The 114,497-nt window shown below is 62.7% G+C and carries 107 protein-coding genes, 1 pseudogene and 1 riboswitch (2 of these 109 cut by a window edge); of the genes and pseudogenes, 56 read left to right on the plus strand and 52 right to left on the minus strand.

Annotated features, from left to right (window positions below):
• The 4 genes from pcrA to sucD all read left to right on the plus strand — a co-directional run.
• On the plus strand, positions 1–351 hold the final stretch of the coding sequence (pcrA, locus tag A477_RS0103625; protein WP_017197659.1) for a DNA helicase PcrA. It extends 2,196 nt beyond the left edge of the window; only the last 351 of its 2,547 coding nucleotides appear in the window; its start codon lies beyond the left edge, outside the window; the stop codon is at positions 349–351.
• Positions 352–365: 14 nt separating this feature from the next.
• Complete coding sequence (locus tag A477_RS0103630; protein ID WP_017197660.1) at positions 366–1,064, plus strand: hypothetical protein; 699 nt, start codon at positions 366–368, stop codon at positions 1,062–1,064.
• Between the two features lie 264 nt (positions 1,065–1,328).
• Positions 1,329–2,498: an ADP-forming succinate--CoA ligase subunit beta gene (gene sucC / locus A477_RS0103635; protein ID WP_017197661.1), complete on the plus strand. Its 1,170-nt coding sequence runs from the start codon at positions 1,329–1,331 to the stop codon at positions 2,496–2,498.
• 12 nt (positions 2,499–2,510) lie between these two features.
• A complete protein-coding gene (gene sucD / locus A477_RS0103640) occupies positions 2,511–3,413 on the plus strand; it encodes a succinate--CoA ligase subunit alpha (RefSeq protein ID WP_011773780.1) in 903 nt (300 codons plus the stop codon).
• 137 nt (positions 3,414–3,550) lie between these two features.
• On the opposite strand, the gene A477_RS0103645 is transcribed toward sucD, so the two are convergent.
• On the minus strand, positions 3,551–6,274 hold the full coding sequence (locus A477_RS0103645; RefSeq protein ID WP_237715711.1) for a chitobiase/beta-hexosaminidase C-terminal domain-containing protein: 2,724 nt from the start codon (positions 6,272–6,274) through the stop codon (positions 3,551–3,553).
• A 315-nt stretch (positions 6,275–6,589) separates the two neighbouring features.
• Positions 6,590–7,381: a gamma-glutamyl-gamma-aminobutyrate hydrolase family protein gene (locus A477_RS0103650; protein ID WP_017197662.1), complete on the minus strand. Its 792-nt coding sequence runs from the start codon at positions 7,379–7,381 to the stop codon at positions 6,590–6,592.
• A 77-nt stretch (positions 7,382–7,458) separates the two neighbouring features.
• On the opposite strand from A477_RS0103650, the gene A477_RS0103655 reads away from it, so the two are divergent.
• A complete protein-coding gene (locus A477_RS0103655; RefSeq protein WP_026005334.1) occupies positions 7,459–8,592 on the plus strand; it encodes an LOG family protein in 1,134 nt (377 codons plus the stop codon).
• 4 nt (positions 8,593–8,596) lie between these two features.
• Here the strand turns inward: A477_RS0103655 and A477_RS0103660 are convergent, their stop codons facing one another.
• The 3 genes from A477_RS0103660 to A477_RS0103670 all read right to left on the minus strand — a co-directional run bounded on the left by A477_RS0103660 (position 8,597) and on the right by A477_RS0103670 (position 11,792).
• Positions 8,597–9,598 carry a matrixin family metalloprotease gene (locus A477_RS0103660; protein WP_017197663.1) on the minus strand — a complete coding sequence of 334 codons (1,002 nt, stop codon included), beginning with the start codon at positions 9,596–9,598 and terminating at the stop codon, positions 8,597–8,599.
• 48 nt (positions 9,599–9,646) lie between these two features.
• Complete coding sequence (locus tag A477_RS0103665) at positions 9,647–10,483, minus strand: matrixin family metalloprotease (protein ID WP_044568249.1); 837 nt, start codon at positions 10,481–10,483, stop codon at positions 9,647–9,649.
• Between the two features lie 142 nt (positions 10,484–10,625).
• Positions 10,626–11,792 carry a VIT1/CCC1 transporter family protein gene (locus A477_RS0103670; protein WP_020372788.1) on the minus strand — a complete coding sequence of 389 codons (1,167 nt, stop codon included), beginning with the start codon at positions 11,790–11,792 and terminating at the stop codon, positions 10,626–10,628.
• 255 nt (positions 11,793–12,047) lie between these two features.
• Here A477_RS0103670 and A477_RS0103675 point away from each other — a divergent pair, with 255 nt between their 5' ends.
• Positions 12,048–12,239, plus strand: coding sequence for a hypothetical protein (locus A477_RS0103675; protein ID WP_017197666.1), 192 nt, complete (start codon positions 12,048–12,050; stop codon positions 12,237–12,239).
• On the opposite strand, the gene A477_RS0103680 is transcribed toward A477_RS0103675, so the two are convergent.
• Both A477_RS0103680 and A477_RS0103685 read right to left on the minus strand, forming a co-directional pair.
• A complete protein-coding gene (locus tag A477_RS0103680; protein WP_017197667.1) occupies positions 12,236–12,547 on the minus strand; it encodes a hypothetical protein in 312 nt (103 codons plus the stop codon). The genes A477_RS0103675 and A477_RS0103680 overlap by 4 nt on opposite strands.
• A gap of 15 nt (positions 12,548–12,562) precedes the next feature.
• Positions 12,563–12,682: riboswitch (SAM riboswitch) on the minus strand.
• 629 nt (positions 12,683–13,311) lie between these two features.
• The gene (locus A477_RS0103685; RefSeq protein ID WP_192811971.1) at positions 13,312–14,829 is read right to left on the minus strand and encodes a sodium:solute symporter family protein; all 1,518 of its coding nucleotides are present in this window, start codon (positions 14,827–14,829) and stop codon (positions 13,312–13,314) included.
• A 267-nt stretch (positions 14,830–15,096) separates the two neighbouring features.
• On the opposite strand from A477_RS0103685, the gene A477_RS0103690 reads away from it, so the two are divergent.
• Positions 15,097–15,672, plus strand: coding sequence for a helix-turn-helix domain-containing protein (locus A477_RS0103690; RefSeq protein WP_017197669.1), 576 nt, complete (start codon positions 15,097–15,099; stop codon positions 15,670–15,672).
• Positions 15,673–15,691: 19 nt separating this feature from the next.
• Here the strand turns inward: A477_RS0103690 and A477_RS0103695 are convergent, their stop codons facing one another.
• Positions 15,692–17,665, minus strand: coding sequence for an APC family permease (locus A477_RS0103695; protein ID WP_026005335.1), 1,974 nt, complete (start codon positions 17,663–17,665; stop codon positions 15,692–15,694).
• A 223-nt stretch (positions 17,666–17,888) separates the two neighbouring features.
• Here A477_RS0103695 and speB point away from each other — a divergent pair, with 223 nt between their 5' ends.
• Positions 17,889–18,959: an agmatinase gene (gene speB / locus A477_RS0103700; RefSeq protein ID WP_017197671.1), complete on the plus strand. Its 1,071-nt coding sequence runs from the start codon at positions 17,889–17,891 to the stop codon at positions 18,957–18,959.
• Positions 18,956–20,659 (plus strand): thiamine pyrophosphate-binding protein, encoded by a 1,704-nt coding sequence (locus A477_RS0103705; RefSeq protein WP_017197672.1) that lies wholly within the window; start codon positions 18,956–18,958, stop codon positions 20,657–20,659. The genes speB and A477_RS0103705 overlap by 4 nt, the downstream gene beginning before the upstream one ends.
• A gap of 69 nt (positions 20,660–20,728) precedes the next feature.
• Here the strand turns inward: A477_RS0103705 and A477_RS0103710 are convergent, their stop codons facing one another.
• Positions 20,729–22,063 (minus strand): MFS transporter, encoded by a 1,335-nt coding sequence (locus A477_RS0103710; RefSeq protein WP_017197673.1) that lies wholly within the window; start codon positions 22,061–22,063, stop codon positions 20,729–20,731.
• Positions 22,064–22,097: 34 nt separating this feature from the next.
• The gene (locus A477_RS0103715; RefSeq protein WP_017197674.1) at positions 22,098–23,126 is read right to left on the minus strand and encodes an MBL fold metallo-hydrolase; all 1,029 of its coding nucleotides are present in this window, start codon (positions 23,124–23,126) and stop codon (positions 22,098–22,100) included.
• A gap of 94 nt (positions 23,127–23,220) precedes the next feature.
• Here A477_RS0103715 and A477_RS0103720 point away from each other — a divergent pair, with 94 nt between their 5' ends.
• From A477_RS0103720 to A477_RS0103780, 13 genes are all read left to right on the plus strand, one after another.
• Entirely contained in the window at positions 23,221–24,120 is a 900-nt protein-coding gene (locus A477_RS0103720) for a LysR family transcriptional regulator (RefSeq protein ID WP_017197675.1), read from the plus strand.
• Between the two features lie 82 nt (positions 24,121–24,202).
• Positions 24,203–24,685: a MarR family winged helix-turn-helix transcriptional regulator gene (locus tag A477_RS0103725; protein ID WP_017197676.1), complete on the plus strand. Its 483-nt coding sequence runs from the start codon at positions 24,203–24,205 to the stop codon at positions 24,683–24,685.
• A 10-nt stretch (positions 24,686–24,695) separates the two neighbouring features.
• A complete protein-coding gene (locus tag A477_RS0103730) occupies positions 24,696–26,786 on the plus strand; it encodes an MFS transporter (RefSeq protein ID WP_017197677.1) in 2,091 nt (696 codons plus the stop codon).
• 202 nt (positions 26,787–26,988) lie between these two features.
• Complete coding sequence (locus A477_RS0103735) at positions 26,989–28,722, plus strand: ABC transporter ATP-binding protein (protein WP_026005336.1); 1,734 nt, start codon at positions 26,989–26,991, stop codon at positions 28,720–28,722.
• On the plus strand, positions 28,719–30,797 hold the full coding sequence (locus A477_RS0103740; RefSeq protein WP_017197679.1) for an ABC transporter ATP-binding protein: 2,079 nt from the start codon (positions 28,719–28,721) through the stop codon (positions 30,795–30,797). The genes A477_RS0103735 and A477_RS0103740 overlap by 4 nt, the downstream gene beginning before the upstream one ends.
• A 56-nt stretch (positions 30,798–30,853) precedes the next feature.
• Positions 30,854–31,270: an acyl-CoA thioesterase gene (locus A477_RS0103745; protein ID WP_017197680.1), complete on the plus strand. Its 417-nt coding sequence runs from the start codon at positions 30,854–30,856 to the stop codon at positions 31,268–31,270.
• A gap of 25 nt (positions 31,271–31,295) precedes the next feature.
• Entirely contained in the window at positions 31,296–32,060 is a 765-nt protein-coding gene (locus A477_RS0103750) for a copper homeostasis protein CutC (protein WP_017197681.1), read from the plus strand.
• 144 nt (positions 32,061–32,204) lie between these two features.
• Positions 32,205–35,276, plus strand: a complete 3,072-nt coding sequence (locus A477_RS0103755; RefSeq protein WP_017197682.1) for a glycoside hydrolase domain-containing protein — start codon at positions 32,205–32,207, stop codon at positions 35,274–35,276.
• Between the two features lies 1 nt (position 35,277).
• Positions 35,278–37,215, plus strand: a complete 1,938-nt coding sequence (locus A477_RS0103760; protein WP_017197683.1) for a DUF5107 domain-containing protein — start codon at positions 35,278–35,280, stop codon at positions 37,213–37,215.
• 97 nt (positions 37,216–37,312) lie between these two features.
• Entirely contained in the window at positions 37,313–37,915 is a 603-nt protein-coding gene (locus tag A477_RS0103765) for a DUF1349 domain-containing protein (protein WP_017197684.1), read from the plus strand.
• A 96-nt stretch (positions 37,916–38,011) separates the two neighbouring features.
• The gene (locus A477_RS0103770; RefSeq protein ID WP_017197685.1) at positions 38,012–40,246 is read left to right on the plus strand and encodes an McrB family protein; all 2,235 of its coding nucleotides are present in this window, start codon (positions 38,012–38,014) and stop codon (positions 40,244–40,246) included.
• Positions 40,247–40,340: 94 nt separating this feature from the next.
• Positions 40,341–41,549: a 5-methylcytosine restriction system specificity protein McrC gene (locus tag A477_RS0103775; RefSeq protein WP_044568254.1), complete on the plus strand. Its 1,209-nt coding sequence runs from the start codon at positions 40,341–40,343 to the stop codon at positions 41,547–41,549.
• A 33-nt stretch (positions 41,550–41,582) separates the two neighbouring features.
• Positions 41,583–41,843 carry a PLDc N-terminal domain-containing protein gene (locus tag A477_RS0103780; protein WP_017197687.1) on the plus strand — a complete coding sequence of 87 codons (261 nt, stop codon included), beginning with the start codon at positions 41,583–41,585 and terminating at the stop codon, positions 41,841–41,843.
• Between the two features lie 3 nt (positions 41,844–41,846).
• On the opposite strand, the gene A477_RS0103785 is transcribed toward A477_RS0103780, so the two are convergent.
• On the minus strand, positions 41,847–43,517 hold the full coding sequence (locus A477_RS0103785; protein WP_017197688.1) for a sensor histidine kinase: 1,671 nt from the start codon (positions 43,515–43,517) through the stop codon (positions 41,847–41,849).
• A gap of 99 nt (positions 43,518–43,616) precedes the next feature.
• Between A477_RS0103785 and A477_RS0103790 the strand changes: the two genes are divergently transcribed.
• Complete coding sequence (locus A477_RS0103790) at positions 43,617–44,357, plus strand: response regulator transcription factor (protein WP_017197689.1); 741 nt, start codon at positions 43,617–43,619, stop codon at positions 44,355–44,357.
• 26 nt (positions 44,358–44,383) lie between these two features.
• Here A477_RS0103790 and fdxA read toward each other — a convergent pair whose 3' ends face one another.
• The 10 genes from fdxA to A477_RS0103840 all read right to left on the minus strand — a co-directional run bounded on the left by fdxA (position 44,384) and on the right by A477_RS0103840 (position 53,993).
• Positions 44,384–44,704, minus strand: a complete 321-nt coding sequence (gene fdxA / locus A477_RS0103795; RefSeq protein ID WP_017197690.1) for a ferredoxin — start codon at positions 44,702–44,704, stop codon at positions 44,384–44,386.
• A gap of 6 nt (positions 44,705–44,710) precedes the next feature.
• Positions 44,711–46,195 carry an aldehyde dehydrogenase family protein gene (locus A477_RS0103800; protein ID WP_017197691.1) on the minus strand — a complete coding sequence of 495 codons (1,485 nt, stop codon included), beginning with the start codon at positions 46,193–46,195 and terminating at the stop codon, positions 44,711–44,713.
• 27 nt (positions 46,196–46,222) lie between these two features.
• The gene (locus A477_RS0103805; protein WP_017197692.1) at positions 46,223–47,035 is read right to left on the minus strand and encodes an SDR family oxidoreductase; all 813 of its coding nucleotides are present in this window, start codon (positions 47,033–47,035) and stop codon (positions 46,223–46,225) included.
• A complete protein-coding gene (locus A477_RS0103810; RefSeq protein ID WP_017197693.1) occupies positions 47,035–47,970 on the minus strand; it encodes a dihydrodipicolinate synthase family protein in 936 nt (311 codons plus the stop codon). The genes A477_RS0103805 and A477_RS0103810 overlap by 1 nt, the downstream gene beginning before the upstream one ends.
• A gap of 32 nt (positions 47,971–48,002) precedes the next feature.
• The gene (locus tag A477_RS0103815; RefSeq protein WP_017197694.1) at positions 48,003–48,809 is read right to left on the minus strand and encodes an enoyl-CoA hydratase-related protein; all 807 of its coding nucleotides are present in this window, start codon (positions 48,807–48,809) and stop codon (positions 48,003–48,005) included.
• A complete protein-coding gene (locus A477_RS0103820) occupies positions 48,806–50,056 on the minus strand; it encodes a CaiB/BaiF CoA transferase family protein (protein WP_017197695.1) in 1,251 nt (416 codons plus the stop codon). The genes A477_RS0103815 and A477_RS0103820 overlap by 4 nt, the downstream gene beginning before the upstream one ends.
• Positions 50,053–51,417 (minus strand): FAD-dependent oxidoreductase, encoded by a 1,365-nt coding sequence (locus A477_RS0103825; protein WP_017197696.1) that lies wholly within the window; start codon positions 51,415–51,417, stop codon positions 50,053–50,055. Before A477_RS0103825 ends, A477_RS0103820 begins: the two co-directional genes overlap by 4 nt.
• A gap of 9 nt (positions 51,418–51,426) precedes the next feature.
• A complete protein-coding gene (locus tag A477_RS0103830; protein WP_017197697.1) occupies positions 51,427–52,758 on the minus strand; it encodes an MFS transporter in 1,332 nt (443 codons plus the stop codon).
• 164 nt (positions 52,759–52,922) lie between these two features.
• Positions 52,923–53,522, minus strand: coding sequence for a helix-turn-helix domain-containing protein (locus A477_RS0103835; protein WP_017197698.1), 600 nt, complete (start codon positions 53,520–53,522; stop codon positions 52,923–52,925).
• Between the two features lie 90 nt (positions 53,523–53,612).
• Complete coding sequence (locus A477_RS0103840) at positions 53,613–53,993, minus strand: Hpt domain-containing protein (RefSeq protein ID WP_017197699.1); 381 nt, start codon at positions 53,991–53,993, stop codon at positions 53,613–53,615.
• Positions 53,994–54,184: 191 nt separating this feature from the next.
• On the opposite strand from A477_RS0103840, the gene A477_RS23440 reads away from it, so the two are divergent.
• A complete protein-coding gene (locus A477_RS23440; RefSeq protein WP_192811972.1) occupies positions 54,185–54,361 on the plus strand; it encodes a hypothetical protein in 177 nt (58 codons plus the stop codon).
• Here the strand turns inward: A477_RS23440 and A477_RS0103850 are convergent.
• Genes A477_RS0103850 through bioB form a run of 7 tightly spaced genes read right to left on the minus strand, consistent with a single transcriptional unit; the run spans position 54,358 to position 60,421 of the window.
• On the minus strand, positions 54,358–54,798 hold the full coding sequence (locus tag A477_RS0103850; protein WP_017197701.1) for a very short patch repair endonuclease: 441 nt from the start codon (positions 54,796–54,798) through the stop codon (positions 54,358–54,360). The two genes, A477_RS23440 and A477_RS0103850, sit on opposite strands and share 4 nt — an antisense overlap.
• A 9-nt stretch (positions 54,799–54,807) precedes the next feature.
• Positions 54,808–55,998: a cytochrome P450 family protein gene (locus A477_RS0103855; protein ID WP_017197702.1), complete on the minus strand. Its 1,191-nt coding sequence runs from the start codon at positions 55,996–55,998 to the stop codon at positions 54,808–54,810.
• On the minus strand, positions 55,995–56,678 hold the full coding sequence (gene bioD / locus A477_RS0103860; RefSeq protein ID WP_017197703.1) for a dethiobiotin synthase: 684 nt from the start codon (positions 56,676–56,678) through the stop codon (positions 55,995–55,997). Before bioD ends, A477_RS0103855 begins: the two co-directional genes overlap by 4 nt.
• The gene (locus A477_RS0103865; RefSeq protein WP_026005339.1) at positions 56,675–57,847 is read right to left on the minus strand and encodes an 8-amino-7-oxononanoate synthase; all 1,173 of its coding nucleotides are present in this window, start codon (positions 57,845–57,847) and stop codon (positions 56,675–56,677) included. Before A477_RS0103865 ends, bioD begins: the two co-directional genes overlap by 4 nt.
• 8 nt (positions 57,848–57,855) lie before the next feature.
• Entirely contained in the window at positions 57,856–59,178 is a 1,323-nt protein-coding gene (locus tag A477_RS0103870; protein WP_017197705.1) for an adenosylmethionine--8-amino-7-oxononanoate transaminase, read from the minus strand.
• Positions 59,175–59,390: a biotin synthase auxiliary protein BsaP gene (gene bsaP, locus A477_RS24055; RefSeq protein ID WP_083848002.1), complete on the minus strand. Its 216-nt coding sequence runs from the start codon at positions 59,388–59,390 to the stop codon at positions 59,175–59,177. The genes A477_RS0103870 and bsaP overlap by 4 nt, the downstream gene beginning before the upstream one ends.
• Positions 59,387–60,421 (minus strand): biotin synthase BioB, encoded by a 1,035-nt coding sequence (gene bioB / locus A477_RS0103875; protein ID WP_026005341.1) that lies wholly within the window; start codon positions 60,419–60,421, stop codon positions 59,387–59,389. The genes bsaP and bioB overlap by 4 nt, the downstream gene beginning before the upstream one ends.
• 194 nt (positions 60,422–60,615) lie before the next feature.
• On the opposite strand from bioB, the gene A477_RS0103880 reads away from it, so the two are divergent.
• Positions 60,616–62,343, plus strand: a complete 1,728-nt coding sequence (locus tag A477_RS0103880; RefSeq protein WP_017197707.1) for a purine-cytosine permease family protein — start codon at positions 60,616–60,618, stop codon at positions 62,341–62,343.
• A gap of 113 nt (positions 62,344–62,456) precedes the next feature.
• On the opposite strand, the gene A477_RS0103885 is transcribed toward A477_RS0103880, so the two are convergent.
• Positions 62,457–62,642, minus strand: coding sequence for a CsbD family protein (locus A477_RS0103885; RefSeq protein WP_026005342.1), 186 nt, complete (start codon positions 62,640–62,642; stop codon positions 62,457–62,459).
• 108 nt (positions 62,643–62,750) lie between these two features.
• On the opposite strand from A477_RS0103885, the gene A477_RS0103890 reads away from it, so the two are divergent.
• Positions 62,751–63,731, plus strand: a complete 981-nt coding sequence (locus A477_RS0103890; protein WP_017197709.1) for an SDR family oxidoreductase — start codon at positions 62,751–62,753, stop codon at positions 63,729–63,731.
• Positions 63,732–63,757: 26 nt separating this feature from the next.
• Here A477_RS0103890 and A477_RS0103895 read toward each other — a convergent pair whose 3' ends face one another.
• Positions 63,758–64,933, minus strand: a complete 1,176-nt coding sequence (locus A477_RS0103895; protein ID WP_017197710.1) for a zinc-dependent alcohol dehydrogenase — start codon at positions 64,931–64,933, stop codon at positions 63,758–63,760.
• Between the two features lie 131 nt (positions 64,934–65,064).
• Between A477_RS0103895 and A477_RS0103900 the strand changes: the two genes are divergently transcribed.
• The 13 genes from A477_RS0103900 (at position 65,065) to A477_RS0103965 (ending at position 76,613) form a co-directional block, all read left to right on the plus strand.
• Positions 65,065–65,268: a hypothetical protein gene (locus A477_RS0103900; protein ID WP_017197711.1), complete on the plus strand. Its 204-nt coding sequence runs from the start codon at positions 65,065–65,067 to the stop codon at positions 65,266–65,268.
• A gap of 161 nt (positions 65,269–65,429) precedes the next feature.
• Positions 65,430–65,852: a hypothetical protein gene (locus tag A477_RS0103905; RefSeq protein WP_044568257.1), complete on the plus strand. Its 423-nt coding sequence runs from the start codon at positions 65,430–65,432 to the stop codon at positions 65,850–65,852.
• Between the two features lie 110 nt (positions 65,853–65,962).
• On the plus strand, positions 65,963–66,457 hold the full coding sequence (locus A477_RS0103910; protein WP_017197713.1) for a hypothetical protein: 495 nt from the start codon (positions 65,963–65,965) through the stop codon (positions 66,455–66,457).
• A gap of 27 nt (positions 66,458–66,484) precedes the next feature.
• The gene (locus A477_RS0103915) at positions 66,485–67,105 is read left to right on the plus strand and encodes an SIS domain-containing protein (protein ID WP_237715712.1); all 621 of its coding nucleotides are present in this window, start codon (positions 66,485–66,487) and stop codon (positions 67,103–67,105) included.
• Positions 67,106–67,225: 120 nt separating this feature from the next.
• Positions 67,226–68,296, plus strand: coding sequence for an alkene reductase (locus tag A477_RS0103920; RefSeq protein WP_017197715.1), 1,071 nt, complete (start codon positions 67,226–67,228; stop codon positions 68,294–68,296).
• A 145-nt stretch (positions 68,297–68,441) separates the two neighbouring features.
• Entirely contained in the window at positions 68,442–69,140 is a 699-nt protein-coding gene (locus A477_RS0103925) for a GntR family transcriptional regulator (protein ID WP_017197716.1), read from the plus strand.
• 178 nt (positions 69,141–69,318) lie between these two features.
• Positions 69,319–70,320 (plus strand): sugar phosphate isomerase/epimerase family protein, encoded by a 1,002-nt coding sequence (locus A477_RS0103930; protein WP_026005343.1) that lies wholly within the window; start codon positions 69,319–69,321, stop codon positions 70,318–70,320.
• Positions 70,321–70,323: 3 nt separating this feature from the next.
• Positions 70,324–72,078: a dihydroxyacetone kinase subunit DhaL gene (dhaL, locus tag A477_RS0103935; RefSeq protein ID WP_017197718.1), complete on the plus strand. Its 1,755-nt coding sequence runs from the start codon at positions 70,324–70,326 to the stop codon at positions 72,076–72,078.
• Positions 72,075–72,557, plus strand: coding sequence for a ribose-5-phosphate isomerase (locus A477_RS0103940; protein ID WP_017197719.1), 483 nt, complete (start codon positions 72,075–72,077; stop codon positions 72,555–72,557). The genes dhaL and A477_RS0103940 overlap by 4 nt, the downstream gene beginning before the upstream one ends.
• Positions 72,558–72,559: 2 nt before the next feature.
• A complete protein-coding gene (locus A477_RS0103945; RefSeq protein WP_017197720.1) occupies positions 72,560–73,549 on the plus strand; it encodes a 3-hydroxyacyl-CoA dehydrogenase family protein in 990 nt (329 codons plus the stop codon).
• 19 nt (positions 73,550–73,568) lie between these two features.
• Positions 73,569–74,333 (plus strand): SDR family NAD(P)-dependent oxidoreductase, encoded by a 765-nt coding sequence (locus tag A477_RS0103950; RefSeq protein ID WP_017197721.1) that lies wholly within the window; start codon positions 73,569–73,571, stop codon positions 74,331–74,333.
• A gap of 147 nt (positions 74,334–74,480) precedes the next feature.
• Complete coding sequence (locus A477_RS0103960; protein WP_017197723.1) at positions 74,481–75,830, plus strand: MFS transporter; 1,350 nt, start codon at positions 74,481–74,483, stop codon at positions 75,828–75,830.
• A 6-nt stretch (positions 75,831–75,836) separates the two neighbouring features.
• Complete coding sequence (locus A477_RS0103965; RefSeq protein WP_017197724.1) at positions 75,837–76,613, plus strand: triose-phosphate isomerase family protein; 777 nt, start codon at positions 75,837–75,839, stop codon at positions 76,611–76,613.
• A gap of 14 nt (positions 76,614–76,627) precedes the next feature.
• On the opposite strand, the gene A477_RS0103970 is transcribed toward A477_RS0103965, so the two are convergent.
• Positions 76,628–80,203: a TM0106 family RecB-like putative nuclease gene (locus A477_RS0103970; protein WP_017197725.1), complete on the minus strand. Its 3,576-nt coding sequence runs from the start codon at positions 80,201–80,203 to the stop codon at positions 76,628–76,630.
• A gap of 99 nt (positions 80,204–80,302) precedes the next feature.
• Here A477_RS0103970 and A477_RS0103975 point away from each other — a divergent pair, with 99 nt between their 5' ends.
• Positions 80,303–80,755: a nucleoside deaminase gene (locus A477_RS0103975; RefSeq protein WP_017197726.1), complete on the plus strand. Its 453-nt coding sequence runs from the start codon at positions 80,303–80,305 to the stop codon at positions 80,753–80,755.
• A gap of 132 nt (positions 80,756–80,887) precedes the next feature.
• Positions 80,888–81,322 (plus strand): CBS domain-containing protein, encoded by a 435-nt coding sequence (locus A477_RS0103980; RefSeq protein ID WP_017197727.1) that lies wholly within the window; start codon positions 80,888–80,890, stop codon positions 81,320–81,322.
• A gap of 49 nt (positions 81,323–81,371) precedes the next feature.
• Here A477_RS0103980 and A477_RS0103985 read toward each other — a convergent pair whose 3' ends face one another.
• On the minus strand, positions 81,372–81,668 hold the full coding sequence (locus tag A477_RS0103985; protein WP_017197728.1) for a hypothetical protein: 297 nt from the start codon (positions 81,666–81,668) through the stop codon (positions 81,372–81,374).
• 87 nt (positions 81,669–81,755) lie between these two features.
• Between A477_RS0103985 and A477_RS0103990 the strand changes: the two genes are divergently transcribed.
• On the plus strand, positions 81,756–84,167 hold the full coding sequence (locus tag A477_RS0103990) for a Tex family protein (RefSeq protein ID WP_026005344.1): 2,412 nt from the start codon (positions 81,756–81,758) through the stop codon (positions 84,165–84,167).
• A gap of 8 nt (positions 84,168–84,175) precedes the next feature.
• Here the strand turns inward: A477_RS0103990 and A477_RS0103995 are convergent, their stop codons facing one another.
• The 3 genes from A477_RS0103995 to A477_RS0104005 all read right to left on the minus strand — a co-directional run bounded on the left by A477_RS0103995 (position 84,176) and on the right by A477_RS0104005 (position 86,617).
• Entirely contained in the window at positions 84,176–85,207 is a 1,032-nt protein-coding gene (locus tag A477_RS0103995; protein ID WP_017197730.1) for an alpha/beta hydrolase, read from the minus strand.
• Positions 85,204–85,566 carry a DUF1622 domain-containing protein gene (locus tag A477_RS0104000; protein WP_017197731.1) on the minus strand — a complete coding sequence of 121 codons (363 nt, stop codon included), beginning with the start codon at positions 85,564–85,566 and terminating at the stop codon, positions 85,204–85,206. The genes A477_RS0103995 and A477_RS0104000 overlap by 4 nt, the downstream gene beginning before the upstream one ends.
• Before the next feature lie 136 nt (positions 85,567–85,702).
• Positions 85,703–86,617: an MSMEG_6728 family protein gene (locus A477_RS0104005; RefSeq protein ID WP_017197732.1), complete on the minus strand. Its 915-nt coding sequence runs from the start codon at positions 86,615–86,617 to the stop codon at positions 85,703–85,705.
• Between the two features lie 83 nt (positions 86,618–86,700).
• Between A477_RS0104005 and A477_RS0104010 the strand changes: the two genes are divergently transcribed.
• From A477_RS0104010 to A477_RS0104020, 3 genes are all read left to right on the plus strand, one after another.
• On the plus strand, positions 86,701–87,732 hold the full coding sequence (locus A477_RS0104010; RefSeq protein WP_017197733.1) for an adenosine deaminase: 1,032 nt from the start codon (positions 86,701–86,703) through the stop codon (positions 87,730–87,732).
• 145 nt (positions 87,733–87,877) lie between these two features.
• On the plus strand, positions 87,878–88,804 hold the full coding sequence (locus A477_RS0104015; protein ID WP_017197734.1) for a pullulanase X25 domain-containing protein: 927 nt from the start codon (positions 87,878–87,880) through the stop codon (positions 88,802–88,804).
• Between the two features lie 94 nt (positions 88,805–88,898).
• Positions 88,899–89,183: an acylphosphatase gene (locus A477_RS0104020; RefSeq protein WP_017197735.1), complete on the plus strand. Its 285-nt coding sequence runs from the start codon at positions 88,899–88,901 to the stop codon at positions 89,181–89,183.
• A 67-nt stretch (positions 89,184–89,250) separates the two neighbouring features.
• Here A477_RS0104020 and A477_RS0104025 read toward each other — a convergent pair whose 3' ends face one another.
• Positions 89,251–90,144 carry a ribokinase gene (locus A477_RS0104025; protein ID WP_017197736.1) on the minus strand — a complete coding sequence of 298 codons (894 nt, stop codon included), beginning with the start codon at positions 90,142–90,144 and terminating at the stop codon, positions 89,251–89,253.
• 37 nt (positions 90,145–90,181) lie between these two features.
• Positions 90,182–90,955, minus strand: a complete 774-nt coding sequence (locus A477_RS0104030) for a GntR family transcriptional regulator (protein WP_017197737.1) — start codon at positions 90,953–90,955, stop codon at positions 90,182–90,184.
• Positions 90,956–91,089: 134 nt separating this feature from the next.
• Here A477_RS0104030 and A477_RS0104035 point away from each other — a divergent pair, with 134 nt between their 5' ends.
• Positions 91,090–92,565: an MFS transporter gene (locus A477_RS0104035; RefSeq protein ID WP_017197738.1), complete on the plus strand. Its 1,476-nt coding sequence runs from the start codon at positions 91,090–91,092 to the stop codon at positions 92,563–92,565.
• 97 nt (positions 92,566–92,662) lie between these two features.
• On the plus strand, positions 92,663–93,655 hold the full coding sequence (locus A477_RS0104040) for a nucleoside hydrolase (protein WP_017197739.1): 993 nt from the start codon (positions 92,663–92,665) through the stop codon (positions 93,653–93,655).
• Between the two features lie 82 nt (positions 93,656–93,737).
• Here the strand turns inward: A477_RS0104040 and A477_RS0104045 are convergent, their stop codons facing one another.
• The 4 genes and pseudogenes from A477_RS0104045 to A477_RS0104055 form a co-directional block, all read right to left on the minus strand.
• A complete protein-coding gene (locus tag A477_RS0104045) occupies positions 93,738–94,490 on the minus strand; it encodes an ArsR/SmtB family transcription factor (protein WP_017197740.1) in 753 nt (250 codons plus the stop codon).
• A gap of 138 nt (positions 94,491–94,628) precedes the next feature.
• The gene (locus tag A477_RS0104050) at positions 94,629–95,966 is read right to left on the minus strand and encodes an amidohydrolase family protein (protein WP_017197741.1); all 1,338 of its coding nucleotides are present in this window, start codon (positions 95,964–95,966) and stop codon (positions 94,629–94,631) included.
• Between the two features lie 152 nt (positions 95,967–96,118).
• Positions 96,119–96,289 (minus strand): annotated as a pseudogene (locus A477_RS22885) (mycothiol transferase); the annotation flags it as partial.
• A 3-nt stretch (positions 96,290–96,292) separates the two neighbouring features.
• Complete coding sequence (locus A477_RS0104055; RefSeq protein ID WP_237715713.1) at positions 96,293–96,778, minus strand: VOC family protein; 486 nt, start codon at positions 96,776–96,778, stop codon at positions 96,293–96,295.
• 96 nt (positions 96,779–96,874) lie between these two features.
• On the opposite strand from A477_RS0104055, the gene A477_RS0104060 reads away from it, so the two are divergent.
• Positions 96,875–97,564, plus strand: a complete 690-nt coding sequence (locus A477_RS0104060) for a hypothetical protein (protein WP_017197743.1) — start codon at positions 96,875–96,877, stop codon at positions 97,562–97,564.
• Between the two features lie 168 nt (positions 97,565–97,732).
• On the opposite strand, the gene A477_RS23640 is transcribed toward A477_RS0104060, so the two are convergent.
• Complete coding sequence (locus tag A477_RS23640; protein WP_017197744.1) at positions 97,733–98,146, minus strand: hypothetical protein; 414 nt, start codon at positions 98,144–98,146, stop codon at positions 97,733–97,735.
• Positions 98,147–98,413: 267 nt separating this feature from the next.
• Between A477_RS23640 and A477_RS0104070 the strand changes: the two genes are divergently transcribed.
• Entirely contained in the window at positions 98,414–99,151 is a 738-nt protein-coding gene (locus A477_RS0104070) for a GAF and ANTAR domain-containing protein (RefSeq protein ID WP_017197745.1), read from the plus strand.
• Between the two features lie 4 nt (positions 99,152–99,155).
• On the opposite strand, the gene A477_RS21945 is transcribed toward A477_RS0104070, so the two are convergent.
• Genes A477_RS21945 through phnD form a run of 5 tightly spaced genes read right to left on the minus strand, consistent with a single transcriptional unit; the run spans position 99,156 to position 103,112 of the window.
• Entirely contained in the window at positions 99,156–99,797 is a 642-nt protein-coding gene (locus A477_RS21945; protein ID WP_017197746.1) for a TetR/AcrR family transcriptional regulator, read from the minus strand.
• Positions 99,790–100,557 (minus strand): tyrosine-protein phosphatase, encoded by a 768-nt coding sequence (locus tag A477_RS0104080; RefSeq protein ID WP_017197747.1) that lies wholly within the window; start codon positions 100,555–100,557, stop codon positions 99,790–99,792. Before A477_RS0104080 ends, A477_RS21945 begins: the two co-directional genes overlap by 8 nt.
• An 8-nt stretch (positions 100,558–100,565) precedes the next feature.
• Positions 100,566–101,435 carry a phosphonate ABC transporter, permease protein PhnE gene (phnE, locus tag A477_RS0104085; protein ID WP_017197748.1) on the minus strand — a complete coding sequence of 290 codons (870 nt, stop codon included), beginning with the start codon at positions 101,433–101,435 and terminating at the stop codon, positions 100,566–100,568.
• Positions 101,404–102,213, minus strand: a complete 810-nt coding sequence (phnC, locus tag A477_RS0104090; RefSeq protein ID WP_017197749.1) for a phosphonate ABC transporter ATP-binding protein — start codon at positions 102,211–102,213, stop codon at positions 101,404–101,406. Before phnC ends, phnE begins: the two co-directional genes overlap by 32 nt.
• Positions 102,210–103,112 (minus strand): phosphate/phosphite/phosphonate ABC transporter substrate-binding protein, encoded by a 903-nt coding sequence (phnD, locus tag A477_RS21950; RefSeq protein ID WP_017197750.1) that lies wholly within the window; start codon positions 103,110–103,112, stop codon positions 102,210–102,212. The genes phnC and phnD overlap by 4 nt, the downstream gene beginning before the upstream one ends.
• A 190-nt stretch (positions 103,113–103,302) precedes the next feature.
• On the opposite strand from phnD, the gene A477_RS0104100 reads away from it, so the two are divergent.
• Positions 103,303–104,667 carry an MFS transporter gene (locus A477_RS0104100; protein ID WP_017197751.1) on the plus strand — a complete coding sequence of 455 codons (1,365 nt, stop codon included), beginning with the start codon at positions 103,303–103,305 and terminating at the stop codon, positions 104,665–104,667.
• 158 nt (positions 104,668–104,825) lie between these two features.
• On the opposite strand, the gene A477_RS0104105 is transcribed toward A477_RS0104100, so the two are convergent.
• A complete protein-coding gene (locus A477_RS0104105; protein WP_044568231.1) occupies positions 104,826–105,281 on the minus strand; it encodes an anthrone oxygenase family protein in 456 nt (151 codons plus the stop codon).
• A gap of 80 nt (positions 105,282–105,361) precedes the next feature.
• On the opposite strand from A477_RS0104105, the gene A477_RS21955 reads away from it, so the two are divergent.
• The 4 genes from A477_RS21955 to A477_RS0104125 all read left to right on the plus strand — a co-directional run bounded on the left by A477_RS21955 (position 105,362) and on the right by A477_RS0104125 (position 108,948).
• Complete coding sequence (locus A477_RS21955; RefSeq protein WP_017197753.1) at positions 105,362–106,339, plus strand: AraC family transcriptional regulator; 978 nt, start codon at positions 105,362–105,364, stop codon at positions 106,337–106,339.
• A 95-nt stretch (positions 106,340–106,434) separates the two neighbouring features.
• Positions 106,435–107,430, plus strand: a complete 996-nt coding sequence (locus tag A477_RS0104115) for an NADP-dependent oxidoreductase (protein WP_017197754.1) — start codon at positions 106,435–106,437, stop codon at positions 107,428–107,430.
• 32 nt (positions 107,431–107,462) lie between these two features.
• Complete coding sequence (locus tag A477_RS0104120; RefSeq protein ID WP_017197755.1) at positions 107,463–108,317, plus strand: alpha/beta fold hydrolase; 855 nt, start codon at positions 107,463–107,465, stop codon at positions 108,315–108,317.
• Positions 108,318–108,345: 28 nt separating this feature from the next.
• Positions 108,346–108,948, plus strand: coding sequence for a TetR/AcrR family transcriptional regulator (locus A477_RS0104125; RefSeq protein WP_017197756.1), 603 nt, complete (start codon positions 108,346–108,348; stop codon positions 108,946–108,948).
• A gap of 13 nt (positions 108,949–108,961) precedes the next feature.
• Here the strand turns inward: A477_RS0104125 and A477_RS0104130 are convergent, their stop codons facing one another.
• Positions 108,962–110,149 (minus strand): TerC/Alx family metal homeostasis membrane protein, encoded by a 1,188-nt coding sequence (locus A477_RS0104130; protein ID WP_017197757.1) that lies wholly within the window; start codon positions 110,147–110,149, stop codon positions 108,962–108,964.
• A gap of 361 nt (positions 110,150–110,510) precedes the next feature.
• On the opposite strand from A477_RS0104130, the gene A477_RS21960 reads away from it, so the two are divergent.
• Positions 110,511–110,768 (plus strand): transcriptional regulator, encoded by a 258-nt coding sequence (locus tag A477_RS21960; protein WP_017197759.1) that lies wholly within the window; start codon positions 110,511–110,513, stop codon positions 110,766–110,768.
• Here A477_RS21960 and A477_RS0104145 read toward each other — a convergent pair whose 3' ends face one another.
• The 3 genes from A477_RS0104145 to A477_RS21970 all read right to left on the minus strand — a co-directional run bounded on the left by A477_RS0104145 (position 110,769) and on the right by A477_RS21970 (position 113,576).
• Positions 110,769–111,833, minus strand: a complete 1,065-nt coding sequence (locus A477_RS0104145) for a hypothetical protein (protein ID WP_017197760.1) — start codon at positions 111,831–111,833, stop codon at positions 110,769–110,771.
• Between the two features lie 107 nt (positions 111,834–111,940).
• Positions 111,941–112,186, minus strand: a complete 246-nt coding sequence (locus A477_RS23945) for a DUF6188 family protein (RefSeq protein ID WP_017197761.1) — start codon at positions 112,184–112,186, stop codon at positions 111,941–111,943.
• 7 nt (positions 112,187–112,193) lie between these two features.
• On the minus strand, positions 112,194–113,576 hold the full coding sequence (locus A477_RS21970; RefSeq protein WP_083848006.1) for a YDG/SRA domain-containing protein: 1,383 nt from the start codon (positions 113,574–113,576) through the stop codon (positions 112,194–112,196).
• Positions 113,577–114,118: 542 nt separating this feature from the next.
• Between A477_RS21970 and A477_RS0104160 the strand changes: the two genes are divergently transcribed.
• Positions 114,119–114,497 carry the 5' end (the start) of an APC family permease gene (locus A477_RS0104160; RefSeq protein ID WP_017197763.1) on the plus strand. Its footprint extends 1,013 nt past the window's final position, so only the first 379 of its 1,392 coding nucleotides appear in the window; it begins with the start codon at positions 114,119–114,121; its stop codon lies off the right edge, out of view.

A 114,497-nucleotide genomic window follows, 5' to 3' on the forward strand; every position in this document is an offset into this window, starting at 1 on the left:
CGCGAAGGAATGAGCCGTCAAGCCGCGGGTGGCTGGGGGAGCGCCCCCATCGGGTCCAACCGCTACGGTGGTTCATTCTGGGGTGCGGGCACCTCCCGCGGTGCTGCTGCTAGCCCAACCGCAGGTTTCGACGCCGACGTCCCCGCCGCCGTCGTACGCAACAGGGTCCAGCCGCAAAAGGAAGTCATTTCCGTGGTGGTGGGGGACAAAGTCAACCACACGAGCTTCGGCAACGGCGTGGTGCTGGGCATCGAAGGCGCAGGGGACAAGACGGTTGCGAAGGTGAAATTCGACGTCGGCGAGAAGCGGCTGCTGTTGCGGTACGCGCCCCTGACCAAACTCGATGCATGAAGCGGCACGGCATAATGAGGGGCATGCGACGGACTGTTTGGGGGGTACTGGCCGCCTTCATCATGGTGCTGGCCACGGGATGCTCCTTCGCCACTGAAGATCCCAACTATGTGCCACCGGCTCCTTTGCCGCCGCTGGAGCAGCTCCAACAGGTTCCTGTCACTGAGCAGACCACCCTGTCCGCGGGCGAGGATGTTACGGCGTTCGTCACCGCCGACAAGAACATCGTGTGCGCCCTGACATCTTCCCGGGGAGGGCACCTCAACCTGCCCTACGAGGCCAACTCCTACTCTGACGCGGCCAACAACAAGTTCGCGGTTGTTCCGGTGGCCCACTGCGAGCTGGCCAAGTATGCCAAACCGGACCTGGATGACATTGCGGAGGACTGCGCGGGAACTGGCCTTGGCTACCTCGGCGGGACAGCGCTGCTGACTCCTGAGAAGGCGGTCTACGGCTCATGTCGTTCCGGCGTAACACAAATGGAGTCGGAGTTCGGGCCGAAGGGCAGTGGTGGCGGTCCCATTTCCAAACTCCGGGAACTTCCGGACGGGCAGAACATCGAGCGCAACGGTCTCCGGTGTTCGGCCTATAACGGCGGTGTTGCCTGCGGAAACGTCTCAGGTGGCGTGGCATTCTTCGTGAACCGCGAGGGATACCAGTTGATTTCCGACGGCGGCAAAACGGTCCGCGGGAACCTGAAAGAGGCGTCCTGAACCGCATCCGAACGCACTTCGACAGCCCAAAAACCGCGTCATTATGCGGTTTTTCTACATCCGATAGAAGTGTAAGGTTACTCACTTAACAGGTAGTGTGTAGCTGGCGGGACTCCTCAAAGGGCTAAAGTTCCGAGAGGACCTTACGCAATGTGACCGGCTTCAATCCCGGTTGTTACCGCGTACTTTCCGCAGCTGGCTATCGCGGTCATCGCGGTTCCCGGCTGAACAGAAAACTACTTCGACGTAGAAGGACACTAAACCGTGGACCTGTTTGAATATCAGGCGCGCGATATGTTCGAGGCGCACGGTGTACCCGTGCTCGCCGGCATCGTGGCGCACACTCCTGAAGAAGCGAAGGCAGCTGCCGAGAAGATCGGCGGCGTAACTGTCGTCAAGGCACAGGTTAAGGTTGGTGGCCGCGGCAAGGCTGGCGGCGTCAAGGTTGCCAAGACCGCCGAAGAGGCACTTGAGCACTCCACCAACATCCTGGGCATGGACATCAAGGGCCACACCGTCAACAAGGTGATGATTGCCCAGGGTGCCGACATCGCCGAGGAATTCTACTTCTCGGTCCTCCTGGACCGCGCCAACCGCAACTACCTGGCCATGTGCTCGGTGGAAGGCGGCATGGAAATCGAGCAGCTTGCAGTCGAGCGTCCCGAGGCCCTGGCCAAGATCGCCATCGACCCCGCTGTGGGCATCGACCAGGCCAAGGCTGACGAGATCGTTGCAGCCGCAGGTTTCGCCGAGGAACTGCGCGGCAAGGTGGCCGACGTCATTCTGAAGCTCTGGGACGTTTTCAAGAAGGAAGACGCAACCTTGGTTGAGGTCAACCCGCTGGTCCGCACCGGCGCAGGCGAGATCGTTGCCCTCGATGGCAAGGTCTCCCTGGACGAGAACGCTGGCTTCCGCCACGTGCACCACGCACACCTGGAAGACAAGGACGCTGCTGACCCGCTTGAGGCCAAGGCCAAGGCGCAGGACCTCAACTACGTCAAGCTGGACGGCGAAGTAGGCATCATCGGCAACGGCGCCGGTCTTGTGATGTCCACTCTCGACGTCGTTGCTTACGCCGGCGAGAACCACGGCAACGTCAAGCCCGCCAACTTCCTGGACATCGGTGGTGGAGCATCCGCCGAGGTCATGGCCAACGGTCTGGACGTTATCCTTGGCGACTCCCAGGTCAAGAGCGTGTTCGTGAACGTCTTCGGTGGCATCACTGCTTGTGACGCCGTTGCCAAGGGCATCGTGGGTGCGCTGGCTGAGCTCGGTTCCTCCGCGAACAAGCCGCTGGTCGTTCGCCTCGACGGCAACAACGTTGAGGAAGGCCGCCGCATCCTGACCGAGGCCAACCACCCGCTGGTTACCCTGGCCGCCACCATGGACGAGGGCGCCGACAAGGCCGCCGAGCTCGCCAACGCAGCTAAGTAAAGGGACGCGACAATGTCTATCTACCTCAACAAGGACTCCAAGGTCATCGTTCAGGGCATCACCGGCGGCGAGGGCACCAAGCACACCGCCCTGATGCTCAAGGCCGGCACCAACATTGTTGGTGGCGTCAACGCCCGCAAGGCCGGTACCACGGTCCTGCACGGCGACAAGGAAATCAACGTCTTCGGCACCGTCAAGGAAGCCATCGCTGAGACCGGCGCAGACGTCTCCATCGTCTTCGTTCCCCCGGCATTCACCAAGGACGCCGTGGTTGAAGCCATCGAAGCCGGTATCGGCCTCGTTGTCGTCATCACCGAAGGTGTGCCGGTTCAGGACTCCGCCGAATTCTGGGCACTCGCCCAGTCCAAGGTGGACGCTGACGGCAAGCAGATCACCCGCATCATCGGACCGAACTGCCCCGGCATCATCACCCCCGGCGAGGCCCTGGTTGGCATCACCCCGGCGAACATCACGGGCAAGGGCCCCATCGGCCTCGTGTCCAAGTCCGGTACCTTGACCTACCAGATGATGTACGAACTCCGCGACCTCGGCTTCTCCACCGCCATCGGCATCGGTGGCGACCCCATCATCGGCACCACGCACATCGACGCCCTGGCAGCCTTCGAAGCTGATCCGGAAACCAAGGCAATCGTCATGATCGGTGAGATCGGTGGCGACGCTGAAGAGCGCGCAGCCGACTTCATCAAGGCCAACGTCACCAAGCCGGTTGTTGGCTACGTTGCCGGCTTCACCGCTCCCGAGGGTAAGACCATGGGTCACGCTGGCGCCATCGTGTCCGGTTCCGCCGGTACGGCCCAGGCCAAGAAGGAAGCTCTCGAAGCTGCTGGTGTAAAGGTCGGCAAGACGCCGTCCGAGACCGCCAAGCTGCTGCGCGAAGTTTACGCAACGCTCTAGCCTTTACAGCTGACTGACGACGACGGCCCGTCACCTTCCCCACGGAAGGTGACGGGCCGTCGTCGTTCTTTAAGTTGGCTGACGCGGGCCGAAGAGTCTGGGGGAAAACTCCGACCCGCGCCAGGTTCATGGGCTGGCTAGGCGATGATCTTCATGGCCTGCCAACCGGTGCCGAGGCTGATGGGCGGCACGGTGCTGAAAACTCCGCTGCCTGTGCCGGGATAGAGCCACAGGGTGTCTGCGATGCGGCCTATGACGTCGTTGCTGCCATCGCCGTTGAGGTCGCGGGGCCCGGCCATCGATGTTCGGTTGTCCCAACCCGTGGAGATTTGCTTCCATGGGAGCCATCCGCGGGTTCCGTTTCCGGGGTACAGCCACAGGGCGCCCGTGTCCGAGCGTCGCGCCAGCACGTCTCCCTTACCATCTCCATTAAAGTCCCCCGTGCTGAAGATTGCATTCATAACATTCCAGCCGGATCCAATGGTGACCGGTGTCCGCTGACCACCTGTTCCGTTGCCTTCGTAGAGCCGCAACTCTCCTGAGCTGAGCCGGCCAATGAAGTCCGGAATGCCGTCGCCACTGAAGTCTCCAGGGGAGAACAGCTGGCTCATGGTGCTCCAGCCGGTACTGACCTGTACCCGTGCTCCGAAGCTGCCTGCACCGTCACCCGGGTAGAACCACAGGACGTCACCGGCACGGGCAAGCAAGTCAGGTTTGCCATCCCTGTTGAAGTCGCCGGGGGTGATGGTGTCAGTCACCGTGGACCAGGCAGGTGCCGGCAGGGCTACTTGCCGGGGCAAAAGGCCCCCTGCGCCGTCCCCTGGGTAGAGATACAAATTGCCGGCGGTGTCGGAGGCCAGGACATCGGCTTTACCGTCGCCGTTGTAGTCATGGGCCGACGGCGGTCCGGCTGCGGGCACGGTGTAGGTCTGTGTGCCCACAGCCGAGGTGTTACCGGCCGTGTCCACCCCGATGTACTTGAGGACAAGGTTGGAAGTCCCCATGACAATCGGAGCCGAGTACTTGATGTTCGTGGCTGATTCCGTTGCCGTGGGGGTGCTGCCATCGGTGGTGTAGTAGATGGCCGCTCCGGGTTCATTGGCGGAGAGGGTGATGGTGGCCCCATTGGCCAACGCGCGGCTGGTGGGGTTGGCTGTGACCACGGGAGCCGTGGTGTCCGGCGGAACAGTGTACGTCTGGGTGACCACGTCCGAGACATTCCCCGCAGGATCCGTGGCAAAGTACTTCAGCGTCATGGGAGCCGTGCCGGGGAACGCTATCGGCGTGGAGTACACCTGTCCGGCCGTCAACGGGTCGGTACCATCGGTGGTGTATTTGATCACCGAGTTCGCTTCGTTGACCGTGAGGGTGATGGTGGTGCCGGGAGCGTAGGCGCCGCCCGCCGGGTTCGCCGTTACCACCGGCTTAGTCACATCCGGGCCGGTGGAGTATGTCTGGGTGACCACGGCGGAGGGATTGTTCGCGGAGTCCACCGCGAAGTACTTCAGGGTCAGCGGGCCGTTCACAGTGATGGGGGTGGCGTATTTGCTGCTGGCCACTGTGGGCGTCGACCCGTCCACTGTGTAGTAGATCGTAGCTGGCTCATTTGCGGTCAGCGTGACCTTTTGCCCGATGTCGTAGGTGCCGCCCGCGGGTGTGGCTGTTACCACGGGGGCAACAATATCAGCGGTGATGTGAGCCTCGAACTCCGCCAAGCCAACGTTCGTGGTGGAACCGCTGACGGAGCTGATGTTGAAGCGCACTGAACTGACGGTCCTGGCAGGAAAATTCACTGTCAGGCCGGAGCCATTGTTTGGCAGGGCAGCAACCGGGACAGTGCTGCCATCCGAAAAGACGAGATTGCCGCCCGTGACATGATCGCTGGTGATCGGTCGATCAAAGAGCGTCACCGCATTGATGGTCTTGGCCGGCGAGAAGCTGTATTGGAGCCAGCTGCCAGCTCTGCCTCCATTGGTGACCCACTCCCGGTTGGCATCCATGGGGGTGCCCCAGGCATATCCGTCCCGCGCTTTCTCCGGACTTTGTGCCGAGGCCCTCTGAGAGGATGCTGAGACGGTGGTACCTGCCGATTTAGCCGCGTTCCCGGTCCACTCGATGGCCGTAATGTACTGCCGTTTGAGCCAGTCGCTGTAGGGCGTGTCCGGACAGATGGCGCCGCAGAGGAACTCATCGAATTCGGCAAAGTGCCTGAAGGTGTTGACCTTGCTGGTGAGTTCGGCGCCCGTGACGTTTTGTGCGTACTCGTCGATGACATAGGCATCATAGGCGGACGAGGTATGCGGTCCGGTGTAAGCACGAGTGGCCAACTGCCCGAATTTTGCCGCAGCCCAGTGGTCGCTGTGGTCATAGGGGGTGGTGAAATTGCCGGTCCAGTCCTGGGTGCGGAACGTGGTGGGTTTGTAGTTGGCTACCAGCCTGTTCAACACGGTCTGCAACAGCGATTTTGAATAGGTGGCGGAACCGTCCACGGGCCGAATTGAAGAAATGCGTCCGTCCCACAACTTCAGGATGCTCTGGCCATTGAAACGGGTGCTGCCATTGCCATTGGGAAAGCCGTCCGGAAGCCTCAGGAAAACCACTGAGATATTCGGCGCCGCGTTGAGCGTGTGGACAGTCACCGGACGCTCGGGTACACCGGCGTCCGAAGCCGTCCATGCATTGGCGACCCCCGCCATCAAGGCGTAGCTTGACCGGATCCCGGCTTCGAGGCCGGCCCAATAGGACTGCCCTTCTCCGGCGTCACCCGCAGTGAGGTAGATCGTCTGGACGCAGCGCTTTGCTTGGACATCCCGCATGAAATCGGGACTGATGAAGATCAGGTCATCATCGGTATGGGCCACGATTTGCTGGGCACCGCCGGTCCCGGGACAAGGAGGTACGGCTGCCGATGCGGGCTGGGCAAATCCGAAGATAAATGAAGAAAGGGCAAGACAAAGGCCCAGCAGAAATCCGAGGATTCGCCGGACCAATGAGCGGGTGCCGAAGAATGATAAGCGGGTATGACGACGAGCGTATTTTGGACGGTCCACAACCATGCTCCTTGAGCAGATGTTGGGCCCCCCAGCCGGCAAACTTACGACGCCCCCAGGACGTCATTTCGAATGGAGTTATACACTGCCCCGATTATCACTGGTGCGAAAGCGATGCAGTGAGCGCTACTGTACTCCGGCAGGCGGGCCATGGGTAGGGTTCCGACAAATATCCACAAAACTCTTGAAAGGCATCAACCGCGCAGCGTCGGGCAGCTGGGATGCCTCCGGATGCCACTGGACCGAAACGACCCATCGCGAAGGGTCTTCCAAGGCTTCGACGGTTCCATCGTCCGCCACGGCAGTGACCTGCAGGCCTTCGCCTACTCGGGACACGGCCTGATGGTGTCCGGAGGCGATCTTGATGGTACTTCCATGGGGAGATCCATACAGGCCCGCAGTCTTGGAACCGGCCGTCAGCACCACATCATGCCAAGCCCATTCGCTGGCCTCGGGATCGTGCGGATCCAGGCCGTTGTGGTTGACTGCAGACGGTGCCATGTCCTGGATCAGTGTTCCGCCGTAGAGGACGTTCAGCAGTTGGTGTCCCCGGCAGATACCTAGTAGCGGCAGCCCGGCGTCGATGGTTGCCCGTGCAACATCCATGTCCAGGTGGTCCTGCTCAGGGTTCACATCGTAAAGCGACTTGTCAGGATCCTGCCCGTAGAGGCGTGGGTTGATGTCGCCGCCTCCCGGCAGCAACACGCCGTCGAGCGTTTGCATCTCGGTGGCCAGCCGCCCGGCGCTGTCAGCGGAAACAGGGGTCAACAGCACCGGAACTGCGCCTGCCTCGCGCAGCAGGTCCACGATGTACGTAAAGAGCTCGTTGGCTTCACCCACGCGGGCGTCGGGGGTGTCCGAACTGCTGAGACGGACCGGAATGCCGATGCGCGGACGAACAACTCTTGAACTCTTCATGCTTCATGATGCACCGGACTGCTGCCGCACACCCAAACACCCGGCTTTAGAGCCCGGCGGACCACTACGCTGAAACCATGAATCGCTCCGGAGCCTTGAACCCGAGTCCGCGGACGCTAGACGTCGAAAGCGTGGTCCACTTCCGCCAACTGGTAAGCGCCGGGGCCGGGTCCATGAATGGCTGGCATGCACAGTCTTTGGACCTTCGGGGCCATTCACGGGACCTCAAGGCGCTGGATCCCCAAGGCGCGATCTTCCTGGGGTGCACTTTCGACGACGGTGTGGAAGAAAGCCTCCGCCGACGGGGAGCCCTCATCTTCCCCCAGCTTCACAACGTGCCGTTCAACCCGTACCGAAGCAGCGTTTACACGGCTGGTGAACTGTACGAGGACATCGCCTCCACGGAGTACGAATCCACTCTCGATGCCCGCGTCTACCAGTGGAGCATCCTGCCGGGGCAGCGGGGTAGCCTGGATGCCACCCTCGCCGCAGCCCTGCACGATCACGCAATCGGCGATGCTTTGGACGAGCTGCTGGACCATGGCGCGTTGTCCGGGCCCAAGCTGGTGGGCGTCATGGGCGGACACGCCGCGCAGCGGGGAACCAAAGCATTCGCCGACGCCGCGCAATTGGGGCGGCTGCTGGCCCAAGCGGGCTTTACGGTAGCCACGGGCGGGGGTCCCGGCGCCATGGAGGCCGCCAACCTCGGCGCCTACTTAAGCGGACTGCCCGACGCCGACTCCACCGACGCGCTTGGGGCGCTCGCCGCCGTGCCGGGGTTCAGGCCCTCCGTGACGGCTTGGGCTCGGCAAGCAGCTGTCGTCGTGGAACGATATCCTGGCGGCACCCCGACGCTCGGTATCCCAACATGGTTCTACGGGCATGAGCCGCCGAATCTGTTCGCCACCCACATCGCCAAATACTTCGCCAACGCCGTCCGCGAAGCCATCCTGCTGGAGCTCTGCAATGGCGGGATCGTGTTCCTCCCAGGCGCCGCAGGGACAGTGCAGGAGATCTTCCAGGATGCGTGCGAGAACTACTATGGAGCCCCCGAGACCATCACGCCCATGGTTCTGGTAGGCCGCGAACACTGGGAACAAACCTTTCCCGCCTGGCCCATGTTGCGGAGCCTCGCGGCTGGAAAGCCCATGCAGGACAAGATCTTCCTTGTCGATTCAGTGGAGGACGCGCTCTCAGTGGTTGCCGGGTAGGCCCTCAGAAGTCCTTGCTGCACGGGCCCGTGCCCAGCTGGGCCAAACCTGTCCGGTCGCCCGCAGCGTATCCGCGCACCCAGGAAGCTTGGTCGAACATGAGCTGCCGGGGATCATCCACGTGGTCCAAGCCAAGCAGGTGTCCCAGCTCATGCATGATGACTGCTACGCCGATCTCTTCCCCGCTGGGAGCGTCCACGATATCCGCGAATTGTGGGGCGTCCAAAGACACCGTGCCCGTGACGTAGGCCTTGTAGCCGTTGCTGAGGCCAATGGAGGAGCTTCCGCCAAGGCCCACGGTCTGCCCGCTCAGGCGTGGCACCTGCTCTGGCGTGCTCCACGCTATGAGGACAGGAGCCCAGCGGTCCCCGTACCTTGCGGGCTGGTATCCAGACCTGTTGGGGGAGGGAACTTCGGAACTGGGGCCGTCGTAGATGAACTTCAATCCCGTGGCTTCGCCGGCCTGCCTCACGGCCTCTTCCACCAGCGGTTGCCAGGAGGGTGGTGCGAGGTCCGAGTTAATCACGTAGTGGATGGGCCGGCATGGCGAGTAGGCAAGGGGGGTTCCGTCCTCCTTGACGGCAAGAAATTTGTAGGAGGAACTCGTGCGGCTCAGTGGTGCCGGCGTGCCCAGGGGTGCGTCGGCTTCCTCGAGTCCAGGGACTGGCTCCTGCCGCTGACCGAACGGTACCAGCCCGGGCCGGGGCGCCTGGCTCTGCGTGGCGGACGATCCGTCCAGGAGCTGGCGGAGTTCGCCGCTGAAGTAGGCTCCCGCGCACACCAAGCCGAGCACGCTGAACAGGAACAGGATGGCCGCGATGCTGCTCGGCTTGATCGGCGGCCGGATCGGCGGAGGATCCGGCGGGCGTGGGGCGTGGGGAAGGTAATTCGGGCGAGGTGGATCGGGGTCCGGCCACTTGGGCGACCCATAAGGTTCCATGGAACCCCCTGACGTGGCGGCTGCGACGGGAAGTGGGGCGCCGCCGTCGGCCGTATTCGTCAGCATAAGTCCCACTCCAGCGGGAGTCCATGCCGGGTTTGAAGGGTGAAAGAGTCAGATGTCCTTGCGGCAGGGTGCCGAGGAAAGGAGATACAGGCCATTCAGGTCGCCCGCCGCGAGTCCGTCGGGGGCACCGATTTCCGGGTACATGAGTTGGATCGGGTCATCCACGTGGTCCAGGCCCATCACGTGGCCCAGCTCGTGTTGCATGACTGCCAGGACGTAGTCGGCCCCGCCGGGACTGGCCAGCAGTTCCGTTACCTGCGGAGTGTCCAGCTCCAAGCTCCCGGTGATGTAGCTTTTGGGTCCTTTGTTGAGGGAGTACATGGTGCTGCCTCCCGTGCCGATGACGTTGTCAGCCAATGCAGGTGCTTCAACGGGTGTGGTCCAGGAAATCAGGAGGGGAGCCCACCGGTCGCCGTATTTGGACGGCTGGTATGGCTCACGTCGGTCAACCGGCAACTCGTCAGTGGTGCCATCCCTGATGAACTGGATGCCGGACGCCGCGGAAACATTTGCCAAGGCGGCGGTTAGGAGGGCGTCGGAGCCAATGGGGGCGGACGCATCGTTGACAACGTAATGAAGCGGACGGCAAGGGGAGTAACCTACCGGGGTGCCGTCGTCGTTCGTGGCCAGGAACTTGTACGAATCGTTGGTGGTGCCGGGCGCTGAAGGCCGGGCCAGTGGGGCGTCCGCCTCCTCAAGCCCGGGCGGCGGAGCGTCGAGGGGGCGTGCTGGTTCAGCTGAGCCCGGCTGGTCCTGCGTGGTTCCCGGCACGCTCACGCCCGGGAAGAGCGCGGTAATGCGAGGGTCGCCCTGCAGGAATCCACTGACCAGGACGGCAACGACGGCCGCAATGACGGCCATGAGGACGCCGCGGAGAACACGCATGGCTGTGCCAGCGCGGCGGTGTTTTGGCACGCGCGTTGCTTCCCGCTCCGGGTCCACGGTTCTCCATTCCTGATGCCCTGGTCACGCGGGGCAGCGCGGAGGACGAACCAACATTACGGTCTGCGGACCGAGCCGTCCAAACTTAGACGATTGCTGCCCCGAACGCCAGGCCCAGCCCGTACGTGGCCGCAGCCGCTCCCAAGCCGATGGCAAGCTGCCGCAGGCCGCGGCTCAGCGGCGAGGTTCCGGACAGCAAACCGACGACGGCGCCGGTGGCGAGGAGCGCTATACCCACCAGAACGCCGGCCACCATCAAGGCGGCGATGCCCGTCATGCCGAAAATGAAGGGCAGGATGGGCACAATGGCGCCCGAAGCGAAGAAGCAGAAGCTGGACATCGCTGCACCCCACGCCGAGCCGACGGATTCGTGATCGTCAGTTGGCGGCTTCTCCGGCTGCAAGGACAGGCTCGGATCGCAGTCGCAGCTGAACAATCCCATGCGCTCCGCGGCGCGGTGTTCTGCGGCTTCACGCGTCATGCCACGGGCCAAGTACACCAGGACCAGCTCGTTGTGCTCGATGTCCAACGACGGCGCCGCGGTCAGAGTGGCCTGCGTGGGCAACGTCGCGTTAAGGAGCTCACGCTGCGAGCGGACCGAGACGTATTCGCCCGCACCCATGGACAGGGCCCCGGCAAGGAGACCCGCGACGCCGCTCATGAGCACCACGGGGCTGGGCACGCCGGTTGCGGCCATGCCCATGACCAGGGAAAGGTTGCTGACCAGGCCGTCGTTGGCGCCGAAAACGGCGGCGCGGAACGTTCCGGAGAGCCTGTTGCGTCCACGCGTTGCCAGGCCCCGGACTACTTCTTCGTGGATTTGTTCATCGGCCACCATGGCAGGCGTCGCCGCAGGTTCGGTACCGTACGGGGAACGGCCTTCGGCGCGCTGTGCCAGAGCGAGGACAAACACTGACCCGAAGTTGCGGGCCAGGAAGCCCAGGAACTGGCTGCGGCCGGAAGCTGCCTTGGGCATTCCTGCGTGCTCGCCCAGGAGCTTGAGCCAGTGGGCTTCGTGCCTGCCTTCGGCTTCGGCCAGGGCGAGCAGGATTTGACGTTCTTCGCCGTCGCGTCGCTGGGCCAGTTCGCGATAGACGGCGGCCTCGGCACGCTCATCGGCCAGGTACTGCCGCCACCGGCGGATGTCCGCGTGCGAGGGCTGCGGGGCTTGCGTCCAGGCGTTTTCGGCGGCTGCTGATTCGGGGGTGGGGTCCGGAGCGGAGCTCGACGAACTGTGGGATTCCTGGTGCATCTGCACTTTGTCTCCTGTGCTTGGTGGGGTAGTTGCGGCCCCATTGCACGCCCCACACTACCGCTTAACCGCGGGGATTTTTGGCTGGTATTCCTTAACTGGAATGTTCGGTGCACCGTAATTTCCTTGACCCTCGCTGCCACCGGTGCTCAGATGGAAGGACAGGGGTGGGACCCTCCCGCCACTGGTTTCCTGCATTCGGGTCAACGGGCCGCATGACCCGCGAGCACCGGCCCACGAGACGGAGGTTGCACCATGAACACCACCGAATCACACGCCAACTACCCGGAACGGACAACTATTGAGTCCGACCCGGCTTACGACTACGCCGAAGACCAGGAAGTGGACGAGCCCTGGGTGGAGGAAGTCGACGCCCCCGAGGACGACGAACGCGTTGTCCCCATTGACGAAACCGAAGAGTTCCGCGAGGAAGACGAGGAAATCTAAGCCTGGTCGTCGTGCCTTAGTGCGAAGTGACGTTGGAGGCCATCCCGGTGTCCGACGGCGGCAACTGTCACCGTTAGTGTCTTGGACGACTCGCACCAGCGGGTTGGCCGGACGGCTTGGGCCAGCGCCTGCGCAATGAGTTCCGGCTGGGCATGCCCGAACTGCTGGGTTCCAGCCTTGGCAGTGATGGTCACCGTGCCCAGCAAGAGATCGACGGCGGGAATCACCGCCACTGTGGGGGCAACGGTCGCGGCGGGGGTGCTTGCTGTTGTTGTGTTTGCCGGGGTGGTATCGCCTTGGTACGGCAAGGAATGCTCCTTGGGGGAGTGCTCTTGCCCGCTCGGTTGTCTCTGGTCCGGGACGGGCCGCTTCCTCATCCGAACCACCCGTGAACATGGGGTTGGTGTGTGGCCAGTCGGAGCTTGGCACCACATCTCTTGAAGCTTGGACCACCCTATCCCATTGCTGTCCGGGCCCCGTTGCGTGGCCCGGTGTGTTTTGCTGGGCCCGGTGTGTTGTGGGGCCTGCTTTGCTTCCTTTGGGGTGGTTTTTGCGTATAGCGGGCCTTCCAAGGGGTGGGTGTGCGTTGCGGGGCCTGCTTTGCTTCCTTTGGGGTGGTTTTTGCGTGTAGAGCGGGCCTTCCAAGGGGTGGGTGTGTGTTGCTTGGCCTGGTGTGTTGTGGGGCCTGGTTTGCGCACTTTGGGGTGGTTTTTGCGTGTAGAGCGGGCCTTCCAAGGGGTGGGTGTGTGTTGTGGGGCCTGGTTTGCGCGCTTTGGGGTGGTTTTTGCGTGTAGAGCGGGCCTTCCAAGGGGTGGGTGTGTGTTGTGGGGCCTGGTTTGCGCGCTTTGGGGTGGTTTTTGCGTGTAGAGCGGGCCTTCCAAGGGGTGGGTGTGCGTTGCTGGGCCTGGTTTGTTGTGGGGCCTGGTTTGCTTCCTTTGGGGTGGTCTTTGCGTGTAGAGCGGGCCTTCCAAGGGTGGGGGCATAACGCAACGGCGGCGCCGCCCCGAAAAGGGGAGGCGCCGCCGTCGAACTTTGCTTGTTTCCTGAACCTTGATTGGTTCTTAGTGCCGCTCTAGGAAGCAGGGGTGGTGAGCTCTTCTTCGGCTACACGGGTGCCGGCGACGCGGTCCGTCCAAGCCTTCATGACGGCCGGATCCGTGGGCTTGCTGGCAAGCGAGACCACTACGTACACCAAAGCCGAGGCGATCAAACCGAAGTAGATGGGTTCGTTGGCGTAGATGCCATCGAGGGGAACTTCGGCATTGATCTCAAGGATGATCATGGTTCCGAGGGTTACCACCGAACCAGCAGCCATGGACCATGCTGCCGCGATGCCTGTTCCACGCTTCCACACCAGACCGCCGATGATGGCCACAAGCAGGCCGCCAACCAGGATGTCGTAGGCAATGGTCAGCGCGGCCACCACATCCTTGGTGGTGATGGCGATGATGATGGCAACGATCCCCAGGCCGAGTACCCAGTAACGGTTGGCCTTGACGTCGTGCTCAGGGTTGTCGGAGTCGGAGGTGTCCACCTTCTTGCCGAACCAGCTGGCAACGAAAGGCATGACGTCTGCACGGGCAACGGTTGCTGCGGCGATCAGTGCGCCTGACGCCGTGGACATCATGGCGGCCACGGCTGCAGCGAGCACCAGGCCGCCGATGCCGATGGGCAGGAGTCGGGTAGCGACCTCTGCATAGACGTCGTCCTTGGCTGCGATTTCGACGCCGGAGAGGGCAACGCTGGCAGCCATGCCGATCAGGGCGCCTGCCAAGCCGTAAAGAATGCAGTAGACGCCTGCGGTGGCGCCGCCCCAACGGGCAACTGTAGGCGTCTTCGCGGTGAACACGCGCTGCCAGATGTCCTGACCGATGAGGAGGCCAAGGGTGTAAACGACGAAGTAGGTGATGATGGTCTGGAGGCCGATGCCACCGATGTCGAAGAAGCTCTCATCGACGCGGGCCCGGATGCCGTCGAGGCCTCCTGCAGCGTTCAGGGCGAAGGGGAGCATCAGGAAGAAGATTCCCACGGTCTTGATAACGAACTGGACCTGGTCGGCCAAGGTGATGGACCACATGCCGCCGATGGTGGAGTAAACCAGCACGATAGCGCCGCCGATGGCGATGGCGAGCCAACGCTCCCAGCCGAAGAGGACCACGAAGATGGTGGCGTAGGCGCCGGTGGAGGTGGCGCACAGCATCAGCGTGTAGGCCAGCATGACGATGCCCGAGGTCTGGGTTGCCGTGCTGCCGTAGCGGAGGGTCAGCATCTGGGAGACCGTGTAGATCTTGAGCTTCTGGATGGTTCCGGCGAAGAGCAGGCTGAGCAGCAGCACGCCTGAACCAATGGCCACAACCAGCCACATGCCGGAGATGCCGAACTTGTAGCCGAGGCCGACGCCGCCCACGGTGGATGCGCCACCGAGGACCACTGCGGCCATGGTGCCGGTGTAAAGGAAGGGTCCCAGGCGGCGGCCGGCCACCAGGAAGTCGCTGTTGTTCTTGGTGCGGGACTTGCCCCACCAGCCGAATGCCAGCATGGCGAGCAGGTACACCACCACGATTGCGATGTTTATAGCCGAAGATTCCATGAACGGTCCTTGGAGCTGATGCACGGAGGTTGGGGTTTTCGACGATACTCCTGCGAAGCGTCGAAGTCTCTGTGCTGACGGTTGGAGATTGGGGAATGTGTTGTGTGCCTCACAGACAACACTTGTTGCCTATGAGGATATGTTGTGATGGGAGTAACAGTCAAGATCCTTTAGTCATGCTTCCGCGTATTCTGGCGCTCCCGGCCTGTCTCCCGGCTACTATTGCTCCAATGACAGGGCCACATGACAGGCCTGAAAGGTTCGTGAATGAAGGCTCTACCCGTTGAACCGAGCAATGTTCCCGTTGCCATCGGTTCCAGAATCCGCGCAGCCCGGCAGGCGCAGCGCCTCACCATCGAGCAAGTGGCGGATGCTACCGGGCTGACCAAAGGCTTCCTCAGCCGTGTGGAGCGTGACCTGACATCGCCGTCGGTCGCCTCGCTGGTCACCCTCTGCCAAGTGCTGTCCGTGTCCGTAGGCGACTTGTTCGCAGCTCCGGAGACCCACTTGACCAGGCGCGACGACGGCCCCCGCATTTCCCTGGGCGGCCAGGGCATAGTGGAGCGCCTGTTGACAGCCCGTTCGGAGCGGCGGCTCCAGATCCTGCAGGCCACCATCGAGCCGCGTGGACGTGGTGAGAACGAGCTCTACGCCGTGGACTGCGACGTAGACGTTCTGCATGTGGTCAAGGGCCGGATCAAGCTCATCCTGACCAATGAGGAGTACGACCTGGAAGAAGGGGACACGCTCTCCTTCCCGGGCCGGGAACCCCACACCTGGGTCAACCCCACGGACGAGACGGTCGAGGTGTTGTGGGTGCTGGTGCCGGCAGCAAGCCGCTAATTCTGCGGTTCCTGGCTGATTAGCCCACGTGGACCCACGGCCGGCGGGTGATATCCGGCTCGGCTTCCCGCAGCACTTCGCGGGTTACCGGCGCGATCTCTCCTTCACCAAAGAAGAGGAACTTGCTGAGGTTGGAAATCGGGTTGCCCTCGGTCCAGCGGAAGTAGATATGTGGCATGAATCCGGTGACGTCCCGGATGTGGAGGAGTACTGCGGCCACGGTGTTGGGCACGTTGTTGCTGTGCACCTCCAGGATCTTGAACCCGTGCCGGAGCTTGCCCACCACCTGGAGCTCCTGCTCGAAGTCGGAGCTGTCGTCCACAATGACTTCGATAAACAAGGCGTCGCAGTCAACTGGCAGGTGGCTTGCCTGCTGTGCGTGCTGAAGCTTCTCCCTGTAACGGCTGGCGCTGAGGTGCTTTGGCTCGTGGGCGATAATGCGGACGGGGCCGTCGGAAGCGTTGGCCGTGAATTCGAGGGCTTTCTCGTCCATCTTGATGTGGGTGGCGCGGAGCTCGAAAGCGCGGCGCATACGGGAAGTAAAACTGACAACCATGATGCCCAGGATGAAGAGTGCCGCAATCTTCAAGCCGTCGGGGCGTTCGATCGAGTTGACCACAGTGGTGTAGACGAACACGAGCGAGATCAGTCCGAATCCCATGACCTGAGCCCGCTGCTTCTTTCGCCGCGCGGACAAAGTTACGGCTATTGAGGCCGAGGTAATCAGGACCAGCACGCCTGTGGCATAGGCGCCACCCTGGGCGTTGACGTCCGCCTTGAAGATGATGGTGACGAAGAAGGCGATGACTGTGAACACCAGCACCAGCGGACGGAGGGCCCGGGCCCAGGCCGGTGCCATGCCGTAGCGGGGCAAATAGCGGGGGACGAGGTTCAAGAGCCCGGCCATGGCTGATGCACCTGCGAACCAGAGAATGGCGATGGTGCTGACGTCGTAGACGGTTCCGAAGCCGTCGCCGAGGAATTTGTGGGCCAGGTAGGCGAGCGCACGGCCCTCGGCCTTGCCGCCGTCCTGGAATTCCGCGGCGGGGATCAGCATGACGGTGGTGAAGCTGGAGGTTATGAGGAACGAGCTCATGATGATGGCGGCGGTGGTAAGGAGCTTGTGGGCGCCCTTGATCCGGCCTGCAGGTTTGGCTTCGGTGTCTGTGGTGTGGCCTTTGATCTGGGGCATGACGGCGACGCCGGTCTCGAATCCGGAGAGCCCCAGTGCGAGGCGCGGGAAGACCAGCAGTGCAAGGGCGATCATCATGATGGGGTCGCCGTGGGAGGTGGTGAGGGCGGTCCACCAGTCGGTTATGACGTGCGATTCCGTGAAGAGGTGGGTCATGGACACGGCGATCACCACAAGGTTGAGCGCAAGGAACGCCGCCACCAGCACCACTGCCACGTTGATTGCTTCCTTGAATCCGCGCAGGAAGACGACGCCCAGGCCTGCGATCAAAGCCAGGGTGATGACCACTTGTTGGCCTTCGAGGAAGTGTGGCGCGAAGGGGTTCTCGATGAGGTGGGCTGTGGCGTCGGCGGCGGAGAGCGTGATGGTGATCATAAAGTCGGTTGCGGCAAAGCCAAGGAGGGCAAGGACGAAGAGCTTGCCTCCCCATCGTGGAAGCAGGCGTTCAAGCATGGCGATGGACCCTTCGCCGCGCGGGCTTTCCTTGGCCACGCGCCGGTACACGGGGAGCGCACCGGCCAGGGTTGCCAGGACCAGAAGTAGCGTAGCCAGCGGGGAGAGCAATCCGGCGGCAAGGGCGGCGATGGCCGGTTGGTAGCCGAGGGTGGAGAAGTAGTCGAGTCCGGTGAGGCACATGACCTTCCACCAGGCTTGTGGCCTATGCGAGTCCGTAGGCCGGCCGTGAGGTCCCTGCCGCTTCCCTGAGGTGTCGGGCATTCCTTCCAGCAGCCATGATTTGAGCTTGGAGGAATTTTGGGGCTTGTCGGCCGGGTCGGCCGGGGGCCTCGTAAGGGTGGTCACGGTGTCCTTTCGTGCAGCCGGATGCTGCTTCCGCAAGGAGCGTATGGCCGCATTCGACGCCGGGACCCCGGTTTTTATGGAATCTTTACGCCAGCTGTGACTGGCATCTCATGCCGCACCTATCGAAATCTCATTTGTAAACAGGTGATGCATATAAGGCAACTTCGAGTGTATGATGGGAGTCACAGCCACTGACTGACCCAACTCGAAGGAGAGGCATATTTTGGAAGAGCTTCGCATTACGGCCAACGGGAACCTTGGACCCATCGATTCATCCCGCATTCCGCGTTACGCCGGCGCCGCCACCTATGCCCGCCTGCCCCGACTGGACCAGGTCTCCAAGGCTGACGTCACAGTAGTCGGCGTCCCCTTCGACTCCGGTGTCTCCTACCGTCCCGGCGCGCGCTTCGGTGCCAACCACGTACGCGAAGCCAGCCGACTCCTGCGCCCGTACAACCCGGCCTGGGACGTCAGTCCCTTCGAGAACATCCAGGTTGCGGACGCCGGCGACATGGCCGTGAACCCGTTCAACATCAACGAGGCAATCGAGACTGTCCAGCAGAACGCCTTGGACCTCACGGCCAACGGCAGCAAGCTGGTAACCCTCGGTGGTGACCACACCATCGCACTCCCGCTCTTGAGGGCGGCAGCGGAGCGGGCAGGTGAGCCCATTGCGATGCTCCACTTCGACGCCCACCTGGACACCTGGGACACGTATTTCGGCGCTGAATACACGCACGGCACCCCGTTCCGCCGCGCAGTGGAAGAGGGCATCCTGGACACCGAAGCCATCAGCCACGTGGGAACCCGCGGTCCGCTCTACGGCAAGAAGGACCTCGACGACGACCACCGCTTCGGCTTCGGAATCGTCACCTCCGCCGATGTCTACTACCAAGGCGTCCTGGAAACCGTAGCCAAGATCCGTGACCGCATCGGAAACCGCCCGTTGTACATCTCGGTGGACATCGACGTTTTGGACCCGGCCCACGCGCCCGGCACCGGCACCCCTGAGGCCGGCGGCATCACCAGCCGCGAACTCCTCGAAATCATCCGTGGCTTCCGCGGCATGAACCTCGTGGGAGCGGACATCGTTGAAGTTGCTCCTGCCTACGACCACGCAGAGATCACCGGTGTTGCAGGCAGCCACGTAGCGTACGAGCTCGTGACCCTCATGGCGGACAACGCTGTGGAAGGCGACCGACTAGGTGCCCCGAACGGTTACGCGCAGCAGGCGCTCGGCGCTCGCATGGCCGAACTCGCACAGGCAACCGCAACAGCCGGGGACCAGCGATGATTGATTTCGATCCCGGCACCGCGGCTCCTACCAAGGGCACCAATCAGCGCAACGGCGGGGACCTTGTTGTCGAGACCCTCGAGGCGCTCGGCGCCAAGACCGTCTTCGGTATCCCGGGCCAGCACGCACTGGGCCTCTTTGATGCCATGGGCCGAGGCAACCTGCACTTCGTTTCCTCCCGTGTGGAGAACAACTCGGCCTTCGCCGCCGACGGCTACTCCCGTGCCACGGGCGAGGTGGGTGTGTTGTTCCTGTCCACCGGGCCCGGCGCTTTGACGTCCCTCGCGGGCCTGCAGGAGGCGTACGCCACGGGTGTTCCCATGGTGGTTGTTGCCAGCCAGATCCCGCTCGATGGCCTGGGCGCACGCCGCAAGGGCATGTTGCACCAGCTTGACGATCAGAAGGCTTCGGCGGCCAACGTCACCAAGAGCCAGCGGCTGATCCAGCACGCTTCCGGCATCCCGTCGGCCATCCAGGACGCTTGGACCGAGGCGATTTCCTCGCCCCAGGGTCCGGTCTGGATCGAGATCCCGCAGAACGTCCTGCTGGATCCGATCATGGTGCCCCCGGTGGAGGATGCGCTCGCTGAGGCATTCGACAACCCGCCGCGTGTTGAGCTGATCCGCGAAGCCGTGAAATGGCTTTCGACGGCGGAACGCCCGGCGATCATCGCCGGCGGCGGTACGCGTCGTGGCAGGGCTGAGAAGTCGCTGCTCTCGATCGCCGAGCAACTCCGCGCGCCGGTGATCTGCACTCCCGGCGGTAATGGTGCGTTCCCTTGGACCCACGAGCTGTCCCTGCAGTCGTGGATCGAGGACCGGTACATGACCGACGTCCTCGAGGACGCCGACGTGTTGATCGTCATCGGTTCCTCCTTGGGTGAAGTGACCTCGAACTACTTCACGTTCGAACCCCGCGGCCGCATCATCCAGATCGACGCCGAACCCCGCGTCCTCGAATCCAACCGGCCAGGCCTGGGCATCCGTGCCGACGCCGGCCAAGCACTCGCAGCCCTGGATGAAGCCCTCGCGGCAGCAGGGGCAGCTGAAGCCACCAAGCGCGACTGGCACGGCGCCAGCCCGGAAGACGTGGTCAAGGAATCCCTGGCCAAGGTCAAGGCACGCCTGGAATCACAGGATCTGGCCAAGGAACTGAAGTTCATGGCCGACATCCGCGAGGCTGTCCCGGCTGACATGCAGACGTTCTGGGACATGACCATCTCCGCGTACTGGGGCTGGAGCTGCTGGGACGCCCGCCAGGGCCAGTTCCACTCCGCCCAGGGCGCGGGCGGACTTGGTTACGGTTTCCCGGCAGCAATCGGCGGAGCCGTTGGCTTGGAAACCACCGGTAAACCAAGTCGCGTGCTCGCAGTATCCGGTGACGGTTCCTCCATGTACTCCATCTCCGAGCTCGCCACCGCCAAGCAGCACAACGTCCCGGTCACCTGGTTGATCGTGGACGACGGCGGCTACGGCATCCTGCGCGAATACATGGTGGGCGCCTTCGGCCAGGCCACTGCTACCGAGCTCGCCCGACCGGACTTCGTCAAGCTTGCCGAGTCCTTCGGTGTCCCGGCCCGCCGGGTAGCCCCGGAGGAAGTGGGGGACGCGCTCAAGGCGTCCTTCGAAGCGGACGGACCCAACGTCGTCGTGGTTGAAACACTGCTGAAGATGTTCGGCCCCACGCATTTGGACAACTAAGAGCAACTAAAAACCAAAACAGCCAGCCCCCTCACGGAACACCGTGCGGGGGCTGACTGCTTTATGCAGTTAGTCGAGTTCGCGTTGGGTGCCCTCGGGAGTCAGTTTTACGGCAACTACTGCCGCAAGCATCGTGGCGATCCAGAACGCCGCGATGAGCCACAAACCACCGCCGGCTGCGAGGCTCAGGCCAGCGACGATCATGGGCGTGAAGCCTGCGCCGACCATCGAGGCGCCTTGATACGCCAGCGAAGCGCCTGTGTAGCGGTTGCGGGTGGGAAATTGTTCGGCCACGTAGGCGGCGATAGGACCGTAAAGGAAGCCCTGCACGAGGCCGTTGCCCAGCACGATTGCCAGGGCGAACGCCCACAGTTCACCGTTGTTGATGAGCAGCAGGATGGGGTAGGCAAGGACGGCGCCCAAGAGGGATGCGCCGATGAGGACCCGGCGCCGTCCGATCCTGTCGCTGAGTCGGGCCGAGTAGAAGCAGATAATCAACGTCATCAGCGCTGCGAACGCTTTGATGTTCAGCACACCGTTCTTGTCGGCGCCGTTCTCCACGGCAACCGATACGCCCCACACCGTGGTCATCGACTGGCACACGTAGAAGGCTGTGGTGGCGAGCAAACCGAGCACCACGGCGCGGCGGTTGTTTTTGAGGACATCCAGTAGGGGCACCCGGCGCTTGGCTCCTTCTGCTTCAAGTTTCTGGAAAGCAGGTGTTTCGGACACTTTGAGGCGGATGACCATTCCCACCGCGATCAGCGCGGCACTGAGCAGGAACGGAACGCGCCAACCCCAAGCCAGGAAATCGTCACCGGACAGTGCTGCGAACAGGGACAGCGCGAGGGTCCCCATGATGGCTCCGGCCGGTCCGCCGGCGTTGGCGAAAGCTGCCGCGAAACCGCGGTGTTTCTTGGGCGCGTGCTCGATGGCCATCAGCGCAGCGCCACCCCATTCACCGCCCACTGCCACACCTTGGACCAGTCGGAGGACCACCAACGCAATGGGTGCGGCAATCCCGATCTGGGCTGTGGTGGGCAGCAAGCCGATCATCGTGGTGCCAAAGCCCATGATGAGCATGGAGAGGACCAGCATCTTCTTGCGGCCCAGCCTGTCCCCGAAGTGTCCGAAGACCAGGCCACCAAGGGGGCGCGCAACGTAGCCGACGGCGAGTGTTACGAAGGATGCGAAGAGGGCGAAGCCGGGGCCAAGATTTGCAAAGAAGACCTTGTTGAATACGAGGCTGGCGGCAGTGGCGTAGAGCATGAAGTCGTAGTACTCGATGGCACTGCCGATGAAGCTGGACGCCAGGATGCGGCGCATGTCCTTGGACTTCATGGAGTTTTCAGGCACGCCGCCGGGTGCTTCGGCGAGGGTGTCCTGGGATGGTGCTGAGCTCATGTGTTTCCTCAGTTCCGGGGATGGGGGTCGCGCATCAGCGCTGGCGCGCGAACGGAATGACGTCGAGATCGTTGGGAACGGTGAATTTTCCGGTGAAGTGCTCTTCTGCTTCTAGCCACACGGACGTGGATGCGTGCCCGGGCACAAGATGATGCAGGGCAAGGTGCCTGGCGCCGGCGGCATCTGCCAGCTTCGCTGCCTCGCGGACACTGGTGTGGGACTTGTAGTGGTGGTCGCGGGCGGCGCGGCTGCCGTCGTCGGTCTTATCGGCGTAGAGCGATTCCACCCAGTCGAAGTCGATGGCCTCGTGCAGCAACAGGTCCGTGCCCTGAGCCAGGGTGATCATGTTTTCCGTGTAGGCAGTGTCCCCGGAGATGGTCACGGAACCTTCTGCGGTATCGAAGCGGAAGGCGAAGGCCGGCGCCACTGGAGGATGTTCCACCAGGATGGCGGTCACTGTCACCAACTCGTCGCGGTACACCTCGAACGGATCCATCTCCGGCGTCGGGTTGTTGTTGGGGTGGTAGCCGGATAGTGCAGGGATCCGGATGTCTTCGGCTTTGAAGATGTCCAAGGGGCTGGGTCGCAAGCTGTCCAGGATGCGGTCATTAAGATCCGTGGCGTGGGCGGCCATCAATTGCTCAAACATCTGCAGGGTGCCCGGCGTCGGGTTCTCCGGAGCCAAGGGAAGAGGATCGACGACGGCGCGTGGCGACACCGGGGGCAGCTCCCCACGATTGCCGGGGCCAATGATTCTCACTGGGTTGCCGGCGCGGTCTGCAAGGGCGTACAGGCCAAAGATGCCGAGGCCGGCGAGATCATAGACGTGGTCCGAGTGGAGGTGGGTGATGAAGAGCGCCCTCAAATCCTTGAGCTCCAGGCCTGACTGGCTGAGCCTGCGTCCGGCGCCTTGGCCGAAGTCCACCAAGTAGAAGGCCTCTCCGACCACCACTGCGGTGGCTATTCCGGTGCGCTCGCCGGAATCCGCTGCCGCCCACCATCTTGGCCCGCCAGCGGTCCCTAGGGTGACGATATGCGGTTTCAGGGATGACGTCAGTGTCACGGGTGTCTCCTTCGACTTTGGCTTTTCTCCAGTGTGGCCCGGCTCACTGCTCTTGTATAATCAATCAATTCTAAGAAGTTCATAAGGAGAACTGATGGCCGAGTTCACCCTGCGCCAGCTCGAGTATTTTGTGGCGGTGCTCGATCACGGATCCCTCACCAAGGCTGCGAGCGAGAGCAATATCTCCCAGGCCGCCGCCTCCATGGCGATCGCCCAGTTGGAAAAGAGCCTCGGTCTCGACCTGCTCATCCGGACCCGCGCCAAGAGAGTGGAGCCCACGCCGGCGGGGCTTGAACTGGGGGTCCGTGCCCGGCGAATCCTTGGGGAAGCGGCGGATCTGCAGGCCGGGGCTCTGATGGGGTCCCATGAAGAGATGCGCGGCCGGGTGTCCATTGGCTGCATGGTGGCCATTTCGCCCCGGGTGATCCCGGAACTCATCGGCTATTTCGCCGAGAAATGGCCCGAGGTGGAGCTCGACTTCGTGGAGGGCGCCGCCGAAGACCTGCAGAAGGCGGTGGGGGAGGGCGGGTTGGACCTCGCGTTTGTTTACTCCCTGCAGGTGGTACCGGGCGTCGATGTGGTCAAGGTTGTGGAATCCCGTCCGCAGTTCATGCTGGCTGCAAGCCACCCGCTGGCAGGACGGGCCTCGCTAAGCTTCGCCGACCTTGCCGGCGAGGATGTCATCCTCTTCAACGTGCCGCCCAGTGCTGAGCGCGTCACGGCTATGTTCCTCTCGGCGGGCATTGAGCCGAGGGTGCGCTGGAAAAGTGTGGTGGCGCAGACCATCCGCGGCGTGGTGGCCAGCGGAAGGGCCATCTCAGTGACTCACGCGTGGCCGGGAGTTGCTCCTGTTTACGCGGACTCCAAAGTTGCCTTGGTGCCCATTGAGGACGATCTTCCGGAGAGTTGGCTCGTGGCTGCCGTACCCCCGGGGATCAAGCGGTCGCGCAGGGTCGATGAGGTCATCGAGGCGGCGATCCACCTGGCCGGGTAGGCCCCTTGCTCATCTTTAGTTTCCCAAAGCAATCAATCTGGGTTATAGTTGCTTTAGGCAAACAAAAAGAGGGGTGTTTCGCATGTCCGTCGGTTCTGCCACAGCAACCGATCTTGTGCATCAGATTTTCGATCTCCAGCGCACGCTGCGCTGTGTGGTGACTGCCCACATGGCCCGCGTTCCCGACGTCGGAATGGCCGTGCAGGGGGTAATGCGTTTCATCGGCGAGGGGGAGACCCGCGCAACGCAACTGGCCACTCGACTCGGAGTCAGCGCCCCGGTCCTCAGCCGGCACATCACCGAACTCGAGGAGCTGGGCTTTGTAGTCAGGCGGCCTGATCCCGCTGACGGCAGGGCCCAGCTTCTCGCCCTGACGGAAAGCGGCGCGGCGAAACTGCGCGAATTCGAAGAACAACGCAGCGTGAGACTGCGCGATTACCTGGCGGATTGGAGCGAGGCGGACGCCCTCGAGGCCTCCCAGGTCATCAACAAACTCACTGTGTCCCTCAAGGACTCAATCCGGGCAACGGCGGCCGGCTCCATCACAACAAACCAGACAGCTTAGGAGCCCACGCATGGCTACACCAGCAGTACAAAACTCCCAGGCGGTGGACGCCTCAGTTAGCAGGGCCTCCGAGCCCATGACCCATCGGCAGATCATGGAAGCCCTGACCGGGCTCCTCGCCGCTTTCTTTACGGCAATCCTCAGCAGCACGATCGTCGCGAACGCGCTGCCCACCATCATGTCCGAGCTCAAGGGCACGCAAACCGACTTCGCCTGGGTCATTACGGCCGCGCTGTTGGCGAACGCTGCCACCACGCCCATCTGGGGCAAGCTCGCGGACCTCTTCGACAAGAAGCTCCTGGTCCAGCTGAGCATCATCATCTTCGTGGCGGGCTCGGTCATGGCAGGCCTGTCTGAAACCATTCCGCTACTGCTGACCGCCCGCGTCATCCAAGGCGTGGCCATGGGTGGCCTCACCGCCTTGGCCCAGGCGATCATCGGCTCCATGATTCCGCCGCGCGACCGCGGTAAGTACTCCGGTTACATGGGCGCTGTCATGGCGGTGGGCACCGCCGGCGGACCGCTGCTGGGCGGCTTCATCGTTGACAGCCCGCTCGGCTGGCGCTGGACGTTCTTTGTCTGCGTGCCGCTGGCCGTCGTCGCGCTCATCCTTCTCCAGGTGACGCTGAAGATCCAGCACATCAAGCGCCCGGCGAAGATCGACTGGCTCGGTTCCATCCTGCTCACATCCGGTGTGAGCCTGCTCCTCATCTGGGTTTCCTTCGCCGGCAACCCTGACTACTACGACTGGTTCTCCTGGCAGTCCGCGCTCATGGTGGGCGGCGGCGTAGCCTTGCTGGCACTTCTGGTCCTGGTTGAAACCAAGGTTCCCGAGCCCATCATCCCGCTCAAGATCATCTCCGAGCGCACCACCGCCTTGGCCATCGTTGCCTCCGTTGCCGTTGGTATAGCCATGTTCGGTTCCTCCACCTTCCTGGGCCAGTATTTCCAGGTTGCCCGTGGAGCTACACCCACCGAGGCAGGCCTCCTGACGCTGCCGATGATCGCCGGCAACCTGATCGGTTCCGTCGCATCCGGCATCCTGATCAGCCGTTTCGGCAAGTGGAAGAGGTTCCTTATTGCAGGATCCGTCCTCCTCATCGGCGGTCTCGCGTTCGCCGGAACCATGGACCACACCACAGAACTGTGGATCGTGGCGATCTACACCGGGGTGTTCGGCCTCGGGCTCGGCATGCTGATGCAAAACCTGGTGCTTGCTGTTCAGAACACCGTCCAGGCCAAGGACATTGGAACCGCCAGCGCTTCGGTGGCGTTCTTCCGCTCCGTAGGCGGCGCGATTGGCGTATCCGTCCTGGGCGCCATCATGTCCAACCATGTGAAGGACCTTGCTGTTGAAGGCATGGCTGCCGCAGGCATTCCAGCTCAAGGTGGAGCCTCCGGAGCCAGCATGGACCTGGCCGACATGCCCGCTCCCATCGCCGGGATCATGCGGGCCGCCTACGGAGACGCGACCGCACAGATCTTCCTGATCTCGGCCATCATCAGCGTTGTGGCTCTCCTGGCCGTGCTGTTCATCAAAGAACGCCCGCTGCGCCGAACGGTTGATGCTGCCCCGGAAAAGGAACTCATGGCCACGGCGTCAGGAGACGCAGGAATGTCGCTGGATACCGCCTCCATGGACGCAGTGAAAGCGTCCGACGGCGGCGCACACGGCCTGGGTGCCGACGCTGCGGTGCCAAGGGGTTTCCGCCAGTTTTCAGGGGCCGCCCGTCAGGTTCCCGTGGGGGAGCGACCGGCTTCGAACGCGGAGTCCGGCTCCGATCTTGACCTCGAGTTTGCCCGGATCCTCACGCAGGAACGACCCCAGGGCACGGCTGACGTGAAGGAAGTCCAGGAACAGCTGTCCCGTACCCAGTACGTCCTGGCCGAGCAGCAGCTGCAGCTCAGCCGAGCCAACGTGGAACTGCAGGCCCGGTTGCGGGAGCAGCAAACCATTGCGGAGCAGCAGGCCCATACTGCGGAGGAGCTCGCAGCAATCCGTAAGGAGCTCAAGCGCGAACGCAGGCAGCAGGAACGGATGGCGTTGTTGCTCCTCCAGGGCGTAGAAGCCCGTTCGGATCACGGCAAACACGCGGGCTAGCACTCAATACCTAAACGCCGGCTGGGGAACCAGCCGGCGTTTTTCTGTTGCCGACACGGGAAATACTCCGCTGGGATGATCTTTTCCGTAAGTTGTTTCGCCCGGGCAACGGATTTCGTAGAGTGGGGAGGCTAATACTGTCAGCCCCTGCTGCCAAACTTCTCTTAACTCATTCACGCACTCTTTCTAAGGACCCGTGGGCATGCTTGTCACCCTTATACGGCGCTACTCCAAGCCGTATTTGCCGCAGATAGTGGCTGTGCTGATTTTTCAGTTGGCGTCCACCATCGCCACGCTCTACCTCCCCAGCCTCAACGCCAAAATCATTGATGAGGGAGTTTCCCGCGGAGACACCGACTTCATCTGGCAAACCGGTGTGCTCATGCTCGGTGTCGCCCTTGGACAGGTGCTTACCGCCATTATCGCGGTGTACTTCGGCGCCCGCGTTGCCATGGCCATCGGCCGCGACCTGCGCCGAAGCGTCTACCGGCAGGTCAGCAGCTTCTCCGCCCAAGACGTCAACCGATTCGGCGCTCCCACGCTGATCACCCGCGGCACCAACGATGTCCAGCAGGTACAGATGCTGGTGCTCATGGGCCTGAACTTCATGGTTTCCACGCCCATCATGTGTGTTGGCGGCATCATCATGGCTCTCCGTGAGGACCTCAACCTCTCCTGGCTCGTGTGGGTTTCCGTTCCGGTCCTGGTGGCCGTGGTGGGCTACCTCGTGGTCCGGTTGATGCCCCTGTTCCGTTCCATGCAGACCAAGATCGACGCGATCAACGGTGTGCTTCGCGAGCAAATCATCGGAATCCGCGTGGTCCGTGCCTTTGTGCGTGAACCCCACGAGGCAAAGCGCTTCGGCGATGCCAATGAAGACCTCACCGCAGTGTCCGTGAAGATCGGCAACCTGTTTGTCCTGATGTTCCCGGCCATTGGCATGATCCTGCACCTGTCTACGGCCGCCGTGCTGTGGTTCGGCGGCCAGCGCGTGGATTCGGGAGAAATGCAGGTGGGTGCGCTCACGGCCTTCCTCCAGTACCTGCTGCAAATCCTGATGGCCGTCATGATGGGCACGTTCATGGCCATGATGATTCCCCGCGCGTCCGTCTGTGCGGATCGCATCGGCGAGGTGCTCGACGTCGAGCCTTCCATCCACAACCCCACCTCACCGACGGTGCCGGCTGAGAAGAAAGGCCGCGTGGAATTCCGCGACGTCACGTTCAAGTACCCCGGTGCGGAGGCGCCGGTGCTGAGCAACATCTCCTTCACCGCCGAGCCGGGCAAGACCCTGGCCATCATCGGATCCACGGGCGCAGGCAAGACCACCCTGGTTTCGCTCCTGCCGCGGCTTTACGATGTCGCCTCGGGCGACGTCCTGCTCGACGGCGTGCCCGTCACCAAGTTGGACGCATCTGAAATCACCAGCCGCGTATCCGCGGTTCCGCAGAAGCCCTACCTGTTCTCCGGAACCATCGAGCACAACCTGCGCTTCGGCAAGCCCGACGCCACCGACGAAGAACTGTGGGATGCGTTGGAGACTGCGCAGGCCAAGGGCTTCGTCGAGGAAAAGTCATCCGGTCTGAACCGGCGCATTGCCCAAGGTGGCACCAACGTATCCGGCGGCCAGCGCCAGAGGCTGTCCATTGCCAGGGCGCTTGTTACCAAGCCGAATGTGTACCTGTTTGATGATTCGTTCTCCGCTTTGGACGTCGCTACCGATGCCAGGCTGCGCAAGGCCTTGAAAGCCAAGACCAGGGACGCCACGGTCATCATCGTGGCCCAGCGTGTGTCAACCATCGCGGACGCGGACGAGATCCTCGTGCTGGATAACGGCCGGATCGTCGACCGTGGAACGCACGACGAACTGCTGGAAACGTCACCCACGTACCAGGAAATCGTTGAATCCCAGCTGAGCGTGGAGGAAGTGGCATGAGCGAGCAGAACCAGCAGAAGAAGCGTGGCTGGGCTGCCAAGGCACAGGCCGCCAAGGATGCCAAGGCAACGGCCGAGGCTGAGGTAGCAACAGAGCTGCTTGACGACGAAGACTTCGTTGAAGAGGAATACGTCCCTTCCGAAGCCGATGGCGGCATGTTCGGCGACGTTCCGGCCAAGAAGGCGAAGGAGTTCTGGCCCTCCGCCAAGCGGCTCATGGGCCTGCTTAAGCCCGAGAGCGTTGGTGTGTACATCGTGATCGGCCTCGTCATTGTCTCGGTCGTCCTCAACGTGATCGCCCCCAAGGTACTGGGTATTGCCATGGACGTCATTTTCGGTGGCGTCATCGGCAGGCAGGTCCCGGAGGGGGTGTCCCAAGAGCAGTTCGTGGAGCTCATGCGTCAGCAGGGGCAAGGCAACTTTGCGGACATGGTTTCCAAGATGGAACTGACCAACGGGATCGACTTCCCTAAGCTGACGTTCCTGATTTCGATCGTGCTCCTCATGTACTTCGTTGCCAACATCTTCCTGTGGGCCCAGGGTTGGTTGCTCAACAGGATCGTCATGCGGGTCATCAAGAAGCTACGCAACGACGTCCAGGCCAAGCTCAACCGGCTCCCGTTGAACTACTTCGACACCCGCCAGCGTGGCGACATCCTGTCGCGCGTGACCAACGACGTCGACAACGTCCAGCAGGGTCTTCAGCAGGCGTTCTCACAACTGGTCAGCTCCGTGCTCACGGTCCTGGGTATCACGGTCATGATGTTCATCGTGTCCTGGGAGCTGGCGCTGATTGCCTTGATCGCCCTGCCGTTGTCCGGCATTGTTGCGGGCGTCATCGGTGCCCGTAGCCAGAAGCTCTTTGCCGCGCAGTGGAAGAACACCGGCGCACTCAACGGCCAGATCGAGGAGTCGTTCTCCGGCCACGACCTCGTGAAGGTGTTCGGCCGCGATGCCGACATGCTGGAGCGTTTCGACGAGAAGAACGAGGAACTGTACAAAGCATCCTTCGGGGCACAGTTCGTGTCCGGTGTGATCTTCCCGGCCATGAACTTCGTCTCGTACCTGTCCTACGTCGGCATTGCCGTGGTTGGCGGCCTCCGCGTTGCCTCGGGCTCCATGAGCCTCGGCGACGCCACGGCGTTCATCCAGTACTCCCGTGAATTCACCCAGCCGCTGGGCCAGATCGCAGGCATGGCCAACATGCTGCAGTCCGGCGTTGCCTCCGCAGAGCGCGTCTTCGAGTTCCTGGACGCCGATGAAGAAGTTGAAGAGAACCCCACGCGTCACCTGCCCTCCAAGACCGACGGCCACGTGGAGTTCGAGCACGTCTCCTTCAGCTACGTGGAGGACAAGCCTCTCATCGAGGACCTGTCCTTCGCTGCGGAACCTGGTCACACGGTGGCCATCGTGGGCCCCACCGGTGCAGGCAAGACCACGCTGGTGAACCTCGTGATGCGTTTCTACGAGCTCAATGCCGGCCGGATCACCCTGGACGGCGTGGACATCAAGGACCTCAGTCGTGCCGAGCTGCGGTCCAAGGTTGGCATGGTGTTGCAGGATGCCTGGCTCTTTGGCGGGACCATCTACGACAACATCAAGTACGGAAACCTGGACGCCACCGAAGAGCAGATCATGGAGGCGGCCAAGGCCACCTACGTGGACCGCTTCGTGCGTGCTCTTCCGGACGGTTACCAGACGATCATCGACGAAGAAGGCAACAACGTCAGCGCCGGTGAAAAGCAGCTCATCACCATCGCCCGTGCCTTCGTCTCCGATCCTTCGTTGTTGATCCTGGATGAAGCCACGAGCTCCGTGGACACCCGTACCGAGCTGCTGCTGCAGAAGGCCATGGCAGCGCTCCGAACTGACCGTACGAGTTTCGTGATAGCCCACCGACTCTCCACCATCCGGGACGCCGACACGATCCTGGTGATGGAAAACGGCAAGATCGTGGAGCAGGGAAACCACACCCGGCTGCTCGCTCTCCAGGGCGCGTACTACCGCTTGTACATGTCCCAGTTCGCGGGTGAGGAAGAGACCGCGGTGGACGACTCGACGGCGGTGCACAGCTGAGCACGGAAACACTGAAGGAGTCCAGGGCACCCCGGCGCATTGAGGTCCTTGTACCCATGCGCTGGGGTGACATGGACGCCTACGGACACATCAACAACGTCCAGATTGTGCGCATGCTCGAGGAAGCCCGCATCGCAGCCTTCGGGCCGCCCCGCGGTGCGGGCCTCCCCGGCGTCGAACCTCCCGCTGCCCTCTTCAATGATGTTGAGGAGGGGACCATGACCCTGGTTGTGGAGCACAAAGTCCGCTACGTCCGGACGCTGGACTACCGCAACATGCCGGCCGTCGTCGAGATCTGGGTGGGCGCCATCAAGGGCGCGAGCTTCGATCTCCACTACGTCATCAAGGACCCCGTCACGCGGGAGGACTGCGTCAAAGCCACCACTCACCTGGCTTTCGTGGCGGAGGCCACCGGACGGGTCCTCAGGCTCACTCCGGAGCAAAAGGAAAAGCTCGAACGCTACCGCGCGTAGTCTCTGCTGCCCGTAGAGTTTCAGCATGAAACTTGAAATTGCCGTGGTGAGCGCGGCGGGTGCAGGCACGGCCGCCGCCGAAGGGGCAGACCGGATTGAGCTGTGCAGCAGCCTGGAACTTGGTGGAATCACTCCGAGCCAAGGACTCATGGAAGCGAGCATGGAACACGTCGATGGCCGTCTGGAAATCCATCCGCTGATACGCTCCAGGCCCGGCGATTTCCGGTACTCGGCTTCCGACCTGGACACCATGGTCCACGAGATCCGACACCTTCTCGCCCAAGGTGCGCATGGGGTGGTGGTTGGCGCGCTCACTCCCTCAGGAGAGGTGGACGTGCGAGCCGTGCAGCGTCTGGTGGGCTCAGCCAAGGATGCCAATCCTAAAGCGCAATTGACCTTCCACCGGGCCATCGATCAGGCAGGAGACCCTTTAGCCGCCCTTGAGCAACTCATGGAACTGGGCTTCACCCGGGTCCTGACGTCAGGGCATGAAGCTACCGCCGGAGCAGGCCTGCAGACCCTGACCTCCATGGTGGAGCGGGCAGGGGGTGCTCTGGAAATCATGGCCGGCGGGGGTCTTTCGCTGGTGGATATCCCGGCAATGCACGCGGCGGGGCTGTCCGCCGTTCACCTGTCCGCGAAGAAGACCGTCTCAACCCTCGGAGAAGGAGCGATCTCCCTAGGCGCCCAGGACGGCAGCGATCCCACCGCCTACACCGTCACCGACCGCGAAGTTGTTAGGGCCGCCAGGGCGAAAGTCAACGCGCTGAACCTTGCCAAGCCCAAGTAGGCCCTGCCGTCCAGCTTACGGACGGAAAAATTGCAGTGATCACGTATCGTCATGACCCTTTACGACTCCGTAGAACGACGGGATGATGTAAGGATTCACCAACCCGGTGACCAGCCCCGGAAGCTACCTTCAGGAGTCCCAGCAATGCCGCTGCCCGTGCCGGTTTCACCGGCCCCCGTTTCCCCTCCCACAACAAGCAGACACCATGCGCTGACCGAGGCCCACCCGGAGGTGGAATGTGGCATCGGGGCGTGGGACAAACTGCTCTACGGAAATCACCGGTTCGTCGTGGAAGTCCTGGAAAGGGTGGAACTGGCGCTGGAGACCCACTTACCAGCGCCTGCTCAAAGGGTGCTTATCCCTTGGCGGCGCCAGGACCACCACCCGGCCTCGATTGATGTCATCATCGTCTCGGAAAAGAGCGGTACAAGGGTTCGGAACGTGATCGTGGAAGAGGCCATCCGGGAGTTCGGAAATATCGTTTTCGAAGCGATCGATGGCCCGGGGATCTACTTCGCTTATTACCTGCCCTACGCCATGCTGGGGAAAGCCCACTATCCCCAGGCGCAGTACCTCCCGCATCGTCCGTCCGCAGACCCTGCCTGGGTGGCCGCCGTCGGGGGTTCATGGTGGGTTCCGGCGACGCGCGAACTGCCACAGGCGACAGTCCTTCGATACGAGGCGGCCAGCGAGAGGGACTCCTTCGCACCGATGAACTTCACTGCCAGCATCGACGAACTCGAGAAATTCCACCGGGCTTACGCGGGCGAGGCCTTTCTGGTGTTTCCGGAGGACCGCCTCAACCCGATTTCCATGCATGCGGACCTTCCAGCGCACTGGGTGATCAACGGACCGGCCAAGACCTTTACTGCCCATGCCCGGCCCGGGGAGGACTACGTAGTCCAGCTTGGGTTGTTCGCCCTGCAGGATCTCGAAGCCGTGACAGTCGAAGTCACGGCGCCGTCCGGGGGACACTGCATCAACACTGATGGCGTGGACCGTTTGGGCAGGCCATGGCAGAGGACCCTTGCGGTACCAGCGGGGAAAGTTCAGGCGCTGTATGTGATCCTGCCAGTTCCTCACAATGCTGCCGGATCAACCGTGGAGGCGTTGGTGAGGATTGCCGCCACTGGTATCACGGCCGTAGGCCAGGCGGCGGAGGAGATCGAGGTCACGCTTGAGGTGGCCGGAGAGACGGACACAGAACCCGACGGCGGATTCGGCGATCCGCGTTTACTGCGGCGCCTGGCGTGGCTGGATTCGCGGGTGGCCCAGGACGTGGAGCTAGTCAAGCCCTTCACGGCCATCACCTTGGACGAATCGGGCAGGACGTTGGGGATCCTGGGCAGATCCCTGCGGTTGACGGAGTCGGGCCTCCCGGCGCAGGTGACGTCCACCTTCACCGCCGCCGTCACCGCAACTGATGGCCCCGCCGTCGGACTTTTCAGCTCCCCGGTGCGGCTGGACGTCGAGGGAATCGAATGGACGCACGGGCGGCTCGTCTTCACCGAGGAGGGCCCGGCGCGGACGTCCTGGCGGTGCAGCTGGACGGGCCGAAAAGACGGCAAGTCAGTGCTGGCGTTGGAGCTGAACGGCGTTCTCGATGCCGATGGAGCAGTGTCATACTCGCTGCGCCTCAGTTCCGAGGGAACCGTGGACGTGAACGACGTGGGGCTGCAGCTCGAGTTTTGGGAGTCGGCGGTTCCGCTGGCCATGGGTTTAGGTGTCCCGGGTGGTCGCCGGCCGGAAGCCCTGGACTGGATGTGGGACGTGGCCGCGAAGAACCAGGACGCGCTGTGGCTGGGAAGTGTGAACGCCGGAATTCAGCTCGCCCTGCGCGACCACAGATATGAACGGCCGCTCAACACCAACTTCTACCGGGAGAAGCCGCTGGTGGAGCCGACGTCATGGGCCAATCGCCAGCAAAGCAGCGGGGACGCCATAGTCCGAGGCGGGGTGAAGCTGCGCATGGCGGACGGCACGGTAAAGGTGAACGCCTTCAGTGGCTCAAGGACGCTGACTGCCAACGAACCGCTGGACTTCGATTTCCGCCTGTTGCTGACACCGTTCAAGCCGATCGAGCCAGCTAAGCACCTTCGGAAACGCTACTTCCACGCTCCTGAAAATCCGGCGGACATCAAAGCAGTGGGAGCCACCGTGGTCAACGTCCACCACGCAACGGCACCGGCGCCGTACATCAACGACCCCCTCCTGACCCGGGACTCGCTGCGGGACTACGTTGCCGAGTGTCATCGGCAGGGCCTGAAGGCCAAGGTGTACAACACGGTCCGCGAGCTCACGTTCCACAGTCCGGAGCTGTTGCCGTTGCTGCACCTGGACCACGAGATTTTCAGTGACGGCCCGGGCAACGGACATATCTGGCTGCGGGAACATGTGGGCTGCGGCTACGTCTCAGCGTGGTTCGCGCCCAATGTGGACGACATCGCCGTTGTGACCACGGGTGAGTCGCGGTGGGAGAACTTCTACGTGCGGAGCCTCCAGGAACTGGCCAAGGGCGTGGACGGGATCGACGGCATCTATCTTGATGACATTGCCTATGACCGGCATGCCATGCTGCGGGTCCGCAAGGTCCTCGAGCGGGCCAGCCAAGCCAGGGGTGTGGATGGCCCTGAAATAGACCTTCATTCCGCCAACCAGTTCACAGCGCACGACGGATATGCATCCTCCGCCAATCTGTACATGGAGCACTTGCCCTATGTGGACCGGCTCTGGCTGGGGGAGTACTTCGACTACCACACCACTGATTCCGACTATTGGCTGGTGGAGCTATCCGGGATTCCCTTCGGCGTCATGGGCGAGATGTTGGAAGGCGGTGGCAATCCATGGCGGGGCATGGTGTTTGGCATGACGGGCCGGGCACCCGCCGTCGACAACCGCCCGCTATGGGATTTCTGGGCAGCTACCGGACTGGAAAGCGGGCAGATGCGGGGCTGCTGGGATCCCCAAGCCCCGGTCCGAACCAACCACCCGGACATACTTGCCAGCACGTGGCTGACGGAGCAAGGGATGGTTGTAGTGCTGGCATCCTGGGCCGGGCAAACTGAGCATGTGACGTTGATTTTCGACGACGACGCTGCCGCCCGGGCCGTCACTGCCCCGGCCATCCGCGGATTCCAATCCGCCGCGAGCTACGCGCCCGGCGACCCTATCACCATTGAGCCGCAGCGCGGCCTCCTTCTCACGATCGGATACTGACGTGGCCAGCACCGCAAGCTCCAACCTCACCATCACCACTATCTCCTTGACAATGGCAGAGCTCGGCCCGCTGAACCCCCTGCCGGTGGTGGCGGCCGAACTGGACCAGCCCTACACGGTGGGCGAGGGCGTGCCGGAGGAACTCCAAGCCTCGGCCCGCTACGGAGTGGTGCCCAATGTTTATCCGTATCTCATGCAGGACGGCTACGGCCGGGATGCGGCACCCAAGGAATTTCCCGCCGTCGTGCTTGAAAACAGCAAACTCAAGGTGACCGTCATCCCTTCATTGGGTGGCCGCATTTGGGAGTTGTTCGATAAAGCCACAGGCAAGCAGCTCCTCCACACCCACGATGCCCCGCAACTGGCCAACATTGCGCTTCGCAAGGCGTGGTTTGCGGGCGGGCTGGAATGGAATATCGGCACCCGTGGTCATTCACCCACCAGTTGCGATCCGCTGCAAACCGCAATCGTTCATACCCCGGACGGCAAACACATCCTGCGCGTGTGGGAGTACGAGCGGCTGAGGGAAGTGGTGTTCCAGGTGGACATCTGGTTGCCTGCGGACTCGGACGTCCTCTTCGTCGCGGTCAGGCTGCGGAACCCGAACGATCACGATGTCCCCATGTATTGGTGGAGCAACGCAGCCATCCCGGAAACGGAGCGTACCCGGGTCATCGCTCCGGCGGACGATGCTTTCGGTAGCGACTACGCCACGGATATCACCCGGGTGAGGCCAACTGACCACGAAGGGTATGACGGCACGTGGCTGGTCAACAGCCCGCACGCGGCTGACTTCTTCTTCGACATCGACCCATCCGAACGGCGTTGGGTCGTGGCTGCGGACGACGACGGCGACGGGCTGGCGATGCTGTCCACGGGCCTCCTGCGGGGAAAGAAGCTCTTCGTCTGGGGCCAAGGACAAGGCGGCAAACGTTGGCAGGAGTGGTTGAGCCCAGGTGCCGGACCGTACGCCGAGATCCAGGCCGGCCTCGCGCAGACGCAGTTTGAACACCTGGTGATGCCCGCCGGCGCAGAGTGGGCATGGGTTGAAGCGTACGGGAACGGGCACCTTGATCCGGAGACCTCGCACGGTCCCGACTGGAATGCTGCGGTGGCGCACGCCAGCGCGCGCTTGGAACAACTCCTGCCCCACGAGGAACTCGAGTCCATGCTTTCCGCCGCCATCAGCGATGCCGACGTCCCGCCGTCGAAAATGCTGCTGCACGGCAGCGGTTGGGGCGTTGTGGAGCGGGCCCGGCGAAGCAGGTCAGGCATGGCCTGGATTGATGAAAGCGGTACACCTTTCGTGGATGAGAGCGTCACGGCCGAGCAGGAACCGTGGCTTGGGTTGCTGCACGGAAAAGCGTTCGACGGCGCGCCCAGCTTCGTCGCCGGGGCGGATTGGGAGGACCTGTTGGCGGGGCAGAACAGCGTTGAAGCGAAATTCCACGTGGCCACCATGAGGCATGCAAGGCAGGACCTGGGCGGGGCGAAGGCGCTGTATCGCGAGGTACTGGCGGCCGGTGATGTGCGGCCGCCTACCAGGGCGCTCGCGCATCGCGGACTGGGCTTGGCCCTCCTCGCTGAGGGACAGGAAACCGAAGGACTTGCCGAGCTGCGGAACGGCGTGGAGGCTGACCATTCCACCACAGCCTTGCTCACGGAGGCGGCCACGCTCAGCATCCGCCACGGAGACCCGGCCATGGCTCTGCAACTGACGGAGAAGGCACCCAAGGAGGGCGCCGGCGTCGGACGCTTGAGGTTCCTCCGGGCGCTGGCGCTTGCGCGGACGGGAAACCCTGGAGAGGCGGCCGCCATCTTGCATGAGGGCGTCGAAATTCCGGACCTCCGCGAAGGGGAGGATGCCATCGCCGCCTTGTGGGAAGAGGTCTGTCCCGGCGAGCCTGTTCCATTCAGTTATCAGTTCGGGATGCACTAGCGATTTTTTTTAGTGTCCGGGTGTGGCCTCCCACACATCTTCGGCAATCTCTGAAAGCGTGTTCTTGACCATTTTTCAGGATACCAAGGAGTATCGATTGATCCCCGAAATAGCAGGACTCCCATCCTTGGAGTGGACCTCGTCCACCGGTCACGCCAGCTATGACGAGGCCGAGGGGACGCTGACCCTCACAGCCGCGCCCGGGGTTGACTGGACCAACGACTCCCTTGGGGGAGAACCGCAGCATGGCGCCACTGCGCTGGGGTTCAGGGCTCCGGCGGCCTTCTCGTTCTCGGCCAGGGTTCTGGTGGCCTCACCGCGGACAACGTTCGACGCCGGTGTGCTGAGCCTGTGGGCGGACAGCGAACACTGGGCCAAGCTCTGTTTCGAGTATTCTCCGCAAGGGGAAGCCATGGTGGTCAGCGTGGTAACCAACAGCTATTCCGACGATTCCAACGGGCCTGTGGTGACTGCCCCGTGGGTCTACCTTCGCATCAGCCGGGTGGGTCCGGCGTGGGCTTTCCACTCGTCATCGGATGGCCGGGAATGGTCCTTCGTCCGGCTGTTCAGGCTGGATACGGAGAAACCCGTCCACGTAGGGTTCATGTCGCAAGCCCCAATGGGAGAGGGCTGCGAGGCCCGATTCGACGCCATCGAATTGAAGGACGAACCGCCGGCGGACCTCCGCGACGGAAGTTAGCGGCAGGCAAACGCAGGCCAATCGCGCGTCACGCGGCTGGAACGGCAAGCCTGTGGATATCCAGATGCTTGGATAAGCCAAACAAGGTAAGTTGGCATGGTGATTCCCTCCGTAAAAACTGCCATTGACCGTGCCCCCGGAGTCTCCAAGGAGATCGAGGACGCAGCTTGGTATGTGCTCGGTCCGGCGCTTCACGGGAGACCTTCCGCGCTGGACGGCAGGACGTTGACGTGGACCGCGGATGCTGCGGGCGAGCTTCTCGAACGGCTCGAACGCGGGGTCGAGGACTCAAAAGCACCTATGATGACCAACCTGCGGCAGAACCTGGAAGGCGCGTCCCGGGAGGCCAAACTGCTGGCCGTGGAACTGCTGTTCCTGCAATCACTGCCGCTCGCGCACGAGGTCAAGTCCCTCAGGGTTAAGAGGGCACGCGTCGCCGAAGCGGCGTCATGGGTTGAGCCGCCCATCGAACTGCCGGAAGAACTCTATGAGGGCATGACGGACCACGGTGTTATCCGGGACCGCACTGCCGAGTTCAACTGGACTATTTGGGACCACTTGAAGTGGCTGTGCCGTTTCGTGGCCCACGTGGACAGCCAAAGCACGGCCACCATCAACGAAGCGCTTGCGGACCCGCTGAAGTTCCACGAACTGGCCGCAGCAACGCCCGAGGACCAGCCCGCTCTTCGCCGCAGCATCGAGTACCTCGTGTGGCCGAGCTACTTTGAGCCCGTGGTGGCCGATGTCGAACGCCAGGAGATCCGGGACGCCTTCGCTTCACTTGTGGGTGGTGCCAAAGGCGACACAGACGAGGACATCACCGCGGACATTCACCGCATTCGCCTCCACTTGGACGAGCAAGCCGGGCAGCGCATCGACTGGTATTCCCGTCAACTGGTGAGTCAGTGGCGCAAGGTGGGGGATCCGGGTCGCCGTTCCTGGCTCCTGCGCACCCATCATGACAACGGTGACCTCTTGGCCAGCTGGGTCGCCGAGGAAAAAGCCACCCTGGACGTAGAGCACCTGCGTACCCTCACGGCGGGCGTTACGGCCGGCGTGGTTCAGCATGCCGTAGATGAGGATTACAAGCATCTGGGCTATGTGGAACGCGAAGACACCAAGACTGCTGTTTTCGCCTTCCTGACGGTCATGAAGCCGGGCGATCTCACGCTGTATCAGCATGCCGGCCGGGTGCGGGTGGGCGTGGTTCTTGGCGAGCCTGAACACCACGAGGACAATCGCCGCATTCGCCGCAAGGTCCGCTGGTTCGAGGACAGCTACGCCATCCCCGAGCTTCCCCGTCATGCGCAGCGGCAGCTTTCCACGCCGGGCATCATCGTGGACGTCACCAGGGTGATCCAAGCCCTGCAGGAACTGCTGCCGGTGGAAGCCGAAACCGATGGTGAGGACGAAGCTCCGCCCACCACCGTCGTCGAGGTTGTCCAGCAAGGTTTCCGGCCCCTGACGGAAGAGTTCGCGGCGTCCCTGCACATGGACCTCGAACCGCTGAAGGAAATTGCGGAACTGCTCGAAGAGAACCGCCAACTGGTTCTGTACGGTCCTCCGGGGACCGGCAAGACTTACCTGGCCAAGCACCTCGCCGCCGAGCTGGCCGGTGACCACACTGACGAACGGGTGAAGCTGGTGCAGTTCCACCCCTCGTATGCTTACGAGGACTTCTTCGAGGGCTACCGGCCGGACAAAACCGACGATGGCCAGGTGTCCTTCAAACTCGTGGCCGGGCCGTTGAGGCGTCTGGCGGAGGAAGCTGCCAAGGCCGAGAATGCGCACAAACCGTACTTCCTGATCATCGATGAAATGAACCGCGCCAACCTGGCCAAAGTCTTCGGTGAGCTCTATTTCCTCCTGGAGTACCGGGACGATCGTATTTACCTGCAGTACAGCCCCAACGAGCCTTTCAGCCTGCCGGATAACCTCTACATCATCGGCACCATGAACACCGCGGACCGCTCCATTGCCATGATGGATGCCGCCATCCGCCGCCGTTTCGCCTTTATCGAGCTGCACCCCAAGGAGGAGCCGATCCGCGGTACGCTGCGTCGTTTCCTGGAAGCCCGCGGGCTGGACACCCTCAACGCGGACCTGCTGGATGCGCTCAACGACGCGATCGACGATTGGGACAGGGACCTGATGATCGGACCGTCCTACTTCATGAAGAATGCAGCGCAGAACCCCACAGGACTACGCCGCATCTGGAAGTACGAGCTCATGCCGTTGCTGGAGGAGCACTACCACGGGCAGCTGAACCGCGCGCAACTTGAGGAGCGCTTCGGCCTGGACCAGTTGCTGGGACGTCTTGCAGCCCGCTAAATCCATCCCGCCCAGGCCGGGCCGGGCTCCCGCTTCTGCCGGGCGGGTGCCTGCCTCAGCGGTGAAGGCCAACTCCGGGCCGCGGCATATCGTCATGGACGAGCTCTCCCACGGGGTGGTGGACAAACTCGATCCCGAGTCGGCTGCGTTCATCAATACCAGCGGCCTGGCCAAAGCGTCGCCCATGGGCATGGGCCTTTACCGGATTGAGCCCGTTGGCAAGGTGGGGTCCGTCCGAACCTCCACGGTGCAGCTTGAAGTCCGTCCCAAGGATCGGCTGGGCCTGAGCCGGCTTCTCTTCCTGCTCAGCTACGCCGGGGACCAAGGCTTCCGGGACCATTCCGTGGAGGCCGTGGAGCACCCGGATTTGTGGAGTGCGTTGGCCGAATCGCTCGCTCTATTGGCAGATAAAGCCCTGAGCCGTGGCGTCCTGCAGGGCTACCTGACCGTGGAAGAGTCCCTGCGCACCGTCAAGGGCCGCATCCGTATCTCGGACCAGATTTCCCGACGCCCCGGAATGATGGTGCCGCTGGAGGTCTCCTACGACGAATTCACTGAGGACATCGCCGAGAACCGCATCCTCCGTGCCGCGTTGGAGCGCATGGGAAAAGTTCCCGGGGTTCGGCCGGATGTCCTGAGCCGTTTGCGGCAGCTCAAGGGAAAGCTCGACGCCGTCACCCGGCTTCAGTCCGGAGCGCCGCTGCCGCCGTGGCGCGCCAGCAGGATGAACCTCAGGTATCACGCCGTCCTGCGCCTGTCCGAAGTAATTCTGCGCAATGCCTCCGCCGAGGCCGGCGAGGGCAAGCAGCAAACCGCGTCCTTCGTGGTGGACATGGGCCAGGTGTTTGAAGAATTCGTGGGCACCGCACTCAGGTCCGCCATGAGTGCCCATCCGGGGGAGATGCGCCTCCACTACGGAGCGCTGCTCAACGAGGCCGTCAGGGACTCTGATCGCCTGACTGTCCGCCCTGACGCCGTCCACTTCCTGGGTGGCCGCCCCGTGGTGGTCTATGACTCCAAATACCAAGCAGCCTCCGACGCCGGTGCCTCCCTGAGCGCGGACCACTACCAGTTGCTGGCGTACTGCACGGCCCTCAGGGTTCCCACCGCGTGGCTCGTCTACGCCGGGGCGGGGGAGATAAAACTCCGCCGCATCCTCAACACGGACATCGACATCGTGGAATACCCGCTGGACCTGTCCCTGCCGCCGTCGGAAATCCTGGCCGCTGTGGCTGACCTGGCCGAACAATCATGGGGCGAAGTTGTACGCCAAGCTGTGGCGGGCCGCTCGGCGTCGGACTAGCCTGATAACTAGATCTTCACGGATGGAGGCATCATGGCCCGCAAGAAATCGTGGCGCGATATGACCAAAGGCCAACGCATCATGCTGTTGGTCAGTGGCGCGGTGAATATGGCCCTCTTGGGTGCTGCGCAGAGAAGCATCGGCAAGACCCCGGACGAGCAGATCCGGGGCAAGAAGGCCATCTGGCGGGCGGTCTCCTTCATCAACTTCTTCGGGCCCGTCAGCTACTTCCTCTTCGGCCGCCGTCGGGATGCAGAGGGTGCAGGGACTGGCGCAGCACGAGTAAGGCACTGACGGCTAGGCGGGCATCTTGACTGTAAAAGTGGTGCCCTGACCGGGGACACTCTCCAAGGTGATGGTCCCGCCGTGGGCTTCAACAATGGCTTTGCTGATGGGCAACCCAAGCCCGACGCCCGGGATGGCACTCTTGCGTACCCCGCCGGCGCGGAAGAACTTGGTGAAAGCCTCGGCCTGCTCCTCTTCGTTCATTCCCATCCCGGTGTCAGTGACCCGGCAGAAAACAAAGTCCTGCTCCTCCCAGGCAGCTACTTCCACATCGCCGCCGTCGGGAGAGTACTTGATCGCGTTGGACACCAGATTGTCCAGCACCTGCGCAATCCGTGATGAGTCAACATGGGCTTCCAGCGCATCCGGGAGGTCCACCGACAGCCGGATGCCGGCCTTGGCCGCGCGCGGTTCTGCAGAGGTGACGCTGCCCCGCACCAACTCCGCCACGTCCACTGAGTGCGGCTGAATGACGATCTGGCCCGAGCGCACGGCCAGTAGGTCCGAGACGAGGGTCAGCAGCCGCTCCGCGTTGCGCCGGACGATGTCGAGTTGTTTGTGTGCCCGGGCATCGAGGGCGTCCGGCTCGTCCAGGATGAGCTCGACGTAGCCAAGGATGGACGTCAACGGGGTACGGAATTCGTGGGAGACATTGGCAACGAAGTCGTCCTTGGCGGCCAGCGCGTTCACCAGGTCCGTGACGTCGCTGAACACCACCACGGAACCGGCGAATTTCCCGCCGTCGTCCACCATGGGCCGTGCGCTCGTGGTGAAGGCTCGTTGTTCGCTTCCCGCGCCCAACCACACCAACTGGTCCGTGAATCGTTCGCCCAGGACGGCCCGACGCACCGGTCGCCTGTCCGCAGGCAACGGCGTTGTCCTGTCAATGTCGAAGACCAGCAACTGGGATTCATTGGGATCGTCGTTGTCCGGGGGAGTTGCCAGGGCATGTGTTTGCCGTTGGCGGCGGTTCATGAGGATGTCGTGCCCGTCGCCATCCACGGCCACCACGCCCAGCGGCAGGGCTTCCATGACAGTGTTGAGGAGCCGTTCCTGCTTTGTACTGACGCTCAGAGCTTCCTTGAGTGCCTCGTCCTTCTCTTCGAGGGCGCGCTGCTGGCGGACCATGCTCAGCGTCAGGACGCTGACGGAAATTCCAATTCCCAGCATGAGGATAGGGAACAGGAGCGGCTTGGTGAAGTCCTGTTCGCTGAGGGTTCCACGCGCGAACAGGGGAACCCAGACGATTCCCAACGGTCCCAGGAAGGACAAGACAATGGCGAGCTTCGGGTACAGCCCTGAAGCACAAAGCCAGATGACCGGGAGTACCACCAGGACACTGAGCCCGGTGATGGATTCCATCGCACCTTCGCGGGCGAACCCGATGGAGACCATGTCCAGGATGGGGATGCTGAGGAAGCTGGCGAAGGGGAGCCGGTGCCACGGCACAATGATGCACAGTGCCAGCAGGAGTGCCTGGCTCAGCAGGAAAATGAGGAACAGCGGATTTTCAAGAGTGGCGGGGAAGTACAGCCAAACCAGGATGGCTGAAATACAGACACACACAGACAACGGCAGTTGGCTGAGGACAACGCGCATACGCAGGGTATGTTCATGGAAAGAGCGCCTAAAAACCAACAATTTCTTTTTTTCACCAATATCCCAAGTTGAAGGGTGGGTCATGGCACATCCACCAAAGATACGGAAGAAAGTCGGTTCATGAGATCAGCCTAACCATAATGGATATACTTCTGAGGTTATCGAAGGGGCTGAGGGGCAGCGATGAGTGAAGCACGTGTGGGGCTGGTCATTGAAGATGACCAGGATATCCGCGAATTGGTACGCGTAGTTCTATCCCAGGCGGGATTTGATGTACATGTCGCGTCCACGGGATCCGCAGGTGTGACATCGGCCCGCGAGCTGAATCCGGACGTTATTACGTTGGATCTCGGCCTCCCCGATATTGATGGTTTTGAGGTGGCACGCCAGATCCGGAAATCATCCGACGCCTACATCATCATGTTGACGGCACGCGCCGAAGAGCTCGATACCCTCATGGGTTTGGAAGCCGGCGGCGACGACTACCTCACCAAGCCTTTCCGTCCCCGGGAACTGCGCGCCCGCGTTGAAGCCATGATGCGGCGTCCCCGCGCGTCGTCGGAATCCAAGGGCGTGCCGGAAGAAGTGGATCCCGAAGTGAGCCACAATGGGCTGGCCGTTTCTGCCGGTTCCCGCACCGCGGTCCTCAACGGCAAAGAGCTCAAGCTGACCCGCACGGAGTTCGACCTCTTACTTGCATTGCTGGAGACCGGCAGGATAGTGCGGACCAAGGCAGACCTCGCGCGTCGACTACGCAACGAACCGTACGACGTCGGCAGTTACGTCAGCGACGCAGATGAGCGTGCCGTTGAGGTACATATGGGAAACCTGCGCAAGAAGCTCGGCGATAGCATCCAGGCACCACGCTGGCTTGAGACCGTCCGCGGGGTTGGCTACCGGCTGGCTCCCTCAAGCAACAACTAAACAGACCCAGCTGCCACCTGCCTGGGCTAGCCGACGCGCAAAGGCTCTGCAGCAACCACGGGATGGTCACGGCCCGGATTGCCCACCCCGCCCGCACCCTTCGGCGACCCCAGTTCCTCGAAGAACTCAACGTTGGCCCTGACGTAATCGGCCCATTCGTCCGGGACATCGTCCACGTAATAGATCGCTTCGACGGGACACACGGGATCGCACGCGCCGCAGTCCACACATTCGGACGGGTGGATGTAGAGCGAGCGATCGCCCTCGTAGATGCAATCCACCGGGCATTCCTGGATGCATGCCTTGTCTTTCACATCCACGCAAGGCTGGGCGATCACGTAGCTCATGGCCCGCTACACGCCCGTGTAAACGGTTTTGCCCCATGTATAGAAGTCCAGGGCGGACCTGCCTTGCTCCCGGAACGTGTTGGTTGATGAATCCTTCACACCACCGAAGGGAACGTTAAGGTCCAAGCCTGCGGTGGGGCGGTTTACCTTGACCACGCCCGCCTGCGCCCGCGCAGCGAAGTCCGTTGCGACGGCCAACGAGTCCGTGCAGATGCCGGCGGTGAGGCCGTAGCGGGAGTCGTTGATGGCATTCACTCCGGCATCGTAATCGGCCACTTCAAGTACCGTAACTACCGGCCCAAAGATCTCTTCCGTTACCGCTGGGTCGTCCATCGGCAGGTCGGTGAGGACTGCGGCCGGAAAGAACAGAGGACCGTTCGGGTCGCCGTCGTAGCTGCCGTGAAGGAGGGTGGCGCCTCGTTCGACGGCGGTGCGCACCGCGGCTTGGTCCTGCCCGAATTGCTGCCTGCTCACTACAGCCCCCATTCGCGTGCCGCCTCCCAGGCCGTCACCTGTGGTGTAAGCAGCGGCCTCCTCAACCAAAGCCTCCGTGAAGGCAGCGCGGATTCCCGGCGTCACGTAAACGCGCGAGGTTGCTGTGCACGCCTGGCCCGTCAGGCCAAAAGCACCGGCGGCTACCACCTGCGCGGCTTTGCGGGCATCCGCGTCATCGAGGACCAAGACCCCGTTTTTGCCTCCCATTTCCAAGTGGACCCGGGCGCGACGAGCGTTCAAAATTTCCTGCAGTCCCAGGCCCACGTTGGTTGAGCCGGTGAAGGAAAGGCCAGCGATGCGTGGATCACGGGCCAAAGCATCCCCCACCACGCTTCCCTTGCCGTGCACCACGTTGAACACTCCGGCCGGAAGCCCGGCATCCTGCAGGGCACGTGCCAGGTGCATGGCGGACAGCGGAGTGAGCTCGGCGGGCTTGATGACAACGGTGTTGCCGCTGATCAGCGCAGGGGCCGTCTTCCATGCCGGGATGGCAATGGGGAAGTTCCAGGGGGTAATCAGGCCGATAACGCCCAACGGCTCCCGGCGTGTGGTGATGGTGGTGTCCGGCAAACCACTGGGGAGGACCTCTCCCGTGGCTGCCCAACCGAGGGAGCCAAAGAACCGGAGGACGTCAGAGGCACGTTTGACCTCGCCTTTGGCCTCGCCCAGTGTTTTCCCTTCTTCACGGACCAGGTCTTCGGCGATTGCGGCCTGGCGTTCGCTCAACAGGTTGCCGGCAGCGATGAGTATGGCGCCGCGGGACGGTGCGGGGAGCATTGCCCAAGCCGGCTGGGCAGCGGCAGCGGCGGTGATGGCGGCGTCCACGTCGTGGGCTGTGCCGCTGGGGGAGAGGGCCGCCTGCTGGTCGGGACGTGCCGGGTTCATCCGCTGGGTGTCAGGCTCGCCGAGCCATTCGCCGTTGATGAGGTGTTGGGCGGAGATGTCCCGCTGGGAGGTGAGGCTCTTCGCTTCAGGGGCAAGGGCTGTGGACGTCATTGTATTTCCTTTGAAAGTGGTGGGGGGCTAGAGGCTGCGGATCAGGCCGCCGTCGCACCTGAGTGCGACGCCGGTGATGTACGACGCCGGGGCGCTGCACAGGAAGGCGGCAGCGGCACCGAACTCGGCGGGTTCTCCATAGCGACGGGCAGGGATGGTCTTGCGCGATTCGAGTCGGATCTCCTCGGCCGTGGTGCCCCGCCGTTTGGCGGCGGCGTGATCCAGCTGGGCCACGCGGTCCGTGGCGATCCGGCCGGGGAGGAGCAGGTTCACAGTCACTTCGTCCAAGGCCACTTCGGCAGCGAGGGTCTTGAGGTAGCCGGCCAAGGCGGCCCGGCCGGTATTGGACACGGCCAGATTGGGCAGTGGCGCCGTGACGCCGCTGGAACCGATGGCCAAGATCCTGCCCCAGCGCCGTTCCCGCATTCCAGGCAGTACCTGGGAGACCAGCGCATGGTGCGGCTTGACCAGGATGTCGAACGCCGCACCGAGTTCGTCGGAGCTCAGTGTTGCCGCCGCACCCGGTTTGGGGCCGGGGCCATTGAGGACCAGGATGTCGATGGGGCCGAGGTCCGCCACGGTCTGTTCGACGGCTGACTCGATGCCCACGGACGTGGTGAGGTCGGCCTCGATGGCCACGGCGTCAAAACCGCTGGTACCAAGGGAACCGCTTCCGTAGGCGGCCTGCAGTTCCTCGACGATTTCCTTGGCACGGTCCCGACGGCGGCCGACGATCGCCACCCGCACGCCTTCGGCAGCCAACGCCCGTGCCACGGCAAGGCCCAGACCACCCGTGGAAGCGGCTACCAGGGCAGTCTTTCCGGAGATTCCGAGATCCATCAGAAGCTCCCCGCTATGGTCTTCGCGGCATCGAGTGCCGTGGCGGCCTCGCGGAGGTGTGTGCCCATGCTGCTTCGGAGGTCCTCAGGGAAGCCCGCAGCCGGTGCACGGACCCCGGAGTCCTTGACGAGGCCACGCTCGCGCAGGCACTCCTTGCGGATAGCCAAGGCCACCTTGGCCTGCTGCTCGAAGTTGATCAGGGGCAGGTACGGCAGCAGTTCACGCCGGGCGGCGTCATAGCCTTCCTCCTGCCACGCCCTGACACACGCGATGAGTGCCTCGGGATAGGAGAAGCCGGTCATGGCGCCGGAAGCGCCGGCCATGAGTTCGTCCAGCAGCCCCTGCCCGCCCAAGCCGCCAAAGATCGACACCTCGACGGCGGCACTCAGCTCCGCGATCGCGACGCTGGTGGGCGGTGCTTCGGCCTTGACGGCGATCACGAAGTCGCACGAAGCAACCACCGCGATCAAGGCCTTGGAGGCGATGCTGACACCACTGGCCAGCGGATAGTCCTGCAGGACGACGTTGGCGCCGGTGGCCCGGTGAATGGCGTCCAGATGGGCGATGACCGTCTCAGGCCTGGCCGAGTTGGCCTGCACCATGACGGCCGCGAGGCGGCTTCCGGCCACGTCCTGTGCCGCAAGGACTTCTTCGATGGCCGGCCGGGTGGCCAGGGCGGTCACCCCCACCACCAACGGAAGCGAGGTGCACTCGACGACGGTTTCCAGCACCTGGCAGCGTTCCTCGGCGGTTAGTGCAGCTGCTTCTCCAAAGACGCCCAAGACCGTAAGCCCGGTAGCCCCGATGGCTTGGTAGTGCTCCACGAGCTCCGCCAAGCTGTCCAAGTCCACGTCCAACGTGCTGCCCTGGAACGGCGTGGCAACAACGCCCCACACTCCAGCGGTCAGGGATTCGCGCGCAGAAGTCTGCTTCATCCGTATCTCCTTGTGATCGTTTGTGTCCTGCATCAGCGCCCCGGCCAGGCCGGCGGACGCTTTTCCTGGAAGGCCCGGACGCCTTCGGTTGAGTCTTCACTGTCCAGGGCCGCCATCAGCGCGGGGAGGCGCTGGCCGCGTGCTTCCTTGGCCGTGAGGTGGGTGGTCCGGGTAACCATCTGCTTCACGGCCCGGACCGAGGTGGGGGCGCAGGAAAGGATCTGATCCACCCAGCGCTGCACTGCGGCGTCGAGCTCTTCAGCGGGAACTACCTCGTTGACCAAGCCCATGGACTGCATTTCGGCAGCGTCCGCTTTTCGGCCGGTCAACAACATGCCCATGGCCTGCGTGTGCGGAATCCGCCGCACCAACTGGTGGATGCCGCCGTCGAGCGCCAATCGCCCGACCCGGGGCTCGGTCAAGCCGAATTTCGCGGCATCGGCGGCCACCACGATGTCTGCGCCGAGTACCATCTCCATGCCGCCGCCCAGGGCGTAGCCGTTGACGCGGGCGATCACCGGGATATCGAGGGTGGTGCGCAGGCTCAGGCCGCCGAAGCCGTTGGGATCGAGGCTTGCCCAGTATTCGAGGCCTGTCTTGTCCACGGCCGAGGCCGACATGTCTGCGCCAACCGAGAACGCACGGGATCCGGCACCCGTGATGACCACGGCACGCACCGAAGGATCGTTCTCCAGCTGGTCCCAGATCTCATTGAGCCGGGCCTGCGCGTGGGCATCGACGGCGTTGAGGACATGCTGACGATCGATGACCACCGTTGCAACATGGTTCTCAATAGTGAGGGTGATGGCGTCAACGCGCTCTTCAACAGAGACAGTCACCGCAGGACCCCCAACTTCTGCAGGCGATCGATGGTCTCCTCATCGAAACCGTTCTCCAAGAGCACTTCAACGTTGTGCTCGCCGAGGCGTGGTGCCGCACGACGGATCGTCGGAGGGGTGGCCGAAAGCCGGATGGGTGCGTTCAACATGCGGACGGTACCCACGGCGGAGTGTTCTGCTTCAACAATCATGCCGTTGGCCTCGGTCTGGGCATCGGCCAGAGCCTGTTCAAGTGTGTGAACCGGAGCGTTGAGCAGCCCTTGCTCTTCAAGTTTGTGAGTCCAGTACTCCGTGGAGTTTGTGGCGATGTGTTCACGGAAGATCGCCTGCAGGGCCGGCTTGTTCTTGAACTGTTGCTCCAGGTTGGAAAACTCGGGGCGTTCGGTGAGGTCTTCATCAAGGCCCAGGGCATCGGAAATGCGGGCCAACGGGTCCGGGGTGAAACCACCGACCATGCACACGGCGCCGTCGGTGGTTTCGAAGACACCGCTCAGCGGCATGGCACCCCAGTTCACCTCATAGCCGCGGTTGAGCTGCATGCACGCCTCCTGCATCTGCAGGTGCAGCATGGAGTCATACATGGTCACCTCCACTTTTTGGCCGGTGCCCGAGGTTTCACGCGTGCGCAATGCCAGAAGGATGCCCTGCATGAGGTGCATGCCGGTGATGTAATCACAGAGCGTTGTGGGGTAGATGGACGGTTTGGTGTTCTCGGACTCCCTCCGCCACATCACACCGGAGTAGGCTTGGGCGATCGCGTCCTGCCCACCCTTGTGGGAGTAAGGGCCGTCGGGGCCGAAACCAGTGCCGGAGGCCCAGATGATGGCGGGATTCGTGGCCTTCAGTTCCTCGTAGCCGAAGCCCATGCGTTCCATGACGCCGGAACGGAAGTTGCTGACAACCACGTCCGCATCCGCCATGAGGCGGTGCAGCACCTCCCGGCCTTCGTCGGTGCGCGTGTCCACGGAGACACTGCGTTTGTTCCGGTTGATGGACAGGAAGATCGGGTTGTCCTGGCCGTCCTGGTCCGGGAACGAGTTGCGGGAGATGTCCCCGGCGCCCGGGCGTTCCACCTTGATGATGTCCGCTCCGTAATCGCCCAGCAGTTGCGTGCAGGAAGGGCCCATGAACACCTGGGTGAAGTCCACGATCTTGATGCCGTCCAGGGGGAGCGGGGTAGCTGTCAGGGCCGGGTTGGTGAGTGCCGCCGTCGTGCCTTCTGACTGTTCCAAGGTCGCGGTGCTCATGCCGGCACCGCTGCGGTTTCGTCAACGGTTGCGTTCGACGACGGGATGTCGCCCGGGTCGGCTCCGTGGCGGCGCATGCCTTGCTGGATGTCCGATGCGGAGACGTCGCGGACCAACACGTTGCTCTCGACGGCGAGGGCTGCGGCGACGCCCACGGCTTGTCCCATTGCCATGCAGGGCGGGATTTCCCGGGACATCTTCTGCGCTTCCGGTGTGGCGGAGTAGTGCCGTCCGGCCACCAGGAGTTGGTCCACTTCCTTGGGCAGCAGCGAGCGGTAGGGGTAGTAGTAGTCGCGGCCCCGGGCCACAGTATCTGCGAAGTGGCGGCGTTGGGTGACGTCGTCCTTTGTCATGACGTACTCGCCTTCCAGGAGCCGGGTCTGGCGGACGCCCATCTGGGATGCGACGTCCAGCATGTAGCAGTTTTCGAAACCGGGAAGGTGGGCCCGGACGTAGTCAACGGCCTCGGAGATACGGTCGCGGGCTGCAAACTCGGCCGCGGTCATGTCTGCAGGATCCACGCCGTCGAAGCCTGACATGTGCGGGGCGTTGCACCACACCACGCCGTCGATGGGAGTCTTGAGCCACCAGAGTTCCCAGGCGCCGCCAAGGAGCCGCTTGATCTTGCGGTTGATGGCGCGGGCTTCCTTCGGGTTGGCCTGTTCGAAAGCTTCTGCGGCATCGGTGTCTACGTTGCCGAGGCGGAAGACGAGCGTGGTGAGGTAGTTGTCCTTGGCGTAGCTGGCACCGGCACGGGACGCGACGTCGATGTCGCCGGTTGTGTCGATCACGACGTCGGCCATGAAGGCCTGCGGGCCCAGTTTCGTTTCGCAGATGACACCCTTGATGACGCCGTTGTCCACGATGGGGCGGGAGAACCAGGAGTGCAGGCGGAGGTCCACTCCGGCTTCACGGACGAGGTCGTTGGAGACACGCTTCCAGCCATCGGGGTCGAAGGCGGCTGCGTAGCAGATGGGTTTGGGATTGGTGTGGGAGTGGAAGTCGAAGGTGCCGAAGCGGCCCCACTTGTTCCAGAGTTCCTCGGAGGTCTTGCGGTCGTCGGCTGGCGGGACTACTGCCAAGCCGAGTTTCTGGAGACGCTCCACATATTCGGAGACGATGCCCGTGACGGTGATTTCCTGGCCGTTGATCATGTCGTCCAACACCAGGACCATGCCGCCGGAGGCGAGGCCGCCCAAGGATGAATAGCGTTCCAGCAGAGTGACCTTGGCCCCTGAGCGGGCGGCGGTCACGGCAGCGGCCACGCCTGCGGGGCCACCGCCAACTACCAGGACGTCGGAACGTGAGATGACCGGGGCGGTGAGGTCCGCCGTCGTAGTGCTGAGTTCAAGCGAGTTCATGGTGAATCCTTACTTTCCGACGAAGATGCCGTTGGAACGGCGGGCCGCGAGATAGAAAACGATGCTGAGGATGGAGAGGATGGCCACGTAGACCGGGAAAACCCAGGTGAGGTTCAGCGATTGGAACCAGACCAGGAGATAGGAGGCTGTTCCGCCGAAGAGCGCCACACCGATTCCGTAGCCAAGGGCCACGCCTGTGCCTCGGATGTTCTTGGGCATCAGGGACGAGCTGACCACGTTGTAGAGGGTCATGTTCAGGACCAGGACGATTGAGCCACCCAGGAGGACAGCTGCGAAGCCGCCGATGCCCGGCTGGACGTACATCAGCATGAGGAACACGGAGGGGATGGCGAGGATGCGGGTGACCAGGAACCACTTGGACATTGCCTTGCCGTCGGCCAGTTTGCCAATGACCCAGCTGCCAATGACCAGGATGACGCCCAGGATGGTGGTGAGCGCGAAGACTGCCGTGGGATCTTCTTTGAACCCGCTGCGTGCTGCGCTGGGGAGGCCAACGTTCCAGGCGTAGTTGTAGGCCTGTGCTGCGCCCACCACGAAGATGATGGCCAGGACTGAGAGCCAGTGCTTACGGACTCCGGACCACACTGCGCGGGGGGTATTGGTGGCCATTTCCTCAGCTTTGAGGGTTTCAGGCAAGGAACGGCGAAGGTAGAGCACCACGAAGCCGAACAGTGCGCCGATGATGAAGGGTACGCGCCAGCCCCATTCAGCCATTGCTGCGCCGCCAAGGACCAGGCTGCAGAGGAAGCTGATGAGCGAGGCGAGCAGGATGCCGATGTTCACGTAGAAGGACATGATGCCTGCCACGTAGCCCTCGCGGCCTTCGGGAGCGAGTTCCACTGCGTGCGAGGTGGACAGCGGCGCTTCGATGCCGGTGGAGATACCTTGCAGGATGCGGCATACCACCAGGATGATGCCTGCTGCGGGGCCGATCGTTTCATAGCTCGGCGTGACGGCGATGATCAGCGTGGTGCCGGCCATCAACATGATGGATAGCAGCATCACGCGGCGTCGGCCGATGCGGTCCGCCAGGGTCCCGAGGAGGATGCCGCCCAAGGGGCGGAAGGCGAATCCGACGGCGAACACGGCCAAGGCGTTCAGCGTCGCCGAGAGCGGATCGGTGTTGGGGAAGAAGTTGGGCCCGATGAAGGCGGACAGGAGGCCGAAGACCATCCAGTCGTACCATTCCAGGGCGTTGCCCAGACCCAGCCCGAGCAAGCCTTTGCGGACTTCGGGGGTGAATTTGGTGTTCTTTTGGGGGGATGGGTGGCTGGTATTTGGTGACGGGACGACGTTGTCCGTCGTTGTGGTGTGGAGCATGGAAGTGTCCTTACGCTGACGCCCCGGAGGGCGTGGGAGGGTATGACGCAGTAACGCCTGGTGGAGGAGGCGTTTGATGCGAAAGTGGCAAGGATTGTCAGCGGCCACGGTTTCGTGTCCGGACAGTTAAGGGAAAACGCTGGCGCCGTATGGGCACGGCAGGGTTACCACGCGTGTGGTGCGTTGACCCAGATGGCTACGCATACCTCTTCGTAGCTGTTCTTGTACCAGTGGGGGATCTCTGAGGAGTAGGTGATGGAGTCGCCCTCTTCAAGGCTGTAGCAGACGCCGTCGAGGTAGACGTCCTTACGGCCGGAGATGATGTAGCAGAACTCTTCACCGCTGTGGGTAAAAGGGGTGTCGCTGGTGTCATGCCCTGGGGGCGTGCTGATCCATTGGGCTTCGATGCTTCCATCGCGGTTCGGGGTGAGCAGCTCGTGAACTGCTTCTCCTACGGACTCGCGGGTGACGTTCTTGAGGTTGCGTCGATCGGATCTGCGGACCACGGGGGACTTTGATTCTTCCTGCCCAATGAAGAACCTCCCTACGGGGATGTCCAGGCCGTGGGCCAGCTGGGCCAACGTGGTGAAGGAAGGGTTGGCCATGCCGCGTTCGATTTGGCTGACGATCGCTTGACTGAGGCCGGTGATGTCCGAGAGTTGGGCGAGGGTCATTCCCTTTGCCTTGCGCATGGTGCGCACCTTGTTTCCAACAGTTGCCAGCAGTTCGCTGGTGGCTGGTGGAGCAGGAGTCTCGGTTGTCATTGCCGCATCCTTCGTTGGTGAGCTAACTCACACAACTATAGTGAAGATCTTTAGCCAGTCAAGGGTTTCTCTTCAATAAAGTGAAGATATTTACAAAAGTGGGGTTTCGAGCTCCCGGATCGTCGCCGAGACGAAGTGCCCGATTTCGTTGACCAGTGGGCGGAGCTCGTCCATGTGGGCTGCGTTGGGCAGCAGCCTGATGCTGATTTCCAGCTCGGTGGCCAACCGACTCATGCAGATGGCACCCACCATATGGCTGGAGGTCTTCAGGCTCAGGATCGCGTCCATGGCGTCTTCCATGTCGAGCTTTTCCAAGGCATGACGAAGCCGGTCCACACGCCACGGCAGCAGCTTTGCGTAGTTACGGACGAAGGCGCTGATGATGTTATGGTCGCCGCCAAGTTCAGCTTGGAGTTCGGTGAGGACGGTGGGATCCACCAGGGCATCGGTGCACTCGTCATACTCAGACACCAATTCCCTCCCGCCTCCAAACAATGGATTCACGATTCAACAGTAGGACCCGTGGAACTTGCGAAGCGCCAAATAGTCAAAGATTGATCCAATCTTGAGCGGACTCAGAGCCACTCTTGATCCGGGCCCCACAAAGTAGTGAAAAGCAGATCCGGGCGTTGCCAGGCTGAACCAGGGGAACGGGAAACAACATGGAAAGTGGTGCTCGCCCGTCACCGGGCCTCATGCTCATCATCGTGGTCTGCATGACCGTCCTGCTGGGCATTGGTGGGTCCGCTGCCTTCGCACTGTGGCAGCAGAGCTCCCAAACCTCCGGCACGGATCGATCCGTGGAGTCCGCGCCGACCACCACCACAACTGCGCGTTAGTCCACCGCTGATTCCAGAAATTCGATAAGCCGGTCCTCGAGCCTGGACCTGTCCTTCAGTTGGCACTCCCACACCGTGTGTACCTTCCAGCCGGCAGCTTCCAACTGCTCCCGCTGCAGCGCGTCCCTTTCGCGGGTTCGCATTCTCTTGGCTTCCCAGAATTCCGCGTTCGCTGCCGGTGCGTGCTGCCCTGCTTTGCAATCATGGAAATGCCAAAAGCAGCCATTGACGAAAATGACCTTGCGCCGTCCCGCGAACACGAGGTCCGGGCGGCCCGGCAGGCTCGCCGTTCCCGCTTTTCCGTGCAGCCGGTACCGGTAGCCTTTAGCGTGCAAGAGCCTGCGGACCAGCAACTCAGGTTTCGTGTTCTTCCCACGGATTTTGGACATGTTGCGGCTGCGCTGCTCCCGCGTCAAAAGGTCCCGGCTCTCGGCCATATATCAAGCCTACCCAGGCTCTACCACCACTGTTCGGGGCGCTTGGAAGGACAGCAACCGGATCCAGTCCGGATTCGAATCCTGCAGCCGGACTCCCTTAAGGGCCGCTGCTGTTTCATAAACGACCACGGTGGCCTCCAGTTCCGCGAGTTTGGCGCCGAGGCAGCGGTGGATTCCAGACCCAAATGCCAAGCCGTAGGGTGTGGGCCCCGGGCGGTCGGAAGCCTCGGAATCTGCTGATTGCGCCTCTGCACTTTCGGCCCAGGGGAATCCGTGGTTGCCCGTCAATTCCAGCAGGATCTCTTCACCGGCCGCGACTGCGCGCCCGTCCAAGAAGGTGTCCTGGTTTGCCATCCGCCGCCATGTGGGAACGGAGGACTCCGTGGCGAGAACGTGCCGGACCAGGTCCCGTGCCTTCAGGGCGGTTGTTGCCTCGCCCCACGAAATGCCCCGGGAGCCCTCGGCCAACCGGAACAGCGTGGTGCTGATGAGTTGGGTAGTGGTCTCTTGCCCGGCGATAAGGAGGAAGTAACCCAGGGAGCAGATCTCAGGTGTGCTTAGACCGTGGAGGGCCAGCGCGTTGAAAAGGTTGGGCTGCGGTGACGCGCCTGAGTCCGGCGACGCCACGGACTCCAAAACCAGCTCCCTCAACCAGCGGTAGAAATCCGCGGCGCTGTGTGCCAATTCGAGTTGGCGGTCAGCATCCGGCCAACCCCAGAACAGTTCCAGCGAGTCCAGGCTCCAGGCCTTCAACGCCGGCAGGTCGCGGACGGGCAGCCCCAGCATTTCCAGCATGATGACAGCCGGGGGGTGTGCCGCGACGGTATTCACCAGGTCCACGCTGCCCTCCGAGGCCAGGCGCTGCGCCGCGCGGGCTGCCGATTCGCGGGCCAAGCCGCGAATACGGGGCTCCATGGCCGCCACTTTTGCCGGGGTAAAGAAACCCGCCACCACCTTTCGAATCCCGGCATGGGTCCCGGTATCGTTGCTCGCCAGGACCGGCGGCAGCGCAAACCGGGCCTTCTGCAGTATCCGCAGAGCCTGTCCGCTCAAGGGAGTTACCGCGAGCAGGGCATTGGCCGGGCTGAAATCCTGGGGCCTGTGCAGCACTTCCCTTACAGTGTGGGGGTTCCGCACTACCCGGTAAGGACAGCGGCCGGCCGTGGGAAGTTCCAGATCGGCAGACATCGCCGCGCTCATACCGGCAACCCTTCAAGCCAGCCGCGTGCATGAGCGCGGAAATCGGCAGGATCCAGTCCGGAGGCACCGGCAGGAACCGCACCCAGGAACGGAACGGGCCAACTCCGCAGAGTCACCCGGTTGCTGAGCTCCACCGCACCTGGCCTTGCCGGCCAACTCCCGAGGACCACCCCCACCACCGGCAGGGTCCGGGCATCCAACGCCTCCAGCGTTAGCGCCGTATGGTTCAACGTGCCCAACGCAGGCCTTGTCACCACGGCAAATCCAGACAAGTCTCCAAGGTGCGTGCCGAGATCAGCCAGCGTCCCGCCGTCGTGGTCCAACTCCACCAGCAACCCGCCGGCGCCTTCCACCAGCACGTGGTCGTGGCTGGCGATCAGCTCACGAATCCGGCCGGCATGGGCCGCGAGCGACGGCAAAGTGACCTCGTCCAGTGCCGCGGCAGGAACGGGAGCCATGGGTTCTTCGAGAACCACGCCGGCTTCCGACGTCACCGGATCGGCCAAACGGGCCACCTCGGCACAGTCTGAATCACCCTGCGCATTTCCGCTCTGGCACGGCTTGTAAACGGCAACCGTCCGGCCGCGTGAATGTAGTGCGGCCGTGATGGCAGCCGACGTGATGGTCTTGCCGACGCCGGTATCGGTGCCGGTGACCAGGATGACGGGAGGCAGTTTCATGATGTTCTCTCCAGGATGCTGCGCAACGTTGCACAGGCTTGCTCGATGTCGGCCGGTCTGAGGGTGGCGCGCGCCGTCAGGCGAAGGCGCGACACCCCGTCCGGGACGGACGGTGGACGGAAACACCCCACCAGGAGGCCTGCCTCACGTGCTGCCTTGCCGGCTGCAAGGGCAGCCTCGGCGGACGGCATGGGAATGGACTGGACCGCTCCGATGGAATGTTCGACGGCGGTGGCGAGCCTTCCCGGCGCAGCGTGCAGTCGGGTGGCCCGCAGTCCGGTAGCCAGTGCGGCTGCATTGCGATGGACAGCCGCGGCACGCCACGGCTCGGCCTTGATGACGCCAACGGCCGCGAGCGCGGCGGCTGCCGCAGGGGGAGCCAACGCGGTGTCGAAGACGAAGCTCCTGGCCCGGTTGACCAGGTGCTCCCTGAGCAACAGTGATCCAAGGACAGCCCCGCCTTGGCTGCCGAGTGCCTTGGAAAGAGTGGCGGTGACGATGACGTTGGGATGGCCGGCCAACCTGGTTCCTGCGATGGCGCCGTGCCCGGCGTTGGATCCCGAGCCCGAGACGCCCAGGCTGTGGGCTTCGTCAACCAGCAGCATGGCGTCGTGTGCTTCCGCCAACTCCAGGAGTTCCGATAGCGGTCCCGCATCTCCGTCCACGCTAAAGACGGACTCTACTGCGATGAGCGCCCGTGGCTGGGTGCGGTTGGCCAGTTTGTCCGCCGCGTCCTGCACATTGTTGTGCCTGAAATTCTTCACTTCGGAGCGGCTCAGCCGGAAGCCATCGATCAGGGAGGCATGGCATTGTTCGTCGGCCACAATCAAGGCACCTGGACCGCCCAGGGCCGTGGTGACTCCAAGATTCGCGAGGTAACCGGAGGAAAAGACCAACGCGGCGTCCATTCCTGTCAGCCCAGCGAGTTCGTGCTCCAATTCCATGTGCAGCTCGGTGGTGCCGGCCACCAGCCTCGATGACGTAGCGCCCGTGCCCCACTTCGCAATGGCTTCCTGTGCGGCTGCGGCGAGCCTGGCATCCGTGGCCAGGCCGAGATAGTCGTTGCTGGCCAGATCGATCATCCGGTCCTTCACTCCCCGCACCAGGGGACTCCTCACCAAGCCCTTGCGCTCGCGGACCCGGGCTTGTTCCTCCAGCCACCGGGTCATTGTGCTGCTCACGCCGCCGCCCTTTGGTTGGACGTTTCTTCCACGGCGGCCACCATTGCGGTTGCCATCACGTCCACTTCGGTGGCGGAACTGATGTACGGCGGCATGGTGTAGACGAGGTTTCTGAAGGGGCGTACCCACACGCCATGTTCGACGACGGCACGTGTGACTGCCGCGACGTCCACGGCGTCCGTTAACTCAATGACCCCCACGGCACCGAAGGTGCGGACGTCAGCAACGGCGTCGAGCTTCAACGCAGGAGCCAGCCCCGCTGTGAGGCCGGCACCAACGCGCGCTACGTCCGCACGCCAGGCTCCCGTTGCCAGGATGCCCAGGCTTGCGTTGGCAGCAGCGCACGCCAAGGGGTTGGCCATGAAGGTGGGCCCGTGCAGTAGTGCCCCTGCCTCGCCTGCGGAAACCGCACGGGCAACCTCGCCCGTGCATAACGTCGCCGCGAGGGTGAGGTAGCCGCCAGTGAGCGCCTTGCCAACACACAGAATGTCAGGGACAACGCCGGCGTGCTGTGCGGCAAAGAGTTCACCGGTTCGCCCCAAGCCCGTGGCGATCTCGTCCAGGATCAGCAACAAGCCGTGGTGGTCCGCGATGTCGCGCAGGATCCGTACGCACTCGGCCGGATACATGAACATGCCGCCGGCACCTTGCAGCATGGGCTCCACAATGATTGCTGCGAGTTCATTGGAATGCTGCCTGGCCAGCTTTTCCACTTCTGCCCGCCACTCTGCGATGCCTGCGGGGGCAGCTGCAGCCGCAGGTGGGCGCGGTGCAAACACGTTGCGCGCCAGCAGCCCGGGGAAGGACGAATGCATGCCGTCCACAGGATCGCACACACCCATGGCCGCGAACGTGTCCCCGTGGTAACCGCCCCGGATGGTCAGGAAACGCTGCCGTTTTGGTCGGCCGTTCGCCGTTTGGAATTGGACAGCCATTTTGAGGGCGACCTCCACGGAGATGGAACCGGAATCCGCCAGGAACACGCGCTCCACGCGGCGGCCCGGTTCGGCCGGTGCCATGGACAGAAGGCTTTCCGCGAGCGCAACAGCGGGTGGATGCGTTAGCCCGCCGAACATCACGTGGCTGAAATTGCCCAGTTGGCGTTGGATGGCGGCGTCCATGACAGGGTGCCGGTAGCCGTGGATCACCGACCACCACGACGACATTGCATCGAGCACCTCATGCGTCCGCCCCTGCTCGTCGCGCAGCCGCAGGGCCACGCCGTCGGCCGCTTCCACTTCCCACAGCGGCAATGTGCCGGAGGCAGGAGCGTACGGGTGCCACAGGGTAGCCCGGTCCCGCTCGATCAGCGAGCTCATGACGCCAACCTTCCGTGCCGGGAACAGTCAGCGGTCCACCCCAGAGGCGTGACCTGCACTTTCATGCGGCGGCGGCACTGCGGGCAAAAGCGAGGCGGCTCCATCGCCAAACGCTGACGGCAGCTATGGTGGGCGTCCGACGTCGGGATGTCACGGCCGTCACCGTCACCGCCGCAGTGCCCGCAAAACTGCTGTGAGACTGCGGTGGTCACAGCGACTTCTGGAATTCCTTGATGGGCATGTTGAGCTCCACCAGGAGGTTGAGGTCGGCGTTTGCCGGCCGGCCAAGAGTGGTGAGGTAGTTGCCCACAATGACGGCGTTGATGCCACCGAGCAGGCCCTCGCGGGTGCCGAGGTCGCCGAGGGTCAGTTCACGCCCGCCGGCATAACGCAGTACCGTGCGCGGCATGGCGAGCCGGAATGCGGCGATGGCACGGAGGGCGTCTTTGCCGTCCATGATGCCTTGGTTCTCCAGCGGTGTGCCGGGGCGGGGGTTGAGGAAGTTAAGGGGGACTTCGTGGGGTTCGAGGGCAGCGAGTTGGGCTGCAAGTTCAGCCCGCTGCGCCACAGATTCGCCCATTCCGATCAGCGCACCGCAGCACAGTTCCATCCCGGCAGCCTTCACCATGGCGCAGGTTTCCAGGCGTTCCTCGTAGCTGTGAGTTGTCACGACGTCAGGGAAGAAGCTGCGGGCCGTTTCAAGGTTGTGGTTGTAGCGGTGGACACCCCACTCGGCCAACTGGTCCACTTGGCGTTGCGTGAGCATGCCCAGGGAGCAAGCGATGTTGATGTCCACTTCCTCCCTGATGCGGTCGATCGCGAACTTGATCTGATTCATGAGCTTGATGTCGGGGCCGCGGACTGCGGCGACGATGCAGAACTCGGTGGCACCCGTTGCCGCGGTTTCCTTCGCGGCCTTGACCAACTCCGGGATATCCAGCCACACACCGCGGACGGGGGAGTCGAACAAGCCGGATTGGCTACAGAAATGGCAGTCCTCGGGGCAGCCGCCGGTTTTGATGGAGATGATCCCTTCCACTTCCACGTCCTCGCCGCAGTGCTTGAGGCGAACCTCATGGGCGAGTTGCAGGGCCGCGGGGATGGCCTCGTCCGGCAGCTCGAGGATTTCCTTGAGTTGAGACTCGTTCAGGCCTTCGCCGCGTTCGAGGACCTGCTCGCGTGCGGTGTCCAGGATGGCGTAGGGGCCGGTTTCATGGGCTTGTTCGGTTGCTTGGGTGGTCATGTCCTTGACGGTATCCGTGCTGGTACACGGCGATTTTGTGGAGTGCGTACAAACCCTGGTGCTTGATTTTGGTGGTGGGTGCGCGGGGCGGCTGATGCAGAAGTTACAGCTGTGAAACATGGACGTGACTGAATTGACGCGCTGCGTGACTAGCGTCGGGGGCGAGGCAAAGTCCCCGACGAAAGCGACCACGCATGAGCGACGATAAGACGAGTACCGCAACACTGGAGCCGACGACGGCGGCCGGAACCGCCGTCGGAACCGGTACTTCAGGTGCCCCGACGGCAGGCAACGCCGACGCGATGAGTGCCGCGAAGGAGAGCCTGGAGGACTACACACTCCGGTTCGCCCCGCGCTCCTACCGGAAGTGGAGTGCCGGGGTGGTGGCGACGAGTGCACTGGGTGGCATCGCGTACTTGGCCGACTTCTCCATCGGCGCGAATATCGGCATTGCTTACGGAACCGTGAACGCGATCTTCGGCATCATCGTGGCCGCTGTCGTCATCTTCGCCACGGGTTTTCCGCTGGCCTACTATGCCGCGCGGTACAACATCGATCTGGACCTGATCACCCGCGGCTCAGGATTCGGTTACTACGGCTCGGTGGTCACCAACATTATCTTCGCCACCTTCACGTTCATCTTCTTCGCCCTCGAAGGCTCCATCATGGCCCAGGGCCTGCAGTTGGGTCTGGGCATCCCGCAGTGGATCGGCTATGCGGTGTCCACCATCATCATCATTCCGCTGGTGATTTACGGGATGAAGACCTTGGCTACCTTGCAGGTGTGGACAACGCCCCTGTGGCTGCTGCTCATGGTGGTTCCGGTGGGCTACCTGCTCCTGTCCCACCCCGAGAGTATTGATGCCTTCTTCGCTTTCACTGGTGCTTCCGGCGAGGGCAGCCCCAACCTGGCTTCGGTGATGCTGGCCGCGGGTGTCTGCTTGTCCCTGATGGCGCAGATCGCTGAGCAAATCGACTACCTTCGCTTCATGCCGCCAAAGACCGCCGAAAACAAGGGTGCATGGTGGCGAGCCGTGATCCTCGCCGGGCCGGGCTGGGTCATCTTCGGTGCCATCAAGCAGATCATTGGCTTGTTCATCGCGATTTACCTCATCGCCAAGCTTGACCCCGCGGCAGCTTCTACCGCGAATGAGCCTGTCCACCAGTTCCTGGGTGTTTACGAAGAAATGATGCCGGCCTGGCTCGCCATGACCTTGGCCGTGGTGCTGGTGGTCATTTCGCAGATCAAGATCAACGTCACCAACGCCTACTCCGGCTCGTTGGCTTGGACCAATTCCTTCACGCGCATCACCAAGACCTACCCGGGCCGCATGGTGTTCGTGGTGGTCAACCTGGTCATCGCGCTGATCCTGATGGAGTCGAACATGTTCGAGTTCCTCAACACGATCCTGGGTTTCTACGCCAACTGCGCCATGGCCTGGGTTGTCACGGTGGCCTCCGATATCGCCATCAACAAGTACTTGCTGAAGATCTCGCCCAAGGTTCCCGAGTTCCGCCGCGGGATGCTCTACGCGGTGAATCCCGTGGGGTTCGTGTCCATGCTCGTCTCCGCGGGGGTTTCCATCGCAGTGTTCTTCGGGGCGTTCGGTGCAGCTGTTCAGCCGTTCTCGCCCATCTTCGCCGTTGGCTTGGCCGTGGTGCTGCCGCCGGTGCTGGCTTTGCTGACCAAAGGCCGCTACTACCTGCGCAGGACCGACGACGGAATCGACCTCCCCATGTTCGACGCCGACGGAAACCCCAGCGATGCCAAGCTGCTCTGCCACGTCACCGGGCTTGAGTTCGAACGTCCGGACATGCTCCGTTCGGCCCAGGACGGACCTGACGGCGAACCCCAGTACATCTCATCCCTCGCCCTGTCCACGGATAAGTCGGGCGAGCTGGTGCTGCCGGCGCAAAAGTAGCCATCCGGACCCGACTAAGTGGCAGATCAGGCCGTGATGAGAGCTGAGAACGGCCTTACTGCCACTTAGTTGGGTGCACGAGCTGCGCTCGTTCCGTGTTTCTTGCTGCGGGCTTACTTGTCGAAGGCGTCCTTGGCGGTGTCTTTCACATTCTCGCCGGCTTGCTTGGTCTTGGCAGCCGCTTGGTCAGCGACTCCTTCGGCCTGCAGTTTCTCGTTATTGGTGGCGTCACCCAAGGCTTCCTTCGCCTTGCCGGTGACTTCCTGTGCCTTGTTGCTGATCTTGTCTCCGAGTCCCATGGGCCCTCCTTCGATGTAATCCAACACTGACGATTGCTACGCTAACGAGCGATTCTGGGTACTTCCTGAACGCGCCCCAGGGATGATAAGCATGCTTACACTGAGACCATGGCTGAGGAGACCCGCAACGAAGACACGGAGCAGACGGACCTTGACGAGGACATCGCCATGGCATTGGTGAACCACGTCATCAACACCCCGGACGACTCCGGGGAAACGGATCCACGGACCAAGTATCCGTCCGAAAAATTCGAGCCGCAGACCCAGGATTATCCAGGGTGGACCGAGGCCATGAATCCACGGCCCGATCATGGCGAGCAAAGCTACGTGGGACATCACCGCATGATGGGCATGCGGACGTTGATCACCGGGGGTGACAGCGGGATAGGCAGGGCGGTAGCCATTGCCTACGCCCGTGAAGGCGCGGATGTCGCCTTCACGTACCTGCCTGAAGAAGAACAGGACGCCGAGCAAACCGTCCAGCTCATCGAGGATGCTGGCAGCAGGGCCTTGGCCTTGCCCGGCGACCTGCAGGACGAAGAATTTTGCCAGGAAGTCATTGCCCAGACTGTGGCTGAATTCGATGGGCTCAACGTGCTGGTGAACAACGCGGGCTTCCAAATGGCCACGAGCGAGGGCATCGAGGACCTCACCAGTGAACAGTTTGATCGGACCTTCAAGACCAACGTCTATGCACTTTTTTGGCTCACCAAGGCCGCCCTGCCCCACATGAAGCCTGGGGCCGCGATTATCAATACTTCTTCGATTCAGGGCTACCACCCAAGTCCGTCCCTGATCGACTACGCAGCCACCAAGGCAGCGATCAACAGCATGACTTTCTCGCTGGCAGAGTCGCTCGGGCCTAAAGGCATCCGGGTCAATGCCGTGGCTCCGGGTCCCGTGTGGACACCCTTGCAACCACCCACCCAGCCGGCGGAAAAGATCGAAAGGTTCGGCCAGGACACCCCGCTGGGTAGGGCGGGGCAGCCTGCCGAACTGGCCGCCACCTACGTTCTTTTGGCAACGGAGGAATCCAGCTACATATCCGGATCAGTCATCGGTGTGACCGGCGGAAAGCACCTGGCATAGGCTGCGGGTTGAGCGGCAGGCCATGATCAGGGCTTGAGCACCACTTTGATGCAGCCGTCCTGCTTCTTCTGGAATTTTTCGTAGAGGGCGGGGGCCTCATCCAGGCCTCCCGTGTGGGTGACCAGATGCATGACCCCCAGCGGATCGGCGTCGTCCTCTACCAGGGGAAGCAGATCGTCAATCCAGCTGCGAACATTGCATTGGCCCATCCGAAGCTGGATCTGCTTGTCGAACATGGTCATGAGCGGCATGGGATCGGCTTGGCCGCCGTAAACGCCGCTCAAGGAAACCGTCCCGCCGCGCCGCACCAGGTCCACGGCTGTGTGCAGCGCCGCAAGCCGGTCGACGCTCATGGTTTCCATGGCCACCTGTGCAGGTTTGTCCGGCAACAACGAGACGGCCCGGTGAAGGAAGGATGCCACGGGGGATCCGTGAGCTTCCATGCCCACAGCGTCCACCACGGAGTCGGGGCCGCGTCCGAGTGTCTGCTCGCGGATTTGGGAGGCGACGTCGGAACTGTAGTCCATGGTTTCTGCGCCATGTGTCTCGGCCATCGCGCGGCGTTCGGGGACAGGGTCCACCCCAATCACCCGGAAGCCTTTGTGGATGCCTATCCGGGCAGCGAACTGGCCCACCGGGCCCAGCCCGAGCACGGCAAGGGTGCCACCGTCCGGGACATTCGCGTAGTCCACAGCCTGCCATGCTGTGGGCAGTATGTCCGAGAGGAACAAGTAGCGCTCGTCCGGCGCGTCCGAGTCGATTTTGACGGGTCCGTAATCCGCGAAGGGAACACGCAGGTATTGTGCTTGCCCACCGGGGACGGAGCCGTACAGTTCCGAATAGCCGAAAAGTGCCGCCCCTGATCCTTTTGCCGTCACTTGTGTGGTTTCGCATTGCGATTGAAGGCCTTGGTTGCACATGTAGCAATGACCGCAGGAGATGTTGAACGGCACCACCACGCGGTCGCCTTTCTTGAGCCGGTGGACCCCGGAACCTACTTCTTCCACGATTCCCATGGGCTCGTGCCCGATGACATCGCCCTTGTGCATGTAAGGTCCCAGCACTTCGTAAAGATGAAGGTCTGAGCCGCAAATGGCTGTGGACGTGATCCGGACAATTGCGTCCGTGGGTTCCTGGATGGAGGGATCGGGTACGTCTTCGACGCTGACTGAGCGCCGGCCTTGCCATGTCACTGCTTTCACGATTGATCTCCCTGCGTTTCGGCTGGGTGCGTCCCTCGCTTCTGGAGACCCTCCCAGCGAAGCAGAGAATGGTAGAGGTGCACAAGGCTGCCAGCCTCGACACTGCCAGGGGGCAGGCTTAGATTGAGGCTATGAGCGAAGAACCGAGCGAAGCTGAACAGACGCCCTCCAAAGCCTCGGAACGCGAGGTGCCTGCCGCCGTCGGGAATGACAACGATGCCTCGGGTACGGGTGACTTCACCACCGAGCTGGACCCAGCCTTCATCCCTGACGAAAGCGGCGAGACGCCGGAAGAAAAGCGCGCCAGGGAGCATCCGGAAGCCACCGGGAGTTAATACCTGTGGCTCACCTTAAGTCACGTCCGACGGCGCCGCGCCAGTAGCGTGCGGCGGTCACCTGCCCTCCACTTTAGTAAGTAGCCTGATTATTAGTGTTAAGATGGTTGGAGGGAGAGTTTTCGGGCAGAGCTGACCGAGGAGTGATCGCATTGTCCATCATGAAGAACCCGCTGGTTCCCGGAGACGCGTCGCGTCTGCAAGCGGAAGCGCTGAGCTGCACCAAGTGCCGGTCCAGTGATCGCCTGAACTTGGAAACCATCGAATCCATCGAGCCGCACGCGGGCGAATTGATGGTCTGGGTTTCGTACACTTGCTTGGCCTGCGACGCTTCATATGCCCACAGGGCGGCGTTCCGTGATGTTGCCGCGGTTCTCAATCGCAACGGAAGCGTGTCCGGTTTGCTCCAGTTCGGCGGGGTGTACCTTCACTGCGGCGAGCCCATGGCCTTCGCCCAATCGTCGGCGCGGAGCGTCTACGCCCCCATGACAACCGAGGACGTGGATGATGGCTTGCTGGATGTCTACCTGAAGACCCGCGTTATCCAATGCCGGTGTGGCTTCAGGATGGAGCTGCCCGCCTGAGGGCCTGGAATCGTTTCGAGGTGGCCCTATCGGGGTACACCTGAGGTACCAACCACAGCGTGGGCCACGAGCGGCGCCCACAGAAGCCGCTCACCAGGGAGGTAATCCACATGGATACAGGACAACTGGTACTTATTATCGTGCTGGCCGTCATCGTCATTGCCGCTGTGATTGTGGCAGTTGTTGTTGGGCGCCGCAAAAAGGCCGAGGTCAACCGCCACCGAGCCGAGGAGCTGCGTGAGAAGGCGGCCGAGGAAGCCATCGGTGCACACCAAGCGAAAGCTGAATCAGCACGGGCGGAGGCCGATGCGCTGCAGGCCGAAGTTGAGGCGAATCGACTCCGTAAGGACGCCGAACGCCACGCCGAGAAGGCCAACGAAGCCCACGGGCGCGTCGAGGAACACCTTCGCCATGCCGACAAACTTGACCCGAACGCCAATCCGGACCGGTCAAACGCCTCAGGCCGCGACCGTCCGGCCGGCACTTCCCGTACCGACGAACAGGACGTGGACCGCGATCGCTCCCATGTTGCCGAGGGAGAGCGTCTCACCCGGGACCGCAGCGGGCGCGAGGGCTCAACACGCGATGGTGATAGGAACCTATAGTTTCAACGGAGAAGCGGAGGCAGGGAAGTGAGTATCGTGGTGAGGCGAACAGGTCAGGCGATGCGGGCCACTGAGACGAATGCCCACAGGCATGCAGTTGACGTGGTATTGGGGCACTTGGGCGAAATCGGGCCGGCTGTGGCGGCCCTGCGCCGGGAATCTTCGAGGCTTGCCGAGTGGGGCGAGGAACTGGCCCGTGTCAGGTTGCGTGGTGGGAGTGTTTTCGCTGCAGGAAGCGACGGATCCTCACACGAAGCGCAGAGGTTCACGTCGGAATTGAACGCCCACGATCCCGTGAGCGGGTCCGGGTTCAAAGCCATCTCCATCACCAAGGGCGCAACCGGTTCCGACGGCTCCGGAAGCATGGGCGACCAGGTATCCACGCAGGTTAGCGAGGGAGACATCGTGGTCCTGCTCGCCGCGAAAGGTATCACCGACGAACTCCGGGAAGCTGCTGCCGCCGCTAAGTCACGGGGTGCACGTGTATGGGCGCTGACTGGCAAGGAGTCCAAGGACCTGGCCCAGTCGGTAAATGAAGCCATATGCATCGACACCGATCCGCCACATGCCGAGGAAGCGCACCTCGTGGCGGTGCTGGCGCTTTGTGAGTGCTTCGAGGACGCACTCAAGCACATCAGGCCGGAGTGATACGGGACGCTGGAGGAAGCCCGCGAGGAGCATTAGTGTGATGTGCGGCTCATCAGGAATAGTTGCAGACGCCATGCAGTTGGGCAGGATGAACCTGTTTCATTCTGAAAGGAACTGCGCATGCTGTTTTCCCCTCTGGCCCTCGGCGAGCTTGAACTTTCCAACCGACTGGTGATGGCGCCCCTGACCCGCCTCCGCGCGGGCGACAATGGCGTTCCGGGATCACTGATCGCCGAGCATTATCGCCAGCGGGCCTCCCTCGGCTTGATTGTCAGTGAAGGAACCTACCCGGTACCGGCAGGCCAGTCCTATGCAGGGCAGCCGGGAATTGTCACTGAGGAACAGATCGCAGGCTGGAAGACCGTCACGGACGCTGTCCACGCTGAGGGTGGCCGGATGTTCGCCCAGATCATGCACGGTGGCCGCGTTTCACACTCGGACATCACCGGTGGCCACGAGATCGTTGGCCCCAGTGCCGTCGCCATTGACGGTGAAGTCCGCACCCCCAAGGGCAAGCAGGCTTACCCCGTACCGCGCGAACTCCGCACTGACGAACTGCCCGGTGTCATCCAGGAGATCGTCACTGCCTCGAGGAACGCGATCGAGGCAGGCTTCGACGGCGTTGAACTTCACTCCGCCAACGGCTACCTCCTGCACGAATTCCTGGCCCCGAATTCCAACATCCGTACGGATAGCTACGGCGGCTCGCCGGAAAACCGTGCCCGCTTCGTCATCGAGACTGTCAACGCAGTGGTGGAGGCACTCGGCGCCAACCGCGTGGGCATCCGCATCTCCCCGGAGCACAACGTCCAGGGCATAGCCGAAGTGGATCCCGCCGATGTCCGCGCAACCTACGAGGTTTTGGTGGACACCATCGCTCCACTCAACCTTGCGTACCTGAGCATTCTCCACCACGATCCCAAGAGTGCCTTGGTGCAGGACCTCCGCGAGCGCTTCAACGGAACATTCCTGGTGAACACGGGCTTTAGCGAGATCACCACCCGCGACGAAGCCTTTGCGATTATCGAACAGGACCTTGCCGATGCCGTGGTGGTGGGTCGCCCCGCCATTGCGAACCCGGACCTTGCCCGCCGCTGGCGCGAAAGCCTGCCGCTGAACGAGCCGGACGCTTCCACCTTCTACGCCGACGGCGCCGAGGGTTACACGGACTACCCGTTCTACGCGAACTAAAGCGCGGCACCCCAAGCAAAACCGCGACGTCGGCACCCAGGTCCGGGTGCCGACGTCGCGGTTTAACGTCCGGTTGGGTAAATCGGGTGAGATGTGACAGGACCGCTTCCTCGTCCGGCGCGTGCGTTCCTATAGGATTTGTGGCATGGCTGATCCTTCCCCGACCGTTGCCCGCGCTGGCTTTCCCGTCAGTCGCCAAGTGCTGGCCGACCATGTCTACGAAGCCCTCCTCGAGTGGCTCATGGATGGCCGTTTGGAACCCGGGGCTGCCGTGAGCATCGATGGGATGGCGAGGGAACTCGATGTTTCCCCGACCCCGGTGCGGGAGGCGTTGGCTCGTCTGGAGCACACGGGAATGGTCCGGCGCGTGGCGCTAAAAGGCTACCGCGTGGCACCCGTGTTCACCCGGGAAGATTTCGCGGAGCTCATGGAAGCGCGGCTATCCATTGAGCCGGTCAATGCCCGACTGGCCTGTTCGCGCATGACCCCTGACGGCCTGGATGCGCTGAAACAGGCGGTCGAAGATTTGAAGACCGCCCCGCGTGGCGGCACATTCGCCGAATACCGTGGCTATCTCGAAGCCGACGAGCGCTTCCATCAACTCATCGCCGCGCAGGCCAACAACCAGTTCCTGCTGGCGGCCTACAACACCCTCGGCGGCCAGATTCAACGCTTCCGGCTGTTCGGGGGAGTGGGTATCACCGATGCGGAGCAGGCTATTGCCGAGCACCAGGCCGTGCTGGATGCCATGACCAGCGGTGATCCGGAGAAGGCCGCGGCCATGATGGTTGATCACGTCGAGAAGGTCCGTGGCCGCGCCATGGCGGACGCACCCTCGGACTAGCTCACGGGCAAGCGCGGGCTCGCTGGCCGTAGCCGGCGGGCCTTTTCTGAGCTCCGTGACCCTCTTCACACCCATATGTAAGACATATAGGATCTAGGAAGTTTCGCAAAAAGGGTTGACAGCTTCACGTGGTTCGTAAATCCTATAGGAAACAGGATTCCACGAAGGAGTGATCATCATGGCGTATACCGCCGACAATTGGCCAGTCACCGCGGCCCTCCTGCAGTTCCCCGGCACCGATGCCGCGGGACAGCACGTCAACGACGCCGACGCTTCCGTTTGGGCCTCCGTCCTGCAGGAAGTGAAGGAGGCAGGTTTCGCGAATGCGGACCTCACCGACAGCTGGGTTCGTCCGGGCGACCTCAGCAAGGAACGACTTGCCGAGTTCAAGCAGACCGCTGCCGAAGTTGGCATCGGCGTCCCGGTCATCTCAGCCATCCGCCGCAGCGTCATTCACACCACCGATTGGGCCGACAACCTCGCCTACAGCCACCGCACCATCGACGCCGCTGCGGAACTGGGCTGCGAAGTTGTGTCCTTCGGGCTCCACCAGGCAATCACCCCGGAGCAGCAGAAACAGCTCTGGTTCTGGACCGTCGAGGGATACAAGGACCCCGTGGGGGACAAGGAAGCGTGGGGCAACGCAGTTTCCCGGATCCGCGAACTCGGAAAGCATGCGGCAGAAGCCGGCATCTTGATCTCGCTGGAAATGTACGAGGATACCTACCTTGGCACCGCTGATTCCTCCGTGCAGCTGGTCCAGGACATCGGTTTGGACAACGTTGGCCTGAACCCGGACCTCGGCAACCTGATCCGCTTGCACCGTCCCATTGAGGACTGGCGCGAAATGGTGGCGAAGACCCTGCCGTACTCCAACTACTGGCACATGAAGAACTACATCCGCGACGAAGACGTGGCCCGCGACAGCTACATCACCATGCCGGCTCCCATGGAAAGCGGGCTCATCAACTACCGCGAGGCCTTCAAGGTTGCGCTTTCCGTCGGTTTCCAGGGCATCCTCTGCACAGAGCACTACGGCGGCGATGGCCTGAGCGTCACAGCCAGCAACCAGGACTACCTCCGCAGGCACGTCCTCCCGAAAACGGACGGCTACCACCTCGGCCAGAGCCAGGTGGCCCAGGGACGCAAGCAGCCCGCGGCCGAATTCGCAGGAGTCTAGGGAATGACACAGATCTTCGACAACCCGGCAGACTTTGCCGATGAAGCGCTGGACGGTTTCGTGGCTGCCAACCGCGGCTACGTCGCACGCGTCGATGGCGGCGTGGTCCGCTCCACGGAGGTTCCGTCCGGACAGGTGGCCCTGGTGGTTGGCGGGGGCTCGGGACACTACCCGGCCTTCGCTGGGCTGGTGGGTCCTGGCCTGGCGACAGGGTCCGCTTGCGGCAACATGTTCGCCTCCCCGGCGGCGGGCCAGGTTTACCGCGTCGCCAAGGCGGCCAATGCCGGCGGCGGCGTCCTCCTCAGCTACGGCAACTACGCCGGGGACGTCCTGCATTTCGGCCAGGCGCAGCTCCGGCTCAACGCCGAGGGCATCGAAACCCGCACGGTCACCGTGACGGACGACATCGCCAGTGCGCCGATCGAACAACTGGAGAAGCGCCGTGGAATCGCCGGCGACCTGACAGTTTTCAAGATTGCCGGCGCCGCCGCAGAAGCGGGACTGAACCTTGACGACGTCGAGCGGTTGGCCATCAAGACCAACTACCGGACGCGATCGCTGGGTGTGGCCTTTGACGGCTGCACGCTCCCAGGCGCCAAGGATCCGCTGTTCCATGTTCCTGCCGGACAAATGTCGTTGGGCCTCGGAATTCATGGCGAGCCTGGAATCTCGGAACACCCGATGCCCTCTGCCTCTGAGCTGGCGGAGCTGCTGGTCACCAAGCTGCTCGCGGACAAACCTGACGACGCTGCGGACCGCGTGGTGGCTATCGTCAACGGCCTTGGCACGGTGAAGTATGACGAACTCTTCCTGCTGTTCGGGAAGATCGAGAAACTACTGACGGCTGCAGGCCTCACAGTGGTGGAGCCCGAGTGCGGTGAGCTGGTGACCAGCCTGGACATGTCCGGACTCTCCCTGACGTTGCTGTGGTTGGACGATGAACTTGAGCAGTACTGGGCCGCGCCGGCTGACACTCCGGCGTTCCGCAAGGGCAGCATGTCGCCTCGTGCACCTCGCGCGGAGACAGCAATAGACGACGCCGAAACCGCCGACGTCGAACAGCCCACCCCGGCAGCCGCTGAACTCGGGAGGCAGGCAGTGTCCGTCCTCGCCCAGGTGCGTGACGTCGTCGTCGAGTATGAAGAGGAACTCGGCAAGCTGGACGCGATTGCAGGCGATGGCGACCACGGTATTGGCATGCGCCGAGGCGTGGATGCTGCCGCTGCGGCCGGACAAGCCACGTCCGGCGGATCAGTAGCGCGCATCCTGACATCAGCCGGGGAAGCCTGGAGCGAACGGGCCGGCGGGACGTCCGGGGCACTGTGGGGCTCCGCAGTGATCGCTGCCGGGCTGTCGCTAGGCAACCGCGAAACATACACCTCGGAGGACGCGGCGGCCGCTGTGAAGGCCTTCGTCCGCGCCATTACCGAACTCGGCAAAGCCGATCCCGGGGACAAGACCATGGTGGACGCTCTCCTGCCCTTCCGGGACGCCTTCCTCAAAGAGCTCGACGGCGGAACTCCGGTTGATCGGGCACTGGCAGTTGCCGCTGCGGCAGCTGAGTCCGCTGCCGCGAAGACAGCTGAGCTTCGCCCGCTCAAGGGCCGGGCGCGGCCCCTCGCGGAAAAGAGCCTCGGCCACCCTGATCCAGGCGCAGTGTCCTTTGGCTTGATCGCCACCAGGATTTCCCACTTCATCGATTCACAATTGGCCACCGCATCTTCAGCGGCTGCAGCCGGAAACGGAGCCCAAGCATGAGCAACAACCAAGGCTGGCGCATCATCGTCGGCAATGACGAAGCCGGTGTCGAGTACAAGCAGGCGCTCGTTGCGTTGCTGGAAGCAGACCCGCGCGTGGCGTCGGTGACGGACGTCGGCGTTGGCTTCAATGACTCCACCGCCTACCCTCACGTCGCCGTGGATGCCGCCCGCAAGGTTGCCGTTGGTGAAGCAGACCGGGCCTTGTTGATTTGCGGTACGGGACTCGGAGTGGCCATCGCGGCCAACAAAGTTCCCGGGATTCGCGCCGTCACAGCCCACGACAGCTACTCAGTGGAACGGTCCGTGCTGAGCAACAACGCCCAGGTCCTGACGCTTGGACAGCGGGTGATTGGCTTGGAACTGGCCAAAAAGCTAGTAGGGGAGTGGCTCGGCCACCGCTTCGACCAAACCTCATCCTCCGCCGCCAAGGTGGACGCCATCTGCTCGTACGAGCCCGACTACACGAAGGCAGTCTGATCATGACCACTCCTGAAGCAACCGGACCCACCGCTAACAACGCAGCCCGGAAGATCGCCGTCGTGGGCTCGGGCTACATGGGCGGCGGCATCGCCCAGGTGCTGGCGCTCGGTGGCGCCCGCGTTGCGCTTGCCGATGTTTCCGCTGAGGTAGCGCAGAAAAACTACGACCGCCTGCTGGTGGAGTCGGACCAGTTTGTTGCCGATGGCCTGTTCCCGGCCGGTTCAACCGAACTGCTGAAGCAGAACCTGTGGGCCGCCAAGGACATTGAGGAAGCTGTTGCCGACGCCGACTTCATCGAGGAGTGCGTGCCCGAGGTCCTGGACATCAAGCACCAGTCCTTGGCCCGGATCAGCGCCGCGGCCCGCCCGGATGCCGTTATCGGTTCCAACACCTCGACTATCTCCATCGCTGCCCTCGCCGAAGCCGTCACCCATCCCGAGCGGTTCCTGGGTGTGCACTTCTCCAACCCGTCGCCGTTCATTCCCGGTGTCGAGATCATCCCCCACGCTGGGACTTCTGCTGCAACGGTGGCCGCATCGCGCGAGCTGGTCCACGCGGCCGGTAAGCAGACCGCCGTCGTCAAGGACGTCACCGGTTTCGTGCTGAATCGCCTGCAGTACGCGCTGTTCCACGAGGCAGCCCAGCTGGTGGAGCAGGGAATCGCAACGGCGGACGACGTCGACACCCTGGTGCGTACGACCTTCGGCTTCCGCTTGCCATTCTTTGGTCCGTTCGCCATCGCCGACATGGCCGGCCTGGACGTCTACAACTTCTGCTACAAGTCACTGCAGACCGGTTTCCCGGAACGCTTCGCGACGCCGAAGATCCTCTCCGACCTGGTGGAAGCGGGCAAGCTCGGCACCAAGACCGGCGCAGGCTTCCTCAACGTCCCCGCCGAACGCACTCCCGAACTCATCGCGTACCGCAACAAGGCCTACGTCGCCATGCAGAAGCTCATTGAAGAGCTCGGCCCGGCCCCCATCAACTAACTCTTCCTAGGAGAAACACATGACTTTCCCCGCTGAACGCACCGCAATCGTCACCGGTGCCGTCTCCGAACGCGGTATTGGCCGCGCTACCGTCAACTACCTGGCCGCCCAAGGCTGGAACATCGGCATCATCGATCTTGATGACGCCGCCTGCAAGATCGCAGCCAAGGAAATCGCGGCAGAGTACGGCGTGCAGGCTCACGGCGTTGGCGCAAACGTGGCCAGTGAAGCAGAGGTCCGTGCGGCCATTGACGAACTTGAGGCCGAGCTGCCGCAGATCGTTGCGCTGGCCAACGTTGCCGGTGTCAGCTCGCCAGTCGGTTACCTTGAACTCGAACCCGCTGAGTGGGACCGGGTCCTGAACATCAACCTCAACGGCGTCCATTACGCCACCCGCCGTGTTGCCGAATCCATGGTCAAGAACCGGATAGGTCGCATCGTGAACATCTCCTCCGTTTCCGCCCAGCGCGGCGGCGGCACGTTCTCCAAGACCCCGTACTCTGTGGCCAAGGCCGGCGTCATCGGCTTGACCCGCGCAACTGCCCGTGAACTTGGCGAGTACGACATCACCGTCAACGCCATCTCTCCCGGCCCCATCGACACCGACATCATGGGCGGAACGCTGAGCCAGGAACGCAAGGATGAGCTCACCAAGGACCTTGTAGTGAACCGTGTGGGCTCCACCCGGGACATCGCCGCCGCCATCGCCTTCCTCATCAGCGAGGACTCCGGATACATCTCCGGCCAGACGCTGAATGTGGATGGCGGACTGTACATGCACTAGGGCCCTTGCCGTGAAGACCTGGACACGAGAACGCAAGATCTACCTTGCCGTGGGCGTCCTCGCCTGCGCAGTGGGCATGGTGCTCATTTTCTTCCCGCGCTGATCGCGCTGCCCTAGTCATTTCCTGTCACTCAAAGAGGAGTTTCAATGTCTGTTTCCACCAATTCCACTCAGGAGTTGCTGGATACGCCGGTCCTGAAATCGGCGATTTCCAAAGCCTCGCGGCGGCTCATGCCAATGCTCGTCATCCTGTACGTGGTGGCCTTCCTTGACCGCACCAACGTTGGCTTCGCCGAAGCCGCGCTGGAAGTGGATAAGGGTATTACCGCAGGTGCTTACGCGCTGGGCGCCGGTATTTTCTTCATCGGCTACGCCCTGTTCGAGATCCCCAGCAACTTGCTGCTCACCAAGTTCGGAGCGAAGGTGTGGCTCGCCCGCATCGCTATTACGTGGGGCATCGTTTCGGCGTGCTTCGCCTTTGTCCAGGGCGAGACATCCTTCATCATTCTCCGGTTCCTGCTGGGCGTCACCGAGGCCGGCCTGTTCCCGGGCGTCATCATGTTCCTGGCGGCGTGGTTCCCCAACAAGGTCCGCGTGAAGATGTTCGCCATCTTCTACCTGGCCCAGCCGTTCTCGCAGATGATGGGTGCACCGCTGTCGGGGTGGCTCATCAACATCGGCGACCAGGTTCCGGGCGTAGCCGGCTGGCAGGTCATGTTCTTCGTAGAAGGCATGCTCGCCGTCGTGGCCGGTATCGCCGCCTACTTCTTCCTCATCAACAGCCCCCAGGACGCCAAGTTCCTGACCAAGGAAGAGAAACGGGCATTGTCTGATGTCATGGCATTGGAGGACACCGTGAAGGAAGAAACGGGTCCCCGCGGCGTCTTGGCGTCCATGCGCAACGGTCGGGTCTGGTACTTCACCGTCATCTACTTCTGCCTGCAGGTCGCCGTCTACGGTGTGACGTTCTACCTGCCACAGCAGGTGGCGCAGTTGACCGGGCAGAAGGTGGGCATCGCCGTCGGACTCCTGGCCGCGATCCCGTGGTTCTTCGGCATCTTCGCCTGCTACTTCATCGGCAAGGCTGCCAACACCGTGGTGCGCCGACGCCGCTGGGGCACGGCATTGTTCATCTCCACAGGCCTCTGCATCTTCGGCTCCGCATGGGCCGGCGCGAACCAGATGCCGGCAGTCGGCATCATCTTCATCACCCTCGCGGTGTGCAGCTTCCTGTCGACAGGCCCCATCTGCTGGTCGTACCCGACGGCGTTCCTCACCGGAACTGCTGCGGCTGCGGGCATCGGTCTGATCAACTCCCTCGGAAACCTGGGTGGGTTCGTTGCCCCGATCCTGCGCACCACGGTCAACCAGGTCACCGCCTCGGACACTGGAACCATGGGTGTCTACGCGTTGGGTGTGCTGCCCTTCGTGGCGGCTCTGCTGATGTTTGGTACCAAGCGCTTCAGCAACAAAGCCGACGAACTGCTGGGGAAGTAGTCGTCCGTGAAGCTGCCCGCTATTGACACCCTTTTTATCGGTGTGAGCACCAAGATGTACATGGGCTACGCGCAGAGCTTGGAATGGTTGGAACAGCTGGTAGCTGAAGTGGACGCCCGTCCGGCCCTCGCGGCCGGGCGGGTGGTCCCGTTTGTGATCCCGTCGTTTCCGGTGCTGCCCGCGGCGGCGCGTTTACTTGTAGGCACGCCGTTGGTCCTGGGCGCCCAAAATTGTAGCTGGTCCGATGGGCCGTGGACGGGCGAGGTTTCACCGTCGATGCTGGGGGAACTCGGCGTCAGTCTCGTGGAGATCGGCCATGCAGAGCGTCGCCGGTACTTCGCTGAGGATGAGGCGATGATTGCGCTTAAGGTGAGCGCCGCCGTCGACGCCGGCCTGACACCTCTTCTGTGCGTGGGGGAACCAGAAATCCTGGACCCGGCAGCAGCGGCGGACACGGTTTACCGGCAGATCAAGGCAGCAGTTTCCGGAGACTGGTCGGTTGCCTCCCAGCTGGTCATTGCCTACGAGCCCGTATGGGCGATCGGTGCCCCGGAACCCGCTTCGGCAGAGTACGTTTCGCACGTTGTGGCCGCGCTGCGGGGTTCACTGTCGCGGCATGGCTTGTCCAGAACACCCATCATCTACGGCGGATCGGCTAAACCAGGACTCCTGCCACAGCTGAACGGGGTGTCCGGGCTCTTCCTCGGCCGTTTTGCCCACGACGCCACAAACTTCGGCCGAGTCCTCGACGAGGCCCTCGCGGTCAGCCGAACTCGCCCTTAGCTAAAGTCTCGCCCTCAGCTACCCCCGCGCTGGCAGAGGGCAACGAAGCCGCCGAGATTCTCCAGACCCTCGGGATGCGTCGGCAGGTAGTTGGTCAGTTCGGGTGAACGTACGACGACGGCACGCCACTGACCGCGCGAGACCGCCACGTTGATCCGGTTCCGGGACAGCAGGAACTCCATGCCCCGCGGGACTTCTCCGGCTGCTGACGCGGCCATGGAAACGATCACAACCGGAGCCTGCTGACCTTGGAACTTGTCAACGGTACCCACCCGCACCTTGCCTAGTCCGGCGATTCGTAGATGGTGCTTGATCAGCTGGACCTGGGCGTTGTACGCGGCGACCACCAGAATGTCGGTTTCCCCGAGGGGACGGATCTCAGGCGATTCCGAAGGGTCCAGCCAGGTCAGGCCGAGGTGGGTCTGGACTTGTCGGACCGCCTCCGCCGCTTCCTCGGGTGAGGACGTTGAGTTACCGGTATGCGGGACGTAGATGCAGGAAATGCCCGGAGCAACAGCGTCCAGGTGTCGTTCCTTGGCCGCGGGGGCTGCTTCAAGTCGGTTGTCGTAGGAAAGCTCGGAAACTGCGCTGCAGAGCTCTGGATGCATCCGCCATGAGAGCGCCAGAAAGTAGCCGAGTTCAGGCGGCATGGTGTTGTACCCGTCCGAGAGCCAGCCGAGTGCCGATTCATCAACAGGTTCCGGATGCGTCCCTTGGGTGACCTGCGGAAGCTGCTGAGGGTCACCCAAAAGCAGAAGTCGTTGTGCAGCCCTGCTGACGGCCATGGTGTTTGCCAATGAGAACTGTCCGGCTTCATCGATGACCAAGAGATCCAGCGAGCCCGCTGGAACCGAAGTGCCCACCATGGTCCAGGCTGTTCCGCCAATCAAAGCCCCGCCCGGCTTGGACAACAGTTCTTCCACGTCGCCTTTGGCGCATTGTGTCCACGGCACCGGGTCGTCGTGTTTGACTTCTTTGGCCACCCGTTGGGGATCCACTCCGGCCTTCTCCACAGCAGCGCAGAGCATATTTTCCACCACGGCATGCGACTGGGCCACGACGCCCACTTTCCAGCCAGCAGCGACGAGCCGGGCGATGACATGCGATCCGACGTACGTTTTGCCGCTTCCCGGAGGTCCTTGCACGGCCAAGTACGAATCGTCCAAGTCCTCGACGGCTGTTGTGATCGCATCAACGTAGCCGTCAGCTCCGGCCGCGACGGCTGGCAGAGCTGGCAGTGTACGGAGCTTCGGAGGCTGCCTCCGCACCAGATCCAAGGAACAGTCCCGAGGCCACTGCGGCAGGGCAGCGCTGAGTTTCGTGGCCAAAGCCGCGAGTGCTGCCCGCTGTCCGTTGGTGGCAATGGGCGGATCCGGAGTAAGCGCCATGGGCAGTTGGCTGAACGCCGTGGAGTCCTTGCGCAGGCCTTCGGCGATGGTGACTGTTTCGAAGTCCTCGTGGTCCCCGACCTCCGTGACCAAGGTTCCGTTCCAGCCTGCACGGCCAAGCGCGGCGGATCGCTTCCCTTGGAGTGAGTCCGGCAGAGGCGGGCCGTACATGCGGAAGTATTTCTTCCCGGGTTCCAGCCCCGCGCCGTCACCGGACCGGCCATAGAGTTTCACGAGCCGCGCAGGGTTGCTCCGAGGTGTCGGTTTTGCCCAGTCCTGCAGCAGTTCGGCGTGGTCGACAACGAAGAGGTCGCGCTCGTCAGGCCACTGTGAGGTTGGCCTTTCCAAACGGTCGAAGTGGCCCCACCAGTGCTGCTTGTCCTCGCGACGGTGGTACCCGACTCCCGCGGCCACGATGCCAATAGCGCGCGAATCGGGAGTGGCTCTCTTGTCCTCGGGCAGTCCTGCGATGTAGTCGAAGAGTGCTTTCTCTTCCGGCGCCGCCTCATACTGTTCTGGTTCGGTCTTGTCAGGTTCGGTATCTGTGAGGGGCGCTTCGTCCGTTCCACCCACGGGCACGATGGAACGCTCCGCAGCACGGGCCAGCAACCAGTTGCGCAGTTCCAGCGTCGAAAGGCAGTCGTATTCGTTGTAGTCCCGGATGCCTTCGAGGATTACAGCTGCTTCTTCAGGGTTTCCCGTATCCCTTGCCATGCAGTAGTCCGCGTAGGCAACAACTGAGGCGCCGGCGTCGGTCACGTCACCCGAGCGAAGGTGTTGTCCCATGTAGAGAGGCTCGAGCTTCTTGATGCTGTATGAGTTCTCCGAGATCCGGATGCTGTGCCGGACGGTGTCGTAGAGGTCCACCAGGACACTTTGGCGCAGGAGGTCGTCGACGGCGGTTTCGCCGACCACGTGCGTCAGGGACAGGTTGCGCAGAGCGGTCTTTTCGTAGGCAGCGTAGTGGTAGATGTGCATGCCGGGATACTGTGCCCGCCGCTTGGCCACGTACTCAAGGAAGTCCACAAAGGCCTTGCCTTCTTCAGCCCGTGAGTGCGCCCAGAAGGGCCTGAACACTGGCTCGGCACCGGGTTCTACAGGGTTCTCGATGACCCCGAAGAGGTACTCCAGCCCCCACTTTCCCGTGACGGGGTCCTGCCACAGGGGATCGCCTTCGAAGTCGAAGAAGATGTCGCCCGGATCCGGAGCGGGTAGCCTGCCCAAGGTGTGGTCCGGCAGGACGTTGTAGCTGATGGCTTTGGTTTCACCGGACTTGTCCATGTACTTGACCGTGCCATCAGGCGTTCCTGTTCCGGTCTGCAGCCGTGCCTGCTCACGGAGCCGCAGCAGCGTGGGGTCACCCGCCTCGGGCATGGCTGCCAGTCCGTCAATGGTAGTAACGCCGGCCTCGATCAGTTTCTTGCGCCGACTAATCCGCATGCCGGCCACCATGAGGAGATCCCGATGGAGTTGCACCTGCTCAGCGCAGTAATCACACCGGCCACAGGCGGAATAGCGGGAGTCGCCCCATTCCACGGGCCCGTTGTCCGAAACGTGCGTCTCGGTCATGCCAAGGAAGCGTTCCCGGCGTTCCCTCAAGACGGGAAGGATCTGGGCAAGGGGGTGGTGGCTGTGGACGCGGTTACCCAGCACTAGGGTGACAGTGGGATCCGGTGAGATCCCTGCCTGGATGAGTTGATCTCCATAGGCGGCCAACTGCAGGAGGGCTGTGACCTTGGCGTGCCGCGCGAGCTTGGTGTCGAAGACCGCGTACTGCCCGCCGGTGCGCTTCACCAGGAAGTCGGATCGGCCATGGAACTGGCCATCGAAGAAGGCGGCCTGAAAGACGACGTCCGCTCCGGAGCGTAGGGCGTCGATGGATTCCGCATGCTTGGCCGAAAGGGTGGCGCGGTCCATAGCAGAGGCGGGAACGACGTCGTAAACGCCTTTTCCCGTGGCCGCATCCCATGGCCCGAACTCAGCCATGAAATCATCCAGGACCCGGTGCTCGTGGACGTCGCCCAGCTTGGCTGTGCGCTCCAACATGGCGTCGGCTGCGAAGTCCGGCTTAGGCGTGCGGCCCAGTTTTTCGTCGAGTTTCCGGAGCAACTGGTACTCGCAGGTGGCAGCGATGACGAGGTCGCTGGCCGAGAACACCAAGTCCGGCCGGGCGCCCGCGATCTGAGGATCGAGAAAGAACACCGCGACCCACCTGCCTTTCCGATGCCGTGATTAAACCCTTGCAGCCAAGCTATCAGCGGGCCCTGACAATATAGGGCGTAGCCACTTTAGACTGCACGCATGACTGAAACTGCCCCGACCCCGGATCCCGCTTTCGAAGCCGCCTACCAAGCCGCGCAAAAGAGCCTCAGCGAGGGCGGCATCCCGATTGGAGCCGCATTGGCCCGCGGAGGGGAAGTCATTGCCAGCGGTCACAACGAACGCGTCCAGCACGGCGATCCGATCGCGCACGGCGAGATGTCCGCGCTGAGGGCCGCCGGGCGTCAGAGGAGCTACCGCGACACCACCCTTTACACCACCTTGGCACCATGCGCGATGTGCACGGGAACCATCATCCAGTTCAAAATCCCGAGGGTTGTGGTGGGTGAGGCCGAAACGTTCCCCGGCGAATTCGACCTCCTGCGTTCACGTGGCGTGGAAGTCGTGGTGCTGGACGACCCCCGCTGTGTGGACATGATGCGCACATTCCAGGAGGAACACCCCGAATTGTGGGCCGAGGACATCGCCGAATAGCAGCGGGAAACGGACTATGCAAAGGGTGCAGAATTCGCCTAGTCACAGATAGCCACCGAGCGTAGGCTGACATCATCGGCGTCGGTGCCGAGAGGCCCCGCGTCGATGACCCCAATCGATGAAGGAGGACCCATGAGTGCCGTACGTGAATTCATGACAACCAACGCTCAGTGCATCGAAGAGGACAAGACTCTTCAGGAAGCCGCCAGGCTGATGAGGGATATGGACTGCGGTTCACTTCCCATCTGCGGCCACGACGGCAAGCTCACCGGCTTCATCACCGACCGCGACATCGTGGTCAAGTGTCTGGCAGAAGGCAGGGACGCCCGGGAAGTACGCGCCAGCGAACTCGCCACCGGCAAGCCCTTCTGGGTGGACGCCGATGCCAACGTTGACGAGGCCGTCACCATGATGGAAGAACATCAGGTGCGCCGCTTGCCCGTCATCAGCGACCACAAGTTGGTAGGCATCATCAGCCAGGGCGATATCGCGCGCAACCATTATGCAGAACAGCGCCTCGGCGAGATGGTGGAGCACATTTCAGCCAAGGAGCGCATGTCGCACTGATATCCCAAGCCACACTGACAACCCAACCCAGCCGCCGCGAGGCATCCCTTTAGAGGAACGCCTCGCGGCCCGTTCCTTCACGCAACACGAGCTCGCCGTGTTCAATCGAAACCAGCAGGCTCTTGGGTTTCCCCGCGAGCTTCTTCGTGGCGCTAAGTTTTCGGCTGCCGACCTCCACACCCACGGTGGCGCCCTTCGCCGGCAGCTCAACTGTTAATTCGTCGGCCATCCCCAACAGGGACTTGGTGGACACACCCCTCTCAGACACGGCTTCCTTGCCGTTGACGGTCACTGTTACGTCATCGGAATCAAACCCGTCCTGAAGGATGATGAGCAGTTCCTGCATGGGACAACTACAGCACTAACGGCGCCCGCGGGATAGGCCTTCCCCATACCGCCTTCGGAAACTGTCGGCTATGTGAGGCAAACTGTCATGGTGACTTCAAATCTCCAACTCCAGTCAGCTGATGCCGCCATCCATGCCCTGATCGCCGAAGAACTCGGCGTCAAGACCTGGCAGGTCAAGGCCGCGGTGGAACTGCTCGACGCCGGATCCACCGTCCCCTTCATCGCCCGCTACCGTAAGGAAGTCACCGGGACGCTCGATGACACCCAGCTCCGCGACCTCGAGGAACGCCTCAGATATCTGCGTGAGCTGGAAGAACGACGCAAGTCCGTCCTGGAAGCGATCGCCGCCCAAGGCAAGCTGACCCCGGAACTGGAAGCCGCCGTCGTCGGGGCCGATACCAAGGCGCGCCTGGAGGACATCTACCTCCCGTTCAAATCCAAGCGCCGCACCAAAGCACAGATCGCGCGCGAAGCGGGACTGGAGCCGCTGGCCGATGTCCTGCTGGCCAACCCGCAACTGGACCCCGCCACCGAAGCCGCAAAGTACTTGAACGCCGAGCACTCCATCGACGACGCCGCCACGGCGCTCGCAGGAGCCCGCGCAATCCTGGTGGAGCGCGTCGGGCAGGACGCCGACCTCGCGGAGGACCTCCGTGAACGCCTCTGGAAGCAGGGACGCATGGTGTCGCGCGTCAAGAAAGGCATGGAAGCCGAGGGCCAGAAATTCAAGGACTACTTCGACTTCACCCAGGTGCCGTCAGGCATGCCGTCGCACCGCGTTCTTGCCCTGTTGCGCGGTGAGAAGGACGGCGTCCTTGAGCTGGACCTCGCCGAGGCCGACCCCGCCGACGACGACGCCCTGGCCGCCGCCCGCGGCCGCTATGAGAATGCGGTGGCCAAGTGCCTTGGGGTCGCCAATCAGGGGCGGCCTGCGGATGCCTGGCTGACACAAACCGCGCAGCTGGCTTGGCGGGGACGCATTCTGGATCGGCTGACCACGGACCTTCGCGGCCGCATGTTCGCCGACGCGGAAGATGAAGCGGTTCGAGTGTTCGCCGCCAACCTGCGGGATGTCCTGCTTGCCGCACCAGCCGGCAACCGGGCAACGCTTGGCCTCGATCCAGGACTCCGGACCGGCGTGAAAGTGGCTGTCGTGGACGGAACCGGCAAGGTTGTCACCACGGACACCATCTACCCGCACGCACCCGCGAAAAAGTGGGACGAGGCCTTGGCCACGCTCGGACGGCTCGCCAAGCAGTACAACGTGGAGTTGGTGGCGATCGGCAACGGAACGGCTTCCCGGGAAACGGACAAGCTGGCCACGGAACTCATCAAATCCCTCGAAGCTTCAGGCTCCAAGGGGATCCAAAAATTGGTGGTGTCCGAGGCCGGGGCTTCGGTGTACTCAGCCTCCGCGCTCGCGGCTTCCGAACTCCCGGGCATGGACGTTTCGCTCCGCGGTGCTGTTTCCATTGCCCGTCGGCTTCAGGACCCCTTGGCCGAGCTGGTCAAGATCGAACCCAAGTCCATCGGCGTGGGGCAGTACCAACACGATGTCACCGCCGCCAAGCTTGACCGCTCGCTGGATGCCGTGGTGGAGGACTGCGTGAACGCCGTGGGCGTGGACGTGAACACAGCCTCGCCCGCGCTGCTTAGCCGCGTGGCCGGCGTCGGGCCGCTGCTGAGCGAGAACATCGTGGCCTATCGGAACGAGAATGGGCCGTTCGCTAAGCGCAGCGACCTCAAGAAGGTGCCCCGGCTGGGTGCCAAGGCGTTCGAGCAGTGCGCGGGCTTCCTCCGGATCACCGGGGGAGCGGAGCCATTGGATGCCTCCAGCGTGCACCCGGAAGCATATTCGGTGGCTCGGAAGATCCTCGTAGCAGCCGGGGGCGGTCCCGCCACGGCGTTGGATCCGCAGGCATTCGTCGATGGCACGTTCGGCCTGCCAACGGTCAAGGACATCATGTCCGAGCTGGAGAAACCCGGCCGCGACCCCCGTCCCGCGTTCAAGGCGGCGTCCTTCTCTGAAGGCATCGAGAAGATCTCCGACCTCAAGCCCGGCATGATCCTGGAAGGCACAGTCACAAACGTGGCCGCGTTCGGCGCCTTCGTGGACGTCGGAGTGCACCAGGACGGGCTGGTCCATGTCTCGGCGCTGTCCAACAAGTTCGTCTCAGACCCACGGGAGGTCGTGAAGTCCGGCCAGGTGGTACGGGTCAAGGTGCTGGAGGCCGATCCCGAGCGTAAGCGCATCTCCCTGACCTTGAGGCTCGACGACGAACCCGGCACTGCTGCTGGTGGGCGCACCTCGGGTGGACGTGCTTCAGGCGGCGAACGTGGTGGCGTTCAGCGCGGTGGCGGCCAGGGTTCACAACGGCAGGGCCAAGGCGATCGCCGTCAGGGCGGCGCGCGCCAAGGCAAGCCCCAGCAGGCTCCGGCCGCTCCCGCCAACACAGCAATGGCTGAAGCGTTGCGAAGGGCCGGACTGGGTAAATAAGGTGCGGCCTACAAACCCGCGGTCCTGGCCTCCCACACCTCTGCGTTTGAAGCTTGCAGTGCCATCGGTAGCCAGCGCCCGATGCGTTCGAATGCCTGGCGCCTGACGGGTTCCGGCGAGAGGAAGATGTCGTGGAATGCGTTGGGCAGCCGGCTCACCGTGACGGTGTCCGCCAGGGACAACGCGCGGTGGGCCACGGCATCGACGTTGAGTGCCACGTCAGCGGTGAGCGCATCGGCGGACCACTTTGGTTGCAGGTAGCTTTTGTCCGAGAGCAACACGAGCACAGGGACCTCGATGCCCAAACCTGCTGCGACGGTCGCTTGGCCACGGAACACGGCGTCGAGGAAGGCCGGAGTGATGGGGAATCCACGGTCAGGCCGCCACTCGAGGTTGTATTCCCATTCGCCGTCAAGGGTGGCTGATACGGCCCGGGTGTAGATGCCCGGATCTACTGGCGGCAGCGGCGCCAGAGGATGAAGACGGGCGTGGAGCCCCACGAGGGGTGCGATCGCCCGCCTGCCCAGCTCGGTCGCCTGGAATTCCAGCCAAGGGCTGTTGAGGATCACGGCCGATGCGACGCCAGGATGGCGCGCGGCCCACAGGCTGAGGGTGAGCCCACCAGTAGAGTGTCCCAACAGGATGAGCGGCCGGTCCACGCCCGGAACGCCAGAGCGGCCCATGGCTGACAGCGCCGCCTCGATGTCGGCGTCGTAATCCGCAAGGTTGGTGACGAAGCCCGGCACCAGTCCCGGGCGCAGGCTGCGACCATAATTATGCAGGTCCAAGGCATGGAAGTGAGCGCCGGCCCGATGCCAGAACTCCGCTACATGCCTTTGGAAGAAGTAGTCGGACCAGCCATGGACGTAAAGAACATCTGCGTCGATTCCAGCGCCGTCCGGAGTTTCGCCGGAGACCGCGAGCGACTCCGGCGCCGAGCCAAGGTACCGCACCAAGGTGGCGGTAGCGCCGCCGTCGAGCTTTAGCGTTTGTTGCTCGAATCCTTCGCCAAGGATGTCCGGGCTCCACGGCTGCATCATGCGCTTTTTTCCTTCTGCCAGGGCCAGCGGCCCGTTATTTCGAGCTCGAGGGAGAAGCTGAGGAAGGTGCGGATCAGCACGATGATGGCCAGGACGCCCACGCTTTCAAAGGTGGGCGTGACGGCGACGGTACGGATGATGTCGGCGGCCACCAGAAGTTCGAGGCCCAGCAGGATGGACCTGCCCAGCAGTTGCCGATATGAGCGGTAGGGAGAAAAAGGAGCGAGTCCCCTGGCACGTTGTGGTTGATACCCGCGCAGGGCCAGAGGAACCGAAACCAGGGCCCCGATCACCATGACTGCCACCCCCGCGAAGTCCATGTACCGGCCGACTTCTTCGATGACGTGCTGGAAATCCATGGCCCTCCCTGCCTAGGTGCGTGCCTCCACCGTCTCACACAGCTCTCGCCGCACGCAGTAAACAACGACGGCGGCAGCCGGGTTCCGCTGAAAAAGAACCTGGCCGCCGCCATCGGGCGTTGCTGAAAGGGCGCAGCTACAGCGCAGGCGCCGGGACCGGGAAGAAGACCCGCGGATCCTGAAGCAGTGCGGGGTAGTCGAAGTCGGTGCGCTTGATCACGTTGGTGACCTCGAAGTTGCGCGCGAACCGGCCGTCAACAGTGATGGGTCGGCCCTGAATCAGGCCGACAGCGAAGATTTGGCCACCGTCGAAGGGCACGGCGAGCTCGGTTTTGCCGGGCAGGGTATTGAACGCCTGTTCCTGTGCTTGGCGCTTTCGCGTGGGCTTTTTCTCGAGCTGCTTGACGGGCCGCTTCTTGGGGCCCTTAACCTGGCGGCGGGACTTCTCCTCGGCGTACACGAACTGGTACTCGTCCGGGTCTGACGGTGCGGCCGCACGGGCCTTGCCGTGCGGCGGCATGGCCACGGTGGTGAGTTGCTCCGGACGGAGGTCTTCCACGTTGGCGCGCAGGATCAACAAGCGATCCTCTTCCGGGTCCTCCGGGTGGAACTCGTGCTTGGGTTCCGGCCACACGTACTCCAGCTTTTCCTCGGTGCCGGGGAAGATCTGGGAGTAGTGCTTGGGATCCTTGGAAATCAGCTTGGAGCGGTGGCTGAGGTGCAGGTCCTCGTGTCCGAGCCACGGCGGCATGATGATCCTGGAGGCGTAATCCGGGTGGGCCGCCTGCGGGGCAAACTCCGTGATGTTGGTGCGCGTGTTGTCCGGGTGGCCGCGGGCAATCCACTCGTCGGCCATGGCCAGGCCGTACATGGTGAGCGCGGGGACGTGGCCCATCCACATGCGCACGGCGGGGTGGGACTGCCAACCGTACTCCGGGATCACCAACGCGCGGAGAACCTGGAGGGCTTCGACGCGCTGTTTGCCGAGCCTTGAAGTGTCGAGCGCCGCGGCACTCTCACGGAAATCGGCGAAGGGGAGGAAAGTCTGCATCCTTTCAGTTTGAGGGTGCAGGGCGTGAGAACCAAGTTGAGTGCTCCGGGACACGTGCCGGTGTTGGGGCCTAGAGTTGACGGGTGGAAACTTTTGGCGAGAAAACTACGACCACGGCGCCTCCGGTTGCCGAACTGCACCTGCACATCGAAGGGACTCTCCAGCCAGAGCTGATCTTTGCTTTGGCCGAACGAAACGGCATCGAATTGCCGTACGAAGATATTGAGGAACTCCGGGAAAAGTACGAGTTCACTGACCTGCAGTCTTTCCTGGACCTCTACTACGCCAACATGGCCGTCCTGCAGACTGAGCAGGATTTCACCGACATGACGCGCGCCTACCTGGAGCGGGCTGCTGCCGGGGGAGTGCGCCACGCGGAAATCATGATGGACCCCCAGGCCCACACCTCCCGGGGCGTGGCCCTGGAAACCTGCGTCAATGGCGTGGCCAACGCGCTGGCCACCTCCGAGGAAGATTTCGGGGTCTCCACCCTCCTCATCGCTGCGTTCCTGCGCGACATGTCCGAGGATTCGGCGCTTGAGGTCCTGGACCAGCTCCTGGCCATGCACGCTCCGATCGCCGGCATCGGCTTGGACTCCGCAGAGGTGGGGAATCCGCCGTCGAAATTCGAGCGCCTGTACCAGCGCGCCGGGGAGGCCGGCTTGCGGAGGATCGCGCACGCGGGAGAGGAAGGACCGGCTTCCTACATCACCCAGGCGCTGGATCTGCTCCATGTAGAGCGGATCGATCACGGCATCCGCTGCATGGAAGACACCGACGTAGTGCAACGACTCGTCGCTGAACAGGTTCCCTTGACCGTCTGTCCGCTCTCCAATGTCCGGCTCCGTGCGGTGGATAAGCTGTCTGACCACCCCCTGCCGGAGATGTTGGCGATTGGCTTGAACGTTTGCGTGAATTCGGACGACCCCGCTTACTTTGGCGGCTACGTGGACGACAACTTCGAGCAACTGGTCAAGGTCCTGGAATTCTCGGTTCCTGAGCAGGCCACCCTGGCTGCCAACTCCATCCGGTCCTCCTTCGCCAGTGACGCCCGCAAGGCGGTGCTGTTGGACGAGGTCACGGAGTGGGTCAAGGCGTCCGTAACACCCGCTTAAAGCACGGCAGCCGAGACCCGTAGATCACTTGCGGCGTCTGTGATGTCACACTCAGTCACGACACACGGTGTTTACCTTCTGCAGTCGCGGGAATTAACAATTCATTGGCAAACTTTGAGGGAGTATCCACCGTTGAAGGAGAAGCATGGGCGCGAATACCGCCGAGAACACCAACCTTCGTCTGAAGGCCGTACTGGACATCCTCGCCGAGAGCGTATGGTCCGGGGCCACGTTGAACGCCGGCGAGGTGCTGGCCGAAGCGATCGTCCGAGTACCTTTCAATGACCATGAGGCTGAACTTCTCAGTGGCGGCATTCCCCGCGGCCACAAGACCCTGACGTCGGCCTCAGCCAAGCTGGTCAAGGCTGGCTGGCTGGTCAAGGGCCGTTCGGGTTGGACCATTCCGGAGGACGGCCTGCGGGCGACAGTAGCTTTCCCGGACGCAGAGGAATTTGGAGCAGCGCTCGACGCCGGAACTCCGGTACCGGCCGACGTCGCCGTTCCGACGGCCCCGCCTGTGAAGCCCCAAGCCAAGAAGACAGCTGCAACCAAGCGGGCCGCCGCGAAGAAGGCCACCGAGCCTAAAGTCGCGGCTGCTGATGTAGCTGAGCCGAAGGTCGCTGCAGCCAAGGTCTCCGCGCCGAAGGCCAAAGCAGCAACAGCCAAGGCTTCCTCCGCGGCGGCTGCACCCGCGGCGAAGAAGCCCGCCGCGAAGAGGTCCGCCAGCAAGGCGCCGGCGAAAGCAGCGGCGGCCTCCGCCGTCGAGACCCTGCCGCAGCCTGACGCTGTTGCCATCGCAGGGGACTTCAACAAGATCCTGGGAGCACCCGAGGATTGGGCGCCGCAGTACGACGAAGCCCAGATGGAGTTCAACCCGCTGGTCCAGGTGTGGACGCTGACGGCTGAATTGCCCGCCGGTTTTTACACCTACAAGATCGCACTGAATCGTTCATGGGACGAGAATTACGGTGCGTTTGGCGCCCGTGATGGCGCGAACCACGAGTTGAACCACGACGGCGGTCCGGTCACCATCACGTACAGCCACGCGACGCGGGACATTGTGGTCGGCTAGGTTTATTTCCGGCTCGCAACCTGCCCCTGTTCGTCCCACATCCCTTTGTACGGTGAGTGGGACGAACGAGGGCAGGTCTCGTTAAGGTGGTTCCATGACTGACGAAACCCTTCGCCTCACAGCCCGCATCACCGGCGTTGTTCAAGGCGTGGGATTCCGCTACTGGACGGCCCGGAAAGCGGACGAACTCCTGCTGACCGGCACAGTCCGAAACAGCGCGGACGGTTCCGTGCAATTGGTGGCCGAGGGTTTGGAACAAGACATCGAGGTCATGCTGGGCTGGCTGAAATCCGCACGTGCGCCCGGCAGGGTTGACCTTGTCGACCACGAGTTGTCCAAGGCCACCGGGGAGTTCGACGACTTCCGCATTGTTGGCTGAGCCGTTGCTGGGCCCCGGCGATTCCGTGGTGAGTCCTGATCCTGCGCGCCGACAACGTTTCCGCTGGTCAGGCAGGCTGAGCCGCAGTCCGCGTCGCCTCAATGTAGTGCTCCAGCGGCTGCAGCGCAGGCTGCGAGGAACTATCCCTGACAGCGTCGGCACCAACGGCGTTGGCTACAGCGAGGGCATGCGCGTACTCAAGTCCGGACCGGAGCGCCAGGACCAGCGCGGCGCAGAAGGCATCCCCGGCTCCGATGGTGTTGGCAATATCAGTGACTCGCACTGCCGGAGCGTCGGCCACCCTTTCGCCATCGACGAAGATCGCCGAACCGTCGCCGCCGTAGGTCACAGCAACCAGGGGAGCGTCGCGGAGCGCAGGAATGAGTTCATACTCCGTCTCGTTCACGATCACCAGGTTGCACCGTTCCAAGAGCTCGGGAATGATCGGCGCAGCAGGGGCAGCGTTCAAGACAAAGAACCCTTTGGCCTGGCGCGCGGCTTCCAGCACCACGTTCTGGTCCACTTCGAGTTGGCAGAGGACGGCCTCATCGTCAGCGAACGCGACTCCCTCCAGGCTCACTGAAGCGTTGGCGCCGGGGCACACCACTATCTGGTTCTCACCTTCGCCATCTACCAGCACCAGGGCAGTTCCTGTGGCGGCATCCGCCCGGGAAACGTCGTGGACGTCGACGCCGGCGGCCGCCATCGCGCTGAGAAGGCTGGCGCCGGCGTCGTCCTGGCCTACGGCCCCCACCATGCGGGAGTGTCCGGCGAGCCGGGCCGCAGCAACAGCCTGGTTGGCGCCCTTCCCGCCGGGTTGCTGGCGGAGAACGCCTCCGCCAACGGTTTCACCGGGCGAGGGGAGGCGGTTGGCCGTCGCGGTGATGTCGAGGTTGATGCTGCCCACCACCGTGAGCGAGGGGGCCAATTTGGGCGCAGGGGACTGCAGGGACGTGCTCATGGGAGAACCCTTTCGGGAAATTAGCGGAGGGGAAAATTCAGGAGGACTGGATGACGGAGAGGTGCCCGGCCTTGGCGGCTACCAGGCATTTGGCGAGGTAGAACGGGGAACCGTTCCGTCGCACGTATTGGGTGAGGACCAGCACGGGATCGGAGGGGCGGAGGCCCAGCAATTTGGCACGGCTGGGACCGGCGGTGCTGAGGCTGATCTGGCATTCCCCGGGGCCAAGGGTCGCGCCGGGCAGCCCGCTGAGGACCTCCAGGAGCGTTGAGGCGGAAAGCGTGGGAGCTTCTGCAGCTTCGGACAGGGCCTCGGCTTCGGGGATTCCTTGGGCGACGTTCTCCTGGAGATGCGCCAGGGGCTCACCGTTCCGGATCAGCACGCTTTCCCAGAACCACACGTCCTCGTCAGGCTGGACGCCGATGCCTGGTGCCACGAATTCCGACGCCGGTTGCGTGATCGCAGCTACCCGTTTGACCTGGATGTCCTGGTCGGACCCGCCAAGAAGCTGGTCGAACGGTCGAATGTGTTCAATGCCGATGCGGGGGAGCGAATCGGCAACAAACCGGCCAACTCCGCGCCGTGCCCGGGTGAGGCCATCTTCTTCCAGCAACATCAGCGCCTCCCGGATGACGGTACGGCTGACGTCCATCATGCTGCCTAGCTCGGTCTCCGTGGGGAGCAAGGAACCCGGCGGCAGGATTTTGGTCCGGATCGCTTCGGCGATTCGGGAGTAGGCCGCGACGCGCAAAGGCTGCCCGGGTTGGGCGGCGATGGGTCGTGACAGGAACTGGACGGCGTTGTCGGTCAAGGGTGCCTCACTTGAGATGGGTTACGGATACTGTACCGGATGACTGTGATAGGTTGCACAAGCTCGTAATACATGCTTGTATAACAACTCACATCTCGTGGCGCCGCCCGCGCCCTCGGACAAAGGAGTTTGATGTGAACATCCCCAATACCGCGGTTGACCCGCAGCCTGCAGATCCCCAGTCTGTTGACCAGCACGCTCCATCACAGCTGACATCAGCTACTGAAGCGGCCACAGACGAAGGCCGCTTCCACGGCAAGGCCGCCGCGCTGCTGATCACCACGCTGGTCCTGGCCGTGCTGGCATTCCAGCTCAACGCCAGCATGATCACTCCGGCCCTGCCACACATCGGCTCCTTCTTCGGCGAGACGCCCGAGGCCGTGGCCCAAGTGCAGTCGATGTTCTTCCTCGCCGGCGCCATCGCTGGACCCGTGATCGGCCGCTGGAGCGACTTCATCGGACGCCGAAATGCACTCCTCCTGGTGTTGGCCATCATGGGCGCGGGAACCGTGCTGTGTATCTTCGCCCCCACCTTGCCGTTGCTGGTCACCGGCCGTTTCATGCAAGGTGTTTCCAGTGCCATCTTTGCGCTTTCCTACATCGTCCTGAACGAATACCTGCCCGCCCGACTCTTCGGAACATCCATCGGCATCATCGCTGCCATCAACGGCGGCGTGGGCGGCGTGGATGGCTACTTCGGCGGACTCATGGCTGAGACCCTTGGTTTCCAATCGATCTTTGTCGCTGTCCTGGTACTGGCCGCAATCGCCGTCGTGTGTGTCATTAAAGTGGTCCCGAGCGGCAAGTCAGCCGTTGCTCCGGGCCGGATGGACTGGTGGGGCGCGGGTTCGCTGTCCGTGTTCCTGGTGTTCATCACCTACTTCGTGTCCACCGGATCTTCGGCTGGCTGGACCTCGCCCGCAGCGCTCGGCCTGCTTGCCGGAAGCATCGCATCATTCACGGCCTTCTGGCTCATCGAGAAGAAGCGCGAAACCCCTCTCGTGGCCGTTCACCACCTCCGCTCACGCCAGGTGTGGCCCGTCATCGCCACCACCGTGCTGACGCTCGCGGGCATCTTCGCCATCATCAACTTCACTGTTGTGTTGCTGAGCCAGGATAAAGAAAACGGCTTCGGACTGTCAGCTTCGGTCGCAGCCCTGCTGTTCCTCACACCCGCAGCGCTCATTGGCGTGTTCGCGGCTCCGCTCGCCGGCTGGATCGCCGACCGCCGCGGCTGGATCAAGACCGTTCGCGTCGGCACGGCAACCAGCCTCGCCTGCGCAATCGTTGCGGCGCTATTCGCCCACAACCAGGTAGCAGTCCTCATCGCCATCGCCGCTCTGGGCATCTTCTACAACGGGTTCTTCCTCACCGCCATCAACGGCCTGTCCGTGCTGCTCTCGCCCAAGGAAGCGCCAGCCGCGCTGCCGGGCATCAACGGTGCTTCCTTCGGCATCGGGGCGAGCCTCGGCGTCGTGGTTGTTGCACCGTTCGCAGGCCAGGGCACCGCAGCTGGATACTCGGCGGCCCTCTGGATTTCAGTGTCCATCACGGCACTCGCCTTCATAGTCAGCATGTTTATCGCGGCCCCCAAGGGCGAAAAGATCTAACGCACGACGTCGGCACGCGGCTGCGCGTGCAACTCACCGCAGCTTCAGCCCACTCCGCACAACAAGCAGTCCGCTTCACCTGAAACGAGAGACCAAAATGACCCAGCCCGCCCCCTTCTTCCTCGACTGTGATACCGGCATCGACGACGCCCTCGCCCTGGCCTACCTCCTGGCCTCCCCCCGGGCGGACCTCGTCGGCATTGGAACCGTGAGCGGCAATGTCAGTGCGGCAGGCGGGGCCCGGAATACCCTGGACCTGCTGAACTTGGCCGGCCACCCGGACGTTCCCGTGGCTATTGGCGCCCACGATCCGCAGGTTGGCTCTTTCCACGGAGGCGCTCCGCACGTCCACGGTGACAACGGCATCGGCGGGGTGGACCTGGTCCCGTCCGACCGTGAACCCGTCAAGGCCACGGCCGCGGAGCTGCTGGTCCAAATGGCGCACAAATATGCGGGAGAGCTTCGCCTTGTGGCCATCGGCCCGTTGACCAACATCGCCGAAGCCCTGCGCCTGGAACCTAGACTGCCTGAGCTGATCGCCGAGGTCACCATCATGGGCGGCGCAGCGCTGGCCCCGGGAAACATTACGCCCGTTGCCGAGGCCAACATCGCCAACGATCCCGAGGCTGCCGCCGAAGTGCTGGCCGCCGACTGGAACGTGACGCTGGTGCCGTTGGATGTCACCATGACCAACGTCCTGGAGGAAAACCACCGCCAGGAACTGCTCGCCACCGAACACCCGGTCTCGCAGGCACTGGGCGAAATGCTTGGGTACTACTTCGGCTTCTACATCGACATTTTCGGCCGGGCTTGCTCGGCGATGCACGATCCCCTTGCCGCAGCCATCGCTGTCAGGGGTGTGGAACTCACACTGGCGCCGACCGTCCGGGTCCAGGTAGATACCACCGACGGACCCGGCCGCGGTCAGACGGTCTGCGATCTCCGTGGCCAGTACGCGGGATTCCCTGAGCAGCGCGGTGCACGTTGCCGAGTGGTCTTGGCAATCGGCGAGGACTTCGCACCGCACCTGCTGGGTACCATGCAGGCGGCCTGGTTGACTGAGGCTCAGGCAGCGGCGCCGGTCGCCTGACTGGCGGAAGCCTGAGGTATCGGCGACGACGGCGGCAGCGGCCCGCCGTCGTCGCCCTCTTTAAGCTGTAGTCCTTTAGTGACTACGCATACATGAGCGAGCCGGGCGTGGTGAGGGTTTCGCCGGTTTCCAGCCAGGTTTTGAGGCCCGAGAGGATCATGGGCCAGCCGCCGTACAGTTGGTCGTTCGCACCTTCGCGGAGCTGATCGTGCGTCACAGTGAGGTGGCATGAGTCGCCGACGGGCTCAATTTCCCAGGTGACCCGCGAGGTTCCCTCGGCCTTCACATCCTCGCCCCAGAGCGCACGCATGGTTTGGACGAGCCGGCGTGGGGGATCCACCTCGATGTTCTCGCCCTCGCCGAGTGGCGCGTCCGCCTTGACGTTGTGCATCTCGAAGCGGCTGCCCGGAGTCCAGTCCGAGGTGAAGGTGTTTCCGAACTGGTATTTGCTGCGGATCTCGCTATTGGTAATGGCTTCCCAGAGCCGCTCCGGGGTGGTCTTGATGTAAATTTCGAAGATCTTTTCCATGGGACTTTCCAATCTGGATTTGAGGTCGCTGAGGGCAGCGGCCCATGGTTCTGCGTATTTGCTCACCCAGCGATCGTGGATGAGGCGGATGGGAACCGGATTCAGGAAGTGCAGCTTTTCGCGCCCCCGACGGCGGGTGACCACCAATCCTGCATCTTCCAAAAGCTTGAGGTGCTTGGCGATACCGAAACGGGTCATCTCGAACCGGGCTCCCAAGGCCGAGGCAGATTGACCGTCCTCGCGGAACAGCTCATCCAGGAGTTCCCTGCGGGTTGGGTCTGCCAAGGCCTTGAACACTACGTCCATGGGCCCAGAATAGGTGACCAATTGGTCACATGTCAATGGATGTGACTGCGTGCCTCGAGGTCGCGGGAACGCTGCGGGATCGCCGCTCCTGTCCGGGTGATCAAGCAGTGTTCCCGCGATCTCGGCGGGGTGCCATGACTAGAGGTTCGTCCGGACTACAACACCTTGAGCGATCACCGTGCTGACCTTCTCCAGTGCGGAGCCATCCGTCAGCGGATCGGAGTCAACCACCACGACGTCGGCCATCGAGCCACGCACCAGGCGCCCCACGCTTTCGCCGCGTCCCAGCAAACGGGCAGCATTCGTGGTGGCGGCTTGGAGAGCTTCCACCGGTGTGAGGCCGGCTTCAGCCAGCAGCCGTGCTTCCGTTCCGATTGGAGTGACATCCGTTCCGAAGGAATCGGTTCCGGCCACAATCGTGACTCCGGCATCCTTGGCTGCCCGGACTGCGGCCTGCAGGATGGGCGTGTATTCCTTACCGCGGGCGGCCAGGATGGGGTTGGTGGAATTGGCCATGCTGGTGATCGCATCCATGGTGGGAGTGAAGAAAGTGCCGCGCCGGGCCATGTCCTGGATGGTCTTCTCCGTCATGAAGACGCCGTGTTCGATGCTGCGGACACCGGCCCGGACCGCGCCGTCAATTCCCTCGGCACTGTAGGCGTGGCAGAGGACGCCGGCACCCTTGGCCGCCTTGACGATCGCTCCGATCTGGTCCACGTTGTAGACCAGCTCGCGGGGGTCCTGCTCCGGAAGGCCTGCCCGTGGGTTGGCCCGGGTCTTGATGACTTCAGCACCGCGTTTGAGGTTGATACGGGTGAGGTATGCAAGATCCTGGGGCTCCTTGACTCCACCGCTCAGCGTCGCCAGTGGGGCCAGGTCCGGATCGGCCAGTAGGGAATCGCCCTGATCCGGCGAGATGAACAGGCCCGCCGGAGTCATCCTGGGTGAGAGGCCAGGTGCCCACGATGGCAGGGCGGCAAGGGCGACGTCCTGATAGAAAGTGCTGGAGCCGCTACGGACACTGGTGGCCCCACCTTGCAGCAGGGTGCGGGCGTCTGCCAGCGCGTTGGCGTGGACGTGGACGTCGACGAGTCCCGGGAGCACCCATTTGCCGGAGGCGTTCAGTACGCGGGCACGGTTCGCGACGGCGGCCACGGCCTTCCGCGTTTCGTCGCGGCTTCCGACGGCGGTGACCTTGCCGCCGTCGAGGACCACCACACCATCGGCCACAGCGTCACCTGTCTTGGGGTCAACGACCGTTCCACCCTCAATGATCACGGCCTGGGTTGGCAGCGGCTTGCCGGGATAGCTCGGTCCTGCCTGGTTGTTGTCTGCAAGGGCTGCCGGGGCCGAGGCCAGCTGCGCGGCAATGCCCGCTACGGAGATCCCGGCCAGGGCGGCGGCTCCGGCCAGGATGCCGCGGCGGGGAAGTTCACCCTTGGGGGTTGGGGCTGAGGTGTGGTCGTGAAGGCACATCGATTACTCCTGGGAAACTGGCTGCTGGAATCGCTTGGTGGCTTCGGGTGGTGCTGCGATTCCATTTGGTATTCCAGAATGCACCCCATGGCGTGGTGAGTGCAAGGATTTATTGACATTGCGGGAAGGTGGCGAAGTTTTGGTATGCCAAATTACTGGTCTGCGTTGACGATGTGTCCCCGCAGGATATCCGCATGCCCGCAGTGCTGAGCGAGCTCGTGGAGCATGTGGAGGTAGACCCAGCGGAGGGGGAGTGGCCGCCGTCTGGAGGCTTCGCACGTCTCTGGATGCGCTGCCTGACTACTGGCAATGGGGTCTTCGTCATCTCATCCGAAAACCACCGTGCCGTCGTCGTCGATCTTCCAGCCGGGGTTGTGCGCGATCTCCCAGATGATGCCGTTCGGGTCCTTGACGTGGCCGTGGAAGATGCCGCCGAAAGCGCCGGCTTGGGCGGGCTTGATGACAGTGGCCCCGGCCGCGGCCAGGGCGTCGATGGTGCTGGCGACTTCCGCCGGGCTGCCGACGTTGTGTGAGAGTGTCACGCCGCTGACGCCTGGCGTGGGGGCAACTTCGCCGAGGTCCTGGTCGAATTTTTCGGCGTCAAACAGGCCGAGCATCAGTCCCGGCGCAACTTGGAAGAAAAGGATCTCACCGGGAACATCCATGGCCGGATCCCAGCCGAGCCCGCCCTTATAGAAGGCGCGAGCGGCGTCGAGGTCCTTTGTGGCGAAGGTGAGGAAGTGCAGTCGCTGGTCCATACGGGAATCGTAGCGGGAAGGTACGACGGCGGTAGCCGGCACTCGAAAGGGCATCCTGCGTCCTCCCCACGAAGCCCCTCAACATCACCAAGTAGGCCGACTTGCCGGGTCCTGTTGAGGCCCGGTCAAAGCTGGTGGGAGGATGGAGCAGTGGACTCCCTCTTCGACTTCCTTGGCAGTTACTGGTGGCTCATTTTTCCTATCGGCGGGATGGCTGGTGGCTGGGCAAGGTCGTGGTCGAAGGCCAGCGAGGAGCGCCACCGGCGCAAGGTTGAGTTGCTGAAGCTACGGAACCAACTGGCGGTCCACGAGGAAGCCAATCAAGCCGAGGTTGTTTCGCTGATTGCCGCACATGATTCAGTGAACCACCGGTGGCTGGAGTACGAGCTCGACGTTGGGAACCTTATTGATTTCCCGCTCATGACCGACGTTCGCGAACCCCTTACGGTCGCGTTCCTACGAGCCAAAAAGGAAGCCGACGGCTTACGCCCCGCTGCACCCGAGGACATTTCGACGCCGGCCCGGTTGGCTGAGTACCGGACAGCTGTCCACAGCTTTGAACTCGCTTTCGACGTTGCCGAACGGGAAGCCAGGCGCATCAAGGACGGCAACTTCAGCGGCCCGGAACGGCAGCGATTGGCTACGGCAAGGAAGCTTCTCCGGATTGCTGAAGACACCGCAGCCACCCCAGCCGAACGCCAAACGGCGTACAAACGTGCCCGCAAAGAACTCGATGGCCTGATCGTCCTGCCTGAGGCAACGGTCGCCGCTCTTGAAAGCAAGATCATCAGCATGCTGGACACCCGCAAGGACCCCGACACGGACGTCCGGTTCGCTTGAAGGCCTGGTGGTGTGGCTTCTTCGAAGCCTAACTGCAGCAGGGCTGTACCTTCACCACCTTCTTTGAACTCGGCAGGGCCCTAAAACAACCGTCATCGGCTGAATTAGAGCCCCGAGGAATCCAAAGTGGGTGATGACCGCACGCCGTCTCCAAGCGCGAGCCTCCGCTTAGCCCCGGCCCATGCTCGTCGACGGATCGCCGCCACCTTCTGAGGGGTCGGCGCGTAGGTCGTCGGGGTCGTCAGTGGGCAGACCGGCCGGGCCTGACACGTCGCCTGAGCCGGCTGAAGCGTCGGCGCCTGTGAAGCTGTCCTGTTGTGTACCGGCGTCGGATGCCTGGTCATCAAAGTCGCGGCCGCCGTCGGGTAACCCCTCGGCGCGGTGGCGACCCTTCTGGGTGTCATTCGCAGAGAGGTCCTCATCCATGGCGTTGGAGCCCTCGCTGATGGAGGAGTGGACCTGAACGTCGTCGTCTTTGTCGCCCGGCTCGGGGACATGCCCGTCGTTGACGGGGTCGGAGGTTCCTGCCAGATCTTCCATCGCGTTTTCGGTGGCCTTGCGGATGCTGTCTTCTACGCCCATCAGAACGACTCCTTTGCACGAATGGTCCGTATCCGGATCTCGGATTGCATTAGTAAGCCTACTTACTTCTGTGAGCATACGAAACCCTTCCCGAGGTTGACAAACGCACCCTTGCTACTCATGTATCCGCAGGTCAAGACCACTCGTGCCGCACTTTGTACCGGTGATCGTTGGAGGATAAGGTATTGCCAGACCGTTTTGCAGAGGGCGGCAATATTCGCTCCTTTGCTGTCTGCTGGGGACGCATTTCAGTCAGTAGGAACGTGCATGGTCAACCCCCGCCCTGAGCAGGAAGCTCTCCAGAATGGATACTTTTTGGATCTAGTCCTGGGCAGCGAAGACGTCGAAGCTTTTCTCGGCGATCTCGCGGCTTTCTCCGCCGAAAGCCTCTCGCACCCGGAAGCACCCGTCTTCTGTGGCATCACCGTATTGCGTCGTAAGAAGTCGGCCACCGCAGCCAGCAGTGACGACCGCGCCAGAGCGATGGATGAGCTCCAAAACGACTTTGATGGCCCTTGCCTCACGGCCATGGACAAGCTCACCCCTGTGATGGTGCCCGATCTTCTCCAGGAGCACCGGTGGCCGGAGTATGTGCAGGCTGCCTCACATTCGGGCCTGCGATCCATCCTCAGCGTCCCCCTTTTGGTGGAAGGCGATACCCGTGCTGCGCTGAACCTCTACTCGGAGCAGCCGGATGCCTTCAGCGGTGACGACGTTGAGCGGGCTGAAGTTTTCGCGTCCCACGCCTCAAAGTCGTTGCGCCTCGCCCTGAAGATTGCACAGCTCAGCGATGCCCGTAACGATCTCGCAGCGGCCATGCAGTCCCGCACGGTGATCGATCTTGCGGTGGGCGCCATCATGGCGCAGAACCACTGCAGCCAGGACGAGGCCTTCACCATCCTCCGCACCGCGTCCAGCAACCGCAACATTAAGCTGCGGCACCTGGCGAAGTCGATCATCTCGGCGGTTTCCTCGGGGAAGATCACGACGCACTTCGAGGAGTAGGGAGCTACCGCCGCAATGCGCCTTCCCACACCAGGGTAACGGCGTTGCGAACTCGGTTCCGGGTCGCTTCGACGGAAGCGGCGTCTGAACCCGGTGCCCGGACCACGAACTGGTAGTAATACAATCCGTTGATGAGGTCGATCATGGCCTCGACGTCCAAGTCCGGCGATAGCTCACCGGAGCTGATGCCCCGCCTGATTTCCTCAGCAATGGGCTCACGGCGTCGGGACACGTGACGATCCCAAGACAGCGCCCGGAGTTCGTCATTTTCCAGCCCCATGGCAATGCGCTTCTTCACCAAGGCACCTACGCGACCATCAACGTCGATCGCCGCTTCCTCGTAGGAGGCGAGGATCGTGTCCAGGGTGGTGTCCCGGCGCTTGAAGCCAATGCTGGATCGAACACTGTCCAAGGCGGCGGCCAGCAGTTCCTCACGGCTGCTCCATCGTCGATACAGGGCAGCACGGCTTACGCCTGAACGTTCCGTAATCGCGGAGACTGTCACGTCCCGGGTGTCCCGTTCCAGCAACAGTTCCACCGTGGCGGATAGGACCGTGGACTCCAGGGCGGTGTCGCGAGGCCGGCCGGGCCGCCGCTCAGTAGCAACGGCGGCCCCTGCGGCAACAGCCGCTGCCGCATCAGGCATCCTCAGCCACCAGGCGCTCGCGGAGCTTGGCAATGGTCGCATCCGAAAGCCCCGCACGCCGGACAGGTTCCAGGACACTCCCGTGACGTTCCACGAGAATCCGTTGCATGCTTTCCATCGATTCCGCATGCGCCCCCATCATGGCACCCATTCCCTTGATCGCTTCCTCGTCGAGCACCCGTTCCGGCATGAGCCCGCCCATGATCGCCCGGAGCCGCGGGAACAACTGCGGCAGGCGGGTGGCCGTCACTGCATAGTCGGCGGAGATGGTTGCCGCAGTGGCGCCCAGGGCAGAAAGCACGACGGCGGCGAAGACTCCCGTACGGTCCTTGCCGGCCGCGCAATGGAAGACGGTTGCGCCCTCGCTCATGGCCACGAGCGTCGCGCCCAAGGCAAGCTGCCGGGCCTGGGTTTCGAGCAGGTTCGCGTACCAAGCACCGACGTGTGCAGGAGTAGAGGCGGAGGACATCATTTCGTGGCTGATGTCTTCCGGCAATGAGACAGAAGCCGTCAAAGCCAGATGGTGATAGTTCACGCCGGGCACGGTCAGTGGGCCGCGGCCGGTCATGAGTGCCTCTTCCGGTGAGCGGAGATCGATGACGGATGTGACGCCGTCGTCGATCATCTGTTGGGCAAAAGCGGCGGGCATCACGGAGACGTCATCGCTGCGGAGCAGCACGCCGGGGCGGGTAGTCCCACCTGTGACAGGCAGGCCGCCGAGGTCCCGCAGGTTGACTGGAGCGAGGTCAAGAGTTTCCAAGAGGCTTCCTAGCTGAGCTTCGCGCGGACAAAGGCGCTGACCCGGTCGATGATGGTGACCAGCACGACGATGCTGATGATGATGGCGCAAAGGTGTCCGTAATCGTACATGCGCATTGCGGTAGTAAGTTCCAAGCCGATGCCGCCGGCGCCCACCAACCCCAGGATGGTTGCGCCGCGGACGTTGCCTTCGAACAGGAGCAGGGTGTAGCTGACCAGCAACGGAGCGGCCTGGGTGAGTACCGCGTAGCTGATGATCTGCCGCTTGTTGGCGCCCACTGCGGTGAGCGCTTCCACCGGTCCGGGCTGCACGGATTCCATGGCCTCTGCGTAAACCTTGCCAATGGAGCCAATCGAGCCCAGCACGATCGCGAGGATGCCCGCGAAGGGACCCAAGCCAACAGCGGAAACGAACATGAGCGCGAAGATGAGCTCGGGGATGGAACGCAGCACGTTCAGCACGGCCCGGCAGGTCGTGTAGACCCAGCGTGGCGCGATGTTGCTGGCAGCGCCGAAGCTCAGCAGCAGCGACGCCAAGGCGCCAAGTACTGTACCCACCAGAGCCATCTGCAACGTCTCGACGAGTAGCTTGACGATGATGCCGAATTTGTCGAACGTCGGTGGGAACAAACGGCCCAGGAAGTTGCCCATGTTCGGGATGCCGCTGAGGAGCTTTTCGGGGTTGAACCCGGCGCCCATGCCGGCCCAGATGAGCACCACCGCAATGATTGCCCAGAGGGCAGCACCACGTGGTGTAGGAAGGCCGAAGGGGCGGGAGAGCCGGAGGCGGTCTGCTTCCGGGAGGCTCGAGTTGATGGTTTTGCCGGACGGTGCTTCCGGGGCAATCTCAGTTTTCGAGGAGCTCAGTGTCTGTTCCATAAATCTGGTGCACCTCCTTTTCGGTGATGGTGGTGGCGGCTCCAGCGAACACGAGCTCGCCGGAGTGAAGTCCGAGGACACGGTCGGCGTAGCGGCGTGCGAGGCCCACCACGTGCAGGCTGACGATCACCGGGATCTGTTCCTCGCGGGCTATGTCGCGGAGCAGCCCAAGAATGTTTCCGGCGAGGCGCGGGTCCAGGGAGGCGACGGGTTCGTCGGCAAGAATCAGGCGGGGTTGCTGCATCAATGCGCGGGCAATGGCAACGCGCTGCTGCTCACCACCACTCAAGCTCCGGCATGGCTGTTTGGCTTTGTGCGCCAGGCCCACTCTGTCCAGCAGTTCAAGCGCCATGGTCCGTTGGGCCCTGCTGAACGTACCCAAGACGTTGAGCGCTCCGGCTGAGTGCAGGCCACCCGTGAGGACGTTCGTCAGGGCGGTTAGCCGCGGCACCAAATTGAAGTGCTGAAAGACATACCCGACGTCGGATCGCAGCTCGCGCAGGCCGGTCGCGTTCTGCTGGGCGACCGGGCGCCCGGCTACTTCCAGTGTGTCAGCGGTAAAGGGAGCAATGCCGGTGAGTGTCTTCATGAGGGTCGACTTGCCCGAGCCGGAGTGGCCCAACAGGGCGACGACTTCGCCGGGGTACACGTCCAAGGTGATGCCCGCCAGTGCCACCTGTTCGCCGTACTGGACCCTCAACCGACGCGCGCGGACGGTGGGCGTCGCCGACCCGGCGAGTGCCGGCGTCGTGAGTTCTTCAGGTGACAGCACGCTCATCGGATGTCCTGGAGGTCCACGCCGATGGACTCGGCCACGTCCACCAGGGGAGCGTAGGTGCTGAACTCCGGGTCCTTGGCGGGTTCGCCTGTGATTCCGAACGTCTTGGACACCTTCTCGTTACTGGTCATAAGCTCGGGGAGCTTGGCCTTGAGGGCTTCGCGTGCTTCGTCGTCCAGGCCCTTGCGCACCACGATGGAGATGCCGACGGGGATGGGGGCGGACTTTGCGATGATGCTTATTTCGTCTTCCTTGATGACGCCCTTTTGGACGAAGGTGGGGTAAAGCTGGCGGGCCGTGCACGCGACGTCCACGTTGCCGTTCGCCAGCGCCAGGACGGCAGAGTCATGGGAGCCGGCGAAGGTGCTCTTGTAATCGGTGCCGTCGATGAGGCCGGCCTTGGCAAGCAATGACTTGGGCATGAAGTATCCCGTAGTGGAGCCAGGATCGATGAACGCCACCTGCTTGCCCCTTACATCGGCCGCTGATTGAATGCCACTGTCCTTCTTGGCCAGGCAGAAGCTGGCGGGCTCGGTGCTGGCCGGCCAGACGAGGAGGGGATCCACGCTCTCCGTCTTGTACGCGAGGGCCGCGGAGAACTGGCTAAGGATGGCGACATCCACGGATCCGTTCCGGACGGCTTCGACGACGCCCAGGTAATCGGCCGGCTGCAGATTGGACACGGTACGGCCGGAGGCCTCGCCCACCATGGTGGCGAGTTCGCCCATAATGGCCTGCTCGTCGGGGTCGTCGGTGCCCGGCGGGGTGGCGAAAACGAGTTCGGTGCTGCTTTTGCTTTCGGAGCCAGCCGCGTTGGCGTCGCCGGAGCAGCCGGCGAGGGCGCCGATGGCCAGGAGTCCGAGAATCGAAGTTGCGATGATGCCTGCACGAGCGTGCATGGTGGTGCCTTCCGTCATGTGTTGGGGTGACGGGAATTACGAAACCAGTGGTATCTGAATCAAAATTACGAGACTGCCGTACTTCAAATGGCGGGGAGGTTAACTGTTCGCTTCGCCTCTGTCCGGCCTCGCAGTCCGTCCTGTGGCCCTGTTTCGTGACCCGAGGCAACCATGGAGCAGACTTAGACGGGTGACCGCCAATAAACCCCGCCCCGGCCTTGCGATCGCCGCGCTGAGCCTCGGGACTGCGCTAAACCCGTTGAACTCGTCCATGATTGCTGTGGCGCTGGTGGTCCTGCGGGAGCATTTCGAGCTCGACGTCGCCACCGTCACTTGGGTGATCACGTCTTTCTATCTCGCGTCCGCGGCAGGCCAGCCCCTCATGGGCCGGCTCGCCGACCGCTTCGGTCCGCGCCGCCTGTTCATGTTCGGCATGGCATTGGTGGCGGTCACGTGCGCAATCGCGCCGTTCCTCCCCAACTTCGCGTTGGTCTGCGTGGCACGCGCGCTGATGGCTGTAGGGACCGCGACGGCGTACCCGTCCGCCGTCGTGATGGTCACCGAGTTGAGCCGACTGGCTAGCCTGCCATCCACGCGGCCGTTGGGCCGGATCCAGATGGCGAACACGTCGGCTGCGGCTGTGGGCCCTGTGGTGGGCGGGCTCTTGGTGAGTCTAGTGGGGTGGCAGGCGCTGTTCGCGGTCAATGTGCCCATCGCTTTGCTGGCAATGATCGTGGTGTACAAGGCGGCACCGGTGGATTCCGGGCGGGAGACCGGCAAGCTTGGGCAACTGATCCGGGATTCCGACATCCCCGGCATCCTCGCGTTCGTCACTTCGCTGATGCTGGCCATGATGGCACTGCTCAATGTGATGCCCGGCTACCGCTGGTACCTGCTGGGCGCCGCCACGGTAATCGGCGCGCTGTTCGCCTGGCGCGAGCTGCGCTTCCAACCGCCGTTCCTGGACCTCCGCTTGCTCGGCCGGAACCGTCCGTTGCTGCTGGTCTACCTGCTGTTCGTCGTCTTCAGCGGCGTCTACTACTTTGCCTTCTTCGGGCTTCCGCAGTTGCTGCAGGAGGCGGGGAAGTACGACGCCGGTGTGGTGGGCCTGCTCATGCTGCCCCTTGCGGCGTTGTCGGTTGTGGTGACGCCACTGACCGTGCGGTTTATTGAGCGGTTCGGCGTGCGACCCGTACTGATTACCGGGGTGTTGATCCTGACCATTTCGGCCGGCACGCTCGGGTTCCTGACCATGACCCTGTGGGCGCCGCTGGTGTTCGTCCTGACCGCATTAATGGGCGTGCCGTATGGCGTGGTGAGTACCGCCTCCAACCAAGGCCTTTACGTTTCTGCCCGCCCCGAAGAGAGGGGAGTAGCCACCGGGATCTTCCAAACGTGCCGCTACTTGGGGGCCATCACCGCCACCGTGCTGATTGGCGTGCTCTACGGCCCCGGCGTGAACCAGGCCAACTGGGGAATCATGGTGCTGGTGATGCTTGGCCTCAGTGCTGTGGTGCTGGTGCTGGCCGTGATGTGGCGGAAGCCCGCGGTCTAGGCCCCACAATTCCTGGGTGGGGCGATGTGAGGCCCGATGTGCAGGGTATTTCGGTGTTGAAAGGCGCAGAGTAGGCCCCACAACTCCTGGGTGGGGCGTTGCGAGGCCCGATGTGCAGGGTATTTCGGTGTTGAAAGGCGCAGAGTAGGCCCCGCAACTCAGGGGTTCAGCGGGACCAGGAGTGCCGCCGCCCCGGCAATGGAGAGTGCTGCGCGTGCGTGATTGGCCGGCACCCAGCCTCTCAGGAACCGGCTCCAATCCTGGCTGCCAGCCTGCGCCAGCCGGTTGTTGAGCGGTACATTGACTGCCATGGTTGAGACGAATCCAGCCAGGCAAGCGGCGGCTCCTGCCACCCGCAGCGGGGGGTGGCTCCCCGGATCCACGACGGCAGTAATCACCACAGCAGCTGAGGCGGCAGCCGAGCCGAAGAACAGGATCATGAACGGCGGGGTCACCGCCTTCCGGTTGATGGAGTTCATGGCGGTGACGGCTTCGCTTGCGGGCCGGACCCTAAGGGCGGGCATCACGAGTGCGGAGAAGGCGAAGTAGAAGCCGCCAACCAGTGCCGAACCAGTTCCTGCCGCCACGGGTAGCCATGTGCTGAGAGTTGTCATGAGTCCAGTCTGCGCATTCGGTTCTGGACTCTGAATAGGTAGGGCTCTCTTTTTCATACGTGAGGGTCTATGCTGACCGCATGGACCCGTTATCGCAGTTCCTCACAGGACCTCGCGCACAGGCTGCGTTCGCCTTGCGCGTGGTCATGGACCCTCCGTTCGCCATCGACGTTCAGGACCAGGCCGCCCTCACCGTCATTGTGGTCGTTCGTGGGCAAGCTTGGATCGCCGCGGAAGGCGCTGTCCCGGAACTCATGATTCAAGGCCAGGCGGCCACTGTCCGCGGGCCGGGTCCTTATGTTGTGAGCGATGCACCCGGCAGGCGAGCCACCGTTGTGATCGGGGAAGATCAGTCCTGCCGCACTCTCGAAGGCGAGCATCTGGAGCTCACGTTCTCTCAAGGCGTGCGGACCTGGGGGAACAGCCCCGACGGGGAGACGGTGCTGCTGATCGGCACGTATCAATCGAAGGCTGCAGCCGGCCAACTGGCCATGGCGGCGCTGCCCGCTGTGGCTGTCTTCTCGGAAGAAGACCTCGACGCCGGCCTGCTGGCCATGCTGGAACGCGAACTCACACACCAAGGCTTGGGGCAGGAAGGTGCGCTGGACAGGCTCTTGGATCTTCTCCTGCTGCAGCTCGTTCGCGCCAGCGTCCACCGTGCGGGGCCGGACAATCCAAGCTGGGCAACCGGAACCCGCGATCCGATGGTTGCCCGGGCGCTCGCGCTCTTGCATCAGGAGCCGGCGGCGCCATGGACCGTCGCCGCATTGGCGCACAGCTGCCACGTCTCAAGGGCGACCATGGCCGCCCGCTTCCGTACCGCCGTCGGGCAGTCACCCATGGCGTACCTCAGCACGTGGCGACTGACGCTGGCTGCCGACAGATTGGTTTCGAGCGATGTGACGACGGCGGTGATCGCCGAAGAGCTTGGCTACAGCAACGCCTTCACGTTCAGCGCTGCGTTCTCTCGCGAGTATGGCGTCAGCCCGAGTGGCTACCGACGATCTGCATCCATCTCAACGGGCGCGGGTGCGGGCCTGAGGACCGCCAAGGAGTAGGTGGTCGAAAGCAACGAGCGGAGCTATCCCTTGACTAAATAATTGAGTGTACTCATAATTGAGTCAAGTCAGTAATAAGCCAAGGGAGAGTTTCAGTGAAAGCCTTCGTCCTCACGCAGTACAAAGAACCGTTGCAGCAGATCGACGTACCTGAGCCCGTGCTCGGTGACCGTGACGTGTTGGTCGAAGTGAAAGCTGCCGGCCTGAACCAGCTCGACGAGAAGATCCGGCTAGGGGAGTTCAAGCAGATCCTCCCGTACAAGCTGCCGCAAGTTCTTGGTCACGATGTCGCTGGGGTGGTTCTGCAGGTCGGGGCGAAGGTTCGATCCTTCCAGCACGGCGACGAGGTATTCGCCCGCCCCGGAAATGACAGCATTGGGACGTTCGCGGAGCGCATCGCCGTAGCCGAGGAAGACCTGGCTATCAAACCGGCAAACATCAGCATGGAAGAGGCCGGGTCGCTTCCGCTGGTGGCCTTGACCGCCTGGCAGGCGCTGGTAGAGCGGGGCTCGGTGCGCCCCGGCCAGAAGGTGCTCATCCATGCGGGTGCCGGGGGAGTGGGCTCCATCGCTATTCAGCTCGCCAAATACCTCGGGGCCGCGGTAGCTACTACGGTCAGTGCCGGGAACAAGGACTTTGTTCGGGAACTCGGCGCGGATGTGGTGATCGACTACCGGACCGAGGACTTCGCGGAGATCCTTCACGACTACGACCTTGTCCTGGACAGCCTCGGTGGTGAGAACCAGGAGCGCTCGCTGACAGTCCTGAAGCCTGGAGGGAAAGTTGTCGGCATCGCTGGGCCTCCAGACGCTGGCTTCGCCCGCCAGTTGGGTGCGAACGCACTATTGCGTGGTGTCATGACCCTGCTCAGTTCGGGTCTGCGACGCAAAGCCAAGCGCCTCGGCGTCACCTACGAGTTCCTCTTCATGCAGGCCAACGGCCAGCAGCTGCGGGAGATTGCGGCACTCATCGACGCCGGAGACATCAAGCCAGTAGTGGGACGGGTTACTCCGTTCGATCAAACCTCCGATGCCCTAGCGGCCCTTGATCAGGGCGGGATCCGCGGCAAGACCGTGGTCAGCCGTCTCTAAACACAAACCAACAAAACGACAGGACCAAAACCATGAGCAGTGAACAGCAAAACCAGAGCAGTTACTTCCAGGTGCCCGCGAAAACAGTGACAGCTGACGGCTTCAGCTACGCGTACCGCGAATTGGGGCCCAAGGGCGGTGTCCCAGTGGTTTTCCTCATTCACCTTGCCGGGAACATGGACAATTGGGACCCGCGCATCATCGATCCCATCGCCGAAAAACATCACGTGATCACCTTCAGTAACCGCGGTGTGGGGGCGTCCACGGGCACTGTCCCGGACAGCATCCAAGGCATGGCGGACGACGCTGCCACCTTTATCAAAGCTCTTGGTTATCCGAAAGTGGATCTTTTTGGATTTTCACTTGGTGGCATGATCGCCCAGTCGCTGGTGGTCAAGCATCCCGGACTCGTCCGCAAACTTGTGCTCGCCGGCACGGGTCCTGCTGGTGGAGAAGGAACCCAGAAGATCATCGGAACCACGTATTACGACATACTCCGGGGTACTTTGACCCGGCAAGATCCTAAGGAGTTCCTGTTCTTCAACCGCAACTCTGCAGGCAAACTCGCTGCGCGGGCTTTCATCGAGCGACTGAAAGAGCGCACCACCAACCGCGAGGCACCCGTCAAGCTCCAGGCGTTCCAGACGCAACTGAAGGCCATCCGCAAGTGGGGACTGTCGCCGTCGGCCGATCTGGGCGTCATCACCCAACCGACGCTGATCGCCAACGGTGACAACGACCGCATGGTGCCCTCGGTTCTTTCGAGCGACATGCACCGGAGGATTCCCGGCAGCGAGCTGGTCATCTACCCCGACTCCGGGCACGGTGGCATCTTCCAGTTCCATGACAGGTTTGTCCCTGTAGCCCTCAAGTTCCTGGGCCGCTGATCTGTCGGGCCGCTGATACGGTAGCTGAATGCAGCCTGCGCCCCAGACACTTGGCCGACGTGAGCGGAATAAGCAGGAAAAGCTTGACCGCATCACCGCGGCCGCACGAGAACTTTTCACCCAATTCGGAGTAGACGAGGTCACCACCCAGCAGGTGGCTGAGAAGGCCGACGTCGGATCGGGAACCTTGTTCTTGTATGCCAAGACCAAGGCGGAGCTACTTCTCTTGGTGCACAACGTGAAATACGCCCAAGCCCTCGACGCGGGAATCGAAGCCGCCTCCACGGAAAAATCGGTGCTCGACGCCGTGATGGCCATCATTCGCCCGATCATTGAGTGCAACCGCGTTCAAATCGAAAACGGCCGCACTTACCTGAGGGAAATCGTCTTTGGCGATCCTTCCGAACCGCACCATGCAGAGGCGTTGTCTCTCACCATCCGTACTGAAGCTGCCATTGCCGGGATTTTTTCCCGGGATGAGCGGCTGCTTGCCCGTGATGCGGAGAAGCTGGCAAGGATCGTCACGTCGATCATGTTTATCAGCATGACGTCATCAGCCAACATCGGACACACGGACGCCCAGGTTGGCGACGAGATCCGGGATCAGATCAGCGTGCTCCTGGGCGCCTGACTTTGAGTGGGCTTTAGCGGTTGAGGAACGCCTCGTGCTGGCGGTGCGCTTCGGCCACCTGCTCGCGGATCGTCTCCACGTCCTTGGCCTTGTTCCTGTACTTCAGCGGCATCTGAACGATCTGGGCTTCCTCCGCCGTCAACGCACGGTAGATGCGCTCGCGCTCGTTGGCGTCGGCGGTGTAGTCGAGGTCCAGATAATCGACGGCGTGGCGCCGGGCGTTGTTGATGGCAGTCTGGGCCTTGCCGGCCGGGCTGAGGAGTGAGAGCACCACGGTGACGACCAGGACGCCGATGATGACACTGAGCGAGAGGCCGGTAGTGATCTCGATGACGTTGACGTGCTCGCCGTCGTTAATGAACGGCAGGTTGTTTTCGTGCAGGGCGTGCAGGATCAGCTTGATGCCGATGAAGGCGAGGATCGCCGCCAAGCCGTAGGACAGGTAGATGAGGCGATCCAGCAGGCCGTCGATGAGGAAGTAGAGCTGGCGCAGGCCCATCAGCGAGAACGCGGTAGCCGTGAAGACGATGAAGACGTTCTGCGTGAGGCCGAAGATCGCCGGGATGGAGTCGAGGGCGAAGAGGATGTCCGTGCCACCGATGGCCACCATCACCAGGAGCATAGGAGTGAGGGCTCGTTTGCCGTTGACCACGGTGAAGAGCTTGTCGCCGTCGTACTTATCCGTGGTGTGGAAGAGCTTCTTGGCGAGACGGATCATGAAGTTGTTTGCCTGCTTGTCGCCATGGCCGTCGGGCTTGAGCAGATTTCCTGCCGTCAGCAGCAGGATCAGGCCGAAGATGTAGAACACCCAGGCGAACGAGTTGATCAGCGCGGCGCCCAGGAAGATGAAGCCGGTCCGGGCGATCAGGGAGAAAACGATGCCGAAAAGCAGGACCTTCTGCTGATCCTCACGCGGGACCCTGAAGCTCGCCATGATGATCAGGAAAACGAAGAGGTTGTCTACTGAGAGGGCCTTCTCCGTGATGTAGCCGGCGAAGTACTCGGACCCCATTTGGCCGCCGCCGAAGATCAGCACCAGGATGCCGAAGACCACAGCCAGTCCCACGTAGATGGAGGACCAGATGGCCGCTTCCTTCAAGGTGGGGACGTGCGCTTTCCGGATGTGGAAGAAGTAGTCGAAGGCGAGCAGCGCCAGAATAACGACGATGGTGATGCCCCAAATAAGGGGGGAGACGGTCATATGATCCTGCTTTCGTGAGGTGGGGCGTGGTACTCACCGAGGGTCAGAACTTCTTTGCTCAAATTTACCGGCTTCGCTGCGGCGGGTGATAACTGAACGACACACGAGCCTCGCGATCATGGGTTCTCTACTGATGATCGGTATGCACGTCGTTCTGCATACCGGATACGGCGCGGCGCTCAACAAAGGCCGGTTACACCAAACGGTTCCTCACGTCCCTCATCGCCTACTTCGCCCTGTACGTTGTGGCGTTGGTTGGCGGAACCTACTTCTTCCCGGACGGCAACCTCTGGTTCTTCATTCCGGCGGCCGTCGCTTTGTCCGCCATCGGCCTTGCCGCGGCCTTCCGTGAGCTGCGCGCATGAGCCTGCGTGACGCCATCCAGGTGAGCGACTCCGTGCTGAGCAAGCAGCTCTCAATCCTGGAGAAGGCCGGGTTCGTGAAGATCAAAAAGAGCTTCGCCGGCAAGATGCCTCGGACGTCAGCAAGCGTGACAGGTGCCGGGCGGGACGTGTGGGCAGCGCACTTGCAGACGCTGCGGGAGATTGCGGGCGGTTGGCGCACCGCGTCGATGTCACCGTACAGAAGATACGACGGCGGATCGCACGTGGGTGCGTAGCTAGCCCATCGAGACCAACGTCCACTGGTCCTCGTTGGGCGGCCGATGCCAGAACTGACGCGGTTCCCCGGATTCCCGGGCCACGTCAGTGAGCCAGATGGTGCTGTCAGGGTCCCAGCCGGCGATGACGGTTGCAGTGTCTTCCACTGGGAGAGCGCGGCAAGCTAAACGGAGGTAGCTATCCACCGGGAGATGAATGGCGTCCCAGCGTGTGGCAACTCGCTCCCAATCCGGGATCACCCAGCGGCCATGGCGCCCCGTAGTCCGGAACCAGTCGTGCCTGCGGGACGCGCTGACTTCCAGCGGAAACTCCCGGCATAGTTCAACCCAGTCGTCAGTCGACTGGATTTCCAAGATCCGCCCGGTTCCTCCGACGGGGATGACAGTGGCGTATTCCCAACCGAGGGAGTCCTCCACCAGGTTCAACCCATCAGGGACCCCACCCGTTGTTTGCACCAAGCCGTGGGGGATTGACCACCATTCTCCGCCGAAGTTGGCTCGTGGGTCCTTGGGGCGTTCCCGCGCTGAAAGGATCTCAGTGGCCCGTTCTCTGCGCGCCCATTCGGCCAACGTGTGATGGGGACTCTTAGGGAGCGGCGCTGGGTCTTCCGCGGTCCTCCAGTCGATGGCCCACTGACTGGGCTGGGCAGCCCGTCGCCACCACTGTGTGGCAGGTGATGCTGACAGCAAATGAGCGATGTGTGAGAGCGAATCTGTGACGGCTTGGGTTGCTGCGAGGACGTCTTCGCCGTCGGGTTCCTGCCAATATCTTGCGGTGTCCACGGCGCGCTGCAGTGCGTGACCTGCCTGGGCAGCATCAACGACGCCCAGCTCCAACGCCGCAATGCGGTCGGCCAGTTCTGCGATGGACGAAGCAGCCGGAACAGGTTCGGGCTCCCCGGAACCGAGTGTGAGCATAACCCTGGACCTCCCGGCTCCAGGATCGAGGTTGAATCCGAGGTCGAAGACAGCCCTCCGGATATGCTGGTCGGCTTCCATCGCCAATTCGAGGCAGAGGCGGCGCCCTCTGGGGCCTTGCAGCAGGATCTCGGTCTCAGGCAACATCCGCCCATCCTTGCATGTCCGGATGGCGCTCACGCCGGGTGGCGGTTGATGGTTGCGGCCTTGCTAAGGTCACGACGGCGGAGCGCACCGTGGTGGCAACGGCTCAGCTAACGCTGACTCGACCTTGTGACACCTAGTGTGTCTGTAAACCCCAGGTCGTGAGACCGCCCCCGGGGGGTGGAAACCAACAACAAACCGTCGGGTCCGTTCAGCGTCCACGCCTCGTAGTGTTCGTCTGCCGAGATGTCGAGGACGCTTCCATCGGCGAAATCCAAGTGAAGGGCACCAAGGTTGTTGGCGAACCCAGCTGTGACTGAGGAACTTTCAAGCCGGGGAAGGCCAGGATCGTTCATTCCTGGCTTAGGGCAGACGAGTACGTTCCGAGGAAGCAGCGGATATTTGCTCCTGATAAGCAAGGTGTTCGAAGTTTAATCCGTGGGCCCGTGCAACGTTGAGCTTTCCTACTGGTTTCCCTAGATTCAAGACCGTGCCGTCGGGGCTAATGGTCAGAGCGTGTCCATCAAAGAGGGCGTGACAGTTTGGGCATAGGCATAGGATGTTCTCCAAAGTATCCGGACCGTTGTGGGGGATCCCTAACGGGCGGATATGAGCACCTTCCGAGTATGGCCCTGCAGCGGTGACAAGTCTTGTTCTGCAAATCTGGCAAGTGTTGTCGTACAGCCGCTTCGCGGAAGCTGCGACACCGTAGTTACGCACGACCCGATTGACATTGGTGTTGCGCCGGGGTGGTGTCACGTCCTCCCCCCGAGTCAGGGCCATGGCAATGTCACCAGGTATGAGACTGTCGCCAGCAACTGCTCGCAGCTGGTAGATCAGGACTTTCCAGCCGTCTCGCGTACCCCAGCCCCAACTCGTGACGGTAAATAGCCCCAGGTAGATGTACTCATTGTCAGCCTTCTTATCGGTGAGCACGGACTCCTTGACCAATACGCGTACAGGCCGGCCAAGCTTGAAGTTCTCGACCAGACCTAGGTTGCCCTTTTCCAGCTTTTGATCGGCAACGTGCCGGCCTGTGTTGGCGTCGCGGCCGCCAAAGCCCGTGTAGGTGATTAGGTCACCTTGAATTTCATCGTCGGAGTATCCATCGGAGAGGCAAATGGATTGGGTGCCGTCCGCCTGACCAGCTATCCCTGCCTGTGTGGTCCGGTGAACACCGGCGTCGTAGGCCTCGCGTCGATCCTTGAAAACTGTCCCTGGCGGACATTCCGTGATTTCTCCGTATAGCACTCCAAGCCTGCCGCCGCCGCGTGTGACCAGCTCTATACCAAAGCGCTTCAGCGCCCTTCGAGTTTCTTCTCCGCCTGCGAAAAGCCGGATGGACAACGGGCCCCTGGAAGGATGCTGTTTTCCGTAAGCAACTGCCAAAAGCGGCTTGGAGTCGATCAGCATGCCGTCGACTTCAGCGAAGTATCGGACCGACGGTTGCTGTCCATACTTGCTAAGGAAAATATCCCGACCCAGAAGCCTGAACTCGTCAATAGTCCGCGAAATTGCTGATGAATCCGTCAGTTCCGACAGTGCCCGCACAGAATTACCCCAGTCCCTATCCCTTTTCCTGCCACCGCGGTCTGAGACCTCGGTGGAGCAGATCGTTTGAGTCTTGGCAAGGATGCCAACGATCTGCAGTCCAAAATATCCGAATATTCGCGTCACGTTTACTGAGTGACTGACACATATTGTGGGGATCTTTTTTCTGCGTGCAAATTTACCTGCGGTCAGCATTCGGAATCTTGGGCGCTGGGGTGACCTCCCGCCTTTGTAAGCCGCTCGGTGACGATGTCGGAGAAGGCGGCGTCGCCATCGTCGATGGTTTTCCTGGTGCCGGTGGATAGCATGCCGCGGCGAGCGAGTTCGCTGCCGTGTATGTGATGGCTGCCGTCGTTATGCCCGAGACCACGGGATTGCGTTGGGGCCAGTGTTTGAGGGTAGGGGACCTTGCCGGTAAGGGTCTTTGGTGCTGCAGTCCGGCCCGCCCTTGCCCATTCCAATAGATAGATGGTCGCGGCAGAGTGTAGGCGATGGTTGCTTTAGTCGAGGCCGCTCGTCCCGGTCGTTCGGTGGTCTGGTGCGCGAGATGCGTCGGGGTCGTTGGCCAAAACGCGGCGCGCACCGTCACATATTGACTGTGATCCGGCTCACCGCTTTAATAAACGAACGGCATTCATTTATGACTTCTACCGGCTTCTCCTCGCCGGTTCGCGAAGGGCTGGCCATCCCAGCTCTGGCGGAGTTCCCAGCACCCCGCATTAGATTTAGGATCCCCAATGACCCCCACATTTGATACTGATACACCGGCAGGCGAGAAGCCTGTGGGGCCAGCTTCCACACAGACTCCAACCCAGGGTTGGCGCCGAGTCCTTGGCGTTCCCTCGCTGGTGTTGCTGGGCTTGGTCTACATGGTGCCGCTGACGATTTTCAGCACCTACGGCATTGTGGTGGAGTTGACGGGCGGGCGCCTTTCGGCCGCCTACGCAGTGACGCTGGTGGTCATGCTATTTACCGCGCGCTCGTACGGCCGGATGGCGCAAGCATTCCCGTTCGGCGGATCGGCATACACCTACGCGACGCGGTCGTTTGGTGCCGGGCTTGGCTTCATGGCGGGGTGGTCCCTGCTTCTGGACTATCTGCTGCTGCCGATGATCA

The sequence above is a fragment of the Arthrobacter sp. M2012083 genome (assembly GCF_000281065.1).
Lineage (GTDB): Bacteria > Actinomycetota > Actinomycetes > Actinomycetales > Micrococcaceae > Arthrobacter.

Coding starts and splice junctions, on each gene's coding strand:
- A477_RS0103880 (WP_017197707.1), top strand. CDS start 60,616: ATGAGCGACGATAAGACGAGTACCGCAACACTGGAGCCGACGACGGCG.
- A477_RS0103865 (WP_026005339.1), bottom strand. CDS start 57,847: ATGACCCGGTGGCTGGAGGAACAAGCCCGGGTCCGCGAGCGCAAGGGC.
- A477_RS23945 (WP_017197761.1), bottom strand. CDS start 112,186: ATGAACGATCCTGGCCTTCCCCGGCTTGAAAGTTCCTCAGTCACAGCT.
- dhaL (WP_017197718.1), top strand. CDS start 70,324: ATGACACAGATCTTCGACAACCCGGCAGACTTTGCCGATGAAGCGCTG.
- A477_RS0103720 (WP_017197675.1), top strand. CDS start 23,221: ATGGCCGAGTTCACCCTGCGCCAGCTCGAGTATTTTGTGGCGGTGCTC.
- A477_RS0103670 (WP_020372788.1), bottom strand. CDS start 11,792: ATGCACCAGGAATCCCACAGTTCGTCGAGCTCCGCTCCGGACCCCACC.
- A477_RS0103770 (WP_017197685.1), top strand. CDS start 38,012: ATGGTGATTCCCTCCGTAAAAACTGCCATTGACCGTGCCCCCGGAGTC.
- A477_RS0103820 (WP_017197695.1), bottom strand. CDS start 50,056: ATGAGCACCGCGACCTTGGAACAGTCAGAAGGCACGACGGCGGCACTC.
- bioD (WP_017197703.1), bottom strand. CDS start 56,678: ATGAAACTGCCTCCCGTCATCCTGGTCACCGGCACCGATACCGGCGTC.
- A477_RS0104125 (WP_017197756.1), top strand. CDS start 108,346: ATGCAGCCTGCGCCCCAGACACTTGGCCGACGTGAGCGGAATAAGCAG.
- A477_RS0103870 (WP_017197705.1), bottom strand. CDS start 59,178: ATGAGCTCGCTGATCGAGCGGGACCGGGCTACCCTGTGGCACCCGTAC.
- A477_RS0104040 (WP_017197739.1), top strand. CDS start 92,663: ATGACCCAGCCCGCCCCCTTCTTCCTCGACTGTGATACCGGCATCGAC.
- phnC (WP_017197749.1), bottom strand. CDS start 102,213: ATGAGCGTGCTGTCACCTGAAGAACTCACGACGCCGGCACTCGCCGGG.
- A477_RS21960 (WP_017197759.1), top strand. CDS start 110,511: ATGAGCCTGCGTGACGCCATCCAGGTGAGCGACTCCGTGCTGAGCAAG.
- A477_RS0103675 (WP_017197666.1), top strand. CDS start 12,048: ATGAACACCACCGAATCACACGCCAACTACCCGGAACGGACAACTATT.
- A477_RS0103660 (WP_017197663.1), bottom strand. CDS start 9,598: ATGCTGACGAATACGGCCGACGGCGGCGCCCCACTTCCCGTCGCAGCC.
- A477_RS0103800 (WP_017197691.1), bottom strand. CDS start 46,195: ATGACGTCCACAGCCCTTGCCCCTGAAGCGAAGAGCCTCACCTCCCAG.
- bioB (WP_026005341.1), bottom strand. CDS start 60,421: ATGACCACCCAAGCAACCGAACAAGCCCATGAAACCGGCCCCTACGCC.
- A477_RS0103920 (WP_017197715.1), top strand. CDS start 67,226: ATGCTGTTTTCCCCTCTGGCCCTCGGCGAGCTTGAACTTTCCAACCGA.
- A477_RS0103725 (WP_017197676.1), top strand. CDS start 24,203: ATGTCCGTCGGTTCTGCCACAGCAACCGATCTTGTGCATCAGATTTTC.
- A477_RS0103960 (WP_017197723.1), top strand. CDS start 74,481: ATGTCTGTTTCCACCAATTCCACTCAGGAGTTGCTGGATACGCCGGTC.
- A477_RS21945 (WP_017197746.1), bottom strand. CDS start 99,797: ATGCCTGATGCGGCAGCGGCTGTTGCCGCAGGGGCCGCCGTTGCTACT.
- A477_RS0103940 (WP_017197719.1), top strand. CDS start 72,075: ATGAGCAACAACCAAGGCTGGCGCATCATCGTCGGCAATGACGAAGCC.
- A477_RS0103630 (WP_017197660.1), top strand. CDS start 366: ATGAGGGGCATGCGACGGACTGTTTGGGGGGTACTGGCCGCCTTCATC.
- A477_RS0103750 (WP_017197681.1), top strand. CDS start 31,296: ATGAAACTTGAAATTGCCGTGGTGAGCGCGGCGGGTGCAGGCACGGCC.
- A477_RS0104130 (WP_017197757.1), bottom strand. CDS start 110,149: ATGACCGTCTCCCCCCTTATTTGGGGCATCACCATCGTCGTTATTCTG.
- A477_RS0104055 (WP_237715713.1), bottom strand. CDS start 96,778: ATGCCCTTTCGAGTGCCGGCTACCGCCGTCGTACCTTCCCGCTACGAT.
- A477_RS23640 (WP_017197744.1), bottom strand. CDS start 98,146: ATGGGCGTAGAAGACAGCATCCGCAAGGCCACCGAAAACGCGATGGAA.
- A477_RS0103890 (WP_017197709.1), top strand. CDS start 62,751: ATGGCTGAGGAGACCCGCAACGAAGACACGGAGCAGACGGACCTTGAC.
- A477_RS0103735 (WP_026005336.1), top strand. CDS start 26,989: ATGCTTGTCACCCTTATACGGCGCTACTCCAAGCCGTATTTGCCGCAG.
- A477_RS0103730 (WP_017197677.1), top strand. CDS start 24,696: ATGGCTACACCAGCAGTACAAAACTCCCAGGCGGTGGACGCCTCAGTT.
- A477_RS0104145 (WP_017197760.1), bottom strand. CDS start 111,833: ATGTTGCCTGAGACCGAGATCCTGCTGCAAGGCCCCAGAGGGCGCCGC.
- A477_RS0103780 (WP_017197687.1), top strand. CDS start 41,583: ATGGCCCGCAAGAAATCGTGGCGCGATATGACCAAAGGCCAACGCATC.
- A477_RS0103995 (WP_017197730.1), bottom strand. CDS start 85,207: ATGATGCAGCCGTGGAGCCCGGACATCCTTGGCGAAGGATTCGAGCAA.
- A477_RS0103905 (WP_044568257.1), top strand. CDS start 65,430: ATGAAGAACCCGCTGGTTCCCGGAGACGCGTCGCGTCTGCAAGCGGAA.
- A477_RS0103810 (WP_017197693.1), bottom strand. CDS start 47,970: ATGAAGCAGACTTCTGCGCGCGAATCCCTGACCGCTGGAGTGTGGGGC.
- A477_RS0103755 (WP_017197682.1), top strand. CDS start 32,205: ATGCCGCTGCCCGTGCCGGTTTCACCGGCCCCCGTTTCCCCTCCCACA.
- A477_RS0104015 (WP_017197734.1), top strand. CDS start 87,878: ATGGGCGCGAATACCGCCGAGAACACCAACCTTCGTCTGAAGGCCGTA.
- A477_RS0103655 (WP_026005334.1), top strand. CDS start 7,459: ATGAATCGCTCCGGAGCCTTGAACCCGAGTCCGCGGACGCTAGACGTC.
- A477_RS0103925 (WP_017197716.1), top strand. CDS start 68,442: ATGGCTGATCCTTCCCCGACCGTTGCCCGCGCTGGCTTTCCCGTCAGT.
- A477_RS21955 (WP_017197753.1), top strand. CDS start 105,362: ATGGACCCGTTATCGCAGTTCCTCACAGGACCTCGCGCACAGGCTGCG.
- A477_RS0103990 (WP_026005344.1), top strand. CDS start 81,756: ATGGTGACTTCAAATCTCCAACTCCAGTCAGCTGATGCCGCCATCCAT.
- A477_RS0104105 (WP_044568231.1), bottom strand. CDS start 105,281: ATGACAACTCTCAGCACATGGCTACCCGTGGCGGCAGGAACTGGTTCG.
- A477_RS0103835 (WP_017197698.1), bottom strand. CDS start 53,522: ATGACAACCGAGACTCCTGCTCCACCAGCCACCAGCGAACTGCTGGCA.
- A477_RS0103975 (WP_017197726.1), top strand. CDS start 80,303: ATGACTGAAACTGCCCCGACCCCGGATCCCGCTTTCGAAGCCGCCTAC.
- A477_RS0103745 (WP_017197680.1), top strand. CDS start 30,854: ATGCGCTGGGGTGACATGGACGCCTACGGACACATCAACAACGTCCAG.
- A477_RS21970 (WP_083848006.1), bottom strand. CDS start 113,576: ATGCTGACCGCAGGTAAATTTGCACGCAGAAAAAAGATCCCCACAATA.
- A477_RS0103790 (WP_017197689.1), top strand. CDS start 43,617: ATGAGTGAAGCACGTGTGGGGCTGGTCATTGAAGATGACCAGGATATC.
- A477_RS0103945 (WP_017197720.1), top strand. CDS start 72,560: ATGACCACTCCTGAAGCAACCGGACCCACCGCTAACAACGCAGCCCGG.
- A477_RS0104070 (WP_017197745.1), top strand. CDS start 98,414: ATGGTCAACCCCCGCCCTGAGCAGGAAGCTCTCCAGAATGGATACTTT.
- A477_RS0103825 (WP_017197696.1), bottom strand. CDS start 51,417: ATGAACTCGCTTGAACTCAGCACTACGACGGCGGACCTCACCGCCCCG.
- A477_RS0103985 (WP_017197728.1), bottom strand. CDS start 81,668: ATGCAGGAACTGCTCATCATCCTTCAGGACGGGTTTGATTCCGATGAC.
- A477_RS0104025 (WP_017197736.1), bottom strand. CDS start 90,144: ATGAGCACGTCCCTGCAGTCCCCTGCGCCCAAATTGGCCCCCTCGCTC.
- A477_RS0103785 (WP_017197688.1), bottom strand. CDS start 43,517: ATGACCCACCCTTCAACTTGGGATATTGGTGAAAAAAAGAAATTGTTG.
- A477_RS0104050 (WP_017197741.1), bottom strand. CDS start 95,966: ATGTGCCTTCACGACCACACCTCAGCCCCAACCCCCAAGGGTGAACTT.
- A477_RS0103855 (WP_017197702.1), bottom strand. CDS start 55,998: ATGAGCGCGGCGATGTCTGCCGATCTGGAACTTCCCACGGCCGGCCGC.
- A477_RS0103650 (WP_017197662.1), bottom strand. CDS start 7,381: ATGAAGAGTTCAAGAGTTGTTCGTCCGCGCATCGGCATTCCGGTCCGT.
- A477_RS0104000 (WP_017197731.1), bottom strand. CDS start 85,566: ATGGATTTCCAGCACGTCATCGAAGAAGTCGGCCGGTACATGGACTTC.
- A477_RS0103850 (WP_017197701.1), bottom strand. CDS start 54,798: ATGGCCGAGAGCCGGGACCTTTTGACGCGGGAGCAGCGCAGCCGCAAC.
- phnE (WP_017197748.1), bottom strand. CDS start 101,435: ATGGAACAGACACTGAGCTCCTCGAAAACTGAGATTGCCCCGGAAGCA.
- A477_RS0103900 (WP_017197711.1), top strand. CDS start 65,065: ATGAGCGAAGAACCGAGCGAAGCTGAACAGACGCCCTCCAAAGCCTCG.
- A477_RS0103830 (WP_017197697.1), bottom strand. CDS start 52,758: ATGCTCCACACCACAACGACGGACAACGTCGTCCCGTCACCAAATACC.
- A477_RS0104045 (WP_017197740.1), bottom strand. CDS start 94,490: ATGGACGTAGTGTTCAAGGCCTTGGCAGACCCAACCCGCAGGGAACTC.
- A477_RS0104005 (WP_017197732.1), bottom strand. CDS start 86,617: ATGCAGACTTTCCTCCCCTTCGCCGATTTCCGTGAGAGTGCCGCGGCG.
- A477_RS0103740 (WP_017197679.1), top strand. CDS start 28,719: ATGAGCGAGCAGAACCAGCAGAAGAAGCGTGGCTGGGCTGCCAAGGCA.
- A477_RS0103710 (WP_017197673.1), bottom strand. CDS start 22,063: ATGAGCTCAGCACCATCCCAGGACACCCTCGCCGAAGCACCCGGCGGC.
- fdxA (WP_017197690.1), bottom strand. CDS start 44,704: ATGAGCTACGTGATCGCCCAGCCTTGCGTGGATGTGAAAGACAAGGCA.
- A477_RS0103885 (WP_026005342.1), bottom strand. CDS start 62,642: ATGGGACTCGGAGACAAGATCAGCAACAAGGCACAGGAAGTCACCGGC.
- A477_RS0103775 (WP_044568254.1), top strand. CDS start 40,341: ATGGACGAGCTCTCCCACGGGGTGGTGGACAAACTCGATCCCGAGTCG.
- A477_RS23440 (WP_192811972.1), top strand. CDS start 54,185: ATGGAAAGTGGTGCTCGCCCGTCACCGGGCCTCATGCTCATCATCGTG.
- A477_RS0104020 (WP_017197735.1), top strand. CDS start 88,899: ATGACTGACGAAACCCTTCGCCTCACAGCCCGCATCACCGGCGTTGTT.
- A477_RS0103910 (WP_017197713.1), top strand. CDS start 65,963: ATGGATACAGGACAACTGGTACTTATTATCGTGCTGGCCGTCATCGTC.
- phnD (WP_017197750.1), bottom strand. CDS start 103,112: ATGCACGCTCGTGCAGGCATCATCGCAACTTCGATTCTCGGACTCCTG.
- A477_RS0103805 (WP_017197692.1), bottom strand. CDS start 47,035: ATGGATCTCGGAATCTCCGGAAAGACTGCCCTGGTAGCCGCTTCCACG.
- A477_RS0103685 (WP_192811971.1), bottom strand. CDS start 14,829: ATGGAATCTTCGGCTATAAACATCGCAATCGTGGTGGTGTACCTGCTC.
- A477_RS0103930 (WP_026005343.1), top strand. CDS start 69,319: ATGGCGTATACCGCCGACAATTGGCCAGTCACCGCGGCCCTCCTGCAG.
- A477_RS0103705 (WP_017197672.1), top strand. CDS start 18,956: ATGATTGATTTCGATCCCGGCACCGCGGCTCCTACCAAGGGCACCAAT.
- sucD (WP_011773780.1), top strand. CDS start 2,511: ATGTCTATCTACCTCAACAAGGACTCCAAGGTCATCGTTCAGGGCATC.
- A477_RS0103950 (WP_017197721.1), top strand. CDS start 73,569: ATGACTTTCCCCGCTGAACGCACCGCAATCGTCACCGGTGCCGTCTCC.
- A477_RS0103665 (WP_044568249.1), bottom strand. CDS start 10,483: ATGCGTGTTCTCCGCGGCGTCCTCATGGCCGTCATTGCGGCCGTCGTT.
- A477_RS0103690 (WP_017197669.1), top strand. CDS start 15,097: ATGAAGGCTCTACCCGTTGAACCGAGCAATGTTCCCGTTGCCATCGGT.
- A477_RS0104120 (WP_017197755.1), top strand. CDS start 107,463: ATGAGCAGTGAACAGCAAAACCAGAGCAGTTACTTCCAGGTGCCCGCG.
- A477_RS0103980 (WP_017197727.1), top strand. CDS start 80,888: ATGAGTGCCGTACGTGAATTCATGACAACCAACGCTCAGTGCATCGAA.